The sequence below is a fragment of the Aureibaculum flavum genome, from assembly GCF_016406085.1.
Classification (GTDB): Bacteria; Bacteroidota; Bacteroidia; order Flavobacteriales; family Flavobacteriaceae; genus Aureibaculum; species Aureibaculum flavum.
In genome coordinates this window covers 1-115,343 of sequence record NZ_JAEHFJ010000004.1, presented here as the reverse complement: position 1 = coordinate 115,343, position 115,343 = coordinate 1, and the positions used below count along the sequence as shown (strand labels likewise).

Genomic DNA, 115,343 nt, shown 5'->3' with positions numbered 1-115,343 from the left:
ATTCTGGTGCAAAAACTTCCTCAATTCAAGCAAAGAAAATTAAATTATTTACAAAGAATAATGAAGATTGGGTACAGTTTGTTGTGTATCCCATACAGAAAAATAAAAGTATTAGTGTAACTTGTGTAGCGAAGTTTTATGACAAACGATTGATTAAGAATTCTTTTGGCACATCAGAAGAACGAATTATTATAAAAACTCCTATTACCATAGGTGAAGACACCTTTGACATTGAACTTTCATTAGCCAACCGCAGTGCTATGCAATTTGCAATGCTTCTTGGACGTAATGCTATTGCTCATCGTTATGTCATTCATTCCGGTGTTAAACAAGTGCAAAACAAAATTTTAAGAAAAGTGGCACTAGCAAAATATAAATCTTAATCGATTGATGAATTAAAATATATTAATATGACAATTTACATATCTCAACTATACTTAATGAACACCTTATCACAATGGTTAATTGCTCTTGCTTATATTGCTGGAGGTATCATTGTTGCTAAAGTAGCTTATTTCATCTTTAAACGTATTTCTAAAGGATTGGTAAGCCATTCAAAATCGATGTTAGATGATGTTTTGGTTGAAACCTTGGAAAAACCTGTTGTTCTAGCCATTACAATTCTTGGATTTTATATTGGTATGAAACATCTAAATATGACAGATGAAATCACCCTAATAATATCAAACACCGTTAAAGTACTCATTGTAATTTGTATTACTTGGTTTATAGTACGATTGGTCAATGCTATTGTACAAGAATACATGGAGCCAGCTATTGATAGCTCTAATAGTAAATCAAAGCGGCAGTTATTACCCATTATAACCAAAGTTATTACCATAACCATATGGATTTTAGGAGTTATCATAGCTTTTAATACTATTGGTTACAATTTAGCAGGGCTAATAGCAGGTTTAGGTATTGGAGGTCTTGCTTTTGCTTTAGCAGCGAAAGATTATCTTCAGAATATCTTTGGCGGTATTTCTGTATTTACCGACAAACCCTTTTCAATTGACGATCGTATAAAAATTGATGGCTTTGATGGTAAAGTAGAAGAAATAGGAATTCGTAGTTCTAGAATAAGAACTTTGTCTGGCTCTTTAGTAACCATCCCTAATTCAATGTTTATCAATAATAGTGTTGAAAATGTAGCATTAGAACCTACTCGAAAAATCATGCTACGATTAGGTTTGACCTATGATACCAATGCTGATAAAATGAAGGAATCAATGGATATTTTAAAAGCCATTGTTGCTGACAATCAAGATATTGTTACGGAAGAGCCTGTTGTGTTTTTTGAAAACTTTGCAGATTTTTCATTGGTGCTATTGTTCATTTACTACATCCGTAAAGAGGCTGACATTCCACAAGCTCAAAATAAGATCAATTTGGATATCTTAGATCGATTTGAAAAGGCAGGTTTAGAATTTGCTTTCCCAACACAAACCATATATAACATCAAACAATAAGCATTATTAACATTTAATTGACGGCTCTTAAAAAATTACAAAACAGTGTTTTAAGTTAAACCTTGTTATCTTAAAAAACTACTTTAACCCCTCTTTTCGTTTCATGCCAAATAAAATTCTTGGTATTTTAAATGGATAAATCAAGAATCTATATATTAGAAGTATTATCGGCAGAGAAGTCGCTATTAATAGTATAATTTTTACAAAAATTGAGGCATCTAATTGAATGATATAATATCCTACTACAATAATAATGGTTTGATGTAAGACATAAAAAGGATATATGGCTTCATTACATTTTTTAAGAAACACACTTTTCGTATTCAACCAAACTTGACCATACCCCAAGACTGTAATTACCACTGACCAACTTACCAACGCACAAACGGCATACCAAATGTTCCATCTCATATTTATAGTTAAATATGGAGAAACAATTTCGTTCGGTAAAAAATAATAGGTATAAAATAGAATTGTGCTGATTATAAAAGCAACAAAATTAAATTTTCGATACAATTTTAGATGATTCCAACTATTCTTTGACGTCGTAAAAATCATCCCAAACACAAAAAAGTAGCCATAAAAGAAAGTCGAGGAGAGATTTGTGATAGCCTTTGAATCGCTAGGGTAGATTTGTTTTAAGAAAATGGTTATTATAACTAAAGGGAACACTAATAATAACATTCCATATTTTTTAGTGGTAATTCGGTCTAATAGCCCTATAAACCCATCCAATTTTGATGATCTTAAAAGTAAAATCAAAGGAATAAGTAGTACTGACAAAACAAATAAGTTTTCGATAAACCACAAGTGATTGGTTTCAAAAGAACCATTTCTATACACATCAAAATAGGAAGTATAGGTTTCTATATGTTCATAATAGGTTTGTGGTGGCACAATAAACAGCACTCCAAAAACGAGCGGAATTAATAAACGTGTACTTCGTTCTTTCAAAAATTGAATCCAAGTTCTTTTTGAAAACGCGAATATTGTACCTGCACCAGAAACTAAAAACAATAAGGGCAATCTGAATTGCTCAAAAAACACCATTATGTCATCCAATATTTTACTAGTATCTGTATTCATAATATGAAATTTATCTCCATTAAAAGGCATTCCAATATGATGAAAATATACTGCGAGTATGGCAATTACACGTAACCAATCTAAATCGTAACGTCGTTTAATTTCTTTCAAAATCGTTGTTTTATGTTGCGATAACAAATCTAAAAACAAATTACAATGCTATTTTTATTTTGTGATAGCTGGCATGGAAAAGTGACGGAATACACGGTGTTTTTATTATTTTTTCGAATATGCAGCATTAAAATCATCGATAGTAGATCGAGATACAGGAACTTTAAAGGTACCTTTTTGTAATTTCAGATGATACCCTTGTGCATTACCTGAAATGGATGCAATTGCATTTAAATTTACCAAATAAGAACGATGTGTTTTGAAGACCCGTGCATAGGGTTTTAATTGTTCCTCAAGTTCTTTCAATGTAATTCGAATTAACACCTTATGAATACCATTTTCTGTCATAGTGTAGACCTCTGTATAATTACTTTCCACTTTTGCGTAGAGAAAATCTTGTATTTTGAGTTCAATGTTTTCAGTAGATCCAGCGTTTTTAATGGAAACAATTGTGTTATTAGTTTCTGATATTCTTTTGGGCGACAGCTTTTTTAAACTAGTTGTATGTTTCGTAATAAGACGCTCCAAATTTAGGGGCAACACTATAGCCAATAAAAGAAACCCGACTAAGAAGGTATTACGGATTTCTTCCCAAAAATACTGTAAAGACCAATTATCAGGATTGTTATAAATAAAATCACGAATTAAAAAATTTGCAATACCTATAATTAACAAGATAATTGATAGGTTTAAAATTTCCTTTCCAAAGGTCCAATTCATCTCGTTTTTAACCGTTTTATGAATCAAATAAAAGTATACATAAGCGATAGGAAAAGGCATAAAGGCATGAATAAACAAAATCCATAGTGTGCCAATTTTATGTTCTGCCACATTAACAATAAAAGGTTCAAAAAAATAAGAAAAGCAAAAGCTCAAACTTGATATCAGTAGCAATACCAAAATTAACCGATGCTGGTTATTGTAATAATACGGATAAGGCTCTTTTAAATAGTTTGCAATTTGCATCAATAATTTTTTATCTAAAGCTAAATTAGTTTTTTTTGATGACACTTTAAATTTCACAACCCATAGAAAATAACACAGAAGGTAAGTATCATGTTAGTGAAAAAGTAATCAAAACTCATAAGAAATCAATATTCATTACAAATATAGATTCAATCCATGCGAATATATATGTAACCGCCTAAGTCGCCTTAGATGTGCCTACATTTGTTTCATAATTAATACTAAGAATCTACAAATAAACAATAAATGAAAATCGTAATTGCCTTATTCGTATTAACTTTTACCATAAGCACACAAGCCCAAGACTACAGAAAAATAGTTCCTTTTAAATATCAAAACAAATGGGGAATTGTAGACTCATTAAACAATGAAATTGTAAAACCAATTTACAACAAGGTAAATGTTTTTGACGATTTTATGTACGCAGAATTCGATGGAAAAGACCTTTACAATTTAAAAACGGGTGAAAAACAAAAGGCTCCAGGTCACTATTTAAATACTATGAATATAATAGGTGAAAAGTATCATATATTCAACACTAAAAAAAATACAGTATTAGTGAATTTTGAAAAGAAAGATTCGGTTGTGCTTACTGAAAAATTCAATTATATTAGTTTAGTGCCATTATATGATCTAGATAATAAAAAGGTGAATGACTTAGTTGTTGGAAATTTGGATAACAACACGTATAAACTGCTGAATAATGATAAAAATCTAACACCAATTAATAATCGAAAATTTAAAAGCTCTGAGATTGAAACGATTGAAGCAGATAATAAAATTATAGGTTTTGCTTTTAAAGATAAAGAGCATTATGTGTTTTATAATAGTGCTTTAAAAATTATAAAATCAATTAAAGTTTTAACTAAGTCAACAAATTATTACGATTTATTACCCAGTGATATTGTTGAAAAACTCCCTATTATTTATAATGTTAAAAGTGCAGGACCTGCTTGTTTTAGTTGTGAAAGTACTTGGGATAACTCATGGGACTTAACCACTTTTTTAGGAGATACACCAGAAGAGTCCAATTATTATATTACGAAAGAAAAGAGATACTATTATTTAAAAAACAGTTCAGATTTAAATTGGAAAATAGAAATATATTCTGATCTTTTTAATTATGAAAAACCCTATGAAATGATAAAGATAATAAGTTCAGATTCTTCTTTTTTCTGTGATTCTAGATTTGTAAAAACCCCACATATTCTATTCCCTGAAAAGTATTTAAAAGAATTGAATTAATTATTCACATAAAAAATACTAATAACTGTATATGAGATTTTTAATTATTTTAATTATTCTATTTTCTATAAGCAGTTGCCAACAATCTGAACTTACTAAAACAGCAAATATGGCCTGTGAATGTATTGAAAAGTCAGTAAATAAAGACAGGCAAGAAATGAACGATTGCATCAATGAAAGCATTGGAAAAAATGGAGATGCATTAAAGGAGTATGTTAATGAAGATCAATTTGAGATCCTAGATACTAACGGAAATATTTCTAATTTTTATTATCAATTGGTTTTTATGACCATGTTATCTGATGAATGCTCTAATCTGGTTCAAGGAAAATAGAACCCTTTTAAATAATTGTTTCTTTTATAAGTTATAGAAAAGTATAATAATTGTAAATTTTAATATGAATTACTTGAAAATTGTAAGTGTCATTGTTGTTTTACTATTTTATTCATGTAAAACTGATCCAACAGGCACTAAAAAAGATGCTTCTCTAGAAAAGAAGGATACTGTAAAGGTTGATTACACTATAAAAAATAAAATAGAAACACCTAAAAAGGAAGTTATTAAGGAACCTGTTATAGGTTTTGGAAATATTTTCAGTACTAAAGTAACTACTGTACGAGCTAGTCCTACTGAAGAATCAGCGATTATTGGAAAAATAAGTACAAATGATACTTTACAAATTACGGAGTATACTAAAAAATTTGGTGCAATTTCTGAAAACAATGATAAGTATTATGGTCAATGGATAAAAATTAACTTCGAAGGAATTAATAGTAGTAGTGGTTATATATTAGATTATGATGTAAGTTATATTGTTGACAAAGTTAAAAGTTTAAAACAAAGAGATACCGTAATTGTAACAAATGAAATTAGTTTCTTAGAACAACTAAAATCAGATAGAGTTTTTCTTATTGAAACTGATACCTTAAACTTTGATAGATTTTCGAATACAGATTATTATCTAAAAAATATAATAGGCAAAGAAGATTATTACTATATAGAATTAGGTGAGTTAGTACTTCGCAATCTGAATAATGTTGAATTTAAAGGAGTAAAAAAGGTGTTTTTTACAACTAATAATTATAAATGTAATTTTTTAGAAATGAGAGGTTGTGAAAATTTCTTATTCAACAATTTTAATTTTTATTATCCTTCATCTCAATATGATTATGAAAACTATATTAATTCTGAAAATAGTAATGCAGTTACATTTGGGTCTGGCTATGGATATAAAGGAGTTACCCTTAGAAGTTCTAAAAACGGAAAGTTTTTAAACACAGATTTTAATGGAATAGGTATTATAGGTGTAGATATTTTTGATACTAATGATATTAATTTTTTTAATTGTTCTTTTTCTAATATTCATGAATATCCTATACAAATTTCTAGTTCTAAAGGAATTACATTAAAAAATATTGTAATTAACGATAATATTAGTCAAGCATTAATACAATTAAAAGAAAATAACCCTGAAAGCAACCATTTTACAAGTGATCAAGAAATAGTTACAATTGAAAATAGTTTTATTATCAATAATACAAGTGAGCTGTTAGGGTTTGGGATTAGTAAAAAGGAGGGAGCTTACAGTGAAGTGCTATTAAAAAGGTGTACTATTGAGAACAATACATTTCCTAATGCGTTTTTAGAAGCTAAAAATTATCAAGCACCAGTTAATGTAACTATTTCCGATTCAGACATTAGAATAAATCATGTGACCACTAATTTTGAAGAAATACAAGCGTATAAATTTGTAATTAATCCAAATGAAACAATTAATTTAAAGATAATTAATTCTAATTTTAATGAAAATGATTGGGCTATAAGTAATGAGGAAGTTGATCAGTATTTTTCAACTGTTGAATAGTTAATAGAGAAATAATAAACATATGAAATTTATCCTTTTAACATTATTAACTTTTACGTGTAATGTGATGTTTTCACAGAATACTGAATTGGAAGATCTTTGGAGCGGAAAATACAGGATGGAACCTTTAGGTAAACCTTTAAAAGAAAAAGATCCCAAACAATACTATACTATTAAAAAAATTAAAGATAAAAATGAAGATGATGTAGCGGGGCGTTATGAAGCTGATCTAGAACGATGGGCAATTACTCAAGATGTTGATATAAGTAAAGATGAAGAAGAGCTAAGACGCTTTCTATTTAATGAAGAGGATAATGAATATGAACAATTCAATTGGTCTGAATTACATAAAAAAGGAAAAATGAAGTGCATCGATGGTGGAAATCTTTTTATATGTAAAACCACACCAAAAACCACCGTTAGCATTGATGATGAAAGTTTTTATTCCAACTCAGGTATATTTGCGGTAGTGCTACATTATGGTGTTTTTGAATTTTATAAAGAATCAAACTAATAAACGAACTTCGTGCAACACTATTTTCAAGGGTAAACCTTAATCTTAGAAAACCTAAAAGAATCTACAACCATAAAAGAGAAAAAATAGTGGAAGAATAGTACTTTACAAATCAATACCTACATCCACAAAGTCTTTAATTTTAATAAAGGAGCTATTAGTATATTTGTAGTTATGACTAAAATTAAAGCAATATTAATAGATGATGAGCAAGGTGCAAGAAATGTATTAACGAATCTATTAGAAAAAAATGCTACTCATATTGATATTGTGGCAACTTGTAGCAACTTAGAGGACGGTGTAAATCAAATAAAAGCATTACAGCCCAATGTTATTTTTTTGGATGTTCAAATGCCTAACTACGCAGGCTATGAAATTGTAAACTTTTTTGACAAGATAGATTTTGAAATAATTTTTGTTACCGCATATGACCAGTATGCTATAAAAGCATTTGAATTGAATGCAATTGATTATTTAGTAAAACCAATTGATAGAAATAAATTAGTAGAAACGCTCAAGAAACTTGAGAATAAAATTAATGAACAAGTTGCATTAGTTGATTACCAAGAATTATTAAACACAATAAAAGATAAAGACTACAAAAAAATAGTAATTCCCGAATTAGGCAACAGAAGAATTGTTGATTTAGATAGTATTATTGCAATTGAAGCAAATGGTGCATATAGCAATATCTATTTAAAAGAAAATAAAACAATTACGGTTAGTAAAAATTTAAAATATTTTGAAGAAGTGTTACCTAAAGATTCTTCATTATTTCGTTCGCATAGGGCATGGATTATTAATTTAGAACATATTGAACTTATAAATAAAACGGAACGAAATATTATATTAGCAAATGGTACAATTAGAGCCAAAATTTCTAGAGCTCGTATAGAAGCTTTTGAGGAAGCCATTTTGTAATACGTCATAAAACACATTGATTAAAAATATATTTTTACTAGTTCTGGTTTTCGCTTCATTTCTAATGCAGGCTCAAGAACCAGTATCTGTACATTTATCAGAAAAAGATGGTTTACCTGATAAAGAATTCTATAGTATTCTCGAAGATAAAAATGGTTTTATTTGGCTAGGTGCTGATAAGGGGTTGTATAGATATGATGGTAAAACCTTTAAAAACTACAACAGTGAAAAACAACTCGGGTTATCTGTTTTTAATATTCAACAAGCCCCTTCTGGTCTTATTTGGTGTAATAATATCTCTGGACAATTTTTCTATGTTGAAAACAATAAATTAAACCTATTTATAGATTTAGGTAAACAGTTAAATGGTCAATTAGCAGATTTTATAATAAAAAACGAATATTTATATATACTTACGTTAAAGAAAATTTATAAAGTAAATTTAAATACCAAAAGTATCGTATACAACCAACCAGTAAAACAAAGATATGGATCAATATTTAAAATTGATGATCGTATTTATTATGAAAACTTAAATTCAATAGTACCGATAGTTACTGAGAAAAAAAATAAAGTAACAAATCTAATGTCTTCCCGTAAAGAATCTGATACTATAAACAATTATAACAAAAACACTAAAATTTTTAAAGTAAGTGCTAACCTTGTTTTTAGAAAAGATAATTTTAATTCAAATCGTTTTTATTCAATAAATAAATCTAAAAACACTTTAAATTTAATACATCAATTCCAAGTTTTATCTAAAGAAAGAATATATAATACTTTTGAAAACAATAAGGAGATTTGGTTTGCCACAAGCACTGGTGTCTGGGTTTTTGAATTAAAAAGAAATCATTTTTTTCTAATCAAACGATTTTTAAAAGATCGAAATGTTACTAATATTTTAAAAGATAAAGATGATAATTATTGGTTTACTACATTAAATAATGGAATTTATGTAATTCCAAATATTACTATAGAAACATGTATTATTACAGAACCAAATAAAAATATTAGCAGCTTAGATATTGTCAATGATAGTACGCTTGTATTTGGAAACACAAATGGGAATATAGGGTTTTATAATACAAATACGTATGTTGAAAAAATTATAAAGCTACCCTCAAAAGACAGAGTATCTATACTTAAATACCTCTCAAATAGTAACACTGTTTTTATCAGCAAAGATCTAAGTGCTTATTCTTTACATATTAATTCATTAAAATTATTTAAAATTGAAGGGGCCAGAACAGCAAAAAGTTTAACCTTATTGAACAATGATAATTTACTCTTCACGAGTTATAACTCAGCGATTGTACTTGAAAAAAGTAATTTTAAAAATGAGAAAAAATATATTTCTGGAGAAAAAAGAACCTATGCTTCAGTTTATAATAAAATAAATAACACCGCATATATCGCTTTTGTTGATAACCTAGTCTCTTATGACAGTAATTGGAATTCTAAAAAAATTCTTTTTAATGACCAGCCCATTTACGGTAAATCTATAACAGAAACAGCTAATGGCACATTATGGATAGCAACATTTAAAAATGGCGTATTAGGTATTAAAAACGATACAGTTATACAGCATTACACATCCAAAAACGGACTAACATCCAATAATGTTCTTATGCTTAAGGCAGACCAGAATAAATTATGGATTGCCTTGGGAAATAGTATTCAAGTATTGGATGTTGATTCAAAACAGTTAAAAACATTAACTAAAAGCGATGGTATTTTATCTTATGACGTTTCTGGTATTGAAATAGTACGTGAAAAAGTATATTTTTCATCATCACAAGGGTTATTTTCAATACACAAAGACCAATCATTTAAAACCCAAAATGCTGATGTATATTTTAATAAAGTAGAGATAAACGAAAAAGACACAATAATAACCTCAAAATACAGCCTTAAATATCATCAAAATGCTATAAATATTGGTTTTAATGTTAATGGTTTTTTATACAATCAAAAAAGAAAATATAAATACAGATTAAAAGGCTTTAATAATAATTGGCTAACCACAGATATTGGGGTGAATTCAGTCAAGTATAATAGTTTACCTGCTGGTAAATATACCTTCCAAGTACAACCCATTTTAGATAATGTAACAGCTGAAAACAAGATAAAATCTTTAATATTTACTATTAGTAAACCTTTTTGGAAAACATGGTGGTTTTTTGTTGGTTTATCTATACTGATTTTAGGTAGTACTATTTTGTATTATAAAAAGAAAATAAAACTCAAAGAACACGAACGGGTTACGCAATTAGAAAAAATATCTTTAGAAAAAGAATTGATCGCTTTGAATTTAACAGCACTACGCTCACAAATGAATCCACATTTTATATTTAATTCATTAAACTCGATACAAGATTTGGTATTAAAAGAAGATACTAATGCCTCTTATGATTACATCGTTTTATTTTCAAAATTAATACGCAATACACTAACCTATTCTAGTCAAGATTTTATTCCTTTAGACAAGGAATTAGATTTTTTAAATATCTATTTACAATTAGAAAAACTCCGGTTTGGAGAATCTTTTAGCTATAATATTATCTTTGATGGAAATGAAAATTTAGAAGTTCCTTCATTACTAATTCAGCCCTTTATCGAAAATGCATTGGTACATGGTTTGTTACATAAGAAAGGTGATAAGAAACTAAGTATAATTTTTAATTTTACAAATAGTGTTTTAGAATGTACAATTACCGATAACGGGATTGGCAGAAAAAAAGCAGAAGAAATAGCCAATCGTCAAGGGAATCTTCACGAATCATTTGCTTTACAAGCCATTGAAAAACGTTTAGAAATTTTCAAAAAACAATACCACCAAAATATTGGTTTTATTATTAATGATAATTATACGAATAAAACAATAAAAGGCACAACAGTTGTTTTAACAATGCCATTTAAAAAACAATTTTAAGTACTTTACAAGAATTTCATTAAACGCTCCAAGTTAACTTTTATATCTTTTGAGATGCTTACCCGATTTAAAGATAATCACCAATTTTAAAAATAGCATTGCTATACAATAATGTCTTGTACATTTTTTTTATTTCTACGACACTCATATAAAGTAAACCGTAAACGAATTTAAATCAAGGTATTAGCTTCCTTTTGTAATAAATTCTCCCATTAACAAACCCAAATTGCCATTCACAAATTGCTTAAAAGTATAAATATTAAATGGCTAATTAGGCCGTTAAACTAAAACGAAAAATAGAATAGTAATTAATAAATTAAAAAAGATGAAAAAATTAAAAGTAGGAGTATTATTAACCGTATTTAGTTTAACAATAATGAGTTGTAGTAGTGATGACCCAGATTCACTTACAACCGCTAATATTACAAAAAGTATTGATGAGAACGCCGCAGATGGTACTATTGTAGCTACAGTCTCTGGTACATCAAATGCTGGTGCGGTTTCCTTTAGTATTTTAAACCAAACACCAGCTGGAGCAATGACTATAAATGCAACTACAGGTGAGTTGACAGTTGCAGATGCAACTATTTTCGATTTTGAAACAAACCCGCAAATTACAGCGGAAGTACAAGTGGCCACTGAAAGTTTAATCGAAAATTCAAGTGTAATCATAAATTTAAACAACATCGATGATATTGAATTTTTATTATCAACATCTAAAACTAATTATAAAAATGGTTCAGATGGAAATTGGGTAGCGATAACAGCAGCTGAATACAATAATTTAGAGGATAAACTAAATGAGGTTAGTAGAGCAGGTGCTAGTGAGGCTGAATTTAACAGTAGCGTTACTTCTGAAGAAGGAGGATCTTCTTCTTTTACCGTTTCTAAAAATAATTCATCACAAATGATAACTAAATCCGTATCTCATTCAAAAACATCAGCAACAACCATACCTAATGCAGGATATTTGATAGCTTTTAAATATGAAGTAAATCCATATGGTGGGGCAATAACAGATGCTAAGGTAAAACAATCAAGCACTTCAAATTATAGTGGTTTTGCTGATTTAGGTGGTAGTTTACCATCACATACAAGTACTGCCGCAGAAACGTTCTATTTTGTTTTAAAAGGAAATACTACAGCTACAACTGCAGTAGGTCATATGGCATTTTATAAATCATCATCCAATACAACTATCTTTAAGCGAATTTCAGGGACTTCATATTATTATTCAAGCCATGATTCAAACACACTAGGTTCTAGTGCGTTTAACGGAAGTTCATCAGGTGTTGTTTGGTTACAACAAGGTTTGTGTACAACTCAAAAGCAATGGTAACTGTATTGTTCAATCAAATTGTTAAACTTTTTAGCTAATAAAAAGTCATTTTGTAATAAATAAAAAAAGTAGGTTCTATTGAACCTACTTTTTTATTGTTTAAGTTAAGTAAGAAAAAAAGCCAATAACTAATTACGGAATTTCTATTTCTAAGAGTATAAAATAAGAAAAATACCAATCAAAATACCGAATAAAGGAACTAACTTCTTTCGTTTATTTTGTTCTTTAAAAACAAGTCCACCTACAACAACGGCGATAATCAATTGACTCCGTTTTATAGCAGACAGCAACATAATTAAAGCATCAGGATCTTGCAAGGCTTTAAAATAAAAATAATCAGCTGCTTGTAACAAAACCCCAACGGCCACAATAGTCCAACGCCATTGAAACGCTTTACGTTTTTCTTTATAGGGAAACCAGGTTATCGACAGAATGATTAATAAAATTAAAATGGTGTACCAACAAAACCAAAATTGTAAAGTTTGTGGATTCAATGTTAAACTCTGAATTAAAAACTTGTCATACAAACCACTAGAAGCCCCTAAAAAAGTAGCGGCTACAATGGCATAAATCCATTTATTACGTTTAAAATGAATACCTTCCTTTTTTCCTATTTTGGAGTATAGCATTACGGAAAAAATAATAAGAAAAAAACCAACCCATTGCAAAAACTTAGGGGTCTCATTATAAATTAGAATTGCACCTATAAAAGTAAAAAAAGGTCCTGCCGAACGTATGGGTGTTACAATAGTTAATGGCAAATGTTTTAAGGCTTGATATGCCAAAATCCATGATACTGCCATTATCATCGATTTTATAAAAATAAAACCATGTGTTTCCCATGGAATACGTGTAATATAAAAACCCAATTCTTTAGTGTCTTCAGGAAAATAAACCGAACCGATAAAAAAGGGGAGAAGAAATAGAAAACCCGAAGTAATGGTCCCCAACAACACAGGAAAAACCTCGTTTCCTTGTACCGCATGTTTTTTGCATAAATTATGTAATCCTAAAAAAAGTGCGGCTAATAAGCCCAAATACATCCACATGCCGCGAATATAGTTTTTTAAGCCATTTTAGACTTGTAAAAGAAAGTGTTTTTTTCACCCTATTAAAGATCACAAAAAGTGTCCTGTTTTAAAGGGATAGATGTTAATTTACAACCCTAATTAGTTTTCAAAACTATAAATTATTCAAATTTATAAGGCTGTTCTGCAGTAACGGAGGCATTTAACAATTGATTAAAAGTTCTAATGGCATTAAAATCCTTGGTTATTGCTTCAGATACAGCAATTCCTGAAATTCCTGTAGCTAAAATATCTGTAACATCTGCTGTGGTAATTCCACCAACAGCAATAATTGGGGTTTTAGTTTCTAAAGCTTCCATAATTGCAGTAACCCCGTCCAATCCTAAAGTAGAAGGTAGATTTTCTTTAGTTGTGGTAAATCGAAAAGGACCTAAACTAATATAATCCACTTCTTTAGCCAGTAATGATTTACAATCTTGCAATGTATTTGCTGTACCACCAATAAGCTGCCAAGCATATAAGTGCTTTCTAGCTTCCGTAACACTGGCGTCTGTTTTTCCTAAATGTACACCATCAGCTTTTACCGCTTTTGCGATTTTATAATTATCATTAATAATTAACCGCGTTTGAAAATGAGCTGTAATTTCCCTAGCCTCTTCAGCAAATTTCAGGTACTTTTTTTCTGAAATATTCTTTAATCGTAATTGCACCAATTCAGAACCTGACGTACATGCTTTTTGGATATTTTCTAGATGCTCTTTTAGAGAGTTACCTTGAGATATATAATGAAGTTTAGGTATAATCATAGTTGTGTATTTTAGGAAAACAGAGCTATAAAAGAGTTGTTTTTTTAAATCTTAAATAGAAATTGTTTTTGAATGTTCCATAAAACTAGACTTAAAACGTTTTAAAACGGAATGTGTTTTTTCTGAATAAAATACATACTGACATTTAGTAATACTCTGAGTCACTGTTAAAAAGGCATCGTACGACGAACTTTTAGCTAAAAATTCAGCATTATCTAAGCTAAAGAGTTGTAATTGCGAAGTGTTTACGCCATTTAATAAAAACAACTTTTTTAATGTTCTTGGGGTAGAAATAAGAATATCTACACCTTCATAAATTTCTGACTTTTGCACATCAATATGAAGCTGATCATACCCCACATATACACGTAGTCCACTGTTTTTTGTGAATTTTAAAAAAGCATCATACATGGCTAAGGCTATTTCCTTATTCTCTACCAACACCATGGCTCTAGGTGAATCTCCTTTGGGTTCAAAATTCAACTTTTGTAAGGTGGTAAGAATCAGTGTAGTTGTTTTTCCACTATCTTTTGGAGCCAATCCATAAAGATTTGCACCACTTTTTATAACAGGAATACTCTTGCTTTGAAATGGGGTAGGAGTACTAATTTTTTGAATTTCTAACTTCTCTTGAATGTCGGAATGTAATTTTTTAAAAGGCATAGAAACTAATAAGATTACTTTTTAGTGTAAGTTCGAGTGCCATGCAATTTTGCTGGTATCGAGAACATAATTGAGGCAAATATACTACTAAATGCTCGTTTTTTTTTCTATTAAGCATTTATAGAGGGTAATTTTCTGGACAAATGACTCCGTGGATATTTAGCAAATAAAAAAAGTAACAACAAGTTCATAAAGTAATGCGTAACTTTAGTCACAGTTATTCTTATCAAATGAAATAGAATCATGACTTCATTCGTTTTATACAAGAGTAAAAGAACGTGAAGTGTTACGCCATATTATAAGAATAAATTCATCTAAAATCAGGAACTATGTTACAACATGTTTTATTAGAACGCGAAATATATGCATCAGAAGAACATAAAATGATGCAAGTAATGATTCAAGATTTCATCAAAAATGAAATTATTGATTACCTAGATGATTGGGAGAAAAAAGGAATGGTTCCAAGAGAACTTTGGGAACGAGCTGGTGCATTGGGTTTACTTTGTATGGATATGCCAGAAAACTATGGTGGAAGTGGATTGGACTTTAGCTTTAACGCCCTGTTTATAGAAGAAATGGCGAAAGAAGGCATCACGGGCCCCGGTTTTTCTATACATTCAGATATCGTAGCTCCCTATCTCTTAAACTATGGTACCGAAGCTCAAAAGCAAAAATACCTACCAATTATGGCTACTGGTAAACTCATTACTGCTATTGGGATGACGGAGCCAAACTGTGGTAGTGATCTTAAAGCCATCAAAACCACTGCGGTAAATAAAGGCGATCATTATGTGGTAAATGGACAAAAAACATTTATTACCAATGGTTTTATGTGCGATATGTCTATTGTCGCTGTAAAAACGAATTCGGGTACAGAAAAAGAAGGTGTATCGTTGTTAATTATGGAAAGTGCCTATGAAGGTTTTGAAAAAGGAATTCCTTTCAAGAAAATAGGAATGAAAGCACAAGATACTTGTGAATTATTTTTTGATAATGTAAAAGTTCCCAAAGAAAATTTATTAGGAGAAGAAGGATTGGGCTTTAAAATTATGATGACAGAATTGGCTAGAGAACGTTTAACCGTAGCACTTAATGCTATTGGTGGGACAGAAGGAGCTATAGAAAAAACAATAGCCTATACGTCTACAAGAACCGCTTTTAAACAACCCATAGCTGGATTTCAAAACACACAATTTAAACTTGCAGAATGTACTTCACAATTACAAGTACATCAAGCATTTTTAGATCGCTGTACACAATTATTAGCAAGCCATCAACTAACCTCTGAAAGTGCCTCCATAGCTAAGTATTCTGCAACAGAAATGCACGGTAAAATAGTAGATGAATGCCTACAATTATTTGGCGGTTATGGATATATATGGGATTACCCAATTGCTCGTATGTACGCCGATAATAGAGTGGCAAGAATATATGCAGGCACCAATGAGATTATGAAAATATTAATTGCTCGTGGCTTATTTAAAGAACTGTTTCAAGAGCTAAAAAATGCTAAGAAAAAACCTTTTTAGACATTAAATTAGTTATAACCTTAAAATTTTACGATTGCGAGAAAAGACTTATTTTTTCAAAACTTGTCCTTTTTCCGCTAAGGCATTTTTAAGCATTTCATAGTCCACATCTTGTACGGCTACATTGTTGTCAATAGCCAATACTGCTGCTACCGCTGAAGATTGACCTAAAATCATAAAAACAGGTTCCATTCGCATAGACCCAAAGGCAATATGACTTGACGATACACAAACTGGGACGAGTAAATTTGTACATTCCTCCTTTTTTGGTACTAAGGCACCGTATGAAATGGCATAAGGTCCTTTAGTGTTCACGCCAATATCACCTTCATTTTGAACAAAACCATCGGCTTTTATATACCGTTGCGTATTATGAGAATCCATAGTATAAGACCCCATTCCTACTGGATTTGGAGTCGGTCGTTTTTTTAACAATTCGTTTTCTGTCATTATAAATTGTCCTATCATTCTCCGTGCTTCTCTCACATATATTTGATGTGGCCAATTTCCATTATCTGTAAATTCATCTTTTGCTAAACCCCATTTTTGCATTTCCATTTGAATATCCTTAGGTATTCTTGGGTCATTGGCTACAAACCAATAAAAACCTTTTTGATAGTCTTCATGTTCCTTTATGATCTCTTTTCTTCGGTCATACGAGGCTTCTGGATAATCATAATTCATTCCAATATTGTCACTACTCAAAGGACCGTGGTTATTGGTATCTGTTTTGTAATTGGGAATGCCATCAAATTTTTCAAAAAAATCATCGCGTCCAGTTGCCAATGATCGTGCTAATAATTCATATTGTAGCGGGTCATAATTTTCAGGCTTCGGAAACGGTGTTCTGTTGGCTTCATGATTTGTCATGCATGTTCTGAAACAATAGGCCTGAATTTTATCATCACCATCGTGTTTATTTCCAGGAGATACTTTAGAAATTCTTGGCAATACACCACTTGTAACATCACCAGCAACTACATAAGGTGAAATATCAGATAAAAACCAATGTTTATGATGTAAAACACCTGTTTGAACACCATTCCATTCTTCATCATAAACACTCCCAGCTTCTCTACCTACATGATAACTTACACCGGCTGTTGCCATTAAATCACCCTCATATGTAGCGTCTAAAAATACCTTTCCAGAATATGTTTTACCGCTCAAGGTAGTTATTGATATAATTTTTCCATCTTCAACTTCAACACCATTTTCACGATTAAGCCATTCATCTCTATCCACTTGAATATCATATTCTTTAACAAAATCTTCAAAAATAAGTTCAGCCACATGTGGTTCAAATATCCACATGGTGCGACTTTGACCATCCATTGCTCTTGTACCTTGGCCTTTATTACCATACGCCTCTTTTGGTTGCCAATTCCATGCTTCTTTGGTATTGTAATGCATATAAACTCTATGATAAAAATCTCTTGACAACCCACCAATAACACTTTTATCGCCCGTATCTGTCCATCCTAGACCACCAGAAGTTAACCCACCTAAATGGATATCAGGCGAAACTACAATAACAGATTTTCCAGAAATTTTAGCTTCTACCGCAGCAATAATGGCTGCAGAAGTACCTCCATAAATAATGATATCTGCAGTTGAATGAGAATCTTTATTTTGGCTAATTATTGAATTTGGAAACGTTAGTAATAAGGTTAGGAATAAGACAGAAACGTGGGTTATTTTTTTCATAAACCAAAGATACTAAATACAAAGTACAAAGTAATCATTTAGCTTACACTGGACATAATTCACATCGTAAAAAGAAATTGTAATTAAATTTAAAAAACTATCAATTAAGACTTTATCTTTATTGACTTCAACTTAATTATACCTACAAAATTCAATAATTTTATAATCAAATAGGTTACATCTACCTCATACCATTTAACACCAAAATTGGCTCTACTCGCATATTTATGATGGTTATTATGGTAGCCTTCACCCATCATTAAAAAATCAAAACGAAAGAGATTCTTACTCGTATTTTTCATTTTAAAATTCACATAGCCATAAATATGACCAAACCAATTAATGATAACGCCATGAATAGGTGCCATTAAAAAGGCGACCGGTAATAATAACCACTGCCATAATGCCGTCGTAAAGAAAACGAAAAATAAGGTGTAAAGTACCAACCACAACACTCTGGAAAAGCGTGAGCTTGCAAAGTTATCAAACCCTTTCCATTGCGGAACGTTTTTGGTAAAACGCTCTTCGATAGGGATAAGTTCTTTATTAATATCTTGATAAATGGTTTTTGTTTTCCACATCATCGCAAATAAATTGGCATCATAAGACGGCGAGTGCGGATCCTTTTCAGTGTCTGTATACGCATGATGAATACGATGCATGATTCCATAACCATAAGCACTTAAATAACTAGAACCTTGAAAAATCCAAGTTAATATAAATGTTATACGTTCCATGGTTTTAGACATGGTAAAAACTTGATGAGCGGCATAGCGATGTAAAAAGAAAGACTGAAAAAACAGACTTCCATACCAGAGCACTAAAATGAAGATAATTATCGTCATAACTTTTTTTTCAAAGATAATTTGATAATCTCAGCTAAACAATGAACCCAAATCAATAAATCACATGTCATGAAAAGCTCAAAAAAGACAATAATTGATCTTACAAACGCTTTCTAATTCGACTCAAGGCCTGTGCTGTAACCCCAATATAAGAGCTGACATATTTTAAAGGCACTTCCTTTAAGAGTTCTGGACGATCCTTAAACAATTTCATATAACGTTCTTCTGCCGATAAATTCAATAAGTTCTGTTCGCGTTTAGATTTTATTAAAAAGAGACGTTCAGCCGTCAATCTGCCAATCAGATTTCCTATTTGTGTGGTTTTATAAACGTCTTGTAAATCGTTATAACTAATACTCACAAGTGTAGTTTCTGTAAGTGCCTGAAGTTCATAAGCCGAAGGTTTCTGAGTCAAAAATGAATCATAAGCACTTATAAACTGATTTTCAAAACTAAAGCCAAAAGTAATTTCTTTTTCTGGATTTTCTTTTGGAATATATAAGCGTACCACACCAGATTCAATGAAAGAGATATGATTTTCTATTTCATTGAGTTTTAAAAACACTGTTTTTTTTGGAATAACCCGCCGATGTAACTTAGACATAAAAAACTCCCAATCAAATTTAGAGAGGGTAGCAATTTGATCTAAGTGAGCTTTTATTTGTTCCAAAACTTTTAATGATAGTTATTTAGCTTACAAATATAAGTTTTCTCTGTAGTTATTTATCTTATTTTTTCAACTTACTATTCCGCCTTTTCCCAAGCTTCTTGTAAGTACACCAAGTCTTTTTTTATTCTTCTAAAAACCTCTTTTTGGGGCATCGTAATTTTATCAAGTCCTTGTTCTGCACCACCTAAATCATACTCAACATGTAATGAAACAGGCACATTGATTTCATATTTTTTAAGTAAAGAAAAGTAGCGTTTAAAATTAACCATACCTTCGCCTAGAGGCACATTTATGGGTTGCCATTTTCCTTCTACAACTCCCCACTTTACATCTTTAATTACAATAGAATTAATGAACGGTTTTATCCGACGCAATCCAAGCTCCCAACATTCACCTCCTTCAACAACAGCATGCCTAATATCGTATTGGCTTCCCATAAACTTACCATTAGTGGCTTCTAAAATAGGTAGGAGATCCCAAATAGGTGCACCTACATTCATTCCTGAATTATTTTGATAACCTCCAATAAGTCCTAATTTTTCATTGAGTATTTCCAATTCTTTAGCTTGTCGTCCATATAAGGCTTGACTTTCTTTGATAGAGATATCTTCTGGATACTTTAGCCAATTGGTTCGGTAATTTGTAAAACCTACGGTACTCGCCGTTTCCAACACTGTTTTTTGCATGGTGTTGTTCGCATCCCAAACATTAGTGGACATCAATTTAGGTTGTAGTCCGTGTTTTTTCATGGCCTCCACAGCTTTGGGTAAATCTTCTTTTACATTTTCTGGCAACACATGTCCTTTAGGGCGTACTGTTAAATCAACTCCATCAAATCCCATTTCTACAGCAGCGGCAGACATATCGTTATAATTTAGAAATTGTAAGTGTTTTGAAAACAAATGCACATTAAGTGGTGTTGCTATTGACAAATCTATTTTTTCTAATCCATTTTGAAACGACAATAATGGAATACTTGCTAGCCCCAGTACTGAAAGTTTGGCAAATTCCCTTCTAGAATAATTAGTTGAATCTGTACTCATTTTGTGGTGTAATTAGTTTGTGATTTTATATGGTATGAAGTTAAAAATTTTTGATGGGATTTTCAACTTTAACATTGATTTTGAGCAATTTATATAAATTCTAAATTAAAGACAGTTTAAAATAGGATGACTCGTAATCATACAAAGAATTAATGGGAGGGAAGGCTTCAATGACAAGAAACCTTGATAACCCATTGGAAGCATTAGAAATCCCTAACTATCTTGTTTTGTCTGCTTAAATAACTTTGCTTGTTCCAAAATTTGAATGGTTACTTCAGTTATATTATACAACAAGCTATATTCGATGCGAATTGCGGCTTCCTTTTTGGAGAGTAATTGCACACGAATTTCTTCCAAGCGAAGTTCAATTGTATTTATTTTGCTATTATCTTCAACAGTTAACCATTCAAAAGCTTCATCTAGGGCTTTTAAAATTGCCCCTTCAAACGTAGCTATGGGTAACGGTTGTTTATCTTGACTCCTATGGGCACCAAGTGCGGACAAGTACGAAAGTAACGCGTGATTTAAGTAGGTTAATCTAAATGCTGTCTTTTTTAGTTTTTGATGTTTCTGAGGATCTAATTGCATGTTTTGCCATGCCATAACCAGAGCATTATCAGCCCTATGTGCTTCTCTTCTTGCAATTCTATAGTTTAGATCGTCAGCAACTGGTTTTTTATATTCGTTTAAAATAGCTTTTAAATAGGCAGTGTTTTTAAGAATGGCTTCACTTAATAGTTTGGGTAATTTTTTGTATTGCCAATCAGGCCATAAAAAACGTACCACTAAAAATGAAATAAAAGCACCTATCAACGTGTCTATTAATCGAGGAGCCATCACGTCAACCCCTTTATTCGATATGATATTAAAGGCACACAACACAAAAATGGTAATAAAAATGATACTGATGGAATACTTTCGTTTCATCCAAAAGAAAAACAAATAGGCGGAACTCAGCATTAAAACAATTTGTCCTGAAAAAGAAAATAATTTTATGACCAATATGCCAATTATTACTCCTGCTAACGTCCCTAAAATTCGTTGGAAGAGTCGTTTTCTTGTCTCACTGTAACTGGGCTGTAGCACAAATAACACAGTCAACACAATCCATTCTCCTTTCTCAATATTAAAATACTTATAAATGGAATATCCTATTAAAAAAGAAAGACTTAACCTTAACGCATAGTGCATTTTAGGGTGATTTATATTAAGTTGTAGTTTAAATCTTTCATAATAAGAAAGTGTATTCTTTTCCAACTTAGGAAATAACAAGGTATCATAATTTTTATGAATATTTTTTAAAGTTTCATGAGACTGGGTCAAATTTCGAATCAATAACTTTAAAGGAAGGCTAATATTTTGCTCGTTATTTTTAAGTGAATTTTGAACAGCATTGATCAACCAATCTAAAGCGACTGGATGCACATAAGGCACACCTGTAAGTAAACTAGTTGCAAAACTTTGGGTAGCAATAGAGAGCTCATGTAATAATTGACGAATGCCACCAATTAAAACAGTATTTGAGGGGTTGGCACTCAATAGGTCATAACGTTCATGACTTGAGGCTGCTCGTTCATGCAAACTTTGCAACATCATAAAATAATACAAATAAGGCTGTAAAGGTTTCTGATCGGTAAGTGATTCTCCGTAACTATTTAATACCTCTTTACATCTATCTAACGCTTCAACGGTTTGCACATTTAAAAGTGCCAATTTTGCTCTAATTTCTTTTTCCGCAGCTTTATCACTTGGAAAAAGTTTTGATTTCTCATTTAAATACAAGGACAAAGCAGAAAAACCTCTGGCCAATTGTTCTTCTAATAAACTATAGGGCTTTAAACGAAGTAGCAGGTAAGAGAACATTCCATAAATAAAAGCTCCAGATGTTAGTAAAATAGGTTGTATGTACCAATTTGGACTAATTTGAGTCCCAATCATCGTATAAATTCCAATCAACAAAGCACCAAAAGTAACGCCTCTAAAACGCTCACTAACACCTCCAATTAAAATAAAAACAATGGTAGATAATGCGAGTCCCACACCCAATAGAATAGGATACGGTTGTAACAATTCTACTGAGAAACTTGAGATTGCAAAACTGACCACTTTTAGGGCCATTGACTTTAAGCGTCCTTTCGGATGATCATCCGTTTCAGAAAGAGCACCTGCAAGTGCTCCTAAACCTAAGGATACCGCATAAAAAGGCAAATTAAGACTCACCATTAAAATCACAAGAACTCCTATAACAAAAGTTCCTTTAACTGATGGTAATCGATTTGGATTGCTTAAAAAAGACGTTCTAAATGAAGTAAACCAAGATTGTTTTTTTAAATAAGAAGTAAGATCCTTCATTTTAAAATATATAGGCGTAAAAAATTCTAATGGACTGCAAAATTAAACAATAGAGCTTAATAACGAACAGTAATTGCTATTTTTCATTTCCTCAAAATAATGATGAAATAAATAGCAATAAAGGTTTTCTTTTGGCGAATAACCAGAGGCTTGAATTACCATACAGTAATTTAGAAATATTAAATAAAAGCTAGTAGGAGTGAAGTGCTTCGTTTGACCCAACCTCCAAAGAAAAAACCTGTCAAAAAAGATGTTTTAACAGGTTTTAAGTACTTCTTTAGCGTTGACTATTTCTAATACCATCCCAATACATACAGGCTTCGAGATTGAATAGCTTTTTTACTATTTAGCCAATTTATTAAAATGATAGGTTATTCCAAAATTAATACCGAAGGAAGAATACGGTACTTTTTCTGCTAGTTTCTTAGAGGTATCTGTATTCGTATTGGAAAGATTATCAACATATGTTGTTTCTCTGTTATATCCATCAGGTAAGTTGTCTAAAGAATATAAACCACTTACAGCTATGGTTCCATCTGCCAAAACAACATCTGTGTTAAATTCTTGAATTTCAGAATCTTTACGTTTTAAACTAATTCCGTAATATTCTGCTTCCGCAAAAACACTCAAATTATTAGTTAATTGATATTTATAACCTAGAGCACCCACAAAACCCAAAGGGAATTGCCCATGAAAATCTTCAACATAATTGGTCTGAGAATAAGATCCAAATGGCACCCCAAAAGCATTAGCTTGTTCTTCCGAAAAAACAGATTTATTAGACACCACAGCTTCTGTTTTTCCAGCTACTTTTATTAAAGCACCAAAACGACCGTAAATATTATTGGTAAATCGATACACTACAGAAGCAGAACCACCAAAAGCACGTGCTCTACCAACAGCCTCAACCTCGTTACTCGGTAGACTCACTTTAGATACGGTTTGATCAGTACCTTGCAAATATCCTAAACCTACATCAATACCAAATGATTTATTAAAGAAATAAGTTCCTCTGATTTGAAAATTTACACCTTCACCATAACTTCCATAAGAACTTTCCGATTCAGATACATTAATGGTTTCACCAAGCTTCATGGTTGCACTACCAGTAGCATAGCCAGAACTAACAGAAACCTGTAATTGAGCATAAGACATTGTACTTATTAAAAGGGCCATAAACACTATACTTATATGTTTCATGATTATTTAATTTATATGATTATTTCTTTTTAAATGATTGAAATGAGTGGCTTATTTACCACAAATTCAAAGAGACTACAAAGGTACTTTTTTTATGATTTTTAAAACAGATTTACGAGCTCTATTTTTCGTTGTTTTATGTTAAAAAAAACGTTAAAATTTAAAAGTAATTCCTAGATACCGTTTAATATACAGCATACTAATTCGTTATCGAAATCCTACTTTTCACATTGTTTTAAAATGAAGTTCAAAACACCTGATAAACCTGCATATTCCATAATTATTATCACCTATGATAATTAAAAAAAATAAAGTTAAAAATGCAATTTAAATTTTATACCTGAACATAACTTTCCAAAATAAATGCATAGGAGGGTAGGAGTTTTATTTCATTAGCTGTTATAATTACAACAAACCGTAAATTATTACTTTGTTTTATTAATTACTCTATAAACAAAGCATCAACATCATATAATCTCAAATAATATGAATACAAGAAATCTTAAAAAACTCGCTTTACTATTAGTTATCGTTCTTTTTAACTATGAATTTATCAATGCTCAATCATTTGATCCTATTGACAAAGCACCGCATGACATTTCTTATTTAAGAACCAATAGAGTAACCAAGCCTATCATAAAAGTGATTTATGGCCGACCCTCAAAAAATAAACAAGAAGTATTTGGCAATCAAGTGCCTTATAATAAAATTTGGAGAACAGGTGCCAATGAAGCTACTGAAGTTAAGTTTTATAAAGATGTAGTTTTCGGTGGTGTAAATGTACCTTCTGGAACGTATGTTATGTATACCATACCAGGTGAAGATGAATGGGAAGTAATTTTGAGTAGTGATTTAGATGTATTAGGTTCATTTCAATACAATCCTACCTTTGATGTTGCAAGAATTTCAGTGCCTGTAGCGAAAGCGGAAATGCTAGAATCATTTTCAATAGCATTTAAAACAAAGAAAGAAAACACACAAATGGTGTTGGGATGGGATACTACTAGAATAAAAATACCATTAACCATAAATAATGAGGAAGCATTAGCTCATTTATAGTAGCTAAACAATATTTAATAAATTAATACGAAGAAACCATCTCAAAAAAGAGATGGTTTTTTTGTGCTCAATAAGGAACGCATTTCTATACAAATAGCCCCGCTAAGATCATCGAAAATAAATGAAAGTGATTATCTTTGTATACGTCTAATGCGTAAGGTTACTCATTACAATACGACTACTTTCAGCCCACAACATTACAACGGGAAACACTTTAATTATGAAAACAAAAAACACCAAATACTCCATCTTAGACCTCGCCTTAGTTTCTGAAGGTCAAACGCTTACACAGACATTCAATAACAGCTTAAAATTGGCTCAACATGCTGAAATCGCTGGTTACACGCGTTATTGGTTAGCAGAACATCACAATGCATCAACTATTGGCAGTAGTGCTACCTCTATTTTAATTGGTTATGTTGCCCAAGGAACCCAAACACTTCGCATCGGTTCGGGTGGTATTATGTTACCCAACCACTCGCCTTTAATTATAGCCGAGCAATTTGGAACCTTAGCGTCTTTATATCCCAATCGAATTGATTTAGGTTTGGGTAGAGCTCCTGGGACTGACCGAGAAACCGCAGAAGCCATTCGAACAGATTTTATGCAAGCTGCACAATCTTTCCCCAATGAATTGGAAAAAATTCAGAGATATTTTTCAACTGCCAATGCCACTTCTAAAGTACGTGCCACCGTTGCGGAAGGTGTTGATGTGCCTATCTATATTTTAGGGTCTAGTACAGACAGTGCTCATTTGGCTGCAAAAAAAGGATTGTCTTATGCTTTTGCTAGTCATTTTGCGACTACACATTTAGACGCTGCTCTAAAAATTTACCGTAATGAGTTTCAGCCTTCAGAAGTCTTACAAAAACCATATGTTATGGCGGGTGTTAATATTATCGTTGCCGATACTGACGAAAAAGCCAAACGCTTATCAACCTCATTAATACGACTGATTGTAGGTATATTTACTGGTAATCGTGACTATGTTAAACCTCCATCAGCAATGACGGATGATTTAAAGGAAATAATGAAACATCCACAAGTGCATCAAATGTTAAAGTATTCTTTTATTGGGAGTAAAGCCACTGTTAAAGCTCAGGTTAAAGCGTTTATGGAGCAAACCGAAGCAGATGAACTTATAGCGGTTACTAATATTTATGATGCTCATGATAGAATTAAATCGTACGAATTATTTGCAGAAATTATGAAGGAGTTAAACTTATAAATAACAAGAATGAAGTTAACACCCCTAAAGATAATAGTCTACTTTGCGAATTTTTATTTCTATAAAACCATATCAAATATAGGTTAACAATAAGCGAATAAAAATGCGTTGTAGGTATACCTAAAGTATGCACGTATATTTGATTCTTAAATAACAGGTACCGGAATTTGAAATTTTAGTACAATAACAAAAAAACTCCATAAATGTATAAATTGATTATTCTTACTTTAGTTAATCTATGTTTTATTTCCAATAGTTATGCCCAAAAAAGCAAGAAGACCGTTATTAAAGATCCTGTATATGGAAAAATTAAAATCATAAAAATTTACAATTTAGACGGGTCTCTTTGGCGGGAAATGAAAACGTACAAACACAATAAAAGAGAATATCAAGAAGATAAAGTCTACTATTATGGTACCAAAATGATTCAATCTATAGATCATAGAATTGATGGTAAAAAAGAAGGTCTCCAATATTGGTATTATAAAAACGGTGCTGTTTTGTCTGAAATAAATTGTGTAAATGGACGATGGTTTGGTCCATTTAAAAGGTATCATAAAAATAAGCAATTACGTGAAAATGGATATTATAATGAGAATGCTAAATTAGAAAAAGAATATATCAGGTATAATGAAAATGGTAAATGGATTGAAAAACTGGAGTATATAAATGGTAAAATAAGTACTGGCATTACTAGAGATTTTAACATCAAGGGCGATTTAATTGAAAAATGCACCTATAGTGCAGCTTATAAAGATTGCGAAGAAAGAAGTTATGCCAATGATGATACGCATGATTATGGTGCATATGAATATAGAACGACTATCATTAACTATAGAACAAATAGATCAGGCTTAAGGAAATATCGAAAACATGGAGCTTTTAAAGATTTTTTTGATGATGGTACATTGAAAAAGGAAGGCACTTATATAGAAGGTGAAATTGGTGGTATATGGACAACCTATGATAAAAAAGGAAGAAAACTATATAAATGTGATTATAGTAATGATACACTTGTAACGTGCATCAATAAAAGATACATGGAAAAACTGACCTATGAATCTATTTCAATAAATGGTAGTTTAGAAGGGCCTTTTACTTCCTATTACGAAAATGGGAATGTAAAAGAAAAAGGCATCTATAAAAACAATGTGTATCATGGAATTATAAGCAATTATAATGAGGATGGAAAAATAGAAACGGAAGTTGAATATTCAGATGGAAAAATGCTTCTAGCCCACATTTTTTTTACGAATGGTCAACTCCACAGAAAAGTAAGTTTTAAAAATGAAATGCCCTATAACGTCCTTGAATGCTACAATAAAAAAGGAAAAAGAATAAATAGTGGTAGCTTAAAAAACGGATCTGGAACCCTAATTTTATATGATTTAAAAACAGGTGCATATAGGGAGACTACCAAATTGTAATTAATAATTTTTCAAATTAATAAAGCGGGTATTTTACAATTCGAAATAGGAGGTAGAGCGTTTATCTAATCGCTTTTATTTTTTGAATTGATACTGTAAATAGTGTTACCTAAAAAGCACAACCTGTTGGCAAAGGAGCTTCATTAGCCAAATTTTGCAAAAAATCCTCATCCAGTGTAATTGCTTTAAATCCCGCATCAACAGAGCCTGTAAATGCGAGTACTCCGTAACCGGAAGTATTCATATGAGCCCTGATAATTACATTTTGAGTACTGGTTATGTTTATGGTTCCTCCAGATCTCACAAAAGGCTGCTCATTTACATGACTATGGTCTAAAATTCTGCGGTATAAAAGCGTACCATCTTCTGCAATAACTTCCCACCAATCAGCATATTGGTTACAACCAGTATCCGGACTAGAAATACCCACACTAAAACTAAAAGCACTCTCGGTACCTGACGAAACCACACTAACAATAGCTGCCAATTCATCATTTTCGTTATTTATGGGTTCCTCTTTAGAAGTACAAGCACATAAAAAAATAGATATACTAAAGAAGATAGAAAGAATCATTTTCATGTTATTATTTTCTCTAAAGATAAACAAAACAGAAGTACTTAAAGAATTTGGAAATTTTATAACAAATAGTATTTGCGAGGTTGGGTATACGGCTTTTCTATATCTGGCGTAACTATAAAAATGATGCTTCTAATAAAGAAGACACACCATCAGCGGAAGAATAAATAAAGAAACCCTTTGCAGCTATTGAATAATCTGCAAAAATAGAGGGGTAAATAATAAATCTTATCTTTATTTTCTAAAACCAACATCTAACCAAACTAACAACAATGAAAAATTATTTAAAAATTCTAGTACTGGCAGTGCTTTTTAGCAACTGTAAAAACGACAAAGAATCAAATACAAATCGTGTTGAAGTAGATCAAACCACCATTGCTACACATATTGAACGCTTGGCATCAGATGACTTTTTAGGAAGAAAACCATTTACCGAAGGCGAAGTAAAAACCGTAAACTATTTAAAAGATGAATTTGAAAAATTAGGCCTTTTACCAGGAAACGGCGATAGCTATTTTCAAGAGGTTCCTATGGTAGAGATAATAGGTAAACCTACTGAAAGTATGATTTTTACGAATGGTAATGAAAGTTTTGATTTAACCTATTTAAAAGATTTTGTAGCCACTACCAATAAGACCATTCCCGAAGTGAGCCTTCAAAACTCAGAATTGGTATTTGCGGGATACGGCATTGTTGCTCCTGAATATGGTTGGAATGATTATGAAGGTATTGACTGGAAAGGAAAAACGGCTGTGGTGTTAATTAACGATCCGGGATTTAAATCAGGAGATTCCACCTTATTTAAAGGAAATACCATGACGTATTATGGTCGTTGGACGTATAAATATGAAGAAGCAGCACGACAAGGTGCCGCTGGCGTAATTATTATTCATGAAACGGAACCTGCTTCATATGGTTGGAACGTAATTGAGTCGAGTTGGAGTGGTGCCAAACTGGTCATAGAAAGTGATGCTCCACTGGTAGATGTTGAAACATGGATTAGTGGCGAAAGTGCTCAAAAAATGTTTGATATATCTACCATGAAAGGGCAAGATTATAAAACCATTGCACACAACAAAGGTTTTCATCCGATTCCACTAGACGTAAACGTTTCAGTGGGGATTCAGAATAGCATCAAAAAAGACGTTTCTAAAAATGTCCTTGCCATGATACCGGGTACAGATCAAAAAGATGAATTTATTATCTATTCTGGACATTGGGACCATCTAGGCATAGGCAAAGCGGTAGATGGAGACTCTATTTACAATGGAGCGGTAGATAATGCTTCAGGAACTGCAGGATTATTAGCCATTGCAGAAGCGTTTAAGAAAAGTGGACCCACAAAACGTTCTATGGTTTTTATTGCATTAACTGGAGAAGAACAAGGCTTATTGGGTTCTGCTTATTATTCCGCACACCCCATATTCGTTCCAGAAAAAACGGTAGCCAATATAAACATGGATGCAATTGCTAGTCTAGGAAAAATGAAAGATTTAACCATTACTGGATTTGGTCAGTCCGAAATGGATGAATACGCAAAAACAGCAGCCAAAGAACAAAACAGGTACATCATCCCAGATCCAACGCCAGAAATGGGCGGTTTCTTCAGATCAGACCATTTTAATTTTGCTAAAATCGGTATTCCTGCCTTGTATGCCGCCGGTACTTATGAAGGATTTAATCATAGCATTGCAGAAGTGAAAGCGTTCAATGATAATTATGGAAAATTTAAATACCATCAAGTATCAGATAATTACGATGCCAACACCTTTGAATTGAGTGGTATTCAATTGGACTTACAGCTATTTTATAACGTAGGCTTAAAATTAGGAAATGAGACTCATTTCCCAAAATGGTATGCTGGTAGTGAGTTTAAAGCGGCAAGAAAATAAAAAATAGTAAATTTGAATACAATCAACCTAACCCTTTCGTTATGAGAACCCTAAACCATCAACGCACCTATTCCTTATTTCTTGGCCTACTCATGTGTAGCCTCGTCAGTTTTGGTCAAACGCAAAAACCATTAACTTTAGACGACTATGCCCAATGGAATAAAATTACCAATACCGCTATATCACCCAATGGGAACTGGGTAACTTTTAGTTATGTACCCAATGAAGGTGATGCCACCTTACACATTAAAAAAACAGAAGGCGATACCTTGCGAACCGCTATTAATGGAAAAAATATTACGTTTGCTCCGAATAGTAAATGGGTAGCCTACTTAGTAGATCCTGCAAAAAAAGAAGCCGATAAGCTTAAAAAGGCTAAAAAGCCTGTGCTTAGCGACTTGCAAATCCTAAATCTAGAAAACAACGAAGTTTCTGAGGTAAAGAATGTAAAAGGATATCATTTTTCAAAAACATCTGAATTTATCGCAATTCAAAAAAATCCGATGGATAAAAAGGCAGATCATAAAGGAAGTGATGTGTTGCTAAAAGATTTAAACAAAGACATTACACTGAATATTGGAAATGTAGCCAGCTACGCCTTTAGCAAAGAAGGTACCCTCTTTTCTTATGTGGTTGATGCTAATGAAGATGATGGAAACGGACTCTTCCTTATCGACCTAAATACCTTACGTACCTATCCATTGCATACCGGTAAATTTACCTATGCTCAAATGACATGGAATAAAAAAGGAGACCGATTGGCAGCCCTATTTGGGACAAAAATAGACACGCTAGTAGAACGTGAAAACAAGCTGTTTTATACTTCTAAGTTATCCTCAGGAATAACCACTACTATTACCCCAAATATCTATTCCCCAGAAGGAGATTCAAATTTCCCTAAACAACTGACTATTAGCAACTATGGCAACCTTACTTGGAATGAAGCTGGAACACAAATTACATTCGGTGTAAAAGCCCAAAAAGACGTTATTAAGAAGGACGATTTATTGAAGGCAGATGTAGATGTTTGGCACTATAAAGATGAACGCATCCAATCTCGACAAGCGGTACAAGCCAAGCGAGATGAAAAGGCAACATATACTGCGGTACTAAATTTAGAAAACAAGAAATTTATACCCTTAGAAAATGAAGAAATGCCCAATGTAAATGTCAGTAAAAAATCAGATTGGGCAGTGGGTAGCGTCGATACCTTATACCGTAAAGATGTGAATATTGTCAGAGGCTACACCGATTTATACAGCATCAATACCAAAACAGGAGCTAAAAAGTTAATCGCCAAAAGGGTGTTGCGAAATATGGGAATGTCTCCCAATGGCGAATGGGCATTATTTTCTAAAGACGGTGCCGTAATGGGCTATCATTTTGCTAAAGGGACATTATCTAATTTAACGGAACGCACAGGAATCAATTTTGCTAATGAAGATTACGACATACCCGTTGAAAAACCTACCTATGGCATCGCAGGATGGTCAAAAAATGGAGAAACCTTACTCTTAAATCACAAGTTTGATATATGGAGCATCTCATTGAATTCAGAAGCTGCATCAAACCTAACACAAGGGTTAGGCACTGAAGGCAAAATCCGCTTTCGATTACTGCAATTAGACCCTGAAGAAGAAACCTTTGATCTTTCTAAACCCTTATTGCTCTATGCATTTGGCGACCGCACTAAAAAATCAGGGTATTATGAACTTACGGTAGGTAAAAAACCAAAAGTATTGCGTTATGAAGACAAAATGACGGGACGCATAATCAAGGCAAAAGATACAGACAACATCATCTTTACCCAGCAAACCTTTGTTGATTTTCCAGATTATTGGACATCAAACTTAGCCTTTAAAAGACCTAAAAAAATTACGAATGCCAATCCGCAACAAGCCGATTTTAAATGGAGCAAAAGAGTATTGGTTGACTATACGGACGAACGCGGAAATGAACTACAAGCTACGTTGGCGTTACCGGCGGACTATGATGCGTCTAAAAAATATCCTATGATTGTGTATTTCTACGAGAAAATGTCTAACCGACATCATCAATATTCAATGCCAACCTATGACGACAGACCACACATGTCTACCTATGCGAGCAATGGCTATTTGGTTTTAATGCCAGATATCGTTTTTGATGAAGGTTTACCAGGTTCATCAGCCTTAGATGATGTTACCAGTGCCGCAAAAGAAGTGATTAAATTGGGCTATGCAGATCCAGACCATATTGGCTTGCAAGGACACAGCTGGGGCGGTTATGAATCTTCCTTTATTGTTACGCAAACCGATATGTTTGCAACCGTAGTAACTGGTGCTCCGTTAACTAATTTGGTGAGCATGTACAATATCGCTTACAAGCGATCAGGAAGTTTAAATGGTCCCATTTTAGAATGGTCTCAGGGTAGGATGGGCGTAAGTCCTTATGAAAACTTAGAACTCTATCAAAGTCAATCGCCAGTACATCATGCAAAAAACATCAACACACCATTTTTAATCTTACATGGTACAAGTGATGGTGCGGTAGATTGGAACCAAGGTTTAGAGTTTTATTCCGCAGCAAGAAGATTGGGTAAAGAGGTGATATTATTGTCGTATCCAAATGAACCACATCATTTGGCTAAAGAGGAGAATCAAAAGGATTTTCAAATCCGGATGAAGCAGTATTTCGACTATTATTTAAAAGATAGCGAAGCACCACTATGGATAAAAGAAGGTATCAAACATGCCGATAAAAAAAGGGTAGGCCCAGAAGTATTGAAAAAAGGGGAGTAGTAGTAGTAGTAGTAGTAGTAGTAGTGGTACCATTTCCCCTTCAAATCGTATTGAAATTCTAGTTTTCTTTTGCCAACAAGGCTTCTGCATTGGCAATGCTACCTAGCATCATATCTTTCATGATATGTACCTTTTTTTCTTCTTCAATCAATAAAGCTTCTTTTTTAGAATTAAGTGCTTTACCTTCTAACACCTCTTCTGAATCAAATTTATCGCCAAATCCTTTCATCCAATCCATCATATAATCATACGCATTTACAAGGCTATCTTTGGCTAATTTGTATTTTTCTCCGGTTGCAGTAGTATCAATCTTTGCCTCTAAAGCAGTGGTCAGTTTTCCAATTTCTCCCATTCTGGGCATTAATTCATCATGTACCGCCATTACACGATCCATACGGGTTTCTTCTTTTTCTTTAGGTTCATTTTTACAGGATTGCATAAACATAAACAGTGCGAATACAAGTAAGATTTTAGTTTTCATAATTATTACATTTTAATTGCTAATAACAAAGTTAAGTTTAATTCTAAATTATAGATTATTTATCTTGTATTTTATTAAAATCTTAAATTCTAAGATTTTAATATTGATGCTACTTTATTTGAAGCAATAATTTAGGCATATGCGTTAACTATAGTTCATTTTAACGTCTAAGTTGTCTTTGAACAACAAATAAAAACAAAAACATGATAAAACCGAGAGATAAAGCACCCGAATTAACAATTAAATTAGTAAATGATACCACGTGGAAATTGAGTGAGCAATCACCTGAAAACTTTACTATGGTATTGTTTTATAGAGGTAAACATTGCCCTGTTTGCAAATCGCAGTTAGAAGAATTACAGAAAAAATTAGATAAGTTTACCCAACGTGGTGTCTCTGTGATAGCCATTAGTTCAGATACCGAAGACGTTGCCAAAGCCACCTATAAAGACTGGGATATTTCAGATATTCCGTTAGGTTATGGGTTGCCTATTGAAGAAGCTAGAGAATGGGGCTTATTTATATCAGAAGGTATCAAAGAAGAACCTAAACATTTTACCGAACCAGGGTTGTTCTTAATCACACCTGAACAAACCGTATATTGGGAATCTTTACAATCTATGCCATTTGGTAGACCTAGTTTTAACGATGTGCTAGGTGGTATCGACTATATCTTAAAAGCAGATTATCCCGCTAGAGGAGAAGCATAGTTTTCTTGACTTTAATAATTAACATGTACCCCAAATTATTGAGGTAATTAGTACCTTTGATATAGGTTTGATTCCTATGTTTTTTTTAAAAAGTGTATCAGGTCAAATTTAGGTAGCTTCAACCGTTAAATAAAGTAAAAAATTAACTATGAAATCAATAGTATCACTTGCAGTACTCATTTTCTTCCAATGTACCTACAGTCAGGTTGAAGAACCTTTAATTCCCTTCAAAAATAAGGGTTCTTGGGGTTTTTCAGATGTGAACAGAAAAATTATAATTGAAGCTCAGTACGATACCGTTCACTTTTTCGATAGAAACAACCTTTCCAAAGTGTTCAAAAACAAAGTATTCGGATTCATAAATAAAAATGGGAAAAATATAGTTCCCATAGCATTAAGTAATGCGATGCTCATTGCAGATTCCCTGTATATCGTAGAAAAGGATACCAAATACGGAATAATAGATAAGAATGGAAATAATCTACTCGATACAGATTTTCAGCAAATAGAATACATCAATACTGGTTTTTTTCTAGTTAAAAAAAAGGACCTCTATGGCGTATACAATGTGGCTAATTCGATACAAAATCCATTCCTTGAAATATCTTACGAAAAAATTGAATATCAAGATTATCAACGTCGTTTTATATGTCAAAAAAATAGTGATATTTATATCTATGACCGTAGCGGCGAACTTTTAGAAAAAAGAAAAATGGATGATGAAAATAACGAATTTGATATTGATTTTCCTTTTTCTGTGGCTAGAAAAAATGACTACCCCAAGTTCGAAACCATTCATAAAAAAAAATTAAAAGGGTTGATTATTACAGCGAAAAGAACGAGAGGATCGCGTTATGTAGGAATTGTTACCGATACTATTGAGGCAAAATACGACTCTATAAATCCTAAACAATGGGAGATAGATTGCTTTGTCGTTAAACGCAAAAATAAATGGGGTGCTATCAACCTAAAAGGCGAAACACTACTAGAAAATAAATATTCAGACATTGATGTAGCATCCATTTACTTACGAACGCTAAAGGTACAACCGTACCGACATTTGTATATCGTAAAAAAAGATAACAAGTGGGGATTAGTGATGAGTAAAAGTACTGGCAATTATGTAAAGTTGAAAAATAATGTAGTCATTCCTTTTGAATACGATGCCATATATAAAAATGCTGAGCAACCTTTTTATATAGTAAAGGCAAATAATAATTATGGTGTTTTCTTAAATAGCGGTTATCAAATTAAAAAAATCACAGAGACCAAATATTCTAAAATTGATCTTATTCAGGAAACTGTAGACCGTTTTAAACTGGTTAAGGTTGTCGATACTAATGGAGAAGTATTTTTTGTAGGTGAAAATGGTGCGGAATTCTTTCAAAATTAAATTCCATGTTACGTTAGATCTATTTTAAAAATTATTTTCTTTTGGTTTTATCTATTACAGTACTTTTAATACACGTTTTCGATGGTATTCTAAATTGATCTTAATTACAAACGCATTTCATATATTGTTTAACTTATATTACTATTTGTTAAACATTTTGTATATTTGTAGTTAAATGTATGATCATACACATTGAAATACAATGAAAAAAGATAAAAAACCCGATAACGTAGTTTTTAATACTGACACTCAAAAATATGATGCGTCCTTAAAACCCTATGCCACTAATGTGGGTGCACCCGTGATTACCACCACGGATACTGTTACTTGGAAAAACAGGAGCATTAACAAAATAAACCACAAAGTAGCTGCAAAATTTTTAGAGTTGAAAGCGGAATATGATAAAATGCTGGAAGAGTTTGAGTACAACAGGCTTATTTTTCAGGCAACATTCAATTTTGAGCCCATCAATGGTGAAATATACCATTTATACAAAAGAGAAAACGGAGAATCATTTCTCTCTATTATTGCTCCAACAGAATGTAACTTTGATTGGCAGGGTAGTTTTTATCTGAATGCAGACCAAATTTGGGAAAAACTAGAGTATTAATATGGTAGATATAACACAATTTACAGAACGGAAGCTAGACCGTATCATTGAAATGGCATGGGAAGATCGCACCCCTTTTGAAGCCATTTTGTTTCAATTTGGCTTACCAGAAAAAGAGGTTATCAAAGTAATGCGTAGCACACTTAAAGCCTCTAGTTTTAAACGCTGGCGTAAACGTGTAAATAGTGGTGTGAGCCAAAAACATTTAAAAAAACGGAGTTCAGAAATTACACGTTTTAAATGTACCCGCCAAAGAGCCATATCTGGCAACAAAATAAGTAAACGTTAAATGGAACCAGTAGCACATCAAGATATTGTATTCCCAACAACATATGCAGACATTTTGCAGCGTGTTCGTACTATCGATCCTGTTGCGTATGGTGCAACGCGTAACTATACCAATGGTTCGGTTAGCTATTTATCGCCTTATATTTCTAGAGGAATCATTTCTACAAAAAAGATACTTTCGGAAACCCTAAATCGTGGTTATGAACCGAATCAAATTGAAAAATTTATTCAAGAATTGGCGTGGCGAGAGTATTGGCAGCACGTTTGGATAGCCAAAAAAGAGGGAATCAATCAAGATTTAAAACACCAACAAAATCCCGTTGCGAATACGTCTATGGCTGCGGCCATTATAAATGCCCAAACAGGAATTGAAGCTGTTGACCAAGGTATTCGAAATTTTTATAAAACGGGGTATATCCACAACCATGTAAGAATGTATATTGCTGCTATAGCCTGTAATATCGGACAAAGTCATTGGAAAGAACCCGCCCAATGGATGTATTACCATTTATTAGATGCAGATTGGGCAAGCAATGCGTTAAGTTGGCAGTGGGTTGCAGGTGCCAATAGCAATAAAAAGTATTATGCCAATCAAGACAACATTAACAAATACTGTTTTACTGAACAAAAAGGTACTTTTTTAGATGTGCCCTATGAAGCGTTTGCCAGTATGCAAATTCCTGAAATTTTAGAAAATACGCCAACTTTAGAACTAAAAACACCATTACCAGAACCAAAAGCCATTACCATTAACGAAGCATTGCCAACGTGTATTTATAATTTTTACAATATCGATCCACTATGGAAAACCGAGCATTCCGTAAATAGAATTCTACTCTTAGAGCCCTCACATTTTAAGGACTATCCGGTAGCTCAAAAGACCATTGAATTTATCATTACTATCGCAAAAGAAAACATAACAAACATTCAAATCTATATAGGTGAGTTTAATGACCTCATAACAAATCATCCATCAGGAGAAATCTATTACAAAGAACATCCACTAAACGCACATTATAGCGGTATTGAAGAAGCTAGAGATTGGATGTTTGACGTACAAGGCTATTATCCGTCCTTCTTTGCCTTTTGGAAAAAATGTAAAAAACAGCTTCCTTTTGAAAATAAAAAATAAAAAATACGATGCGAGCCCATGAAGAAACAATACTTGCCTGAAAAAATATGTTTGGTATGTAAACGGCCATTTACATGGCGTAAAAAATGGGAAAAGAATTGGACAGAAGTTAAGTATTGTAGTAAACGTTGTAGATCAAATAAATGAAACAAATACATATAATATTTCCACATCAATTAGTTGAAAAGTCGCCACTGTTGGAGACCGATGCTCCTATATATTTAGTAGAAGAATACTTGTTCTTTAAGCAATATCCTTTCCATAAGCAGAAAATAGCCTTTCATAGAGCCTCAATGAAACGCTATGCCGATTTTCTTCAGAAAGACCACAACAGGGAAGTAATTTATATAGAAGCTACAGAAGCCATTTCAGATATTAGCGTGTTAATTCCCGAATTAAAACGGAAGGGTATAACCCATATCAACTATATAGACCCGACAGATAATTGGCTTCAAAAAAGATTAGATAAAGGCTTACGTGAAAGCGGCATCACCGCGACACAATATAAATCGCTTTTATTTTTAAATTCCAAAGAAGAACTAGCTGCTTTTTTTAAAAAGGGGAAGAAGAAATACCATCAAAGCACATTTTACACAGAACAACGTAAAAACAGAAAGATTTTGATAGATGCTGATGGGAGTCCCGTCGGTGGTAAATGGACCTTTGACAGTGAAAACAGAAAGAAATATCCCGCTAAAAAAACTCCTCCAGCTATTCAATTCCCTGATGTTGATGCCTATTACAAAGAAGCAACAACGTATGTTTCAACCCATTTTTCCAATCATTTAGGCAGTCTTACGGAGCATTCGCTCTATCCAACAAGCTTTGAAACGACAAAAGTGTGGCTGCATCAATTTTTTGAGCAGCGTTTTATGGAATTTGGAGCTTATGAAGATGCCATTGTTGCTGAAAATTCCATACTCAACCATAGCGTATTAACACCGATGCTAAATGTGGGATTAATAACCCCTCAAGAAATTATTGAGGCCTGTTTGGTTTATGCAGCAGAAAACGACATCCCCATTAATTCTACCGAAGGTTTTGTGCGTCAAATTATAGGATGGCGAGAATTTATAAGAGGGGTTTACGAAGCTAGAGGAAGTGAAGAACGCACCACTAATTTCTGGAAATTTAAAAAGAAAATTCCTGCTTCATTTTATAACGGAACTACGGGTATAGTGCCTATTGACCGTACTATCAAGAAAGTATTGAAAACAGGGTATTGCCATCATATAGAACGCTTAATGGTGTTGGGTAATTTTATGATGCTCTGCGAATTTGATCCTGATGAAGTGTACAAATGGTTTATGGAACTGTTTATTGATGCTTATGATTGGGTTATGGTTCCTAACATTTACGGAATGAGTCAATTTGCCGATGGCGGCTTAATGGCTACCAAACCGTATATAAGTGGCAGTAACTATATTATGAAAATGAGCAACTATAAAAAAGGGGAGTGGCAATCGACCTGGGACGGTCTTTTTTGGCGATTTATGCATACACATCGCGACTTCTTTTTATCAAACCCAAGATTAGGAATGTTGGTGCGTATGTTTGATAAAATGCCAGAGGAGAAACAACAACTGCATGTAGCGAATGGAGAAACCTATTTGCAAACGCTAAAACTATAATAGCTAACCATAGCGTAAAATAAAAAATGATACCATAAATGTTGCTTATAGCCATCATATTATCGAGTAGTGCTTTCTTTTTCTACGGCATTAATTGTTTATATTCTCCGAAAATAGCGGCTGAATTTATTCGATTTGGCATGAACAAGACCATAAGACTCCTCACAGGATACCTGCAATTAATTGGTGCTATTGGTTTGGTGGTGGGTTACTTCTGTTTGCCTGATTTGGTTTTTATTGCTTCCGCAGGATTGACACTTCTAATGCTTTTGGGGTTTGCTGTACGAATAAAAATAAAGGATAGTATTTTAGAATCGTCACCATCCTTAATATTTGCAGCACTTAACTTATACATCTGTGTAGCATATTACAGTAAACTTACTTTACTGTAACCATCAAACAAACGCAATAAACAAGCACATTACCAAAAATAATGCCGCCGGAAAAGATTTAAGCAAAGGGTCCTTTATTTTAATGTGCATAAGTATAGAACCAGATAGAAGAGCTGCCAAGCCTAACGCTGCGGGTTGCGTGAACATAGGATACCATATACCAGCGATTAGCAAAATGGCAAGGGTTACTTTTATAAAACCTATAGTATAACAAAGAGTAGCAGACAATCCATAGGCCTCAAATTCTTCTATAATGGTGGTAGCATTTCCACCACGCCATTTCGTTGGTTTCTTGGCTTGTAAAAGCCAAACGTTTAAAATACTGATCCCTACAATAACCTGAAATGCAATAATTAAATAATTCATATACTATATTTGAAGTGTTTGTTTAATAAAAACTTTGTATTAAAAAAATCATAAATAAAGTTTCTGTTACAAAAATACAAATTTTGTTTATTATATTTGTAAAAAAGTTAAACAAAATAAAACTAATGCTTATTAAAGTATTAAAATAAGAAACAAAAAGTATACAAATGTTATTTAACACAAGTCATAAAAACAAAGCCTACACCACAAAGAGCATAGAAGTTCTGGGCAACGCTTTTTCTCTATTGGAAAAGATAAAGCGAGGCGGCGTTGGTTCCAGCAGATTGATCATTAAAGAATTGAGCACAAAACTACAGCCCATAAATGCACAAACCATAGATGATAACTTTGCCAATATCGAATTAAGACCTAAAGGCATTATCATACATTTTACAAATCGGCTAGACCGCTATTCTTGGATTATTCCTTATTACCGTTTGGTGGTGTATCGCACAAAAACATTCACCATTCATGCCAATGGGCATTTTATAAAATTTAATAAAGACAAGAACTATCTGGCCAATAAAAAGTTTATCAATAAGATGATGGATTCAAAAATTGAATTTTTGGACTTGGACTATTATGATGGATAATATTAATTAGAAACAATTATGAAAAATATACTATTAATTACCTTATTTCTAACGACCATGCAAACAACAACCATTTTTGACTTTAGTAAAAAAAGCGACACCAGCAATTGGAAAATTGTAGATGATGTAGTGATGGGCGGTCGGTCCTCAGGATCATTTCAGGTAAATGAAGCAGGACATGGCGTTTTTAAAGGTCGTGTTTCCTTAGAAAATAATGGAGGATTTTCCTCTTTGCGGTATCAATTTGACAACATAAGTACAAAAACGCATTCCAAAATTATATTAAAAGTAAAAGGGGATGGAAAAACCTATCAATTCAGAGTAAAAAGTAAGGCTTCTGAATATTACTCGTATATCACAACGTTTACAACCACAACAGATTGGGAAACCATCGAAATCACTTTGTCGGAACTATATCCCGCATTTAGAGGTCGTAAGCTCCAAGCTTCAAATTATGATAAAGAAAGTATAGAAGAAATAGCCTTTTTAATTGGAAATAAAAAAGCAGAAGCATTTACACTAGAAATTGATTCCATTATTTTAAAGTAAAATATGTTCGTAAATTTGTAAACGATACCTAATAAAAAAAATGAAATTTGTTAGTAAAACAAGAATTACCACAACAAAACTTTGAGGATTCAGATCAATTTATTTTCTGTTTAGAAGGGGTTGCAGATATAGAAACCACCAAGGCTACCGAAGTGCTATTGCATCTAGAACAATTGGCATTGCAGCATGGCGTAAATAGTATTTATAAAACCTGTGATACTATTGAAGGTCTCGAAGAAAGTTTAAATGCCTTGGTATACGATGACCATAATTTCAAAAATTATGAAATTATTTACTTTGTGCTAAAAGGCGAAGAAAATAATATTTGTTTAAATGACTATTTCTATAGTTTACAAGAGATCGCAGAAATTTTTGAAGGAAAGTTAGCCGGTAAAATTTTACATTTTTCAAATGCAAAAGTGTTGGATTTAGACGATGAAGAGGCTCAATATTTCTTGGCGGTTACCGGAGCACGGGCAATTTCTGGTTATGGCGTTGACCTTAACACCATACCAAGTTTATTGTTAGACAAAGCCTTCTTTACTCTATTTAATGAAGAAGATGATATGTTTGAAGTGGTAGAAGAATTACATCAAAAGCATTATAATCTCTGTAAAATGCTCGATTTTAGATTGTATTATTAAGTGTAATTTTGGTTGTAAAAAGGACCTACCGTTTTTATCAACATTTTTTTCTCAAAAGTATCAATTACTAATATGCATATATGCTTTTCTGAACTTCAACTTATAATAGTATTGAAGCATTAAAAAGAAACTTCCTATAATTTTTATTAGTAAATTTGATTAAAATTCGTAAAAAATGAGTCCCTTTTATAAAAAAATTATTAATTTATTTATTATAGTTTGTTTTCCATTCTGTTTAAATGCCCAATCTGTATTGTATGTCTATGGAGATGTTTCAGCAGATGGAAAAATTCCTTCAGGAGAACAGGAACCTTTTCATCAAATGAGATTGAATGATACCGATATTCTAGGTATGAGTCAATTTTTAGAAGCATTAGAAGAAGTTAATTTAGATGTAAAGGAAATTTATGATCAGGAATTAATATTGAATTCAAAAACTTTAAAAACAGTTGATGTTTTAATTTTAGCCTCTAATCAACGTATATTTTCTAAAGAAGAAGCTAAGGCAGTAAGTGTATGGGTTAAGAAAGGTGGTGGTTTAGTTGCTTGGTCTGACAGCGGTTTTGGCGGAGAATATAAACTTGTTGGACTTGATAACCCAACTGGTAGAAATTCAGATAATAGTATAACCGAACAATTTGGTATGCATTTTTTAACGGATAATGGTGCAGGTAATTATTTGGTTCAGAATTATACTGAAGATCATTTTTTGAATAATTTCAATAAAAATGGAGGAATTCGTTTTAGAGGTGAAGGAGTTAGTTTTATTCGAATCTCTAAACCTGCTAAAATGTTAGCTAAAGCTCAGGATGGTGGTTTAGGAGGAAGACTTGAAGTAAATAAAGTTGATGGAGTGTTTAATGCTAAAACGGATGCTACGCTAGCAATTTAAAAAATAGGTAAGGGAAGAGTTATTGGTCTATTTGATCGTAATTTATTTTGGAATGCAGGTGCAGGAACTAGATTAAGTCATTCAGATAATAGAGAGTTTACACAAAGATTAATGTTGTTTGCTGCTGGAATTACAGATTCAAAACGTATTCCTGTTAAAACTTCAAAAAAACCAAAAGAAATAAATACGCCTCCAATTATAGAAATTTCTCAAAAATTATCTAAAGATGGAAAATCACTAAGTATAATAACTGTAATTACGGATAATGATTCTGATGGAATTGATGCTGAAATTAGCTGGAAGCAGGTACAAGGACATTCTGATGCCATTTTTGAAAATAATAATCCAAATACATTAACACCAACATTAGAATTACCTAAAAAAGGAATGTATCGTTTTGAAGCTTCTATTACAGATGGAGAATTTGATTTTAGACGTAGCATAGAAGTTATAAGAAAATAGATTTCATAAAAGTAAATCATCCTGTGGATGATTTTCTTTTTGAGACAGTTGATGCGGCTGGGAATGATAGGATCTAATGAAGTACTAATTATAATTCTAACTAGAGAACCGTAATTTGTTTTTGGTGAAAAATTTAACTGAAGTATAAAGTTCATTATTTTCCAACCGCATCAACTTTCTTGAATATTGCTTCAGCCACTGGCAAAACCAACAATGCCAACTATCCTATATTTCTTATATTTGTAGAAATGGCAACTATCTGCCAACGTTGCTAGCCATAAAAGAACGCTACTATGAAAAATTTAATAATTGGAATTGGAATTTTATTAGTTAGTTTTCCTTCATTGGGTCAGTCTAAAATAAATTTGAAATTAAAAAAGGAATTGGACAGTATTTTATTTGAAGACCAAAACTTAAGAACATTAATTTCATCTGAATTGTTGCAAACTAAATCTGATTCTCTTGCAACAGCCTTTAATATTGACAAGAAAAAATTGATTCCTTATATCATTAAACAAATTCCTATTTCTGATTCATTAAATTTAATTCGAATTGAACAAATTATAAAACAATTTGGTTATCCAGGTTTAACTATGGTGGGTCCAGAAACAAATGAAGCCGCATTTTATGTAATTCAGCATTCAACAAAAATTGATACCTATTTACCCTTAATAAAAAAGGCCGCCAATAAAAAAGAAATTGATTTTAAACTTTATGCCATGATGCTTGACCGTTCATTGGTTTACAAGCAAAAAGAACAGATTTACGGAACCCAAGGAAAAGGTTTTAACGTTTTCAATAAAACAACAGGAGAAAAGGAGTTTAAAAACATTATTTGGCCCATAAAAAACCTAAATAAAGTGAATCATTTGAGAAGAAAAGCCGGATTTACAAGTACTGTAGAGGAGAATGCAAAACGGCTTGGAATTGATTATTATCCGTACACCTTAGCAGACGTAAAAAAAATGCAACAAAGTGGTATGGATAAATAAAATCTGACTCAAATTGATGTCCTAGACCTTTAAATCTCAAGCACTCAGTAAGCTAGCTTACTGAGTGGTAAATAGCTATATATTTTCTTAAAAGTTTTCTTCTCAAAAGTTGATTTTAGAAAGGTAATGAAACCGAAGAATGAAGTTAGGCGAAAGCCAAACTCATTAAAGGTTCATGATTTCCTCTAAAAAACAATAAGAAAGTAATGAATAAACACTCTTTTTGCTAGCCTGTATCGAGAGAAGTCAAGATAATGATAGGAGTGGAGTGGAATGTGTGGAATGGAATATTTGTTAACTTAATGTTATTTCATTTTAGAATACTCAATTGGTTTTAGTTCATTGATTGCGTCGATTTTAAACTTATTAAATGTTTTTTCATTCATATTCGAATTATTTATACTCATTTGAATAAATGCTTTTTCTAAATTATCATTAAGAAAATATTTTTTGACGAATTGATTGTATTCATATATATATTCAGAATACATTTTGCTTGACTTTTCTAAAAATGCTTTTTTATATTTATTGGTGTTTTCGCCTCTAGATTCGTGTCCTGTTAATGGATCTAAAAGTTTAGACTTCCATACAATATTCCATGGAGCAGTAAACAAAAAAGGTTTTTTTGTTCTGCCAAAAATATGAGATACTTGATAATTATTTATTCTTTCTTTGTTTAAAGAATCTTTTTTAATTGTCTTTGAGTAATTCGTAATATTTTGTAATAAACGAGTAGGTTTATCGTTGTTACTTGCATCTTTTTTTATATTTTCATTATTTAATAAAATCTTATATAATTCTTGATACATTGCAGTACCATGTGCATCTCTACCGTATCCTCTTATATAAACATCCTCATTGTTTTCAATCGAATTAATTAATTCAATCCACTCATTTTTAACTTTTTTAGGATCAGGGTAAATTGTATCAATTTCAATACCAAATTCAATTATATCTGAAAAGTCAATTTTAAAATGTTCAAAAAATTTTTGATATGAATCTCTCATATAACATAACTTTATTAATTAAAATTTACTCTTATATTTTTGTACGAAATTAATAAGTTCTTTAGTTTATCATAAGCGATGACACAATCTTTTGTTAATCGATATATTTAAAACAAATAAGAACTGAATAAATTAGTATTTTATTAATATAAAAATTGTTGAAAAATACTTTATTTAATTATTTATATCACTCTATTTTTAGAATTAAAAATAATATTTTTATTTTCTTAAAATTAAAACTAAAAAATTGTTGATTTATGCATATTAGAACTAGTTTTAAAAAAATATTTGAAAATAATTCTTAAAAATAAAAAGAAATAATATGTTTTCTGAATTTTATATATTTAAGAATTAATTAAATTATTGTATTTTGTTATTTAAGTGTAAAATAAAATGGTAAATCAAATAAATAAGGGTACACCAATATCTGTACCATTAGAAAAATTGTTTTTAGATCCTAATAATTATAGATTCATTGATAATTCAAATTATGTAAGAATTAATAATGTAGAAATTCTTTCAGAAAGAATACAAAAGAGAACAAGAAATTTTATTCAAGGAAAAGGTATTGACGGAATTAGAGATTTAGTTAAAAGTTTTAAAAAAAATGGATACCTTCATGTTGATCAAGTTCAAGTTGAAAAAATTAATGATGAGTCCTATCGTGTTTTAGAAGGTAATAGGAGAATTGCAACTCTCAAATACTTAAAAGAGCAATATATCGATTCTCAAGATATTGGTAATTTAAAACAAGAATTATTTGATAACGTACCTGTTATTGTATATGATTCAGGTGATACTGTAAGTCACAGTATTATTATGGGTTTAAAACATATAAATGGCAATAAAAAATGGCCACCATTAAATCAGGCACAATTATTAAAGGATTTAAGAGAAAATGAAAATTTATCCGAAGATGATATTGTTGATTCTTTAGGAATTGGCAAATTAAAACTAAGAAAATCACTTAGAGCACTTAAATTAATAGATTTATATAAGAATAGTGATTACGGTGACCAATTTTCTACACCTATGTATGCTATTTTTGAAGAAACAGTAAATAAGCCAAATATTAGAGAATGGTTAGAATGGGATACAATAAATGATTCACCAATTTCAAATTATCGATTGGATCGATTCTTTACATGGATTTCTGCAGTTCAAGAGGATTATAATTATGATGACGATGATGATGACAATAGTAACGATTACGAAATAGTAGACCCTATTATTTCGAAAAGTTCGGAAATACGAGATTTAGCTGATTTTATTCAAGATGATAAAGCGGTTAAGGCAATGGAAGAATATCGGTCAGTATCCCAAGGACTTATTTTAAGTGATGTGGTTAGTAAAAATAAGTTGGATGGTTCAATAGATGTTATTGATCAACAACTCTCTATAACTTCTAGATTTATTCAATACTCGGAAGAAAGTCATGTTGAAAGCTTAACTGTAATAAAAGATAAAATAGATTCTATACTATTAAATAAAAAAGGAGCTTCTATTTCCATTAATTCTCCGTACGAACGACATAAATATTATTCGCATAGAAACAACCAGTATAGTTTGATAGAAATATTTAAATATAAAAAACTACAAAACATTAAACTAGAACATCTAAATAGAGTAAACATTTTTGCTGGAAAAAATAATTCTGGAAAATCATCTGTACTCGAAGCGATTTATTTGCTAACAAGACAAAATGATATTTATTCACTTCTAGATTTATATAAGAGAAGAGGTAAATTAAATTCGTTATCAGCAACTTGGTTTGAGAAACAATTAACTGAAGAAATCTCATTGTCTGGAATTTTTGAAAGTAATAATACTAGTGTTGAAATATTTACTGAAGACGAAGATGAAAATGATGAAATAGACAAATCTAATTATTTGAAAACATTACTCATAGAATCTAAATTTAATGATCAAGAATTAACAACAAAATATTTGCTACAAGATCAAGGGAAAAGCAAATCATTTTTTAAAAAAATACAGATTATATGTGATTCATATTTATCAAGTCCTTTTAGTCAACAAAACAAGGAAAACCTGTCATTATTATACTCTAAAAGTGTTGAAGATAAATCAATAAATAAAATTATAGATTTTATTAAGATTAATATTGATAATAATATTAATGATATTAATTATGTTGATGATTTGGACATTCCTCGATTTTTAGTTGATCATAAAAATTTCGAAGAATCTGTTGATTTAAGTACTTTTGGAGAAGGTGTACAAAGAATATTTTATATTGCACTTAATTTTGCTGCAGCTAAAAATGGTATACTTCTAATTGATGAGTTGGATAATGCTATTCATTATAGTTTATTAATTAAATTTACTGAATTCATTCAAAATCTTTCAGAAGAGTTTAATGTACAAGTATTCATTTCTTCTCATAGTGGTGAATGTATTAATGCATTTATTGAAAATGAATATAAGAACGAGTCATTATCATTTTATTCAATAAATACAGAAGATGTTATGAATCAAAAAATTAATTATTTCCCAGGTAAAGATTATGAAAAATTTCATTCTGTTTTAGGTGCTGATTTAAGAAATATATAGAGAAATGAATGGTATTTTAATTATTTGTGAAGGAAAACATGATATGGCGTATTTATCGCTCTTATTAGAATTATTAAACTTTTCAGAGTATAAAAAAAATATTAGTGATTTTGATCAACCTTTAAAGGATTTATTTATCAATCAAATAGGGAAATTTGATTATGACAATAACAGACTTAGAAAAGGTCCAAATTTACCAGTAATTTTCAAACAACCAAATAAACATCATCAATTCGCAATATTGTATGCAATTGATGGAATAAGGAATATAGAAAAAGCAAAAGAAGTTATCTTTAATTATCGAACAGCAATAGAATTTGGAGAGATTGATGAAAAGAAGAAAATTGATTTATCTTTATGTATGATATTTGATGCAGATGATGTGGGTATCGAAAAAAGAATTGAACAAATGATTGAACAATATAAAGATAAGATTGAAAACATTGAGAATGCAAAGCATAATATCATTATAGATGAAAACAAATTTAAATGCTTTGGAAGTTATATTATTGCAAATAATGAAGGGAAAGGTAATCTAGAAGATATTTTGATTGCTAATTTGAATAGAAATAGTAATCAAAAAGAAAAAATAGAAAATGCTAGTAAATATTTAAAAGGATTTACCTTTGAACGAACAAATGGAAAACCACCTATTATAGATGGAAGAAAAACTAATTCAGATTTTAATAAATCGTTAATAGCATTAACTGGACAATTTGAATTTTCTGGTTTAGATAATGGTGAATTAATTAGAAAACACAGTAGTTTGAAGGGGCTTTTGAGTGGTGATGCAAAGAGTAAGGAAATAATTTCATTACTAAAAGGTCTATTAAAAAAAGCTAGAGATTGATTTTATTATAAGAACAAGTAAAGGAATTTTACATGAACTGTATTTACAATCAATTGATTTAGAAAAGAAAAGAGAAATAAATATTTTCAAAATAATATTATATTTTAGAAGTTTCACTTAAAAATAAAATAATTTATGCCAATTACAGTAGTTGAACTTTTTGCAGGTGTTGGAGGATTTAGAATAGGACTTGAGGGGTACCCAAGAAAAGTAGATGCTAATTATAATGTATTATGGAGTAACCAATGGGAGCCGAGTACTAAAAGGCAACACGCAAATGAAGTTTATAAAAATCGTTGGCCTAATTCTAATCATAGTGATAAAAATATTGAAGAGGTAATTGAGGGTAATTTCGATGATATACCAGATCATGATTTATTAGTTGGTGGTTTTCCGTGTCAAGATTACTCTGTGGCAACTACATTAAAAAATTCTAAAGGTCTAATTGGTAAAAAAGGAGTTTTATGGTGGAGTATTGAAGCAATATTACGTAAAAAAGCAGAAAACAGACCACAATATCTTATGCTTGAGAATGTTGACCGATTATTAAAGTCACCATCAAAACAAAGAGGTAGAGATTTTGCACTTATGCTAACTTCATTAAACAATTTAGGTTATGCTGTAGAATGGAGAGTTATAAATGCTGCTGAATACGGAATGCCACAAAGAAGAAGAAGAGTTTTCTTTTTAGCTTATCGCAATGATACTGAAATATACAATAGAATTTTAGAAACTGAGAATAAAGAGGATTGGTTAGATTCAGACGGAATAATTGCGGGTGCTTTTCCTGTTAAAGAAATTGATAATAATATACGAATACAAAATATTGAAGCTGATTTAATTAGAGTTTCAAAAGAATTCAATTTAAACGGAAAGTTAAGCCCTTTTGAAAATTGTGGAGTGATGATAAATGGTGAATTTACAACTGCAAAAGTAAAACCAGATTATAATGGTGTTTATAGACATCTTGGAGATAAGGATATTTTAATCAATTTGAGTGAAGTACCTGAAGAGTATTTTGTAAGTAATGAAGATATTAACAAAGTAAGAGGCTGGAAATATCTTAAGGGTTCAAAAAGTGAAATAAGACAAACTAAAGAAGGATTTAAATATAATTATAGCGAAGGCAGTATGATTTTTCCTGACGCCCTAGATAATGCTTCTAGAACAATAATAACTGGAGAAGGAGGGAAGTCTCCATCAAGGTTTAAGCACGTAGTAGAACAAAATGGAAGATTAAGAAGACTCACTCCAATTGAGCTTGAACGATTAAATATGTTTCCAGATAATCACACTAAATTAGATGGAATTACTGATACCAAAAGAGCTTTCTTTATGGGAAATGCTTTGGTTGTCGGAATCGTTGAAAAATTGGGTGTAGAATTAAGCGAACGGATTAATGCAAATATAAACCAGGAACAATTTGCATAAAGATTTACCATACGATAAAACTGATCCGATTTCAATTGAATATTACGCCAAAGGGATATTAAATAAATCATTAAGAAATCTATACGGAAATAGTTTAAAAAATTTATATTCAGGTAAGGGAAAACTAGGTCAACTGGTTGAATCCTTATATTTTGGATATCAACCAAACTCAAATCCTGAACCTGATTTTCCCGAAGCTAGGGTAGAATTAAAAACAACTCCAATAAAAAAAAACTCAAAAGGTCTTGTTTCTAAAGAACGCTTAGTTTTCAATATAATAGACTTTGAAGAGGAGTATAAATATACTTTTAAAGAAAGTAGTTTTTGGAAAAAAAATAGTCTTTTACTTTTACTTTTTTACTTATATGAAAATGATAAAATAGATATTGACTACATATTTAAAATTGCTAGACTTTGGCGTTTCCCTTTGACAGACTTAAAAATTATTAAAGACGATTGGCATACAATTGTCGCTAAAATAAAAGCAGGAAAAGCTCATGAAATTTCTGAAGGCGACACATTATATCTAGGTGCTTGTACTAAAGGGTCTACTGCATTAAAATCTAAAAGAACTCAACCGTTTTCAAATAAAAAGGCACAACAAAGAGCTTTTTCTTTAAAATCCAAATATCTAAATTTTATTATTTCCAAAAGTTTAAAAGGAGATTACAGTTTAACGGAATTTGATGATGAATATCTACAGTTTTTAGAAGATGATAGTGATGTTATAAATGAACCAATATCTTCTTATGGCGGTCTATTTGATGACCATGAAGCGATAATTAAGAATATTTCAGACTACAAAAAAGGGCAAACTTTTGAAGATCTCATTATTGAAAAATTCTCAAAATATTATGGTTATTCAGAGCAAGAATTAATAGATGAATTCAAACTAAAAATTAATTTAAGAGCTAAGAATAAAAATTATGTTTTTGCAAAGTCCATTTTAGGTATTAATAAAGGTAAAATTGAAGAATTCGAAAAGGCAGAAATTGAATTAAAGACAATTAAACTTCAATCATCAGGAACTTTAAAAGAAAGTATGTCTTTTGCTCAGATAAAGTTTAAAGAAATAATTAATGAAGAGTGGGCTGAATCTTATTGGTATTCTATACTTACAAAACGTTTTTTCTTTGTTATTTTTCAAAAAGATAAAAATAATATTGCAAGACTCAAAAAAGTAATGTTTTGGACTATGCCTTCTAAAGATTTAGAAATTGCAGAGAAATTTTGGAATCATACTAAATCTTCCATTCAAAATGATGACTATGAAAATTTTTGGAAATTAAAAGATCATAAAATTTGTCACGTTAGACCAAAAGGAGCTAATTCTAAAGATTTAATGGAAACTCCGTTAGGAAAGTTTAAAAAAAAGAAGTGTTATTGGCTTAATAGTAGATATATTTTAAAACAAATAAGTAAATGATAAATACTGTAAATAAATCAATTTCGGGTTGGGAAATTAGAATACTAGATAATGGAACTACAGGAAGAAATAAGCCTAATCCAAATAAATTAAATTTTTTGTCAAATGATAAAACTTGTAAAGTAAATGGTTGTGAAAATCAAATTAACATAAGAAGAACTTCTGGCTTATGTGATGATCATATTGAACATGAACATGATTTACTTTTAGAATTAAGAAATCATGGAAATTTAATTGGTGTTCCTTCACATCAAGATATAATTGACGCACTAATGGATTGGTCATCATCTCGAAATTTTGGGTTGTTACCTTTCTTTTCAAGTTTATCATTTAATACTTTAGGTAATGTTCCTGATGTTTCTTCTCTAGCTGGTAAAACTACTCACAAAGGAATAACACCAATTACAATTGATTTTATTTTTGATGAGCTAATCAAAGTAGTAAATAATTTTTTTCCTATAAATAATAATTCATCATATCAACCTTTGAATACATCAAGAGGAGAAATACCTGCTATAGTTTTAGCATTTACTTTTGCTGGTTTATTAATTTGTGAAGAATCAAATAGAGGAGATAGGTGGTTTTCTAGAGTAATTAGAAAAGATGAATCAAGGACAACTCAATTGGGAGCAGCCATGCCTATCGCATATTTTGCAACTAGAATTTTTCCTTGGGGTGTTGAAATGAAGAATTCAGCTAGAAATCTTACTAGGTAGAAAGTGACTTTGGTTGATTATCTGTAATATTTTGTTAAATAAAAGCCAATCCTTTTTTTGACGGCCTCAGATAATTATGGTAAAATAGGACAGAAAGCGATAAGAAGACAGATTGAAAAAGCTAATGATTTAGGTTTCTACCAAAGGCTTGGCTTTCGCTTCAGTTAATTGTGCCGAGCTTATTTGAGCTTTTGCACTGCTTATAGCGGCTCTTGAATTTTAGAGCTACCATTAATCCTATGGATAAGGTAAATGTGTATAATGATTTAATTTTCATTTGTATAATGTTATTTTTTCTTTATTGTTATTAATTAGATTTTGTGTAAAAATTCATTCAGCAACAAATTGGGTAGTATTAGATTGCCGTCTTCTATTTTCTTTTAAGGCGTATTTTTTAACGAGTAATAAGGATATAATAGCTGCTAAACTATCGCTCAGCACAAAGGCAACCCATATACCAACCAAACCATAGCTACTATTTAATACATATGAGATCGGAATAAATAATAATACAGGACGAAGTATTGCTAAAAAAGTTGCGACTGTATTCTTTTGAATGGCTTGAAAGTAACGTGTTACCACCACTTGTATCATAAAAAAAGGGATAGAAATCACAAATATTTCTAAAGCAGATTTAGTAAGCGTTACAATTTCTGCATTATCATTAATAAACATACCTATAATAGATTCTGGGAAAAATGCTATAACTGTAATCCCTAAAAAGGCTGCAAAAAGCACAAAAACCAATACATATTTTAATGTTGTTAAAGCACGACCATACTGTTTTGCACCATGATTATAACTGATAATTGGTTGCATACCATCTCCTGTTCCCAGAGCGGTCATCATAAAAAACACATTAATTCCAAAAATAATTCCCATAACAGCAACAGCATCTGATCCTCCAGATTCTAATAACAAATGATTGGCAAATGCATTTTGAAAGCTCACTGAAATGTCCATAACAAATGGTGCTAAACCTACAGCAAGAATTGGTAGTATAATTTCTTTTTTAAGTTTAATCTGTTTCCAAACTAGTTTTACCAGACTTTTTCCGTTGAAGTAATAATAAAGCAAAAGCACTGCATTAGTTCCTTGGGCTATTACCGTAGCTAACGCCGCTCCTTGTACTCCCAAACCAAATATTTTCATAAAAACATAATCTAAACTAACATTGATTAGGGAAGAAATTAAAACAAGTTTTGCTGGTAAATGTGGATTTCCTTCTGCACGACAGGTAAATTCCAAAGCAATGAAAAAACTAAGTGGAAAACCTAAAATGATAACAAATAAATATTCTTTAGATAATTGCAAAAGCAGGTCTTCTGCACCAAATAAAATTAATATATCTTCATAAAAAAATAGACCTGCAGTTGTAAAAAGAACCATTACAATTAATAATCCTGCCAACATGGTACCAAATACTTCTTCGGCTTTATCTAAGCGATTTTCTCCTAAATATTTGGCGATTAAAATCCCCGCTCCACTACCAAATAGTAAAACAAATCCGAACTGAAAAAAGTTGATTGGAAATACTAAGGTTACTGCAGATATACCTTCTGCACCAACAAATTGACCAACAAATATGCGATCTACTACATTATAAAGTATATTAACGAGCATCCCTAAAACAGCAGGACCAACAAAAACGATCAATAGTTTTAAAATAGAATCCTCTTTAAGAGAATACGCTTTATTATTTTTACGAAAGAGACTCACAAACACCTGTTTCTTGTCTTTAAAGAAAAGAAATAGATTATGAAATATAGTCTTCAGATTACTCATTATGTTTTCGTGGTTATATAGGGACAAAGGTATATTGATAAAAGACTGTATTATACATTGTAATTTATGTATAATAGATTACTATTTAGGTTTTGCGTATCTTTAACATTTTAAACTGAATAACTACTGCAATGGAAGTCTTTAATGATATAAACAACTACTTTGTAAACGGTTTAGACCCTGCCAATGATTACTCCAATAGTTTTTACATTAGAAGAATGGCTAAGCCTGAAAAACTTGTAGAACCAGATAAAAAATTCTCTGGTCCACATAAACGAGATTTTTTTGAAATTGCTGTTTTAGAACGCAGTACAAAAAATATTCAAATAGGAAATCAAACCCTTCAGGATATGACCAATAGTTTAGCGATTGTTTCTCCATTTCAAATCATTAATTATAGTGAGATTCCTCCTAATGATGATAAAGGCTATATTCTTTATTTTAATGCATCCATTTTCACGAATCTAAATCAGTCTTATGGATTACAAAATGAATTTCCTTTTTTCAAAATGCATACCATGCCAATTTATCAACTATCAGATCTTGACTTTAAAAATGTTTTAAATCTAGCAGAAGAACTACATACTGAATCTAGAAGTTCTAAAATACATAATCGAGAAATAGTACGGTCTTTGCTTTTGGTCTTACTATACAAGATAGATAGAGCCACGCAACATAATAATGGTATTGTAACGATGAATCGATTTGATGCGATAATGTCTCAGTTTGAACAAGTGATACTGAATAGTAATAATCAATTTTTATCCGTTCAAGAATATGCTTCACAAATGAACATAAGTCCCATATACTTAACAGAATGTGTTAAAAAAGCAACGGGTAAAAGTGCTCAGAAAATTATTATTGATTATAAAATGTTATATGCGAAAACATTACTACACCAAATGAATAAATCTGTGGCAGAAGTTGCTTATGCCTTAAATTTCAATGAAGTCGCTAATTTCAATCAATTTTTTAAGCGAAATATGGGTATTACGGCTACACAATTTCGTAATAGAACGAATTAAGAACATTTTAAAAAATGCTCCTTGCAAAGCTACGGATGGGCTAGGAGTAGGGAAGAGGTAGGTTTTATTATTACAACGAGTTAAGGAAGTATATTAAATGAAAACCATTTAATTTATATGTTTAGCAAATAAAGACCGTTCAAAAACGACTGAAGATTACTTTAGTGAGCAATATTTTAAATATAGTCCAAAGAATTAATTGAGATTTTAATAGATAAGGTTACTTTATAGCTTTATATTGTTTTAAATAGAGTTTCAACCGCTTGAGATTGATTAACACATTATAATTAATTCTAAAAAAAATATTTTTTTTAACTCGTAAAAAATACAGATGTGGTAAGCAATGAAGAAGAACACAAACCTGAAGAATGGATCGTTAACGAAATTAAAGGCTTTGGATTCTCTAATTTACTAACTTCATTAAAATCAATGATTGCTATAGCAACGCTGAGTCTTATAGTTACTCAGGCTGAGGGGCAAACAAGTCTGGATATTGATTCACCATTAGAGGAGTCTGTGAATTTCGAGACTGCATATAGTAGCGAAAATCAGGTTGAAAGTATTGAGGCTACTAAAGTTTTCAATGCAAGCAATCTTGAGAATTTCTTACAAGAATTATTTAAAATTCCGAGAAAAGAAGATCTCAAAATGAAATATAGTGTTGATCCACTTACTATTAGTATGGCTGCAAAAGCTGGAAAATTTCCACTTTTCCCGCAAGAAGATGGTTCACTTGGCATCCCTGTGGTACCACTTTCTGATATGAGTGATAATACACCGAAAGAGTTTTTTCAGTATATGAAGTACTTCTTCAATAGTGGTATTGTTAAAGGCGGTAATGGTGAGCGGTCTTATGAAGGTTATGCACATACGCACATCGCGATAGCGGTTGATCCTGATAATCCCACATCTGTTGCGAAAATTAAGAAATTGAATGTAGTTCTGACTGCTAAAATTAAGGGTGATCCTGCAAATGGTATCTCGGGTTGGGCTGAAAAATATGGCCAACGTATTGATGCAATTGTTCCGATATATATTGATAATAAAAAAAGCGTAGCACACACAGATCCATTTTATGGGTATGATGATATTACTTTAAAAGATGGTGATATAATCGGGATTATAGGTGATCATGTTGCGTTATTAGATGATAACAATCAAGGTCTCCAAAAAATAGAAAATCTAATTCTCTTGATGGAAGCGGTTATTAAGGAAGAAATATACTTTTTGACGAGAGAAGATTATAGGAAAAAATATGTAGACAATAAAGACTAAAATTAAAGTAATAGTTTTTTTTTACAGTTTTTCCAACCGCATCAACTTTCTTGAATATTACTTCAGCCACAGGCTAAAGCAACAATGTAAAATATGTCAAATAGCTACGCTATTCGCAAATATAAAAGTTCTGTTTTTAACGAGCCGTAATTTAGTTCACGCTATTCTTATTTTTTTTATGGAGTTCATGAATACTTCGTATTTGCTTTAACATATTTCATAAAATGGAATCATCCAGTGGATGATTGTATTTTTGAGACAGTTGATGCGGCTGGAATAGGATTTAATATAGAACCAATTGTAATTCTGTTTAGAGAACCGTAATTTATTCACGTTATTCATATTGTTTTTTAAAGGAGTTCATGAATACTTCGTATTTGCTTTAACATAATATCTGTCGATATAAAACACTGGCGTGTTATTATATCTGATATTATGTCAATCAGCAAGCTGACCGCAAATTAATTTTGTTTTGTTTTAAACGAGCCGTAATTTGCTTTAACATAATTATTGACGATATGAGCCTAAAGGCATCATATCTATAATTATGTAAAATAGCCGCAAAAGCGTCTATCCGCAAATTACTTTATTTGTCCTATAATTTATATTATGTTAAATAGAATATTTCAAAACCTCCTCCGCTATTATTTACTATCTTTAACCATATTCCATAACCTAAATCCTTCCTATTCCTATGAAAAAGTATGTGACAGCAATGACATCTAAGAAATTTATGCTTTGCATACTTTTATTTAGCTTCATTTTTTCAGCTACATCCCAAAGACGACGAGGTATTATTTTTAATAAGAAAAAGAAGAAAAAACCATTGACTGAGCAGGTTGCAGTTTACACAGGTAAAATATGGGAACATCCAACGCGTTCTGGGTCAATTTCTTACGAAGTAAACGGAATTCAAGCCCTGTTCCAAAAAATGAACAACTATAATAAAAAAGACAAAACGATATTCCGTGCGATAGTTAACAATATTGATCCGAAAACGGGTACTAAACGAAATCTAAATAATGATATCTATATTGAGTTTTACGGTCCATGTGCACAGCAAATTAATTTAATTGGTGGTTTAAACTTTGATCGAAGTACAATAATTGATGACTTTAAACAAAGTAAAAACGTGGAAGACCTCCCTATTCACGATTTATTAGCAGCAATTACCAAAGGATTTAAAGCCCAATGTGAATCGTTAGAAGCAATTATTATTAAATTTAATGTTTACTCAAACGGAGAAACAATTGAATATGCCGGTACATTAGATAATTCGAACAATTGGAAATTGAAAAATGGTGTTGATACTACTAATGATTATTATACCATCAACATTGATGCAAAAGAACCGAAATCTGATTCAGAAAAGTACTTCTACCCTGACACAAAGTTATTAACTGTAAAATATAGTGGACCTTGCGAAATTAATCCAACATTAGCTATTATACCCACTTTTATAGACTACAAGCAAAATCAGAATTATCAACGATCTGAAAATCTATTGAATTTTAAAGCTGCCGCTAATGATGCAATTAAACAGTATCGTAAACAATGCCCAGACGTAGAGGAAATTAAATTTACCTTAGCCTATATGCCTGCCGACTATACATGTAAGGAAGGAACCGACTGTATGATAAAGGCGTCAAAAGCTACCAATTGGAAAATTGATAACTCAGATTTTAGCTATGCATTATATGATGGCCCAATCCTCGATTCTTATACCGAAGTAATGGATCATTTAGAACGGAAAGATTTTGAACCCTTAGAACATTATTCGCCGTTATTTAAAACCTTTTACATCGATTATTTAGTCGCCTATGGCGATAATTGTAAAAGTTTTTTGAAGGAACCGTGGAAAATAACGACAGTCACATATCGGCAACATTATGATAGTAATGGTTTTAAATCTCATATAGATGATGTTGGTCCGCCAGTAGATGTCTTTATAGAGAAAAAATACTTATCTACATATAAAGCCTTTGAAAAAGATTATGCCTTAAATATGTTATCCAAAATATTTACTGGTAATGTAAGAAATACAGTGAATCAGATGAAAAATTCGGCAATGTATAGATATAAAGCAATTCAATTTTTAGAAGGTCAGATTTCAGGAAAATGTAATTCTCCTAAAATTCAAGGCCTGTACAAAACCATGCAAGAACTCGCGGAAACAATGAAATAACTGTGCATATAATACAATTTAAATAATGAAGGAGAATTGTAGTTCTGCCCTACTCTTAGAAATCAAATGCCACATTCAATTATTAAAAAATCCCATACATGAACACATATACAGGATTTATTAATGTGTGATAGAAATAACTAATGTAAATGGCGATTTTATAATTCAAGGTCTTGATGCTGGCGAATATAAAATCAGTATTGAACACTATGGTTTTGACCCTTATGATTCCACCGATGCGTTACTAGTAAAAGTGGGGACTGCTTTAGATCTTGGAACCATAGAATTGTTGGAAACGACATCATAAGCATAAGCACATTTACTTTATAAATAGAAAAAATCCCTCTTTGTTAACATTGAGGGATTTTTAATTCCTAAGATTGTATCGAGAACTGTTTAAATAATTGCTTCTCGATACATTTATAGTAAAGTTATCACTTTACTATAACCACTCGAAGTGACGTCCCTTTCATAATTACATCTATAGAAACAAGTCCTTCCCGTCCGTTCGAGTGATCTTGAGGGACGAATCCCGACGCTTTGGGAGTATCGAGAACTGTCCAATTCGAGTTAAGATATACCAAGCCACTTACTTCTCGATACTCCCGACACTTCGGGGTTTACTTTGCTATCGCAAATTAAAAACACTCGAAGAGACGTTCACTAAAAAGTTAAATATTAACGTCCGTTCGAGTGATCTTGAGGGACGAATCCCGACGCTTCGGGAGTATCGAGAACTATTCAATTCGAGTTAAGATATACAAATCACTTGCTTCTCGATACATTTATAGTAAAGTTATCACTTTACTATAACCACTCGAAGTGACGTTCACTAAAAAGTTAAATGATATCGTCCGTTCGAGTGATCTTGAGGGACGAATCCCGACGCTTCGGGAGTATCGAGAACTATCCATTTCGAGTTAAGATATACAAACCACTTGCTTCTCGATACATTTATAGTAAAGTTATCACTTTACTATAACCACTCGAAGTGACGATAAATTAATGATTCTAACTAAAACTTATCCGTCCGTTCGAGTGATCTTGAGGAACGAAAGATATTATCGAGAACTGTCTAATAGGAGTTAAGATATAAACCACTTGCTTCTCGATACATTTATAGTAAAGTTATCACTTTACTATAACCACTCGAAGTGACGTTAAATTAATGATTCTAACTAAAACTTATCCGTCCGTTCGAGTGATCTTGAGGAACGAAAGATATTATCGAGAACTGTCCAATTCGAGTTAAGATATACAAACCACTTGCTTCTCGATACATTTATAGTAAAGTTATCACTTTACTTTAACCACTCGAAGTGACGTTCACTAAAAAGTTAAATGATATCGTCCGTTCGAGTGATCTTGAGGACCGAAAGATATTATCGAGAACTCTTACTTAAATTTCTTCTTAGCCAGATTAGGAAGCAAATCATATTCATCATTTATCAACGCTTCTTTTTTCGCTCTTGACCATTTTTTAATTTGCTTTTCAGTAACTATAGCTAAGTTAATATCGGTAAATTCTGCATAAAACACTAAAACTACTGGACGTCTTTGGTAAGTATAACTGCCTTTAAAAATACCATTTTCATGTTGAAATATTCTTTTGGTCAAATCCGAAGTTACTCCAGTATAGTAAGAATCATCATTACATTTTAATATGTAAACAAAAGAAAGTTGCATTTAGTAAAACTAGGTATAATTATTTAAAAATAAAACCTTTCCGTCCCTAACCGTTTGGTCTATTGATATTGAAATTACTTCTCGATACATTTTTACTTTACTGTCGCAAATTAAAAACACTCGAAGTGACGTACAATATATGTTTGTTACTTAAAAGTTAAACCTATCCGTCCGTTCGAGTGATCTTGAAGAATGAAAGATAGTATCGAGAACTTTTAAGTAACGTGATAAACGCTTCTCGATACATTTTTCAATATGCTACCGCATTATTAAAAACACTCGAAGAGACGTATAATTTATAATTGTAACTAGAATTCAAACTTCAACGTCCATTCGAGTGATCTTGAGGAACGAAAGATAGTATCGAGAACTGTCTAATTCGAGTTAAGATTTACAAACCAATTGCTTCTCGATACATTTATAGTAAAGTTATCACTTTACTATAACCACTCGAAGTGACGTTCAATAAAAAGTTAAATGATACCGTCCGTTCGAGTGATCTTGAAGAATGAATCCCGACGCTTCAGGAGTATCGAGAACTGCTTAATGAAAATCACAACAAATAAATTTCCAATCTCTACGTTAATAAAAGAGATAATGATCACTATTATTTTAACTAACCAATGATTTCAAGAAAAAACATCATTTTTCTTATAATTAGTTCATGTACTATACTTTCAAGTTTTGGTCAACATTCTGTAGCTAGAGATTGGAATGAGCAATTACTAGATGCCATCCGTAATGACGTGGCTAGACCAACATCACATGCCCGTAACCTTTTTCATAGTTCCGTGGTTATGTATGATGCTTGGGCTATTTTTAATGATGAAGCAGAAACGGTATTACTAGGAAAAAAATTAGGCAACTACACCTCTATTTTTAACGGCATTCAACAAGCTGACAATACGGAAACTGCCGTTCACGAAGTGATGAGTTACGCCTTATTTAGGCTATTAAACCATAGATTTCAAAATTCACCTTTGGTCAGCACCACTAAAAAATCCTTTTTAGACCTTTTCATTTCTTATGGCTATGACGCTAATTTTACAGCAACTGATTATAGTACCGGTTCTTATGCCGCTTTAGGTAATTATTTAGGAGCAGAAATGATTGCTTTTGGTTTGCAAGACGGGTCTAATGAAGCCAATAATTTTGACAATCAGTTTTATCAACCTGTAAATACACCCATACAACTAAACACCTATACCGAAAACATTGATATCGATCCCAACCGTTGGCAACCCCTCGCCTTTGATGTATTTATAGATCAAAGTGGGAATGTTTCCAATTCTAAAACACCTGATTTTCTAGGTCCTGAATGGGGTCAAGTAACGCCATTTTCATTACAACAAAAGGATCTTAAGGTGTTAAACCATAACTTTAATAGTTATGTATATAATAACCCGGGGCCACCACCTTACATTAAAAATTCAAATGAAGACGGAATTGATGATGCCTATAAATGGAACTTTTTATTGGTTGCTGCTTGGTCTGCACATTTAGACCCGACTGACAACACATTAATTGACATTTCACCTGCTGCCATAGGCAATGCAGATATTGAAAATTTTGAAGATACCTTTGTTGCCTATAAATCCTTTTACGATTTTACGGATGGTGGAGATTCAGGTACCGGTCATGCATTAAACCCTGTTACTAACCTACCGTACGCTCCACAATTGGTAAAAAGATCTGATTACGCACGTGTGTTGGCTGAGTTTTGGGCAGATGGTCCTGATTCAGAGACACCTCCGGGACATTGGTTTACCATCTTAAATTATGTAAACGACCATCCATCACTTGAAAAAAGATTAGGTGGCGAAGGTGCTCTAATGAGCGATTTAGAATGGGATGTGAAATCGTATGTAATGCTAGGCGGTGCCATGCATGATTGTGCGGTGAACACGTGGGGAATAAAAGGATATTACGATTATGTACGCCCTATTTCTGCCATTCGATATATGGCCAGTAAAGGACAAAGTACCGATAAAGAATTACCGAGTTACAATGCCCATGGTATTCCTTTGGTAGACGGATTAACCGCTGTTATTGAAGTTGGTGATGCCTTGGCAGGAACCAACAATGAAAATGTAGGTAAAATAAAAATATATGCTTGGAAAGGTCCCGACTTTATTGACAATCCTGAAACTGATGTTGCTGGTGTCGATTGGATTCTAGGAACGCATTGGTGGCCATATCAACGTGGTACCTTTGTGACGCCACCTTTTGCAGGCTATGTTTCTGGACATTCTACCTTTTCTAGAGCGGCTGCTGAAGTAATGACTCTACTTACCGGAAATGAATATTTTCCTGGAGGAATGGGAATTTTTGATATCAAGCAAAATGACTTTCTCGTTTTTGAACAAGGTCCCACGCAGGACTTAACCTTACAATGGGCAACCTATAGAGATGCCTCAGATCAAACAAGTTTATCACGAATCTGGGGAGGAATTCATCCACCAATTGACGATATAAGAGGGCGGAAAATAGGAGAGAAAATTGGCATTGAAACTTTTAATTTAGCAGTCAAGTATTTTAACGGAGAGGACATTAACAGTGGTGACAGCAACAATGAATGGAGCCTCTTCCCTATTCCATTTGACAATGAAATTACACTACAACAAGAAAACGCTGATACTTTTCAAATTGACATATTCACTTCTACAGGTAAACTGATATATAACAAGAACATAGAACAACAAACCAATACTATTACATTAAGCTTAATGAACCTAAATAAAGGTGTATATTTCACTAAAATTACAAGTAATTCTGACCATTCAGTTCATTACGAAAAGATAATCAAACAGTAAGTAATTCTTATATTATAAAGTATTAAGATCGTGTAACCTGAATACCTGTACGCGATAAATCGATATCTACAAAACGAGCTAAACTATTGGGTGGGTTGCTAATTAATGTTTGCCTTATTTTACCGGCAGCCTCTTGGTCTTTGGCAATGATAAAAATATAACCACCACCACCAGCACCGGGTAATTTAAAAGCAGAAGTATAGTCTTTAATTAAAGTCAGTATTTGTTGCACTTCTGGTGGATTAGTACCCGCATCCAATTGCTGATTCTGCACCCAAGTTTGAGCAACACAATTACTGAAATTGGTAAAATTACCACGCTGTAATGCATCAAAAGTGTCAAAAGCATGCTGTTTTATCTCTCCTAAAAGGGTGTTATTTTTGTTTTCATTGAGAAACATACTTCTTACAATTTCAGACAAAATGTTTTTTGCAACCCGTGTTATTCCTGTATAGTACAGCAACATCCGTGCTTTGTGCTCAGGCTCAGAAAAGATAAACTCTGGTGCCCATTTAATTTCAGGAAGTTGACTACTCCCCTTTTGCGTATGTATTAATTTTATACCTGGTAAAACCCCACCATATTGATCTTGCCAACCCCCACCAGTGGTTAATAACTGCTCTAACACCAAGGTTCTATGACTAATTTCATTGGGATTCCATCCAAAACCACAAAAGTCAGATAAAGCACCTAAAACGGTAGCTGCTAATATAGAACTTGTACCCAAACCTGAACCCTTAGGAATAGCTGCCAAGGTAGATATTTCAATACCACAACCAAATTCTTTCAATTGATCAGAAAGACTGTTATAGCTCTTTTCTGAATAATTAGGATGAAAACCCGCAAGACTTAAGGCTACTTTGGGAATTGAAAATGCAGAACCTATTTCATTAAATTGAGATAACTCTTCATAGGTGCTAATATCTTCTCTAGTGCCAATGTCAATAGATCGCAAAATAATTTTATACTCTTTTGAAGGCTTTATATACACCTGTAATGGTGGTTGACCATTCAATTCTATTGCCATATTCACCACAGCTCCACCATGTATTAAACTGTACGGAGGCGTGTCTGACCAACCGCCAGCAAGGTCTATTCGTATGGGACTCCTACCCCAAACAATCTGATCTTGATACACATTTAATTTAGGGTGTAAATTATTAAAAGACAACGTATTAATAATGTTTTCTTGAAGTACTTTAAAGGCTTTGTGCTCTTCTGTACTAAAGTCTTTATTTTGATATTGTTTTACTTTTGCTTGAAACATAAACTCATGCATTTGTAAAAACGGATCAGCAGGATCATGATCAAGAGACAGTACCAAATTGTCCTTAGCAACTCGCTTTGCAACATCATCTAAATCGATCTGGTAAAAAATACTTTTCTTATAGTTTTTATGAAGCAAACTATAATTATCTTTTCGAAAAGCTTCGCGTCCTATATACAACCTGTTTAAATTGGCTCTATTACTTATCTGTGAAGCAGAAATACGCTCCACATTCATATATTCCATGGTAATACTAGGGTCATTACCGGAAATCATAAACGAAATAAGCTCCTCGGTTAAATCCACTTTACGTACTACCGGAAAAATAGCGGCATCTTGAATGTCTGTTTGTTTGTCAATAGACAACTCATCTAGTGATAGATTTCTATCTGACAACCATGTCTGGAAGCTTTGTTCTAACCAAAAGGTTTGCTCATCACCAACCGCTCCTCTAAATTTATCATTAAACCCGTACGGTCGTATGCAATATAAATCATCATCAACAGGTACAATGTCTAAACAAATGCCTTTCTGTAAATTGAGGTTCCAATCATTAAAGGGAACTCCAGTAATAATATGATCAGAGGTCAATTGCCAATTAGCTCCAATAAATGAATTTTCTAACCATAAATTACGCTGATCAGCATGTAAACTAACTTTTACATCTGCATTTTGAATAAACATAGAAGGATGTGGCTTTGCATCCTTATGCAAAATAGAACGTTGATCTAACACTCTGTTTTGGATAGCTAAGGTTGATGAAATCAACTCTTTACTGGTCCCAAAATGATAAAACTCTCCGTTGGGTAAAGGCAATATAGCAACGGTAAGCTCATTCACTTCTGGAGCATCACCACCTTCTTTTATCCCCATTTTTAATCCGAAATCACCATATAAATCATAGAAGTTCAATGGCTTTTCAGTTATTAAATTTCCTTGATCATCTTTACTGTATCCAGACTGTTTTACCAACACCTCAATAGCTCTATCACTCAACACCCAAATACCAACATCCATTAAATACAATTTATCTTGCGATAATTCTTGTAACTCATGTGTGGGAGGCTTTTGAAGCATATAAAGCAACTCTTCCGGATTGCTTTTATTACATATAAAAACCCCGTGATTACACGCTAATTCCGCATTTACCCATAAACCATAACAGGCAACATCAACATCTGGCAATTCATTAATCTGCCCTTCTGACCGGATATACACATCACCGCTAGCCACAAGTGTATTTAGGTTTTTAGGTGTCTTTTTTAAGATTTTCTCATATAATGGAACCTGTAAGTCCAATAAATTCTGATCAATTTGCTGACCTCTTTCCCATCGAAAAACGGGTATAGGTGTCAATATTTTTCCCGAAGGAGCATATCCGGGCAAGCGTCTACTTTGTCCACCAGCATGAATTAAAATTCTCTTTTCTTTACCTAGCCATTGGCTAAAACTTTCCGATTTATCATCTACCCAACATTCTTTCAACAACCAAGCTGTACCACCTCCAGAACCTAAAGGTGTATTTTCAGGGTCTGCTGCACAAAACCATTCATCGTTATTTTTATCTTCAATTTCATGAAAATAGCTGATCAGATTAGTAGGCAAAGAGAGTAATTTTTTCATGAGATAAATATACTTTATTAAGTATTTACAATTATTGGATTATCATATTTTATTTGAGCTACTATTTCTAACGAACACTAAGGTTATTTATTTGTTAAAAATTAAGCATTTAATTAAATCACCTTATATAATTACTCTAATTTTGCCCGATGCAAATAAAAAAATCGAGTCAGATTGAATTTATCGCCTTAATGGCGTCATTAATGTCTGCTGTAGCACTAGCTATAGACGCATTATTACCTGCATTATCGTATATAGGCATCACTATTGGCACTTTACAAGAAACAGACAATCAATTGATCATTATCATGATCTTCTTAGGTTTAGGGATAGGCCCTTTATTGTTCGGTCCTATTTCTGATAGCTTAGGCAGAAAACCTGTGGTTTATATGGGATTTGGTTTATTTATAATTGCCAGTTTTGTTTGTATTTATGCGACCAGCTTAAACATGATGATTGCCGGGCGAATTTTACAAGGAATTGGACTTTCAGCTCCTAGAACCATTGCTATTGCTATGGTTAGAGATAAATATAGTGGAGATTATATGGCGAGAATTATGTCGTTTATTACCGTTGTGTTTTTACTAGTGCCTACGGTGGCACCTGCAACTGGAAAGTTTATTCTTGACCATTACAATTGGCAAGCTATTTTCTATAGTCAATTGATATTTAGCGTATTAATATCCATTTGGTTTTGGAAACGACAAGATGAAACCTTAGCCGTTGAAAATCGATTACCATTTTCTTCGCATATCTTTATGAATGGCTTAAGAGAAATAGTAAAACATAAAACAACCATTGGGTATACCGTAATTTCGGGATTTATAACAGGGGCTTTTATTGTGTATTTAAGTGGAAGTCAACAAATATTTGAAAAACAATATTTAATGGTCGATCAATTCCCATTTATTTTTGCAGGATTAGCTATTGCAGTAGGTACAGCCACTTTTTTAAACGGCACCTTGGTATTGCGTTTCGGCATGGAAAAACTGGTTACTTTTGCGTTGCTAGGCTTTTTGACGTCGTCCTTTCTGTATTGTATATTCTTTTACAATACAGGCAATCCGCCTGTAGCCATTTTAATTGGATTTTTTGCTTTACAATTCCTATCTATAGGATTCCTTTTTGGAAACTTAAGAGCGTTAGCAATGCAACCCGTAGGCCATATAGCTGGGATAGGAGCTGCAATTACTGGTTTTATCTCCACGTTAATGGCAGTATCCATTAGCACCTATATTGGTAGGTTCATAAACGACACTGCCCTTCCCCTATTTGTTGGATTCTTTATCTGTGGTATGCTTGCTTTTATAGTATTATTACTTTTAAAAAGAGGAAAACTCAGGCTTTTTGCACCACATATTAAAGAGGTATGACAATAAGGTATAACGTATACTGTTTTAGTTACCCAAAAACGATAACTGTTTTTACAACCATTCCAAAAAATAATCCATCATTTCTTCTTTAAGTTGACGATGCAATTTCGTATAGGTACGCATATCATTACGCAAATTATGTTGGTCATTTTGCAGTCTACCATCCACTTCTTCGTTTAAATCAGCAGCTTTAATACTCTTAATTTTTGCCTTACACCGATGTTGTAATTTAGAAATGACGTCTTGCTCTATCATTATCTTATTTTGAAAACTTTCCAAAGGAACTAAAGCCTTCTTACTGAACTCTCTACTAGCTATCTCTTCAAGTTTTTTTTCAAACAAATCCATTTCCTTGGCATGAAACTTCAATTCTCGTCTCCAAATCTCTAAATTAAATTTTAAATCGCTTAAATACAACACTTTGGTCTCCATATTACTATTGTTTTAAATTACACATTAATGATTTACTAATTGTTGTTGCACATTACTTGGCACAGGCTGATAAGCCGAAAATTTAGAGCTAAAAGAAGCTCTCCCTTGTGTTAAAGAGCGTAAACTAGTGGAATAGCCAAAAAGCTCCGCAGCTGGTGCTATACATTTTAAAATTTGATAATGTCCGTTACTTTCAACACTTTGAATAATGGAGCGTCTCGATTGTAAATCGGTCATCACATTCCCAACCATCTCTTCAGGTACTTTTACGGTTAATTCTTGTGCGGGTTCTAATAATTTTGGGTTCGCATTTAAAAAAGCTTCTTTAAACGCATGTGCTCCCGCAATTTTAAATGAAATATCGTTAGAATCTACAGAGTGCATTTTTCCGTCATAAACCATTACACGCACATCTCTGATATACGAATCCGTTAGTGGACCCGATTCCATCACCTCTAAAACCCCCTTCATTACAGATGGTAGGTATCGCAAATCAATAACCCCTCCTACAATACAATTATAAAAAACAAGCTTTCCACCCCAAGGTAAATCTACTTCTTCCTTACCTCTAATATTAAATCCTTCAGGATCTGGCATCCCCTCTTCCCAAGGTTCAATTTTCATATGTACTTGAGCAAACTGTCCTGCACCACCAGATTGTTTTTTATGTTTATAACTAGATGTTGATGATCGTTTTATTGTTTCTCTATAGGTGATTTTCGGTTTTTCAAAGCGTACTTTTATGCCATATTCATTCTCTAACTGCCAGTTTACAATGGCCAGATGTAATTCCCCTTGACATCCTAAAATTAACTGTTTCGATTCTTTCGCATAATGAATAGTTACAGTCGGGTCTTGATTGTGAATTTTCTTTAAAGCCTCATTTAATTTTTCTTCATCCTTTTTATTCTCCGCCACAATAGACCTGCGGATTCTAGGCTCTGGGTATTTTATAGGTTTGATAGTTATGGATTTACCAACCTCGTGAAGCGTGTCATTAGTTTCCGTATATTTTAATTTCAGGGTAGCTCCAATATCTCCAGCAGTTAATTTTGAAACAGGTTCACGCTTTTTACCATCCATAATAAACAATTGATTGATCGCTTCCGTTTCTCCATTTCTAGAATTTACCATTTTATCATTTACGTTAATCTCTCCTGATACCACCTTGAAATACGTGATTTGACCTAAATTAGGCTCGTTAAGCGTTTTAAATACAAATAAACTTGTTGGTGCTTCTTTCTTACCGATAATATCTTTGCCTTCTAGAGTTTGCTCAATATTTAAATCCGCTGCCGCCGGAGCTACATTATCTATAAAGCCCATTAAACGGCCCGTACCCATATCATTTAAAGCAGAAACACAAAATACAGGAAACAACTCTTGTTTCAACATCCCGGCTTTAATCCCTTTTCGCATCTCATCTTCATTCAAAGTCCCTTTTTCAAAGAATAACTCCAACAATTCATCGTCATTTTCCGCTGCTTTCTCAATCAATTCATTATGCAGTTTATTAGCCAATTCGATCTGATCATCTGGGATTGGTAATTTCTCTGGCTTACCACCGGTAGGTTTAAATTTATAAACTTTCATTTTTAGAACATCAACAATACACTGTGCCCCATCTATTTTTATAGGGTATTGAATTTTCATCGCATTTTTCCCAACCAACGAGGTTATGCTCTTAAAACTCTCATCAAAATTAGCATTGATATGATCTATTTGATTGATAACAAAAAGTGTGGGTTTACTATATCTATCTACATAATTCCATATGATTTCTGTACCTATTTCTACTCCATATTGTGCATTTAACACGGTAACAATAGTATCAGCCACCCTAATTGAAGAAATAATTTCACCAATAAAATCATCTAAACCAGGAGTGTCTATAATATTTATTTTGTAGTTTCTCCATTCCGTATGTAAAGGCGTGGCAAACACAGAATTACCCCGTTCTTGTTCAACCTCATGAAAATCTGATATCGTGTTTTTCGTTTCTACCGCTCCTCTTCTATTGATTAGTCCCGCTTCGAAAAGCATAGTTTCTGAAAGTGTTGTTTTACCACTGTTGTGAGCCCCTACAAAGACTACATTTTTGATATGTTTGTCGTCATATATTTTCATAGTTATAGATTTAGGAATTAATTAGAAGCCTAAAGCTAAGAAGAGAAAGTCGTAAAAAACATGATATTTATTAGTTTTCACTAAAAAAGAAGAAATACACAAAAAGCAATTAAAATATTGATTATCAAGTGTTAATATAAAATACACTTATTGAAAATTCCAATATGAATACATATACCAAAAGAAACCGCTATAAATTATTGGAAAATAGACATCGAATTTTAATGTAAAATATTCACAGAATCATAAACAACTACTTTCTTCCAACGTGGTGAAGACTCTTCAATAAATTGTTTATGATTCGGCTCTATTTGATAGGAATCATGGTCCTTTTTAGTTTCAAAAGTGAGAAGTAAACTATAGGTATAGGTACTATCAATAACTTCTCTATCCGTTTGAGCAGGAGTTCCAACATGTTTGGTTTTAATAAAAACGGACTGATTTATAAAGTTAGTTAACGATTTTTCAAAAGCCGCTCGATCGACTGCATTATCTGGATTCTTTAACCAAAAAAATACGTTATGAGCAAAATTACCTTGAGTCATTTTTAAAATTTTTAACGTTCATTTAAAATCAAATATAGAGAATCATTTTACTATATTTGTTGATAATCGAATATTTATGAATATGAAAAGTAAATCAATCAGTCTTTCTGTCTTTTGCGTTTTAATGCTAATGACCCCGTGTTTACAAGCACAATCAGAAAATTTATTGATTTTCTCTAAAACGGAAGGCTATCGTCATAAATCGATTGATGCAGGAATTGTAGCGATACAAAAATTAGCGAAAGAAAATGATTTTAATGTAACTGCCACTGAAGATGCTACCTATTTTAATACTGATACCTTAAAAAACTATACGGCTGTTTTATTTTTAAGCACTACTGGTGATATTTTTAATGAAGAACAACAAAATAGCTTTAAAAAGTTTATACAATCTGGTGGTGGATTTGTAGGAATTCACGCTGCGACAGATACAGAGTTTGATTGGCCATGGTATGGTAAATTAATTGGTGCCTATTTTATTTCACATCCTAAGCAACAACAAGCCACTTTAGATATTGTTGACCACAAACATATGGCAACCAAAATGCTACCAAAAAAATGGTCCCTTTTTGACGAATGGTACAATTTTAAAGATATTAGTAAAGATTTATATGTACTTGCAAATTTAGATGAATCGAGTTATTCGGGTGGTGAAAATGGTAGTCACCACCCTATTTCTTGGGTTCAGGAATATGACGGAGGTAAAATGTTCTATACAGGCATGGGCCACACTAACGAAGCTTATGCAGATACTAACTTCTTAGCTCATGTTTTAGGTGGTATACAATATGTATTTGGCAGATCTGAAGAAGAATAACTTTTTAATAGTTTAGAAGCTCATTTATTGCCGCTCCCAGTTTGTCTTTGCCTAAATATTGAGCTTCTAATTGAGGCTCAAAAGGAATAGGCGTATCAATACTAGCCACACGTTTCACCGCCGCATCTAAATATTCAAAACAATTTTCGTGAATTAACGCTGAAATATCGCTTGCGATACCACCAAATAAAGAATCTTCTTGAACAACAAGAGCCTTACCCGTCTTTTTAACAGAAGCATATATCGTCTCTGTATCCAATGGCTTTAAAGTTCGTAAATCAATGACATCTGCAGCAATAGAAGTTTCTTTGAGATAATCTAAAACCCAATGTAAGGCATATCCAAAAGAGATAATAGTGATAGCACTTCCCTCCTTTAGTAATGCCGCTTTCCCTAAAGGTAATGTAAAGTAATCTTCAGGCACTTCTTGGCGGATGCTTCGGTACAAGGCTTTATGTTCAAAAAACAATACAGGATTTGGATCTTCAATTGCAGTGGCCAATAAACCTTTTGCATCATAAGGAAATGCAGGATAAACCACTTTTAAACCTGGCGTTTTCGTAAACCAAGCCTCATTCGTTTGACTGTGAAAAGGACCAGCTCCTACACCCGCTCCGCAAGGCATGCGTATAACAACATCTGCATGTTGCCCCCATCTGTAATTTGATTTTGCTAGTAAATTTACTATTGGGTTAAAGCCCGAACTTACAAAATCTGCAAATTGCATCTCAACGACCGACTTAATACCACTAATCGACAATCCATAAGCAGCGGAAACAATAGCCGATTCACATATCGGAGTATTTCGCACTCTTTCCTTACCAAAAGCCTCCACAAAACCTTCTGTGATTTTAAAAACACCACCATATTCAGCAATATCTTGCCCCATAATCACCAAGTCATCATGACGCTCCATGCACTGTTTTAAACCTTGAGAAATAGCATCTACAAAACGAATATTCTCATAATTACCTTTAGACTTAACCTCCTGATATTTAAATGATTTAAAAACATCACCTAATTCTTTTTCTAAATCAGGAACCAATCGCTCTTCGTTAAATGCAAGCTCTAAATTATCATTAATTTGATGAGCCATTTCAATCTTAATTTCAACCTCCATTTCTTCAGTCAAAATGTCTTTATTTTTAAGGAACTCTTGATAATTTTCTAACGGATCTTTAGCACCCCATGTATCTAATAATTCTTGTGGCACATATTTCGTCCCACTAGCCTCTTCATGACCACGCATTCTAAAAGTCATAAATTCTATAAAAACTGGTCGTGGATTTTTACGCACACTTTTAGCAATGTCAGCCACTTTTTGATACACATCGAGTACATTATTCCCGTCAACAACATGACTTTCCATACCGTATCCTTTTGCTCGATCAGCCAATTGCTCACAATTAAATTGTTCTTTTGAAGGTGTCGATAATCCATACCCATTATTTTCAACACAAAAAAGTACGGGTAAACTCCATACAGAAGCCACATTTAACGCTTCATGAATATCCCCTTCACTAGTTCCGCCTTCACCAGTAAACACTGCACAAACTTGATTGTTTTTTTTAAGTAAATTCCCCAAGGCAATACCATCAGCAACCCCAAATTGTGGACCTAAATGAGATATCATTCCAACAATATGAAACTCTTGTGTACCGAAATGAAAACTTCGATCTCGCCCATTGGTAAATCCATTAAGTTTACCTTGCCATTGTGAAAATAACCGATGCAACGGAACACCTCTTGAAGTAAAAACACCTAAATTTCTATGCATTGGCAAAATATACTCATCACTTTCTAGTGCAGATGCTACACCTACAGAAATAGCTTCTTGACCAATACCACTAAACCATTTAGAAATTTTACCTTGACGTAATAAAATCAACATCTTTTCTTCAATTAATCGCGGCAAAAGCAATCCTTTATATAATTCTAACAGCTTTTTATTGGAAAGATTTTTCTTAAAATACATAGATTGAGTTGATGTGTGAATTATATAAACAAAAAAAAACGCTCTCAAATGTATTGAAAGCGTTTAATAAATTAAAATTTATAATTAATTATATTTTATACGCATCAAAAATAGCATGCATCAACCTCTTTTTATCATTGATAACCTCCTCTAGAGAAATTGACGTTTCTGTTCTTAAAACACCTTTGATTTCGTCAATTCTAAAAATAACATCCTTAGCATGTTTCGTATCAATTGCTCTTATCTTACAAAAAACAGCGAATTTACCCGTTGTTAAGTGTGCAACTGTTACCTCCGGTATTTTAAGCAACTCATCAACAACCTGTTGAGTGAAAGATGAATTTTCAATAAATACACCTATATAAGCTATAAAGGAATAATTCATTTTATCATAGTCAACCGTTAAAGTTGAACCTTTTATTACACCTTCCTCTTCCATCTTTTTTACGCGAACATGAATCGTTCCTGCAGAAACTAGCAATTTTTTTGCAATATCTGTAAATGGGGTTCTAGCATTTTCGATAAGAACATCAATTATCTGATGATCTATTTCGTCTAGTTTGAATTTTGACATATTATGTTATTTTCATTAAAAATACTAAATTCTTACTTTTTCCCTTAAAAAACTAATAAAATGTGATTTAATTGTCAAAAAGTTTACTAAGTGATAATTTGGTTTCGAATTTTTCACCATTTTTATTGATTATAGTATTGGCATTATACTCTGATAAATTACCAATTATCTCAATAGTGGGTCTGAAAATCACTTTTTTATCTTCAAGTGTTTCTTTAAATAAAACACCTACATCTACCAACCTATTTTCTTCTACCAACTCAATGTTTTTGTAAATAATATCTAAAAATGACTTTTCATTATTCGGAATTTCAAAATAAGCTTCATAATTTGAATTATCTTTCTCTGACGCTATAAAGGAAATTCCAGCTACTAAGCTTATAAAATTAAATCGCCTAACCTCTTCCCTATTATAATCATCTTGATAATGCCCCGCCTCTATTAATATGGTATAGTATCCTGCTTTCTGAAAATTATCACCTGTAGCAGTAGGGTAAAACTCATCTGTATACCTGCCAATTTGCCCAGGAATTACCTGTGCTAACGAACTAAACATCGCATTAATAACTGACATTGTTATTTTTCTACCTTCAGTTACCTCACGCGATTCTTCTTCTGACGGTGCTAAAAAAGAAATGGTTGCCGGATAGTCTCCTACATTAAATATAGTACGCTGATCATGTAGATTAAAACAATATTTAGGATTAACATCTTTTAAAACAGCTTGTAATATTTTACTTTCAGGTGCTTTTACCGCAACGGCATCACGGTTTAAATCAATATTTTGAGCATTTACTCGCGTATATACAGCAGCACCATCTGGATTCAACATTGGTACAAACACCAAAGTACACGCTTTCAAAATCTCATTTACCATTAAATGAGTATCATCATCTAACCATTTTAACAAATCAAATAAGGCTTTTGTACCTGTACTTTCATTACCATGCATTTGTGACCAGAGCAATATTTTTATCTTACCACTACCAATGGTAATTTTATGAATTGGTATTCCTTTATAAGAATGTCCAATAATTTCTTTAGAAAATTTCTGTGATAAATTCTTCAATATAGGTTCAATATCAGCATAGGTAAGATACCTTCCAAATAGATTATTTTCTTTATGGTTTTTACTCCAAGAAACTAATGTGTTTAAATCTGTTATATTCATTTTACAAATGTAAATAAAGTAATGTTTACAATTGTAAAATATATTATCGATCTTCTCCTCCCTAATTCTCATCAGATAATTACAATTGTAAATAAATAATAAACACAACAGATAAAATACTATAAATCAATAATTAAAACAACTTTAAATGAAGTTTTAATTCAATAATATAATTAATATTTTAATTATTTAACGTGTAATCAAAATCTATTTATTTACATTTGTAACTTAATATAATAATGTGATTAACAACATAGACTTTTCGAAACGACTAAATATGGTGATGGAATATTACCAACTCTCTGCTACTGTTTTTGCCGAGAGAATTGGGGTGCAACGCTCTAGTATTTCACATTTATTATCAGGTAGAAACAAACCCAGTTTAGATTTTGTTTTGAAGGTTTTGGAGCACTTTAAAGAAGTTGAATTGTATTGGTTGTTAAAAGGCAAGGGAACATTCCCATCTAAAAAAGAGGCGTCCTCCTCCACCACTATTTCCAATAACGATGCCCCCATTATTAAATTAAAGGAAAAGAGCCTTCAAAATAATATTGACCGAATTATCATTTTTTACAAAGACGGAACATTTGAAAATTATACTGAAAAAAGCAACTAATTGCAATTGCGTAATTTCAATTTCACTTTTAAATATCAAAAAATGCAACGCATAAAAAAAGCCTCACATTTTTTAATGTGAGGCTTTTTTAACGGGCTACAATCTGTTAAATAAGAATTTACTTAATAGCTGCAATCCCCTTTTTAACAATTGCGATTAGCTCCTCTTTATTAGAAGAATTTAACTGCTCTTTACCAACCTGTACTTGTTGTAACATTTGTTTTATAATAGCATCTGCACCATATTTTTTAAATTGTTCTGCTTTTGACACAAAATCATCAACCATAATTTGCGTAGCTTTTACATTGTCACTCGTAGCAATCCATTGAAATGCTTGACCATACAACGCTTGTACTTTAGGATCTGAATTAAAAAACAATCCTGCAATAATTTTATCAGCAATAAATGGCATTTCTTGAGTTAAGCGTTCACTTACATAAACTTCTAACAAACCATCTACCATCCCTTTTTTATCTATGGGATTGGTTATACTAATCGCCTTGTCAATAGCTGTTCTTTTATCTATTTTATAAAGTGCAGCAATGGCATTTGATTTCACGGAGTATGATTTACTTTCCATTGCATCTTTAAAAATACTAGCATATTTAGTATCGCTTAAACCACCAAGGACATTAATAGCTTTTGATCTTACTAATGTTTTATCATCAGAAGTTGCTAATTTCTCAACCATCTTTAAAACACCTTTATCTTTACTAACATCTATTTTGTCTAGAGCTAAAATTCTCAAACCGTAATAGTTGTCATTTAAGGCTTTTGTCAATGTTTTATAGGATTCTTTATTATCTTGATCTGCCGCTAATATCTCAATAGCTTTTCTTCTATCTAAATAATTAGCACTTTTCATATTGTATTGATAAATATAATTTTCAATAGATTTTTCATCTTTTATTTGAGCCAATAAAATTTTATCAGCATCAACATTTATCAATTGTGGTTTTGTCTTATATTTAAAAGTAAATTTCTCTTCCTTATTTTTTATAGTGACATTATAACGCTCTACTTCATCATTCTCATAAACATCAATAGCTAAAGGAAAATCAAAAAGTTTATCAGTAGTTTGTTTTATCAATACCGTTACTGAATTACCTTCATCATTATAAATATAACTCACATCTAATTTAGGATGTCCAGAATTGAAATACCATTGGTTAAAAAACGGATTCAAATCTTTTCCACTTACTTCTTCCAACGCTAAACGCAATTGATGAGCTTCACCCGTTTTATATTTATTCGTTGTTAAATACTCTTTTAACCCTGCAAAGAAAGCTCTATCACCTAAGTAATTCCTTAACATATGTAAAATACCGCCACCTTTATTATAAGATACTGCATCAAACATATCTTCTCTACTACTATAATGAAAACGAACTAAATTTTTAGATTCATTACCGCCCATATAATATCCTTGTAAATCATCGTAACGATGAGCATCTGCATAATCTTTTCCGTATTTATGCTCTTGCCATAAGTACTCACTATAATTAGCAAATGATTCGTTTACTGATAAATTACTCCAACTCTCTGCAGTAACTAAATCACCAAACCAATGGTGAAATAACTCATGGGCAATTGTATTTTCCCACGTATTCTCATCGATAAGTTGACCCGTCGTTTGATTTGCATTTTCAGCATGAATTACTGCTGTTGTATTTTCCATAGCTCCACTTACATAATCTCTACAAACGATTTGAGCATATTTTTGCCAAGGATATTTTACACCCGTCAATTCAGAAAAGAAAGTAATCATTTCTGGAGTGTTTCCAAAAATCTCTTTTGCATAAGGCTCATATTCCTTTTCTACATAATAATCTACAGCTATATCATTCCAAGTATCTTTAACAATACTAAATTCACCTACACCCATAAAAAATAAATAAGGTGCATGCTTTTTATCAAAATTCCAATAATCAGTTCTCGTTCCGTCACCATTCTCAGTTTGACTCTCTAACAATCCGTTAGACAGTGTAACATATTTATTAGGCACAGTCATATAGATTTCTTCTGAAGTCTTTTGATTAGGACTATCAATGGTAGGAAACCAACAACTGCTCGATTCAGTTTCTCCTTGCGTCCATATCTGAGTTGGCTTGTCAGGATCAGTTTCTAAAGGGTCAATAAAATACAAACCTTTAGCACTTGTAATAGCTGCACTTCCTTCTTGCGTTACTTCTTCTGGTCTTGCAGTATAAGCTATATGTAAAGTGTATTCTTCATCTTTTACATAGATGTTTTCTAACTTTATAATCAACTTACTTCCATCATAGTCATATTTTAAAGACTTACCATCTCTAGAGACTTTATGAATCAACATGCCCTTCGCATCTAAAGTTACGCTTTGAACAGGATAAAAATGAGGTTTTAGCGTAATCCACGCTTCACCTGCCATTTGACTTTTAGCAAAATCAAATGAAACTTTTAACTTAGTATGCACTAAATCATTAATCTTCTCTCTTTCAGCTTGGTATACTTGTTTTACCGAGGTAGAATCTGCCTCTTGAGCAAAAGAGAAATTAAAAATTGCAACTGCAATTAGAAAACTTAGAATTATTTTTTTCATTGTTTATAGTATATTTAGGCCACAAAGATAATCTTTTATAGAAATTATTCAATCGTTTTTTTAGGCGACAAGGCGAATTCACTTACGGTTTGGAAATAAACCACAACAATAACGACTTGGTTTTTGATGATTTATTGAAAGTGATAGATGTCTTTTTACAAAAGAAAATTAAAACATAAAAAAAACCTGAACGCAATGTGTGTTCAGGTTTATACTTTTTTTTAACAACAAGCAGAACACTTGCTATTATTTATCCTAATTAGAATTATTTCATATTCTTTGCTAAATCTTTTAAGCCTTTAAAACCATCTCCATCAATATCTCCTATTTCATTCATCATTTTAAGAATTTTACCAGGTTCCATTTTATCGCCCAACACTCTGACTAAAGCAAAACCTTGAGATTTATCATTTCCATAAACAACCAATTCATCGATAGAATTATCTTCTTCACTTCCTTCATATTTAACAACAACATCTCTACCCTTATCCTTAAAACGGATCAGTTCAACATATTTTTTATCTTTAATAATGGCTTTTACTTTTGCTTTTTCTAAAGCATACTGAGCCTCATTTGCTTCGTTTTTCACAAAGGCAAGCACATTTAATTTTTTTATAGATGCTAAGGTACTCTGTGCTTCTGCCGATGCATCATCTTTTAAACTCACCAAACTTGCGGGTAAATCTAAAGATCTAAAGTTATCATCGTCTTGATTATCAATATAATACTTTTGTAAAGATGGACTACTTCCACAAGAAGCAAATAATAGCATTACAATTGAAATAGATAGTATTTTAGTTATAGTTTTCATCGGAATATATGTTTTGAGATTATCAAATTACTTTTAAAAAGGAATGCCCTATTACCATGACTTTACAGCGTCTTAGTTCTTCTTTTTTACATCTTTTAAATGCTCACCTCCTTGAATATTCATTTGCTCAGTTAGCTTAGAAATTTTATTCAAATCAATATCACCTGTTATAGAAACAATTACAGCTTTTGCATCACGATCTGCACCGCCAATATCCGTACTAATACCATCTATAAACATAAAAAGTTCTTTTACATGATCTGCATCTTTACCTTCTCTAATATAAATTTTAACATTACCTTCTTTGTCCTTAACACTCATTAGCTCAGATAACTTAGAAGACTTTAAGTAACTAGCTACTTTAGCTTTCATTTCTGCGGCAATAGAAACATTTTCAGTAGCCAACACTCTTAAACTATTAAGACCACTTACAAGGCTAATATACTCTTTTGCATCATCTGTTTCTCCAGCTACTTTACCCATTAGCTCAAACATTTTTTTATTTACCGTGACTACAGATACATCATCCATATCAGCAAAATTATCAAATGTTGATTGTGCAAAAGTTGCTAAAGGTGCTATTACTAAGGCTAATGCAATTATTAAATTTTTAGTTTTATTCATTATATTTCTATTATTTGTTTTGAGATCGTTATTTTTCGTTGAAAACTTCATTTCTTTAGTATTATATAGTGTGTTCATCATTTCTATTTTTTAATTGTTTTTAAATACTTTATTCTGTGTTTTTTGAAACTCTTGTAATCCAGCAATAGCAACACTTTCTCCTTTATTTAGATTTTGAGAAATCAATTGGAATGCTTTCTGAGTTTCTTGATAAGCTAGTTTGGCATCTTTACGCTCTTGATCTGAAATACTATCAGAGGTATTAACCGTATAAATACTAACTAATAAGATTGCTGCAGCGGCTACTGAAGCCCATTTCCAATACGACTTTTTAGTTTTTAAAGGAATGGTCTTCGTAAAACGTTCTGCTTTACTCTCATTAAAATAACCGAACATTGCTTTATATTCTAGTAAATGTGCCGGTGTATTATCTTGTTGAAAATAAGTTGCCAATACCTGTTCTTCTTGCAAAGAAGTTTCAGCATTTTCATATTTTTCAATTAGTTGTTCTATGTTAGCTAATTCCATAGTTATGTTGTTTTATCAATTGTTGTCTTATTGTTTTTCTTGCTCTCGACAATGCTACACGCACCGCTGTTGGCTGTAAGTCAAGAATCTTGCCAATTTCTTCAAATTCAAAATTCTCAACATCTCTTAATTGTATTATTAATTTCTGTTTTTCTGGTAAATTTTCAATCAACTCATGTACTTTACTTACACTATCTTTTACCTCAATATCTCTTTCTAATGAGATATTATTATCCTTATAATTACTATGTACTAATTTTAAATTATTGGAACGTTTAGCTTTTAGCTGATCTAAACAATAATTTTTTGTCATGGTCATTGCGAAAGCCTCCACACTGCTATAATTTTTCAGCTTACTTTTATTCTTCCATAATTTTAAGAATAACTCTTGGGTTGCATCCTCTGCCTCATCAATAGAGACCAACAACCTTTTAGCTAATCTAAAAACTTTGTCTTTTAACGGTAAAACTGTATTTAAAAATTCAGTTTGTTGCATTTTGGTTTGGTTTGGCACTAATATCACAAATTAACACGAATTTATTTATTCCATCGTCTCATCTCTATTTTAAAGACGATTAAGTGCTTATTTTGTTACTAATGTTTTTTTTGGTTTGATTATTGCGTGACTTAAATTCAATGATTAGAAATTGTTTTAATCTTAACTCTAATGTTTCAAATCTGTTGTCTATAATTTAAGACGAACCAGTTGTATTTTTGTTACAAACCTGTTAGCATTTGTAATAAATTTCCTTATTTTGCGACAAACTTTAAAAAAAACATATGAAGAAATTGGTATTAACCACCGTTACTCTCCTTACCTTATTATTTATCAATTGCGATAAAAACAAAGATGAACCTCAAGAACCAACCGTTGAGTTGAATAGTGAAATTAACGATTTTGTTTGGAAAGGATTGAATACTCATTATTATTGGCAAAGCGATGTAGCAAATTTAGATGACACAAAAAATGATGTATTAAGTGACTACAATACTTATTTAAATAGTTATAATGACCCTGAAGAATTATTTGAATCCTTATTATACCAAAAAGGTACTTCTGACAGGTTTTCGTGGTTTATTGACGATTACAGAGCTTCAGATGCTTCAAGTAGAGGCATTAATGATGCATTCGGATTTGAATTTTCATTAGCTAGATTAAATAGTGATGGTGATGAAGTTATAGGTTACATAACCTACATTGTTCCTAATACTCCGGCATCTGAAGCGGGATTAAAAAGGGGTGATGTTTTTAACATTTTTAATGGTGTTTCATTAAATCTGGATAATTATTCAGTAGTAAATAAATACTACAGCGATAATAGTATCTCTATGAAGTTTGCTACTTTAGAATTTAACAATTCGGAGGCGTCTGTTATTTCAAATGGCAAGGAAGCTAATTTAACATTACGAGAAGTAGTAGAAAACCCTGTTCATTATTCTAGTACTTTAGATATTGACGGAAAAAAAGTGGGTTATTTAGTTTATAATGGCTTCAAATATACCTTCCATGCTGAAATGAATGCTGTTTTTGGTGATTTTAAATCTCAAAATATTCAAGAATTGGTTTTAGACTTAAGATATAATGGAGGTGGTTCCGTATTAACATGTGCCTATTTATCGAGTATGATATATGGAAACGCATCAGAGAATGAAGTTTTTGCTAAATTAATCAATAACTCTAAAAATAGTGATGATGACTCCTATTATCCTTTTTTTGATAAAGGATATATTTATGACATAGATGGTGATAATACTGGAGATTTCACTTTAAATAGGTTAACCAACTTGAATAAACTATATGTCATAGTCTCTGATGACACCGCTTCGGCAAGTGAAATGGTAATCAATGGCTTAAGAGCCTATATGGGAGATGCTAATGTTATTTTAATTGGAACAACAACTTATGGTAAAAATGTAGGTTCTTTTACTCTTTATGATTCTCCTGATTTTAGTTCTACAAATATTAATACAAATCATACCAATGCTATGCAACCCATCACTTTTAAAATATTTAATAAATTAGATCAAAGTGATTATACCGCTGGGTTCAATCCAGATATAGAGCAAGTTGAATACATTTCTGATATGAAACCATTTGGAGATTTAAACGAGCCATTATTAAAAATTGCCTTAGATAATATTAGAGGTACAGTAAGTAAAGGTCAAACAATAAAAGGCCCTGAATTAAAAAATGAAAAAGTATTTAATTCTGCTGATAAAAGACAATTCTCTAAGGAAATGTATATCATCCCTCAAGAATTAAATTAATATATTATATTAAGAAAAAGCTCATTTTACAAATTGTAAAATGAGCTTTTTAAGTTTTAGACTATGCGAATAGATAAATATTTATGGACAACCCGGTATTACAAAACCCGAAGTAAAGCTACAGATGCTTGTAAAAAAGGGCATATAAAAATAAACGCATCTAACTGTAAACCTTCAAAAGAGGTTTATATAGGTGAAAAAATTGTAGTCCGCAAAAATCAGATTAATTATGAATTAGAGGTGTTAGACTTACCTCCTAACCGCGTTGGTGCCAAACTTGTAGATCTTTATCGTAAAGACACCACACCGAAAGAAGCCTTTGAAAATTCAGAAGTCTTAAAGTACTCTAAAGATTATTACAGAAAAAAAGGAACTGGTAGACCTACTAAAAAAGACAGAAGAGATATTGACGATTACACAGAAGAAGAATAATTAAAAATGTTTTATTCTAAATTTCTGACATAAATTAATGATAGACAAAGCATTGAATTGTTTTAAAAAGAGAAATACTGCGTTTTCTCTTTTTTTTTATAATTTCTCTCGTTATTTTTGGTTTTAAATTATCAAATTTTATTACATTTGCACTCGCATTAAAAAATTAATGCTGTTCATTAAAATTTTGGAGAGGTGCCGGAGTGGTCGATCGGGGCTCCCTGCTAAGGAGTTGTACTCGTAAGGGTACCGGGGGTTCGAATCCCTTCCTCTCCGCAATCAATTAAAGCTGCGAGTAAAATTTTAGCAGAACAAAGTTGTCAAGCTTGCTTGTAAAACTTTGAGAGGATAAAATTTGCAGTATGTGGTAAAAGGGAACAACATTGTTAATCCCATCCATAACCAACAAAGCATCAATTGATGTTTGAAATATTGTTTTACAGTGATAACTGTTTTTTTCGGGGTGTAGCGTAGCCCGGTTATCGCGCCGCGTTTGGGACGCGGAGGTCGCAGGTTCGAATCCTGCCACCCCGACCATTAAAAGCCTAAAGAATCTTTGATTCTTTAGGCTTTTTTTATTTGTTTACATTGCCAACGAAGTTGAGCATAAGTAAACAAATAAAAAAAGACGCAAAAATGGCATCGCCATTTTAGGCTTTTAATGAGCAACAACCCCATCACAGGATCACGACGAGGAACGAGGCGTAATCCTGTTTATTCTCACTTTCTAAAATTTATAATCTCTTTATATGAAACCCCATCACAGGATCATGACGAGGAACGAGGAGTAATCCTGTTTATTCTCACTATCTAAAATTTAATAACTTTCTTTATAAAAACACTCCATAAGGATCACGACGAGGAACGAGGCGTAATCCTGTTTATTAACTAAATTTTACTATATAAAATTAATCAACGATCACGACGAGGAACGAGGAGTAATCCTGATTATTCTCACTATCTAAAATTTATAATCTCTTTATATGAAACCCCATCACAGGATCACGACGAGGAACGAGGAGTAATCCTGCCATACTCTCTCTATCTAAAATTTAATAACTTTCTTTATAAAAACACTCCATAACGATCACGACGAGGAACGAGGAGTAATCCTGTTTATTTATTAACTGAATTTTACTATATAAAATTAATCAACGATCACGACGAGGAACGAGGAGTAATCCTGTTTATTCTCAATATCTAAAATTTTATATCTTTCTATATAACAACACTCCATAATGATAACGACGAGGAACGAGGCGTAATCCTATTTATTAACTGAATTTTACTATATAAAATTAATCAACGATCACATCAAGGAACGAGGAGTAATCCTGTTTATTTCCATTATCTAAAGTTTTATTTTTTTTTATTTAAATAAAACACTCCATAAGAATCACCAAGAGAAACGAGGCGTAATCCTGTGAATTCTCACAATCTAAAATTTAATATCTTTCTTTATAAAAATTTACGACGAGGAACGAGGCGTAATCCTCGTAATAAGTATAACGGTTTTAAGATTGCAATGACGGTTCAATACTTTTCCCTTGCCATTGGTCTTTTTCAACTAATTTTTTATCAATTTTCGCAACAATTTCAAAATTCTTCAAATTCCATTTTGGTGCAATTAATAAATGACTTGGCGATTCGCTAATAAACCGTTCTATAATAATATCTGGTCTTAACAAGGCCACAAAATCAGTTATAAAATCTACATAATCTTCAACCGTAAATAAACGAAACTGTTCTGGATTGTCCTTAAACTGTTTTGCCATCATGGTATGTTTTACTATTTGTAATTGATGCAATTTCAAGCTATTTATAGGCAGTTTGGACAATTGTTTGGCGTGGTTTAAAATATCAGCTTTACTTTCTCCAGGTAAGCCTATAATCATATGAGCACCTAAATGCAAGCCCCTGTTTTTAGCGAGTTCATAGGCTTCAACCGTTTCTTTATACGTGTGGCAACGATTTACATCTTTAAGGGTTCTTTCTAAGGTACTTTCCACTCCAAACTCTAAAGAAATGTAGTTGTCCTTTGCTAAATCCGATAAAAAATCAATTAAATCGACATTGATACAATCTGGTCGTGTCCCAATAACCAAGCCTATTACTTTTGGATGATTGATGGCCTCGTAATACAATTGCTTCACCAAATTAATGTCTGCGTAAGTATTGGTATACGCTTGAAAATAGGCTAAATATTGCTGTGTTTTATATTTTTTGGAAAAGAATGCAATGCCTTCTTCTAACTGTTGGGTAATGCTCTTGTTAGGTTTACAATAATAAGGATTAAAGGTACTATTATTACAATAGGTGCAACCTCCTACTCCTTTAGTACCATCTCTGTTTGGACATGTAAAACCTGTATCTAACGAAATTTTTTGAACACGCTCAGAAAATGTCCGTTTGATATAGGACGAGTAATCGTTGTAGCGTTTGTTGTTGTTGAATTGCATTTGGTCTGTAAAATTAAAGCTTTATTACTACTTAAACATCAATTGATATTCTTCTTTTCAATACAATCAACATTGCGAGAATACGCGAGTAGTATTCTATAAGTACCTATATTAAAAATCTTACCACTAAAAGGATAGCGACGTAGAAATGCAAAAAATCTGTTATTTTTACCTTTTACATTTATAATGTATTTTTGATAAATAAGAATTCTTAGAACCAATACACTATGATTTTTAAATTATAAAGACATGACTAATCGCAGAATTCCATTATCATTATCTTATTCATTATAAAAATAAATATCACTTTCACCTTTAATATTTTCATATGAATTACCTTAATAAGAATAATAATCTTTCTAATAAACGTGTTTTAGGGATTATAGGAATGGGACCACGAGGATTATATGCACTAGAAAATCTAATCATTGGTTTAAGTGAAAAGAATTCTTTAAAGAATATACATCTACTACTCTTTGAAGAAACTGAATATTTTGGTAATGGAGCTATTTATAGATTGAATCAAGTAGAAACAAATTGGATTAATATTTCAGAACGCATATTAATCTTAGAAAGTAGACCAAAGATAATTTTGGATACAATTACAATTCCTAAGTTCCCTTCATATCATGAATGGATAAGCAAAGAATTTTCTCTACTCAGTAATAAAGAACCTGACAATTATCCTCCTAGAGCCAAGGTTGGAGCCTATTTACACCAACGATTCGAAACTTTTATCAAACCTTTGTTAGCAATAGAAATGGTCACTTTATTTAAAGAAAAAGTTCAGGTTGTAGACCTTTTAGAAAATAATAAATTAAAAGTGGAGACCAATTTAAATACTTATGATTACTTAGATGAAATTCTACTTACAATTGGACATCAACCTACAGCATTATCAAAACAACTCATAGCATGGGAAAAATACGCTCAGGAAAATGAAAACGTAACACTTTTGAAGGCACCTTATCCCATTCAAAACATATTGAATTGTTCAGATTTAGACACAAAAAACGCCATTGGTGTACGCGGATTTGGTTTAGCGATGATTGATGTAGTACGAGGTATAGCCAGCGAATATGGTAATTTTACCATAATAGATGAACAAACCCAGGCATGTGAATACACTACGACGTTTGACATAAAAAATTGGTTTATACCTTTTTCTCTTGACGGCCTCCCTCCTGCTCCAAAACCCTTAAATGCAGAAATTGATGAATTATTTAAACCTTCGCTAAAACATATTTCTAATTTTGAAGATGAAATCGGGAACCCATCTCTTCAAAGAAGTGCAACTAATTCTGATTTTTAAATCGATGCCATATCAAACATTGCCGCAGAGATTTATTTAAATTTACCAACCTCAAATTCACAACAGCGTTTAGACCCAATAGAAATAACAAGATTGGTAAAGAACTGGTTGAATTATGATTCTTTTGAACATGCTATCATTACCTCTAAGAAATTATCCACAACTCAACTAATGGAAAATTATGTGGGTATGGCAGTGGGAAACTACACCATTAGTTTAGACTTCTGCATTGGTCAAGTTTGGAGACATTGCCAACCTTCAATTTACAAACAACTCTCCTATAATGAATGTAATAATGAAGTCTTCGCAGAAATAATAAACTTAGATGAAAGAATGAAAAGATATGCATATGGTCCACCTGTGGAGAGTATTCAACAACTATTAGCTTTGGTTTCTGCCGGTGTGATGACTTTTGATTTTATTAATGACCCAGAAATTAAACCTACTAGTGAGGGATGGAATTTCACTTCGGATGGTAAGCATAAAATGGTTCATTTCATGATTGATTCTGTATTGGATTCCCCTAAAATAAAATCTGTAAATTCGTCCATTGTCAAACTGCTCCTTTTAAATGATTTAATAAAACCCGTTCATGATGATTTAGGTATTTTAACGGATAAAAATGGATACATAATCCCAAATGATCATAAAAAATTCGTTCCTATCGCATTACTAGGAAGACTTGCAAAAGGTACCATCATTGGTGTTGATGCAATTCTCGAATGTTTCGGTGAAAGACCTAAATCATGGTCTAAAGAAGCCGTAAAAAGACATATGAACTGGATTGAAAATAACCACAATTAACTGTTGTAATCTTTTTTATTTCTAAACCTTTATAATCATTGATGTAAATCCATTTCTTCATTTGAGTTAATACTTTCCTTTTTATAGTTAATCGTCCATTTGTATACGCCTTATTTTAGTCTTCTAATTGAAAAATAAAAAGGTATGAAAACATTAAACGATTTATTCAATCATCAAATAAAGGATTTATACAGTGCTGAAACACAATTACTTTCTGCACTTCCCAAAATGGCAAAAAATGCTAACAATAAAAAACTAATCAAAGCATTTGAAAATCATTTAAAAGAAACGAAAGAGCAAAAGAGTAAACTTGAAACCATTTGTAGGGAATTAAATATTTCTCCATCCGGTGCTAAATGTCATGCAATGAAAGGTTTAATAAAAGAGGCCAAAATCTTTATGAATGCAGTAGAAGATAATGAAGTAATGGATGCCGGATTGATAGCTGAAGCACAACGCATTGAGCATTATGAAATTTCGGGTTATGGAACTGCTGTTAGATATGCTAAGGAATTAGGTTTAAGACAAGTTGCTGAAAATTTACAGGAAATTCTTAATGAAGAATATAATGCTGATCATACCTTAAATGAAATTGCGGAAAACAGGGTCAATAGAAAAGCCTTGGAGCAAATAAAGTAAAAAAATTTGTATAATCGTAAATTATTCAAACTATCCATCTATAAATAAAAAAAATGGCCATTTTAGGAAATATAATTAAAGGAGTAATTGAAATAACGGACAAATTAGCTTCAGATAATAACCCAGTCATTGCTCAAAAAAGGGTCTTAAAAGAACTCTTAGAAAAAGCAAAGAATACAGAATTTGGTACCCATTATCATTTCAATACTATTTTAAAATCAGAAAATGTAGCAACTACTTTTTCCAACAAAATTCCATTTTTTGATTATAACAAAATGAATTCGGAATGGTGGACAAAATTGCATGACGGATTAGAGAATATAACTTGGCCAGGTTCACCTGATTATTTTGCACTAAGTTCTGGAACCACGGGTAAAACTAGCAAAAGAATTCCTGTTACCAACGATATGCTAGACGCCATAAAACAGGCTGGTATCAATCAAGTATTGGAGTTGTCTAATTTTGATTTACCACCTGATTTTTTCGAAAAGGAAATTATGATGTTAGGAAGTTCTACAGAATTAAAAGAGCAGAATGATCATTTAGAAGGTGAAATTAGTGGTATTAGTGCAAGTAACATTCCTTTTTGGTTTAGACCTTATTATAAACCGGGGAAAGAAATTGCACAAATTTATGACTGGGACACCCGAGTACAAAAAATTGCTAAAAATGCTAAAAATTGGGATATCGGAGCGTTAAGTGGTATTCCTTCATGGATGGAACTGATGTTGCAAGAAGTTATCAATTATCATGATGTGGATAATATTCATGAAATTTGGCCTAACTTACAAGTATATACTTCTGGTGGTGTTGCTTTTGATTCTTATGAAAAAAGTTTTAATGCCTTATTAGGAAAGCCCATAACCATAATTGATACCTATTTAGCTTCTGAGGGATTTATTGCTTTTCAAGCACGTCCTGAAACTTCGGCAATGCAATTAATAACTGATAACGGTATCTACTATGAGTTTGTCCCCTTTAAACCAGAGTACATAAAGGAAGACGGTTCTTTAGCACCCAACGCGGAAGTTAAAACCTTAGCGGAAGTTGAATTAGGTCAAGATTACGTTTTAGTAATTAGTACAGTTTCTGGAGCATGGCGTTATCTAATTGGCGATACAATTGAATTTACAGATATTAAACGAGCTGAAATCAAAATTACAGGTAGAACCAAATTTTTTCTAAATGTGGTTGGTTCGCAATTATCAGTAAATAAAATGAATGATGCCGTAAAAGAACTTGAAAATCACTTTAATATAAAGATTACAGAATATACCATTTCAGCTAAACGAATTAATGGCGATTATTATCACAGCTGGTACCTAGGTACTGAAAATACAGAAATAGATGCAAAAAAAATTGCAGAAACATTAGACAACGCCTTAAAAAAAGCAAATAAAAATTATAAAGTTGCTAGGTCAAAAGCATTGAAAGGTGTGCATGTTAAGCTTATAAAACCTTTCGTTTTTCATGATTGGAATGATTATAATAAGAAGAAAGGTGGTCAAGTTAAAATGGAGCGGGTCATGGGGGAAGAAAAATTTGAAAAATGGGAAAAATTTTTAAACGAATAAGATAGTGCAAGTTGAAATAGTATTGACTTATTTTAGCTGAACGATTATTCATTTCTTAAATCTAACTGAAGGTCTACTTTTTTTCTTCAACCAATTCCATTATTTCTTCTGGTGAGAGATAGTATTTAATAATCCTTTCTTTATATTTCTTTGCTATGGACGCATTATTGAGAATAAAGTCTTTAGTGGCTAAAATATATGTTGCCATTCCATGTGAAACTGCAAAAGTGTCTGCTGTTCTTTCCGCTTTCTGAATTGATTTAGAAGAAATTAAATAGTTTATTCCAAATAAAATTAAACTTAGTTTACTTCGCTCTTCATAATCCATAATATGTCCTAATTCATGACCAATCCATCCAATAAAAACTTCCGAGGGAATGTCTAACGTATTAAACTCTTTTCCTTCAATTTTAAACGTACTACTTATTAAAATAACATAAGATCTATTTTTTCTAGATTTCCATAGGAAGTCCCAAATTGGTTGGGCCTGCATAGTTGACTTTTTTATGTTTTTTTTAATCTTAAATGTTATGGAAGTATTCACTAATTCAGGATAATAGGATAATGCTTTTACAACATTTCCTTTTATACACTTGGGTATTGATTTATTCATTTTTTACACTTTAAACAACAATATAATGATTAGAATTTCCTTAAAAAACTTATAAACATATCGAGTTAATCATTTTAGCAAAAGAGTTAAAAAAAATTTAGATCTCACTTTTTTAAGCATAATTTATTATAAAACAACTGTTTCTTAATTTTAAGAAATTATTCTTCAGATAAATAAAACATACCATATGAGCATACAAATATCTATAGCCATAACTATTTTTTTCTATATATTTACAACCTTAAGAATCCCCTTAATTTAGAAAGAATAATTCTATAAGTTTTAATATTATTTTTCAATTTAAGAATAAAAGGGTTTTATAATAAAGCAAATAAATCCTTTCAATGTTTCAACTAACATATGTCTCTAAATCAAAATCTGCAATGAATTTTACAGATTTAAACAACATTCTTGAGCGTGCAAAATCCAAGAATTCTACACTCGATATCACAGGTTGTCTGGTTTATCATAACAGTAGATTTGTTCAAATTCTTGAAGGAGAAGAAAGTGAAGTGCTGCAATTATATGAAAAAATTAAAGCCGATGAAAGACATCAGGATGTGACCTTGTTATGGGAAAATAATGCAAAGCGGTATTTCGGAGAATGGAATATGGCTTTCCACAATCCAAACAATGATGATGTTAAACAATTTGTCGAAAATTTAATTTTATTTTCTGATTTTGCAGAAAAATCTTCTAGTGCTCTTTTAAGCTTTTGGGCAACCGTTAGACGCGTTCTAGGTGACGGCAAATTAACAAATATTGAAAGTATTTAAAGGGGTAACTCTTTTTTACCATTCTTTATTTTTAACACAAAGCGAATTCGTGTTTTCAATACTTAACATAAAACTTATGATTCAGTTGATTATGCCATTAACTTTGTAGAAGGATTTTCAATAATAACTTTAATTTTTCAATAGTAAACTCTTATTTTTACAATAAAGAAACACAACTTTATATAAATAACTTATTTAATGAATTGGGACAGAATAAATGAGAAATTATCAATTTTAGCAGATGCTGCCAAGTATGATGTATCCTGTTCTTCCAGTGGGAGTAAACGAACAAATAAAGGTAAGAATTTAGGTGATTCTTCTGGCGTAGGGATATGCCATAGCTATACTGAAGATGGTCGTTGTGTTTCACTCCTAAAAATATTATTAACGAACTATTGTATTTACGATTGTTTATATTGTGTTTCCAGAAAAAGTAACGACATTAAACGAGCTGCTTTTAAAGTAGAAGAAGTGGTTGATTTAACGTTAAACTTTTATAGAAGGAATTATATAGAAGGACTCTTTTTAAGCTCAGGAATTTTTAAAAATCCTGATTATACTATGGAAAGATTAGTCCTCGTTGCTAAAAAATTGCGATTAGATTATAAATTTAATGGCTACATTCATTTAAAGACAATACCAGGAGCAAGTGACGAATTAATGTATGAAGCTGGATTGTATGCAGATCGTCTTAGTGTGAATATTGAACTTCCAACTAAATCAGGATTAAAATTGCTAGCTCCAGATAAAGACCATAAAACAATGCTAGCTCCTATGAATACCATCCAGCAAGGTATTCAAATATATAAAGAAGAGAAGAAGTTAATTAAATCATCTCCAAAATTCACACCTGCTGGCCAATCTAGTCAAATGATTATAGGAGCCACTAACGAAAGTGATCTTGACATTGTGAAAACATCAACGTTTCTCTATAAAAAATACAACCTTAAAAGAGTTTATTATTCTGGTTATGTACCCGTGCTTTCAGACAACAAACTACCCACTCTAGGAACACCAGTACCTATGGTGAGAGAAAATAGGCTCTATCAGACAGATTGGTTATTTCGATTTTATAAATTTAAACCGCAAGAAATAGTAAACGAATTTTATCCGAATTTAGATTTAGAAATTGATCCTAAATTATCTTGGGCTTTAAGAAATATGGATTATTTTCCAGTGGATATTAACACCGCAGATTATCATATGATACTTAGAATTCCAGGAGTAGGTGTTAGATCTGCACAAAAAATTATTGCTGCTCGAAAACATGCTTATTTAAGTTATGAGCAGCTAAAAAAGATAGGTATCGCTCTAAATAGAGCAAAATATTTTATCATCTGTAAAAACTACTATTTTACTAAAGACTTTGACCATAACCGTTTAAAAAGTGAAATTTTACACTTCAGCACTAGTAAATATAAAAAGAACTTTTCAAATCAACTTTCTCTTTTTTGATGACCTACCTTATTTATGATACTACAATTGAAGGTTTTTTAACTGCCGTTTTTGAAGTTTACGAGCTCAAATTAGACAAAGTGGCAATTAGAAAAAACAATTTAGAAATGCCACAGTTATTTGCAGAAATTATAGAAGTTAGGACAAATTTTGATAAGGCTAAAAGGGTTTCAGAAAAACTCACATCTATTTTAAATAAAAACGGATTTCAGTCTCTCCTAAAAACATTATTAAGTGAACTGGAATCTATAGAAGATGATATTTTAAAAGTTATTCGTTATGCTTTAGAGTGTAAAAAAAACATCTTAAGTGATTTTGGTCACCCTGCAGTATTAGAAATTAAGCAAGTTTTAAAAAAAATTAATAGAGAGCGTCATAGAATGAATGCATTTGTTCGGTTTAAGTTGGCCAATGATGGAACTTACTATGCCTTCATCGAACCCGATTTTGATGTCTTACCATTAATTAGTAACCATTTTAAATCGAGATATGCAGATCAAAATTGGTTGATATATGATTTAAAAAGAAATAGAGGAATTTATTATAATCAAGAAAAGGTTGAATTTGTAATTTTAGAAGTTAATGCGAAAGAACAAAATCAAAAGCTCACTATTAATCTAGACCCTTCAGAAATTGAATTTCAAAAACTGTGGAAATCATATTTTAAAAGCACCAATATTTCTTCAAGAAAAAACATGAAATTGCACCTTCAACATGTACCCAAAAGATATTGGAAATACCTTATTGAGAAAAGTTAATTTCAAATTCTATTGAACCATTGTATTCAACTTTTTTTAAAGTCAATATTAAATTTTATTGGACTAATGTTCAGCTAAGTCTATCCTTATCTTTGGGATAAGAATAAAATATTAATCTCGCCTGTAACTAATACAGGCCTAAAAAAATAAAAATATGAACACAGATCAATTAAAAGGCAAGTGGAATCAGGCCAAAGGAAAATTAAAACAAAAACATGGTGATTTAACGGATAATGACCTAACCTATGCGGAAGGGAAATTTGACGAAATGCTAGGTAAAATCCAAGAAAAAACTGGAAAAACTAAAGAGCAATTAAAAGAAGAAATTGATAACTTTTAAATGATTTAAAATTTAAAACACATAAAAAAAACCTCCAATTTTAAAAAAATTGGAGGTTTTAATGTATCTAAATATCACTTATTCTTTTATGAAATCTCTATTTAATTTTACGAGAATTCACAAATCAATCTTATTCTATTATCAATTATTTTTAAAGCGTAAATTCTCTTCAAATTTATACCAGAATCATTGCGTAAATTTCAATATTTATTTCCAATCTCTTTCCATCATTCTTGGTAATCTTTTCGTTGTATTGCTTCTTTTTTGTCATAATTTATAAAGTCCGATTTTCTTTAATTTAATTACTACTCTAAAACAGTTCCAAGCGTAGTAAAACAGTATTGTTATCCAATCAAATAATAACTCCAAAAATTAGAAAAGAACAAAAGTAGCTTAGATATTGTTTTTTTACTGCGTTAAATTAAAAAAGGGCTGTCAAAATTGACAACCCATAAAAAAGGAAATATTATATCTAAATTTAATTTTATTATATCTGCTCTTCTCTAGGAATAGTTGCTTCCTGTGAAGCCTTTGCCAAATCCTTGTCCATTTCATATAAATTAGCATTATCTTTAGTTTCTTTAGAAGCTAACGTATATTTATCTATGAGTTCATTGATTAATGTTTCTTCTTCAATTTGTTCTTTAACAAACCATTGACCAAAATTAAATGTTGCCCAATCCTTTTCTTCATGTGCTAAATTTACAATCTTGTCAATTTCGTTAGAATTGTCAATTTCATGTTTTAGAATTTTTTGTAAACAATCACCAATATCTTTTGGACTTTTCGGGGCAGCTTTAATTGAATCAACATTTATACTACCGCCTCTATCTAAAATATACTTTACAAATTTAAACATATGTTCACGTTCCTCTTGCATGTGCTTATATAAAAACTGAGAAACACCTACAAAACTGTTTTCTTCTGCCCAGCATCCATATGAAAGATACACTTGAGCCTGATAAGCTTCTCGCGTCATTTGTTCATTCAACATTTTTTCCATTTTACTTGAAATTCTTTTGTTTTCCATTTTCTTCTATTCTTTACGGTTATACACACAAAAATAAGATCTGTTTATACTAAGGATTGCCATAAAAAAAACAATGTTTAACGCTATTGATTGTGAATGCTATTTGTGGTACTATAAAATTCTAAAGCATCAATGGTTACTTCCGTTTGAGCTATAAATAAAGTCGTATTTATCATAAACTAATAAGATAAATACGACTTTATTGTTTTTTTTAATTAATCAAGAGGTCGTCTTCCTGAAATAAGGTTATATAATACAACCACAACGGCTATAACAATTAGAATGTGTAATAGATTACTGGTAGCAATACCTGGCACAATGCCTAGCATACCCAACAGCCAAATAACAATACAAATAACGGCTACAAGCCATAATAAACTTCTCATAATAGTAGGTTTTAAGTTAATAGTTTGATTTTTGAAACAAAAAACCAATCCAATTTTGAATCGGTTTTTCGTTTGAATTAGAGTGATGAATATATTAAGCTGTTACAGCTATCGAATTTTGATTTTCTTTATAAAATTTAGGACTACAGTTATATTTTTGTTTAAAAATTTTAGAGAAATAACTTCTACTTGTGAATCCTATACTATAAACAACCTGAGAAATATTTAAATCTGTTGTTCTGATTAGTTTTTCTGATTTTTTTATTCTTTCATGAATTATAAAATCTCTTACTGTTCTATTATGCAAAAGTTTAAAACCTTCTTGTAATTTACTATTTGAAAGTCCTGATTTTCTACTTAACATTTTAAGAGTATAATCGTTTTCTGGATAGTTACTCACAAACTCAGAAATTTCTTTAATGGTATCCATTTCACTTATCGTTAACGTTCCTGTTTGATTTTCGGCATTAACCATGTCATCCTCACGTTGTTGAATTTCCATTGCTAACACCATATGAACTATACTTTCAATCATCAATCGTCTAACTATTCCCGTATATCTTATCGTATTTAATTCCTTTATTTTCTCTCCAATTTTTAAATTGCATGCACCTATATATATTGAACTATGAATGGTATTGTCTTCAAAAAAGGTATTTCTCAATTTTTTATTCAAATTAAAGCCCTCTTTATTTTCAGATTTTGTAGTATTTACAACTATTAAAGAAATTTTAGTACGTTGATCTTTTGAAAAGGTCAAATTATTTTCCTCTGCCCTTTTACAGGTTAATATACCGGTTTGATATTTTTTCAATATATTTTGCTTACCGTTTTCTCCAAAACTATGCCCTAAACTACCTGCTGCACAATAGGCGAAATAAATTGGTAAATTTTTTGTGGCACTAATATTTAAAACTACATCATCATGTAAATCAACATCAAACTCAATATAAGACATTCCATTTTTTAATGAAATCCCTCTGATGTCTCCAGAACCAAACTGACCATTCAAATCCAATTTAAACTCTGCAGCAGAAACATTAAGATTACCACCAAAATTGGTTTGCAAGTCATTAAAAATTTCTTCTATCTTTTGTGTTTTTATATATGTAGTTTTCATCTTGTTTAATTTTAGTTTAATTGTTAATTATTTTTCTTTCGTAAGCTTTATGATCATCGCAACAACAGCACCGAGTAAAAAAATATGAATTATTAAGCCCAGACCATAAGCAAAAAAGCCAATTGCCCATACAATTAAAAAGATAATTGCCAATCCATATAATAATTTAGACATACTATAGTGTGTTATTGATTCTATTATTATTTATTAATAATTTTAAAAGTACTCTCTGACACTCCCAATACCGAACCGAATTTCACGTTCTGCTCTAAAGTATTTTTTAGGTTTTTTGAAAAGACTTTTCCTACTCGAGAAAATTGTTTTAGCTTAGAATTCTTATTTTTCATTTGATAGTTTTTTTGCGATTTATACACCTCTTTCACTTTACATTACAAAGGTCACTCATACACTACCCTTCCACGTTACATAGTTTTAGGATTTCGTTATATAATTATTCGTTTTTGCTTGAAAATGGTGTGAAAAGAGCCTGTTTTGAGTAAAAAATAGAAGAAATTGAAGTTTTTTATACTTAAATTTATTTTTTAATCGATTGATAATTATTGATATTTTGCTTTAATTGATAGCAGAAAAAATTGATGAAATAGAAAGTAAATTCATATGATTAAGATACCGCTTCCTTTAAAAATTGTTGGTAAACAAAAGAATAGGTATGACTAATGTTAATATAAATACGCATCAAATTTTGAAAAGTATTTATCTATTAAATCTAAAGAGGCAAATAAATATAAAAGGTAGTACCTTTTCCAAGTTCACTTGTAGCATGGATAAACCCGTGATGATTATCTACAATTTTTTTACAAATTGCCAATCCAACACCAGTCCCTGAGTATTCATTTTTCTGATGTAGACGCTCAAAAATTTCGAAGATTTTTTCTGCATTCTCCTGATCGAAACCAATACCATTATCACTTATTATAATTTTATGGTAATTTTTTGCAGGCTTTTTATAAGGTAATGGAATTTGATCTTTATGAACTGTTGTAACATCAATTAATATTTTAGCCTTTTCAGTTTTACTTCTATATTTAATTGCATTGGAAAGTAGGTTGTTAAACAATTGCTCCATCTGAAATGGGATACCATTAATAATAGGTAAATTCTTTTTTACTATTGAAATATTAGACTCTTTAATTCTTTCCGAAAGATTATCCTCTACTTTTTCTAATTTTTTATTTAAATCAATTTCTTGAAAATCCTCATGACTATCATCAATTCTAGAATAGGTCAATAAATTTTTAATAAGCAGTTGCATTCTACCCGCCGAATCGTCAATCTTATCAAAAAAAGTAACACCTTTATCCGATAAATTAGTACGTTCCGTTTCCGATAATAATGAAATAAACATTTGTATTTTCCGCAATGGTTCCTGTAAGTCGTGACTAACCACACGATTAAAAGAAGCTAGCTCATCGTTGGTTCGGATTAAGGCTTTATTTTTACGTTCTAATTTTTTATCTTTCTTAACGCTTTGAGTTATATCTTGAACTACCCCTACCATTTTCTTATTACCATTTTCAACAATCATTAAGGTTGCTGATTTAAAATGCCTTAGCTTTCCATTCTTTGTAAACACTCTGTAACTAGTCTCAAAAATTTCTTTTGATTCTAAATTTTTAACTAGTGACTTTTCTATTTCTTGCACGTCTTCAGGATGCACAAATGTCATATAATTTTCAAAGTCAGGCTTAAATTCACCAGGTTCACATCCAATCAATCTATATAGATTATCTGACATATCTGTAGTACCCATTTCTGAATACCTAGTAAAACTTCCAATTTTCGCTATTACTTCGGCATTATTTAAAACCGTATTTTTTAAGAATAAAGTATCGTTAAGTTTTTTCAAGTCATCCGTTTTGCCCTTTTCTTGAGTAACATCGGAAGTGGTAACGTTAACACCTTCTTCCAATTTCGAAACTAAGCTTTTTAACCAGACTTCTGTATCATTAAATATATAACGACGCGTCAAATCATTTGACTCTCCTGTTTCTATACACTTCACGTACATATCAAAGAGGCCATTTGTTATAGTCTCAGGAAAACTAGCTGTCAATCTGGTTCCTAATATATTTTCTACAGGCACACCTGTAATGTCTTCTATTTTACTGTTAGAATATTTAAATATAAAATCAATAACTTTTCCTTTATCATCTCTAACCGGTTCAAAATAATTAATAAGGTTATTACTATTGGTAATAATATTTTCAACAAACGACTGAGTACCAGCCAATTCTTTTCTCGAATTATTAATCTTTCTAAAAGCAAGCCAAAACACCAATATTGAAAACAGCATCAATAATAAGGATATAAATGGTGTAAAAAAGGTCTCCGTTTTATAGTCGACCATTCGTTGTTTAAATAACGCCTCTTTTCTTTTAGACATTCCTGTCCTTAGCGTATTTAATTTTAAAAAAATGGAAGCCATCTTACTAACTTCTACCATTACTTTTGCTTCTATATCATCCTCTAATAGTCCACGATATTTATTAAGTTTATTGATAGAAAGGTCCAAACTATCTCTCCATTGACCTATTGTATCTAAATATTGAACTTGCTCTGGTAAATCTTTAGTAAGCTCTAATAGATTTAAAAACGAAATCTCCGTTTCACGTTTATGTTTTTTATAAACTTCACTAAATGTAGAATCGTTTACGAGCAATGATCTATACTCGGCAGCTTCAATTAAACTAAATTTTGAAAATAGGTTATTGACTTCTCTATCAACCATCAACGATGCCGAAACCAAGTCAGAAGACTTTCTCATATTATTGATTTGTCGATAAGAAATACTCGACAATAATAATAGTAATGCTACAGCCACAACTAAGGCTATTTTATATGATTTCGTCGAAGACAATATTTCTCTAAAATCCATGTTTTCTATATTCTAAATAAAAAATTTTCCTTATTTAAATTTGATGTTTGGTACTGCCAATTAAGTTGCAACACCTTTTCAATAACCTTTTTAAGTGCCGAAAACTTGTTTGGTTTATTTATATAAATATTAGCTCCATTTACAAACGTATTTTCAATATCTTTTTCAGACGATGACGTTGAGTAAATAGCAACGGGAATACTTTTTAAATTATCATGCTGTTTCATTTCTTTTAAACATTCCATACCATTTTTAATGGGCATGTTTAAATCTAAAAAAACGATATGTGGCTGAATGGAGTCAGGTTTCTTTAAAAAATCCATCAGTTCCTTTCCATTTTTAAACATGGATAGTTCCGTCTTAATTTTTATGTTCTCCAAAGCTTGTTCAAAAAGCCATCTGTCATCTTCGTCATCTTCTGCAAGAAAAACAATTAAGTTTTTAATAGTCATTTTTATACTGTTTTAGATTTAACTGCTTTTCGTTTTTCAATAATTTTATAAAATACTGTTGGTGTTAACCCTGTTATTTTTTTAAACTGACCTGATAAATGTGCAACACTACTATAATTTAGCCGATAAGCAATTTCTGTCAATGTTAAATCTGTTGTGGCAATTAACTCTTTTACATAATCTACTTTTTGAAGAATTACAAAATTTTCAATTGAAGTATAGGTAGCTTCTGAAAATAGATTTGACAAATAAGCATATGAATAATCTAATTTATCTGATAGATAAGATGATATTTTATACAAATTAGCTTCATCATCTTTTAGCATTTCTTGAATAGCGTCTTTTATTCGTTGTATAAGTTCCGTTTTTTGATTGTCTATTACTTCAACTCCGTATTTTTTCAAAGATGTTGCTAAAACTGATTGTTGTTGCTCTGTTAATTGTTTATTAAATAAAATTTCTCTGGTACCATTAATAAAATATTCTACATTCAATTTACTTAACTGTTCTTCAAGAATAGCATTACACGCCACGTCAAAATCGAATGTTACATAAATTTTCATAAATACATTTTTGTTCGTCAAAAATTCTAATTTAAAATTAACTAATTGCACTTGCAACGAATATACTATAATTGACTAATTAAGTATATATCAAATATAATTATTTTAAATTGTAATAAACACTGCTCAAATAAACTTGATTAATCAAGTTAACTTAATTTTTACAAAATAAATGGTCAATACTATTGTTTTATCACTATTTTCAACATAAAGAGGCATTGAAAATACACATTATTTAATAAAAAAAACGAGTATTCAATTTGAAATACTCGTTTAATCGATTTCGGTAATTTACTATTGTAAATTTTGTCTTTAAGCTCTCTAATTTATGGTGTCTAAGGCTTCTTCAACATTTTCTTTAACGTCTTTAGCAGCATCCTCAATTTCTTCACCACCTTCTTCTAATCCATCACCAATTTCATCAATAGCTTCTTCAACCTTTTCCTCTGGTGTCTTTTTCTTCTCTTTACAACTTGTCAATGACGCAAATGACATTGATGTTACAAAAAGTATAAGCATTACATATATTACTCGTTTCATAATTAATAGTTTTTAGTGTTTTTAAATTGTTTTTTGTGTTTAAACTTTTTTTCTACCTGTTAATAGCGAGAAAATAAAAAGTATTAAAAAAATAAAAAATAAGACTTTTGCAATTCCGGCAGCTCCAGCGGCTATTCCACCGAAACCAAGAATTCCAGCTATTAAGGCTAAGATTATAAATGTGATTGTCCAACGTAACATAATTTTTCTGTTTTAAGCTTGTCTGACTGACAAGGATGATTAATAAATAATAATTGAGCTATGGTATTTCTCAATCTTCTTATACAAAAGTCCTTAAAAATTCATAATCAAATTGACGCTAACGCAATAAACATTAACGCATTACCTATTTTATGCTCGATCTGTAGAAGATGGTAAACAAGAATTGTCTACATCCTTATCAATTTTAACATTAGATAATTTTGTTTTACAATTCTCAGGCTATCTAAGAAATATAGTCAACAATACTTATGAGATAAAAGAACCCTGCCCAGTCTAAGACCGAACAGGGTGATAACATATTTTGTTGTTATACAATAGGTTTTATAGCTTACGCTAAGTCTTCCAAATTTTTAACAGTATTCAAATCGTTTTTTATTTGACTTACTTGATTTGTAAGCAATTTTGCCGTACTTGTAGGTAAGTTTATTTCATTCAGAACATCTTGATAGTCGTCAATAGCAGCCTTTTCACCTGTAATGGCCGCTTCTAACATAGATTCGTCACTATCCGCAGAAAAAAAAGATTTTACATCCATCCACGTACGATGTATTGAGCCAGCCGCACTCCCTCCTTTTTCAACTTCTTGTCCAAAGTTTTTAATTTCAGATTTTATAGCATGTCCAAATTGATTTCGCTCTTTTGATTTTCTTTCAAAATAACCTTTCAATCCTTGATTTTTAGCATTTTCTGCGGCTTTATGATACCCTTTTTCAGCATCATAACTTTTTTCTAGTAAAGTATTTAATTTTTCACCTAATTTTTCAGTGTATGTCGTACTCATCGTTATTGTTTTTAAATTAATAGCTTATTCTTTTTGATGCTAAGCTACTCAGCATCATTACTGATGTAAAATTAAAAAGATTCAAGTTTGCAGTTTAACGCTATCCATATAAATTTTAATCGTATCGATAAAAACGAATGAAATCCTAAAATTGGGGGTTAAAATTTGCTATTAATTGAAGAATTACTGATTCTGATTTGGTAAAGTATGTTGATTGTTTGGTAGCAAAATTAACATCTTGAAAATACTGATTTAATGAATCTTTCTCGTACAAAGAAACTAACATAGGATGTACATAATATTTTCTACAAACATTTCTTGTATTCCCCAATCCTTTGGCAGCAGCATCAAAACCTAACAATGTATTTTTATGTCTTTCTTTTTTTGTTTCGGGTTCTTTCAATTCCATTAATTTTTCAAAAAACAATACAGAAGCAGCCCAAGTTCTAAAATCCTTTGCAGAAAAAAACGCTCCACAAATGGCATGCAAGTATTCATTAATCATGCTACTGTCAATAGATTGTTTATCACCATCGTCATCATAATACTTAAACAATTCCCAACCGGGTATTTCCTCACAGCGACTAACCAATCGGATTAATTGTTTATTGCGAATAGTAATGGAATGTTCCTTACCTTTTTTACCAATAAATTCAAATTTTAACTTGCTTTTATTGACTTCAACATGCCTTTTCCTTAAAGTTGACAAACCATAAGTTTGATTGCGTTTAGCATATTGTTCATTTCCAATTCTAATATGAGTTTCTTCCATAAGACGAATAACCAAAGCTATAACCTTAGTTTTCGGCCATCCCTTTTGATCTAAATCGGCATCTACTTGCTGTCTAATACTAGGAAGTTGTTTTCCAAACGCCGTCATTTTATAAAACTTTGTCTGATTTCTAATTTTTGTCCATTTAGGATGGTAACGATATTGTTTTCTACGTTTAGCATCACGACCCATCGCTTGTAAATGCCCCTCTTTTAAATCTGTAATTTTAACATCATCCCACATTGGAGGAATAACTAAACTCTTTATTCTTTTTAACTCATTTTTATCTTTTAAACGTATTCCATTAAAGGAATAGGTAAAGCCTCTACCCCATTTTTTCCTCAGAATAGGAAAGTCCTTATCCTTAACATAAACAAGATTATATTGATTAATGATTTTTTCCGGAGTTTTTAACAATTGTATTAGCTTTCCTTTTGATACCGCCATTGAATTTACTTTATTAAATCAGTAGGTAAACTTAGGTTTGCATTACTAATTGGTTTACCCTCAATGCAAAAAAAATTAATGCAAATACTATTTATGATAAAATAGCATCCTATTCATTTTAAAGTAACTAAAACAAGAGTCCAAGCTATAGTTTTAGATGAAATCTCATGTCAGTTGAAGTACTATTTTTAGCATAGAATAGATTTTTTAAAGCATTTTATTTAATTTAGACCTCAAGGTACTTTGATGGAATAAAACCTATCAAAAAAAGTATATTTGAATGAATTAACAATAAAATTATTTTATAATGTTTAATTACATTTCACAATTAATAGGCGATCCTGATCCTGTAATTATTATTCCTTTTGGTGGATTTGCAAATGATAATAAAATATATGCCCAAGCTAGAGTCCTAGAAGATGAAGGTATCGCCACAACGATTGATAATTCTTTTTCAAAAAATATAGTTCGGTCTTTTAAGCGTTTTGAAACGGATGAAAAGGCCAACGTTTCTGTAAAAGTTACTTGGCAAAATAAAGAGATCGTATTGGTTTCTGATCGTGAGGGTTATGTCTATCTAAATACCAATCATGGTCTTGATCTAAAACATAAAAAAACAATATGGATTCCGATAACTTATGCTCTAAAAGAAGATAGTAAAACCCTATTTACAATTACTGACTCTATAATGAAACCTGCTTCCAATGCTGAATTTGGAGTTATTAGTGATGTTGATGAAACCATTTTAGATACAGGGCTTTACTCCTTTTTAAAATGGAAAGTAATTATAAATACTATTGTTAAATCGAGTGATCAACGTTTGCCTATTGAAGGGTCTCAGAAATTATGTGCCCAACTTTATGGGGGAAGCACGGGGTATAATGAGAACCCATTTTTTTATCTTTCCAATAGTCCATGGAATTTATATGATTATCTGCAGGCATTTTTAGAAAAAAATAATTTCCCAAAAGGCACCTTATTATTACGAGATATTGGTTTAGAAAATAAAAGAAAAAAATCTTTTTTAGAGGGAAATAAATTTTTAAAAATTAAGCATATACTTGAAACTTATCCATCAATGCCTTTTATCCTTATGGGTGATGCTCACGATTTAGATTCTGAAATTTATTTAGAAATAGCAAAGCAATTTCCCAATAGAATTCATTGTATTTATATTAGAAGTATTACAAACACGAAAAAGTTAAAAAAAGTGGTTCAATTGATAAAGGATATTACTCATGTCGAAATACTACTGGCAGAAAATACCGCACAAATTATTAAACATGCTAAATCTAAAGGGTATATCGTTTCTTAACTACTCTGTTCATGTCTATTCAAATAAATAGTACCATAAATTATTACAAAATTGGAAAAAAAATGACAATGATCTAATTTATACGGGTTGTATCCGCTTTAATAATTTTTAAACTTTTTGAATTTTTATGTAAGTAAGCACTCACTATTTTAGAAGTGAAAAAGTTATTGTTGTAGTGCTTTACATAGTCTTTAAATCCCTCAAAATGCTCTATGACATTCTCATTATCTATAAAACCAAATCCTTTGTATTCGCCATTTTCAATTAGTATAACACACGTTTCGGAAGAAGTTCTACCTTTTTCTACAATTGCATAAGATTTTTGTTCGTTTTGTACTTTATATAAAGCTTGTTTAACACGTTCGTTATATGAATCAACATCCTCTTGCTGGGAACAAATGCCTAAACAATTTTTAATTTTAGAATGTGAACAAGATCCATTGGTTACTTGCAACGAACAATACTTTGGACATAAATTAAACTTTTCACATAACTTGGTTAGGGTTTCTGTGGCTATGGAAGTACTAAACAAGGTTTCAACTGAAGTGTTACTGACCTTTCCTTTATGCAATGCCAATTGCAATACTCCCAATTGATTTTCATAAGAGATAATTTGATAAACACTAGTTGGCTTTTTCTGTGTCTGATTGAATTTAGGAGTGTATTGGCTAATATAATCAGCCTCCAAAAGTAATGCACTTAGCTCATTTCCAGTTTTCTCAAAATCTAATGCATGCGTTTCATTGCAGATATTTATTATTTTTTGCGATTTAGAATAAAAGTGAGCTAATACCTTTTTTTTAATATTCTTATCCTTACCAACATAAATAATCTTTCCACCCAGATCTTTAAAAATATAAACACCCGGTGTACTGGGTAGCTTTTCAAAATCTTTAATAGGTAAATTTGCAGGTAATGCAGTCTGCACTGACGACTTACCGAGATGTTTATTTAAAACTTCATACTCTGATTTGCTGTCTAGTTTTAATAAATTTAAAAAAAGAATCGTTGTGGCTCTTGTGTCTGCCTCTGCCCTATGAGCACCATTTAATTCTATTCCAACCGATCTACACAATTTCGATAAACTATATGATGGTAAACCTGGTATTAGTTTACGAGATAATCTTACTGTGCATAGTTTTTCCTTCAAAAATTTTTCTCCAACAATTTCGAACTCCTTTTTTAAAAACCCGAAATCAAAATTCACATTATGAGCTACAAATATAGAATCTCTCATTTTCATTTCTATAATTTCAGCAATTTCATGAAATTTTGGAGCATCATAAACCATCTCATCGCTTATTCCTGTTAATGCTGTAATATACGTTGGAATAGGTGTCTCAGGATTTATAAGGGATTGATAAACGTCGACAATCTCCATATTTATTACGGTAATAATACATATTTCCGTCATTCTACCCACACGAACACCACCTGTAGTCTCTACATCAACTATTGAAAATTTTGATTCCTTGAAATTCATCTTACAAAGGTAACACGAAAAAGTATTTTTCCATACTTTAATTTATTACGGCAATTTAATAACTATTTGCGTTAATGAGCTCATTTTATATTTACTAAAATTGTATTCATAAAAACAAACAACAATGCAAATAATTTTTGAATACCATGATGTAAACTCCAGTACGAACTTAGAAAGCTTTGTCACTGAGAAATTAAACAACTTAGAAGAAAAATATGATTTTGTTATCAGAGCCGATGTATTCTTCAAAAAGGAAAATACAAGTTCAGATGAAACAGGATTTATATGTAACATCAGATTAAGTCTTCCAGGACCAAGGCTATTTGCTGAAGCCACTCATGATAATTTTCAATCGTCAATCGCTGAATCTATCAATGATTTACAAAGACAGTTGAGAAAACGCAAAGAGAAAATGATTAATTACTAACTAAAAAACTGACCAATGACCGCTGACATTTCAAAAAAACTTTTTAATCTGAGTATAGATTCCTTTACTATTATCTTCTTAACAGCGTTAGGCACATTTGTAGCCTTAATGATTTACACTAGAATTTTTGGTAAAAGAAGTTTTTCGAAAATGTCAAGTTTTGACTTTTCCATGACGGTGGCTATCGGTTCAATTATAGCCACTACTGTAGTTTCCTCGTCAGTTACAATGGTGCAGGGATTTGTGGGTTTAGGTGCCATTTATTTAATTCAATTGACGGCTGCATTTGCAAGAAGATATCATTGGTTTAAAGCATTAGTAGACAATAAGCCACTACTATTAATGGATGGAGAGCATATACTTTATGATAATTTGCTAAAAGCTAGAGTAACCAAAGGTGACTTAGTTAGTAAATTGAGAGAAGCAAATATCTTGAAAAAATCTCAAGTAAGAGCTGTGGTCTTTGAAGCCACAGGAGACATCAGTGTGATACATACTGATGACATAAATTTAGAGGTTGAAGATTGGATTCTTGAAGGAGTAAAAAAATAATTATTAATTTTAAAAATACACAATTATGAAAGTAAAACCATATTTAGCCTTTTCAGGCGATTGTCAAGAAGCAATAAATTTTTATGCTGAATGTTTTGATGCAGATGTAACAAATAGAATCACTTACGAAGATGCTAAAAAAGACATACCAGGATCGTATCGAAAAAAATTGCAACACGCAGAAGTAAAAGGAAAAGGAGTTCATATTTTAGCCTATGATGCTGCACCAGACACGCCTCTAAACGGTGGTAATAAAATCCATATGAGCATAGATTTAAATGATGCTGATAAGGCAAAAGACATATTTAAAAAATTATCTAAAGGCGGACAGATTAATAACCCTTTTAATGAAGAAAGCTGGGGTGCATTATATGGCAGGTGTACAGATAAATTTGGAATCCATTGGATGGTCAATTGTGATTTGTAAGAACGCTATAGTCAAACTTTATTAGCTAAGTGGTAATTCCAACATTTTGGTTTTACCACTTTAATTATTAAATTGATTAAAATTAACACTATGTAGATGTTCAAAACTATTTTAAAATTCTTCAAAAAAAAATACCAGGATGTAATACATAGTATTGCATTTTTCCCTGTACTTCTAAGTATTGCGTTTTTACTTCTAGCTATTGGTGCTTTACAAATTGAAAATTTAGAAATAATAAATTCGGTAAAGAAAAAAATTCCATATCTTTTTATTGAAGATTTTGAAACAGCCCGATCTATACTATCAACTATCATAGGTGGAATTTTATCTTTAACTGTATTTAGTTTTTCTATGGTTATGGTAGTTCTAAATCAGGCTTCATCTAATTTCTCGCCTCGATTATTACCCAGTCTTATCTCAAATAAAAAGCATCAAATCATTTTAGGATTTTACATTGGGACTTTACTTTACTGTATTATTATTTTAACAACGTTAGGTGCCTATGGCAACGATTCAAATTCAGTCGGTCTTTCTACAATGATAGCGGCTTTATCAAGTTTAGCTTGTATAGCACTTTTTGTATATTTTATAAATAGTATTTCCGGAGCCATTCAAATTCATAATATCATTGACAGAATTTTTGACACCAGTAGTAACTATCTTCAAAACAGACTGGAGAAACAAAAAGAAAATAAAATTGTAATAAATTCCATAAATACGGAAAATTGGAATACTGTATCCATTGATAAGACGGGATATTACAGAGATTTTGATATCTCTTTGATGAAAGATTCTATAAAAAACAAAGAGAATCATATTGAAATAATACCTTACATTAATGAACATATTTGGAAAGGGATGCCTGTATTAAAAAGTAAAGAGCCTGTTTCAGAAGAAGAAATGGAAAATCTACTTTTTTGTTTTAATATTTCTACAGATAGACACGAAGGCGATAGAGGTATTACCGGTATGATAAAATTGATGGAAATTACTGTAAAAGCAATGTCGCCTGGCATTAATGACCCAGGAACCGCTATTGACGCTATTAATAAAATTGGGTCATTATTGTGTGAGTTCTTAAAATACCCTGACATGGTTTCAACACCAATGACAAATAGTAAATTAATAATTACTGAAAACAATATTTGTGCAAAAGAATTAATGCGAATCTTAGTTCAGCCTATTCGTTTGTATTCAAAAAAAGATAATTCCGTAATTTATGTTCTTATTAAATCTTTACAGTATATTTCAATGAACCCAAACATTTCAAAAGAAAACAGATTAGTTGTCAAAAGGGAATTGGAAGCGTTAAAAAATGATATCGATAAAAATATTAATAATAAATTTGATAAAGAAAATTTAATGGTATTATTAGAAACCAACGTTTTTGATACCGTACTTTAATTAAAATAATCAGACCAACCGATGTAAGTATCAATAGCCTACAAGGTTGCATAAAATATATACAAATGAAAAAAATAAAAACACGAAACCCATATAACGGAGAGTTAATTGCTGAACATGAACAACATTCCAAAAAAGAAATAAGTCAAATACTTAAAAAGGCTCAAGATACTTTTGAAGAATGGAGAAAAGAAGACATTTCTGAAAGGGTTGCGTTACTTAATAATTTAGGTGATTTATTAATTCGGAAAAAAGCGGAATTGGCTCAATTAATTACGAAAGAAATGGGTAAACCCATCAAGCAAAGTGTAGCTGAAATAGAAAAGTGTCGTACAGTTTGCGAGTTTTATGCTATAAATGCAGATGATTTCTTATCAGATGAACTTATTGAAACCGAAGCTCAAGAAAGCTTTATTAGTTACGATCCTTTAGGATGTATTTTAGCCATTATGCCTTGGAATTTTCCATTTTGGCAAGTCTTTCGTTTCGCGGCCCCAACATTAACTGCTGGTAATACAGCTATTTTAAAACATGCTTCCAATACCACAGGATGTGCTTTAGCTATTCAAGATTTATTTATAGAGGCAGGTTATCCTGAAGGTTGTTTCCAAACTGTTCTAACAGATCATAATGGCATTGAAAAAATTATAGAAAATGATATTGTTAAAGCCGTGACCTTAACGGGAAGTGAAAAAGCAGGAAGAAAAATAGCTTCAATTGCAGGTCAAAATTTAAAGAAAACAGTATTAGAATTAGGAGGAAATAATGCGTGTATTATTTGGGAAGATGCTGATTTGGACAAATATATTAGTACGATAGTCAATTCCCGAATGTTAAATGCGGGGCAAAGCTGTATAGCCGCTAAAAGGTTTATTGTAGTGGAAGCTATTTACGAAGAATTTTTACAGCAATTTACCAAAAAAGTAACCACTTTAAAAACTGGTAATCCGATGGATAGTGATACAGATATTGCAACCATGGCAAGACCTGATTTAGCAAAAATAGTTCAAGAGCAGGTTAACGAATCACTAATAAAAGGTGCAAAAATCCACACTGGAAACTCGTGTAATAAGACTACATACGAACCAACTATTATCACAAATGTTAAACCGGGAATGCCTTTATTTGATGAAGAAGTTTTTGGTCCCGTTGCTGCAATAATTAAAGTAAAAGACAGAGAAGCATCAATAGAAATAGCCACAAAAACAAAATTTGGTTTAGGAACCATGCTTTTTACGGAAGACATTGATGCCGCTAGAATGCAAATAGAAAATATTTATGATGGCTCCTTCTTTGTCAATGAAATGACCAAATCAGATGCTAGACTTCCTTTTGGCGGTACCAAAATATCGGGTTATGGAAGAGAACTTTCAAAAGAAGGTATGTTAGCATTTGTAAATGAAAAGACCATTTATATTAGATAGTTATTCTTTATCCAAATATTTCGCCAAATCAGAAGGCGATTTTATTTGCATAAAATTGTTACCATGGATAACGATAGGATAATTAATAATTATTGGGTGCGTTTCGATCAATTTTAACCAATCGTGTTCGTTTAAGTTCATCGCTTTATTACCGTAATTTTTTACAAAATCTGGATGATTCACATTTACTAATTCAGAAATAGACATTTTCAAATGATCTGCTATTTCTAACCACTGAGTTCCTGTTACTTTCGTAGTGGAAATATCAATAGTTAGCACTTTTTTTTCAGAAGCCTCTACAAACGGTAATATTTGCCTACCAATTGAGGTTTCTGAATTGTAATACAATTTTATTTGTCGGTTATCTTTTGATATCATACCCATATTTCTTTTGATTTTTTATGATTTTTCAGTTTTCTTATCGCTATATTCTTTTTTATAAATTTTTATCATTACCAAAAACAAACTTAACAATAGCGGACCGAAGATTAACCCTATAAATCCGAATAGTGGAACTCCTATTATTACTCCTATTAAAGTTATTAAAGGGTGTACATTGTCTATTTTTTTTAATACAAAAAGTCGAATCAAATTATCTGTAGAACCTACTATTACTATACCGTATAACAGTATACCCCAAGCTTGAAAAGCATTACCGTTAGCATAGGTTAAAATAAAGGCGGGTACAATACCTAACAACCCACCTACAAAAGGAATCATGGAACCAACGGTAACCATAACAAACCAAAATATAGGATTTTCAATTCCAAAAATAAAAAAACCTATAAGTGCCACAATCCCTTGTGAAATAGCCACCAAAGGAATTCCCAATGCATTTGACCTTACCATTTTACTAACATCCTCACCAATAATTTTCAAATTATCTTTATCTAAAGGAATATATTCAAATAAACTTTCTTTTAATTTTCTTCGGTTGGTTAACATATAATACAGCAAAAAATACATTATAAAAACAGCAAGTATTACTTCAAAAGTACTACCCGCTAAACTTTGCAATTTGCTTGATACCACTGAAGAAACTTCTGAAGTATCTATTTTAGAACTTAAATCAATTCCTACATAATTTTGAATATTTTCTAGTTCAATTTTTAAAGCATTTAGTACCCTCTCCGAGTTAGAAGCCGCGTCACTAATTTTATTGCCCAACATAAATACAATTCCTGCAACAGGCAACATTATTCCAATAAATGATAATGATAATAAAACAATAGCTGCCAACGGTGAGTTCCATCCTTTATTCACCAATCTTTTCATGGGCTTACGTAATAAAACGTATATGGTTATGGCACCCAAAACACCTGATAAGTAAGGTAACATCTCAAAGAAAATAAGAATTCCTATAAAAAGTAATACAAGTAATAAAAACAATTGATTTATTATTTTGGGACTGATATATTTCACTGTTGTTAATTTTAAAGATTTGTAACTATTTCTTCGTCGTTTTAAATTGCTCATCAATCATAATTGATCTCTTGCTAATTACTAAATTGATAAGTGGTAATCGTACTAATTCGAAAACCTTGAATTTGTAATGCTTTAATATTGTAAAATTAAGATTTGCCACATTTAGGTTTTAATCTTTTCAATTAATATGTTAACCGTAATGCTAAAAAAGTGAAGAAATAACTACCTGAGTGATCGTTAGGATACGAACAAATAGGTTATTTTTTAATTTTGGATGAATGTTTAGTTGGTTTAATTCCAAAACCATATTTTTCTGAATATACCCATGTAAATTCAGCCCCAAAGAATAAAATTAAGCAAGAATAGGATACCCAAAGTAAGATTAAAACAATGGTCCCTGCCGTGCCATACGTCGAATCAAAATCTGCACGCCCAAAATAGAGTCCTAATAAAAACTTTCCTAATACAAACAATACAGCGGTAATTATAGCTCCAACCCATACTGATTTCCATCTTATTTTTGCATTTGGTAAATATTTAAACATCAAAGCAAATAATAGTGTAACAATACCTAGAGATAACAAAATATCTAAACCGTAAGCTATATATACGATAAAATCGGGAAAAGTTTGATTTAAGAAATTAGTGAGTGCAGAAAGACCTGCTGTGATAATAAAACTAATTAATAATAAAAATCCGATCACTAAGATAAAAGTAAAACTTCTGGCTCTATTAAGAAGCATTCTCCAAAACTTCTGTTGCGGAGCTGAATCAATTTTCCAAATTTGATTCAAAGAAATTTGAAGATGATAAAACACACCTGAAGCTCCAAAGAGTAAGGTACCAATACCAATAATAGTTGAAATCAAATTCTTCTCACTGTCTTGGGTTTCAGTAATCATGGTTTCAACAGCATTAGCCACATCTCTCCCTAATGCTCTTGAAATTTCAGAAGTTAATTCGCCTTGTACAATTTCAGGTCCCCAAATAGCACCGATCACATTTACGATGATTACCAATAACCCTGGCATAGATAAAATGGCATAATAAGCAACAACAGCACTTAATCTGAATGGGTTTTCAGCATCCCAGGCTTTATACGTTTTAATCAATAAAGAGGGTAAATCAGTTATTTTGAATTTTGATGATGGTGTCGTGTTTTCCAATTATTTATAGTTTTAAAAAAGTAATGGAAAATTAACTTTTTTAAAATATTTCAATAACGCAATCGATTAATTATTTAACGCAAAAGTTATTTGTATCCATAAAATCTAATACCAACTCTATTTTTAAAATAAAATCCACTACCCTATTTTACATTGAAAATTTCAATACAATTTCATGAGATGTGCCACCGTATTTCTGTATTGGTGTTGTTGCATATTCAAAAGCGTATCCAATTTTCAATTTATCCCCAAAAACGTTGGAGGTTATAAAGCCTGTAAAACTTTCATCTATCCTATAATTTACACCAAATTCCATTCGCTCTCTAAACTCAAATGCTGTTGTTACATCTACTGAGATTGGACTACCTGTAACCATTTTCATCATTACAGAAGGTGTAAATACCCATTCTCTATTTCTAAAAAAATAATCGTAGCCACCTCCGAGAAAAACGTGTATTTTATCTGAAGTAGCAGCAAAAGAAACTTTTTCATCTTCTAAGCGTCTATTTTTTAAAAAAGCAGGTGTTGATAGGGTGATGTGGTAATTTTCTCCTTTAACATAAAACCCAACTCCAACATTTGGATTAAAAGTATTTACATTTTCAGACAATAACGGATCATCGTCAATTTCAAGCTTTTCTGCATCTACATTTAAAAACGTCCCTCCAACTTTTAGGCCTGCATATAAATTCGTCGTCTTTGAAAGTGGAATTCGATAAGAGAAATCAGCATAGAGATGAGTTTCAGATTGCACATATACTTTATCGACAATGGCATTAAAGCCAATACCCAGTCCCCTTCCTAAATACGAATTTGCATTTAAACTCAACGTTTCCGGAGATCCTTCAATTCCCGTCCATTGGCTGCGGGCACCCAAAGTAGCTTCAAATGTTTTATTGGAACCGGCATAAGCAGGATTAATTGCATTCATATTGTATTTATATAGACTAAAATGAAAGTCTTGTTGTGCAATTCCTTTAGTTGTGAGCAAACTAAATCCTATTACGAATAGTATATATTTAATATTTTTCATGTGGTTTTTTTATTATTTTTTAATGGTCATCCCGTCCCGTCCCAACGTTTCGAGATTGGGACTGTTCGCTATAAATCATTCTGTTGAGTGATTTAGTTTTTAGCATCCCTGTTTAATGGCTTGTTTTTTAGTAATTAATATAAATCCAACCTTGAATAGGCTCATTTTTAGAATCATTAAACTTTAAAATATATAAGTATGATCCGATTGCTAATTTTTTATTTCCTGAGAATTTTGAGACACCTCCCCAGTTGTTTTTATAATTCTTAACATGATAAACTTTTGCTCCCCACCTATTATAAATAAGTATTTCTGAATTGGGATAATGTTCTATATTCTCGATTACCCAAGTATCATTTATATTATCTTCATTTGGAGAAAAAGCTTTAGGAATTTTAACAGGCATACCTAATACGTTGACCGTTCTGGTAACCTCAACAGCTACATTTCCACTAGCATCGGTAGCGTTGTAATAAATGGTATAACTTCCTACAGCATCTATAAACTCCGATGCATCAATCACAACCGTTGTTCCATCATCGGTTGTTGCACCTAATTCGGTATATCCATCACCAAGATTTATGGTTTGTGGATTGTCTCCAAGTAAAGTGATTATTGGAGCAATTACATCTATGTCTACCACATTTACAGTTCTAGTCACTTCTGTAGCTACGTTTCCACTAGCGTCTGTGGCATTATAATAAATGGTATACGTTCCTACTGCATCTATAAACTCCGATGCATCAATTACAACTGTAGAACCATCATCAGTTGTTGCTCCTAGTTCTGTGTAACCATCACCAAGATTTATGGTTTGTGGATTGTCTCCAAGTAAAGTGATTATTGGAGCAATTACATCAGTAGCTACCACATTTACAGTTCTAGTCACTTCTGTAGCTACGTTTCCACTAGCATCGGTAGCGTTATAATAAATAGTATAACTTCCTACTGCATCCACAAACTCCGAAGCATCAATCACAACAGTTGTTCCATCATCGGTTGTTGCACCGAGTTCGGTATATCCATCGCCAAAATTTATGATTTGTGGATTGTCTCCAAGTAAAGTAATTACAGGAGCAATTACATCTGTGTCTACCACATTTACGGTTCTGGTAACCTCAACAGCTATATTTCCACTAGCATCTGTAGCGTTGTAATAAATAGTATAACTTCCTACAGCATCAACAAAAGCAGTTGCATCTATATCGACCGTTGTTCCATCATCGGTTGTTGCTCCTAGTTCTGTATATCCATCACCTAGATTTATGATTTGTGGATTGTCTCCAAGTAAGGTGATTACTGGAGCGATTACATCTGTATCTACCACATTTACCGTTCTGGTAACCTCAACAGCTATATTTCCGCTAGCATCTGTGGCATTATAATAAATCGTGTAACTTCCAACAGCATCAACAAACTCTGAAGCATCAATTACTACTGCTGACCCATCATCAGTTGTTGCTCCTAGTTCTGTATATCCATCGCCAAGATTTATGATTTGTGGATTGTCTCCAATTAAGGTGATTATTGGAGCAATTACATCTGTAGCTACCACATTTACGATTCTGGTAACTTTTAACGCTATGTTTCCATTAGCATCTGTTGAATTGTAAAATATTGGATAACTACCTACCGCATCAACAAAGTCAGAAGCATCGATCGCAATTGGTGAACCATCATCGGTTGTTGCTCCTAGTTCAGTGTAACCATCGCCAAGTTGGATGGTTTGTGGATTATCTCCAATTAAAGTAATTATTGGAGCAATTAGATCTGTGTCTACTACATTTACGATTCTGGTAACTTTTAACGCTATGTTTCCATTAGC

Annotated in this window: 106 protein-coding genes and 2 tRNA genes (1 of these 108 running past the window's edge); 60 read left to right on the top strand and 48 right to left on the bottom strand. The window is 31.7% G+C overall.

Annotated elements, in window-relative coordinates; genetic code table 11:
• Together JBL43_RS09315 and JBL43_RS09310 are read left to right on the top strand one after the other, a co-directional pair.
• Nucleotides 1-383 carry the 3' portion of an ATP-dependent zinc protease family protein gene (locus JBL43_RS09315; RefSeq protein WP_198841184.1) on the top strand. 88 nt of this gene lie to the left of the window's left edge, so the window shows 383 of its 471 coding nt (coding positions 89-471); its start codon lies off the left edge, out of view; it ends in the stop codon at nt 381-383.
• A 27-nt stretch (nt 384-410) separates the two neighbouring features.
• The gene (locus tag JBL43_RS09310) at nt 411-1,469 is read left to right on the top strand and encodes a mechanosensitive ion channel family protein (RefSeq protein WP_198841183.1); all 1,059 of its coding nucleotides are present in this window, start codon (nt 411-413) and stop codon (nt 1,467-1,469) included.
• Between the two features lie 78 nt (nt 1,470-1,547).
• On the opposite strand, the gene JBL43_RS09305 is transcribed toward JBL43_RS09310, so the two are convergent.
• Both JBL43_RS09305 and JBL43_RS09300 read right to left on the bottom strand, forming a co-directional pair.
• Nucleotides 1,548-2,666: an acyltransferase family protein gene (locus JBL43_RS09305; RefSeq protein WP_198841182.1), complete on the bottom strand. Its 1,119-nt coding sequence runs from the start codon at nt 2,664-2,666 to the stop codon at nt 1,548-1,550.
• Nucleotides 2,667-2,771: 105 nt separating this feature from the next.
• A complete protein-coding gene (locus tag JBL43_RS09300) occupies nt 2,772-3,677 on the bottom strand; it encodes a LytR/AlgR family response regulator transcription factor (RefSeq protein ID WP_198841181.1) in 906 nt (301 codons plus the stop codon).
• Nucleotides 3,678-3,878: 201 nt separating this feature from the next.
• On the opposite strand from JBL43_RS09300, the gene JBL43_RS09295 reads away from it, so the two are divergent.
• The 7 genes from JBL43_RS09295 (at nt 3,879) to JBL43_RS09265 (ending at nt 12,448) form a co-directional block, all read left to right on the top strand.
• Complete coding sequence (locus JBL43_RS09295; protein ID WP_198841180.1) at nt 3,879-4,877, top strand: hypothetical protein; 999 nt, start codon at nt 3,879-3,881, stop codon at nt 4,875-4,877.
• Nucleotides 4,878-4,908: 31 nt separating this feature from the next.
• The gene (locus tag JBL43_RS09290) at nt 4,909-5,211 is read left to right on the top strand and encodes a hypothetical protein (RefSeq protein ID WP_198841179.1); all 303 of its coding nucleotides are present in this window, start codon (nt 4,909-4,911) and stop codon (nt 5,209-5,211) included.
• A gap of 64 nt (nt 5,212-5,275) precedes the next feature.
• Complete coding sequence (locus JBL43_RS09285; RefSeq protein WP_198841178.1) at nt 5,276-6,742, top strand: right-handed parallel beta-helix repeat-containing protein; 1,467 nt, start codon at nt 5,276-5,278, stop codon at nt 6,740-6,742.
• Between the two features lie 22 nt (nt 6,743-6,764).
• Entirely contained in the window at nt 6,765-7,256 is a 492-nt protein-coding gene (locus JBL43_RS09280; RefSeq protein WP_198841177.1) for a phosphate ABC transporter permease, read from the top strand.
• Nucleotides 7,257-7,430: 174 nt separating this feature from the next.
• Nucleotides 7,431-8,177 (top strand): LytR/AlgR family response regulator transcription factor, encoded by a 747-nt coding sequence (locus JBL43_RS09275; protein ID WP_198841176.1) that lies wholly within the window; start codon nt 7,431-7,433, stop codon nt 8,175-8,177.
• Between the two features lie 16 nt (nt 8,178-8,193).
• Nucleotides 8,194-11,109, top strand: a complete 2,916-nt coding sequence (locus JBL43_RS09270) for a sensor histidine kinase (protein ID WP_198841175.1) — start codon at nt 8,194-8,196, stop codon at nt 11,107-11,109.
• Between the two features lie 325 nt (nt 11,110-11,434).
• A complete protein-coding gene (locus tag JBL43_RS09265; RefSeq protein ID WP_198841174.1) occupies nt 11,435-12,448 on the top strand; it encodes a cadherin repeat domain-containing protein in 1,014 nt (337 codons plus the stop codon).
• Nucleotides 12,449-12,597: 149 nt separating this feature from the next.
• Here JBL43_RS09265 and JBL43_RS09260 read toward each other — a convergent pair whose 3' ends face one another.
• The 3 genes from JBL43_RS09260 to JBL43_RS09250 all read right to left on the bottom strand — a co-directional run bounded on the left by JBL43_RS09260 (nt 12,598) and on the right by JBL43_RS09250 (nt 14,945).
• Nucleotides 12,598-13,497, bottom strand: coding sequence for an EamA family transporter (locus JBL43_RS09260; protein ID WP_198841173.1), 900 nt, complete (start codon nt 13,495-13,497; stop codon nt 12,598-12,600).
• A 140-nt stretch (nt 13,498-13,637) separates the two neighbouring features.
• The gene (gene thiE, locus JBL43_RS09255; protein WP_198841172.1) at nt 13,638-14,282 is read right to left on the bottom strand and encodes a thiamine phosphate synthase; all 645 of its coding nucleotides are present in this window, start codon (nt 14,280-14,282) and stop codon (nt 13,638-13,640) included.
• Between the two features lie 51 nt (nt 14,283-14,333).
• Entirely contained in the window at nt 14,334-14,945 is a 612-nt protein-coding gene (locus JBL43_RS09250) for a DEAD/DEAH box helicase (RefSeq protein ID WP_198841171.1), read from the bottom strand.
• 329 nt (nt 14,946-15,274) lie between these two features.
• Between JBL43_RS09250 and JBL43_RS09245 the strand changes: the two genes are divergently transcribed.
• A complete protein-coding gene (locus JBL43_RS09245; RefSeq protein WP_198841170.1) occupies nt 15,275-16,477 on the top strand; it encodes an acyl-CoA dehydrogenase family protein in 1,203 nt (400 codons plus the stop codon).
• Nucleotides 16,478-16,525: 48 nt separating this feature from the next.
• Here the strand turns inward: JBL43_RS09245 and JBL43_RS09240 are convergent, their stop codons facing one another.
• From JBL43_RS09240 to JBL43_RS09215, 6 genes are all read right to left on the bottom strand, one after another.
• Entirely contained in the window at nt 16,526-18,184 is a 1,659-nt protein-coding gene (locus JBL43_RS09240) for an FAD-dependent oxidoreductase (RefSeq protein WP_198841169.1), read from the bottom strand.
• A 104-nt stretch (nt 18,185-18,288) separates the two neighbouring features.
• On the bottom strand, nt 18,289-19,029 hold the full coding sequence (locus JBL43_RS09235) for an acyl-CoA desaturase (protein ID WP_198841168.1): 741 nt from the start codon (nt 19,027-19,029) through the stop codon (nt 18,289-18,291).
• Nucleotides 19,030-19,129: 100 nt separating this feature from the next.
• Entirely contained in the window at nt 19,130-19,699 is a 570-nt protein-coding gene (locus tag JBL43_RS09230) for a Crp/Fnr family transcriptional regulator (RefSeq protein WP_138949847.1), read from the bottom strand.
• Nucleotides 19,700-19,773: 74 nt separating this feature from the next.
• Nucleotides 19,774-20,742 carry a sugar phosphate isomerase/epimerase family protein gene (locus JBL43_RS09225; RefSeq protein WP_198841167.1) on the bottom strand — a complete coding sequence of 323 codons (969 nt, stop codon included), beginning with the start codon at nt 20,740-20,742 and terminating at the stop codon, nt 19,774-19,776.
• A 213-nt stretch (nt 20,743-20,955) separates the two neighbouring features.
• The gene (gene yccS, locus JBL43_RS09220; protein WP_198841166.1) at nt 20,956-23,094 is read right to left on the bottom strand and encodes a YccS family putative transporter; all 2,139 of its coding nucleotides are present in this window, start codon (nt 23,092-23,094) and stop codon (nt 20,956-20,958) included.
• 342 nt (nt 23,095-23,436) lie between these two features.
• Nucleotides 23,437-24,294: an outer membrane beta-barrel protein gene (locus tag JBL43_RS09215; RefSeq protein WP_198841165.1), complete on the bottom strand. Its 858-nt coding sequence runs from the start codon at nt 24,292-24,294 to the stop codon at nt 23,437-23,439.
• Nucleotides 24,295-24,780: 486 nt separating this feature from the next.
• Here JBL43_RS09215 and JBL43_RS09210 point away from each other — a divergent pair, with 486 nt between their 5' ends.
• The 3 genes from JBL43_RS09210 (at nt 24,781) to JBL43_RS09200 (ending at nt 28,008) form a co-directional block, all read left to right on the top strand.
• Nucleotides 24,781-25,353 (top strand): DUF2911 domain-containing protein, encoded by a 573-nt coding sequence (locus JBL43_RS09210; protein ID WP_198841164.1) that lies wholly within the window; start codon nt 24,781-24,783, stop codon nt 25,351-25,353.
• 220 nt (nt 25,354-25,573) lie between these two features.
• Entirely contained in the window at nt 25,574-26,581 is a 1,008-nt protein-coding gene (locus tag JBL43_RS09205) for an LLM class flavin-dependent oxidoreductase (RefSeq protein ID WP_198841163.1), read from the top strand.
• A 203-nt stretch (nt 26,582-26,784) separates the two neighbouring features.
• Nucleotides 26,785-28,008: a toxin-antitoxin system YwqK family antitoxin gene (locus JBL43_RS09200; protein ID WP_198841162.1), complete on the top strand. Its 1,224-nt coding sequence runs from the start codon at nt 26,785-26,787 to the stop codon at nt 28,006-28,008.
• Between the two features lie 109 nt (nt 28,009-28,117).
• Here the strand turns inward: JBL43_RS09200 and JBL43_RS09195 are convergent, their stop codons facing one another.
• Nucleotides 28,118-28,588 (bottom strand): hypothetical protein, encoded by a 471-nt coding sequence (locus JBL43_RS09195; RefSeq protein WP_198841161.1) that lies wholly within the window; start codon nt 28,586-28,588, stop codon nt 28,118-28,120.
• Nucleotides 28,589-28,857: 269 nt separating this feature from the next.
• On the opposite strand from JBL43_RS09195, the gene JBL43_RS09190 reads away from it, so the two are divergent.
• Nucleotides 28,858-30,477, top strand: coding sequence for a M28 family metallopeptidase (locus tag JBL43_RS09190; RefSeq protein WP_198841160.1), 1,620 nt, complete (start codon nt 28,858-28,860; stop codon nt 30,475-30,477).
• 41 nt (nt 30,478-30,518) lie between these two features.
• Nucleotides 30,519-33,257, top strand: coding sequence for a S9 family peptidase (locus JBL43_RS09185; protein ID WP_198841159.1), 2,739 nt, complete (start codon nt 30,519-30,521; stop codon nt 33,255-33,257).
• 58 nt (nt 33,258-33,315) lie between these two features.
• Here JBL43_RS09185 and JBL43_RS09180 read toward each other — a convergent pair whose 3' ends face one another.
• Entirely contained in the window at nt 33,316-33,738 is a 423-nt protein-coding gene (locus JBL43_RS09180) for a hypothetical protein (RefSeq protein WP_117881067.1), read from the bottom strand.
• 203 nt (nt 33,739-33,941) lie between these two features.
• Between JBL43_RS09180 and JBL43_RS09175 the strand changes: the two genes are divergently transcribed.
• The 8 genes from JBL43_RS09175 to JBL43_RS09140 all read left to right on the top strand — a co-directional run bounded on the left by JBL43_RS09175 (nt 33,942) and on the right by JBL43_RS09140 (nt 39,894).
• Nucleotides 33,942-34,448 (top strand): peroxiredoxin-like family protein, encoded by a 507-nt coding sequence (locus tag JBL43_RS09175; RefSeq protein ID WP_198841158.1) that lies wholly within the window; start codon nt 33,942-33,944, stop codon nt 34,446-34,448.
• A 148-nt stretch (nt 34,449-34,596) separates the two neighbouring features.
• Nucleotides 34,597-35,841, top strand: coding sequence for a WG repeat-containing protein (locus JBL43_RS09170; RefSeq protein ID WP_198841157.1), 1,245 nt, complete (start codon nt 34,597-34,599; stop codon nt 35,839-35,841).
• A 202-nt stretch (nt 35,842-36,043) separates the two neighbouring features.
• A complete protein-coding gene (locus tag JBL43_RS09165; RefSeq protein ID WP_198841156.1) occupies nt 36,044-36,451 on the top strand; it encodes a DUF2452 domain-containing protein in 408 nt (135 codons plus the stop codon).
• Nucleotide 36,452: 1 nt separating this feature from the next.
• Nucleotides 36,453-36,740 (top strand): TIGR03643 family protein, encoded by a 288-nt coding sequence (locus JBL43_RS09160; protein ID WP_198841155.1) that lies wholly within the window; start codon nt 36,453-36,455, stop codon nt 36,738-36,740.
• The gene (locus JBL43_RS09155; protein WP_198841154.1) at nt 36,741-37,871 is read left to right on the top strand and encodes an FAD-binding domain-containing protein; all 1,131 of its coding nucleotides are present in this window, start codon (nt 36,741-36,743) and stop codon (nt 37,869-37,871) included.
• Between the two features lie 18 nt (nt 37,872-37,889).
• A complete protein-coding gene (locus tag JBL43_RS09150; protein ID WP_198841153.1) occupies nt 37,890-38,018 on the top strand; it encodes a DUF2256 domain-containing protein in 129 nt (42 codons plus the stop codon).
• Nucleotides 38,015-39,502, top strand: coding sequence for a cryptochrome/photolyase family protein (locus tag JBL43_RS09145; protein ID WP_198841152.1), 1,488 nt, complete (start codon nt 38,015-38,017; stop codon nt 39,500-39,502). Before JBL43_RS09150 ends, JBL43_RS09145 begins: the two co-directional genes overlap by 4 nt.
• 38 nt (nt 39,503-39,540) lie before the next feature.
• The gene (locus JBL43_RS09140) at nt 39,541-39,894 is read left to right on the top strand and encodes a DoxX family protein (protein WP_198841151.1); all 354 of its coding nucleotides are present in this window, start codon (nt 39,541-39,543) and stop codon (nt 39,892-39,894) included.
• 3 nt (nt 39,895-39,897) lie between these two features.
• On the opposite strand, the gene JBL43_RS09135 is transcribed toward JBL43_RS09140, so the two are convergent.
• A complete protein-coding gene (locus tag JBL43_RS09135) occupies nt 39,898-40,260 on the bottom strand; it encodes a DoxX family protein (RefSeq protein WP_198841150.1) in 363 nt (120 codons plus the stop codon).
• Nucleotides 40,261-40,427: 167 nt separating this feature from the next.
• Between JBL43_RS09135 and JBL43_RS09130 the strand changes: the two genes are divergently transcribed.
• The 6 genes from JBL43_RS09130 to JBL43_RS09105 all read left to right on the top strand — a co-directional run bounded on the left by JBL43_RS09130 (nt 40,428) and on the right by JBL43_RS09105 (nt 44,392).
• Nucleotides 40,428-40,853: a hypothetical protein gene (locus JBL43_RS09130; protein WP_198841149.1), complete on the top strand. Its 426-nt coding sequence runs from the start codon at nt 40,428-40,430 to the stop codon at nt 40,851-40,853.
• Between the two features lie 18 nt (nt 40,854-40,871).
• On the top strand, nt 40,872-41,402 hold the full coding sequence (locus tag JBL43_RS09125) for a CIA30 family protein (RefSeq protein ID WP_233098743.1): 531 nt from the start codon (nt 40,872-40,874) through the stop codon (nt 41,400-41,402).
• A gap of 47 nt (nt 41,403-41,449) precedes the next feature.
• Nucleotides 41,450-42,046: a DUF6642 family protein gene (locus JBL43_RS09120; RefSeq protein ID WP_198841148.1), complete on the top strand. Its 597-nt coding sequence runs from the start codon at nt 41,450-41,452 to the stop codon at nt 42,044-42,046.
• Between the two features lie 175 nt (nt 42,047-42,221).
• A complete protein-coding gene (locus JBL43_RS09115) occupies nt 42,222-42,938 on the top strand; it encodes a hypothetical protein (RefSeq protein WP_198841147.1) in 717 nt (238 codons plus the stop codon).
• Between the two features lie 111 nt (nt 42,939-43,049).
• Nucleotides 43,050-43,400, top strand: a complete 351-nt coding sequence (locus JBL43_RS09110) for a hypothetical protein (RefSeq protein WP_198841146.1) — start codon at nt 43,050-43,052, stop codon at nt 43,398-43,400.
• A 293-nt stretch (nt 43,401-43,693) separates the two neighbouring features.
• Nucleotides 43,694-44,392 carry a DUF6624 domain-containing protein gene (locus JBL43_RS09105; protein ID WP_198841145.1) on the top strand — a complete coding sequence of 233 codons (699 nt, stop codon included), beginning with the start codon at nt 43,694-43,696 and terminating at the stop codon, nt 44,390-44,392.
• A 305-nt stretch (nt 44,393-44,697) separates the two neighbouring features.
• Here JBL43_RS09105 and JBL43_RS09100 read toward each other — a convergent pair whose 3' ends face one another.
• Nucleotides 44,698-45,399 carry a PM1201 family protein gene (locus JBL43_RS09100; RefSeq protein ID WP_198841144.1) on the bottom strand — a complete coding sequence of 234 codons (702 nt, stop codon included), beginning with the start codon at nt 45,397-45,399 and terminating at the stop codon, nt 44,698-44,700.
• Nucleotides 45,400-45,792: 393 nt separating this feature from the next.
• Here JBL43_RS09100 and JBL43_RS09095 point away from each other — a divergent pair, with 393 nt between their 5' ends.
• From JBL43_RS09095 to JBL43_RS09075, 5 genes are all read left to right on the top strand, one after another.
• A complete protein-coding gene (locus JBL43_RS09095; protein ID WP_198841143.1) occupies nt 45,793-47,970 on the top strand; it encodes an AAA family ATPase in 2,178 nt (725 codons plus the stop codon).
• Nucleotides 47,971-47,974: 4 nt separating this feature from the next.
• Nucleotides 47,975-48,820: a DUF3226 domain-containing protein gene (locus JBL43_RS09090; RefSeq protein ID WP_198841142.1), complete on the top strand. Its 846-nt coding sequence runs from the start codon at nt 47,975-47,977 to the stop codon at nt 48,818-48,820.
• A gap of 135 nt (nt 48,821-48,955) precedes the next feature.
• The gene (gene dcm / locus JBL43_RS09085; protein WP_198841141.1) at nt 48,956-50,251 is read left to right on the top strand and encodes a DNA (cytosine-5-)-methyltransferase; all 1,296 of its coding nucleotides are present in this window, start codon (nt 48,956-48,958) and stop codon (nt 50,249-50,251) included.
• Nucleotides 50,244-51,677, top strand: coding sequence for a MutH/Sau3AI family endonuclease (locus tag JBL43_RS09080; protein WP_198841140.1), 1,434 nt, complete (start codon nt 50,244-50,246; stop codon nt 51,675-51,677). Before dcm ends, JBL43_RS09080 begins: the two co-directional genes overlap by 8 nt.
• Nucleotides 51,674-52,393 carry a hypothetical protein gene (locus JBL43_RS09075; protein WP_198841139.1) on the top strand — a complete coding sequence of 240 codons (720 nt, stop codon included), beginning with the start codon at nt 51,674-51,676 and terminating at the stop codon, nt 52,391-52,393. The genes JBL43_RS09080 and JBL43_RS09075 overlap by 4 nt, the downstream gene beginning before the upstream one ends.
• A 330-nt stretch (nt 52,394-52,723) precedes the next feature.
• On the opposite strand, the gene JBL43_RS09070 is transcribed toward JBL43_RS09075, so the two are convergent.
• The gene (locus tag JBL43_RS09070; RefSeq protein ID WP_198841138.1) at nt 52,724-54,178 is read right to left on the bottom strand and encodes an MATE family efflux transporter; all 1,455 of its coding nucleotides are present in this window, start codon (nt 54,176-54,178) and stop codon (nt 52,724-52,726) included.
• A 131-nt stretch (nt 54,179-54,309) separates the two neighbouring features.
• Between JBL43_RS09070 and JBL43_RS09065 the strand changes: the two genes are divergently transcribed.
• From JBL43_RS09065 to JBL43_RS09050, 4 genes are all read left to right on the top strand, one after another.
• Nucleotides 54,310-55,203 (top strand): AraC family transcriptional regulator, encoded by an 894-nt coding sequence (locus tag JBL43_RS09065; RefSeq protein WP_198841137.1) that lies wholly within the window; start codon nt 54,310-54,312, stop codon nt 55,201-55,203.
• Between the two features lie 516 nt (nt 55,204-55,719).
• Nucleotides 55,720-56,478 carry a hypothetical protein gene (locus JBL43_RS09060; protein ID WP_198841136.1) on the top strand — a complete coding sequence of 253 codons (759 nt, stop codon included), beginning with the start codon at nt 55,720-55,722 and terminating at the stop codon, nt 56,476-56,478.
• 694 nt (nt 56,479-57,172) lie between these two features.
• Nucleotides 57,173-58,663, top strand: a complete 1,491-nt coding sequence (locus JBL43_RS09055; RefSeq protein ID WP_198841135.1) for a hypothetical protein — start codon at nt 57,173-57,175, stop codon at nt 58,661-58,663.
• Between the two features lie 127 nt (nt 58,664-58,790).
• Nucleotides 58,791-58,970 (top strand): carboxypeptidase-like regulatory domain-containing protein, encoded by a 180-nt coding sequence (locus JBL43_RS09050; RefSeq protein ID WP_198841134.1) that lies wholly within the window; start codon nt 58,791-58,793, stop codon nt 58,968-58,970.
• A gap of 1,088 nt (nt 58,971-60,058) precedes the next feature.
• Here the strand turns inward: JBL43_RS09050 and JBL43_RS09045 are convergent.
• Nucleotides 60,059-60,349 carry a GIY-YIG nuclease family protein gene (locus JBL43_RS09045; protein ID WP_198841133.1) on the bottom strand — a complete coding sequence of 97 codons (291 nt, stop codon included), beginning with the start codon at nt 60,347-60,349 and terminating at the stop codon, nt 60,059-60,061.
• A 623-nt stretch (nt 60,350-60,972) separates the two neighbouring features.
• On the opposite strand from JBL43_RS09045, the gene JBL43_RS09040 reads away from it, so the two are divergent.
• Complete coding sequence (locus JBL43_RS09040) at nt 60,973-63,162, top strand: T9SS type A sorting domain-containing protein (RefSeq protein ID WP_198841132.1); 2,190 nt, start codon at nt 60,973-60,975, stop codon at nt 63,160-63,162.
• A gap of 22 nt (nt 63,163-63,184) precedes the next feature.
• Here the strand turns inward: JBL43_RS09040 and JBL43_RS09035 are convergent, their stop codons facing one another.
• Entirely contained in the window at nt 63,185-66,070 is a 2,886-nt protein-coding gene (locus JBL43_RS09035; protein ID WP_317193448.1) for a bifunctional fucokinase/fucose-1-phosphate guanylyltransferase, read from the bottom strand.
• A 131-nt stretch (nt 66,071-66,201) separates the two neighbouring features.
• Here JBL43_RS09035 and JBL43_RS09030 point away from each other — a divergent pair, with 131 nt between their 5' ends.
• Complete coding sequence (locus JBL43_RS09030; protein WP_198841130.1) at nt 66,202-67,425, top strand: multidrug effflux MFS transporter; 1,224 nt, start codon at nt 66,202-66,204, stop codon at nt 67,423-67,425.
• A gap of 51 nt (nt 67,426-67,476) precedes the next feature.
• Here the strand turns inward: JBL43_RS09030 and JBL43_RS09025 are convergent, their stop codons facing one another.
• The 3 genes from JBL43_RS09025 to JBL43_RS09015 all read right to left on the bottom strand — a co-directional run bounded on the left by JBL43_RS09025 (nt 67,477) and on the right by JBL43_RS09015 (nt 70,529).
• Nucleotides 67,477-67,857, bottom strand: a complete 381-nt coding sequence (locus JBL43_RS09025; RefSeq protein WP_138949893.1) for a hypothetical protein — start codon at nt 67,855-67,857, stop codon at nt 67,477-67,479.
• A gap of 24 nt (nt 67,858-67,881) precedes the next feature.
• On the bottom strand, nt 67,882-69,984 hold the full coding sequence (locus JBL43_RS09020) for an elongation factor G (protein WP_198841129.1): 2,103 nt from the start codon (nt 69,982-69,984) through the stop codon (nt 67,882-67,884).
• Nucleotides 69,985-70,205: 221 nt separating this feature from the next.
• The gene (locus tag JBL43_RS09015) at nt 70,206-70,529 is read right to left on the bottom strand and encodes a Dabb family protein (protein ID WP_198841128.1); all 324 of its coding nucleotides are present in this window, start codon (nt 70,527-70,529) and stop codon (nt 70,206-70,208) included.
• 130 nt (nt 70,530-70,659) lie between these two features.
• Between JBL43_RS09015 and JBL43_RS09010 the strand changes: the two genes are divergently transcribed.
• Entirely contained in the window at nt 70,660-71,346 is a 687-nt protein-coding gene (locus tag JBL43_RS09010) for a ThuA domain-containing protein (RefSeq protein WP_233098742.1), read from the top strand.
• 4 nt (nt 71,347-71,350) lie between these two features.
• On the opposite strand, the gene JBL43_RS09005 is transcribed toward JBL43_RS09010, so the two are convergent.
• The 3 genes from JBL43_RS09005 to JBL43_RS08995 all read right to left on the bottom strand — a co-directional run bounded on the left by JBL43_RS09005 (nt 71,351) and on the right by JBL43_RS08995 (nt 75,066).
• Nucleotides 71,351-73,321 carry an alpha-ketoacid dehydrogenase subunit alpha/beta gene (locus JBL43_RS09005; RefSeq protein ID WP_198841126.1) on the bottom strand — a complete coding sequence of 657 codons (1,971 nt, stop codon included), beginning with the start codon at nt 73,319-73,321 and terminating at the stop codon, nt 71,351-71,353.
• An 88-nt stretch (nt 73,322-73,409) separates the two neighbouring features.
• Entirely contained in the window at nt 73,410-73,895 is a 486-nt protein-coding gene (locus JBL43_RS09000) for an Lrp/AsnC family transcriptional regulator (RefSeq protein WP_198841125.1), read from the bottom strand.
• Between the two features lie 67 nt (nt 73,896-73,962).
• Nucleotides 73,963-75,066: a M14 family zinc carboxypeptidase gene (locus JBL43_RS08995; protein WP_198841124.1), complete on the bottom strand. Its 1,104-nt coding sequence runs from the start codon at nt 75,064-75,066 to the stop codon at nt 73,963-73,965.
• Nucleotides 75,067-75,307: 241 nt separating this feature from the next.
• On the opposite strand from JBL43_RS08995, the gene JBL43_RS08990 reads away from it, so the two are divergent.
• Complete coding sequence (locus tag JBL43_RS08990) at nt 75,308-75,682, top strand: helix-turn-helix domain-containing protein (protein WP_198841123.1); 375 nt, start codon at nt 75,308-75,310, stop codon at nt 75,680-75,682.
• Nucleotides 75,683-75,800: 118 nt separating this feature from the next.
• On the opposite strand, the gene JBL43_RS08985 is transcribed toward JBL43_RS08990, so the two are convergent.
• The 5 genes from JBL43_RS08985 to JBL43_RS08965 all read right to left on the bottom strand — a co-directional run bounded on the left by JBL43_RS08985 (nt 75,801) and on the right by JBL43_RS08965 (nt 80,719).
• A complete protein-coding gene (locus tag JBL43_RS08985) occupies nt 75,801-78,260 on the bottom strand; it encodes a M1 family aminopeptidase (RefSeq protein ID WP_198841122.1) in 2,460 nt (819 codons plus the stop codon).
• A gap of 265 nt (nt 78,261-78,525) precedes the next feature.
• A complete protein-coding gene (locus tag JBL43_RS08980) occupies nt 78,526-79,071 on the bottom strand; it encodes a GFO_1091 family lipoprotein (RefSeq protein WP_198841121.1) in 546 nt (181 codons plus the stop codon).
• A 72-nt stretch (nt 79,072-79,143) separates the two neighbouring features.
• Nucleotides 79,144-79,776, bottom strand: coding sequence for a GFO_1090 family protein (locus JBL43_RS08975; RefSeq protein ID WP_233098741.1), 633 nt, complete (start codon nt 79,774-79,776; stop codon nt 79,144-79,146).
• A 9-nt stretch (nt 79,777-79,785) separates the two neighbouring features.
• On the bottom strand, nt 79,786-80,223 hold the full coding sequence (locus JBL43_RS08970; protein ID WP_198841120.1) for a PG0215 family putative anti-sigma factor: 438 nt from the start codon (nt 80,221-80,223) through the stop codon (nt 79,786-79,788).
• On the bottom strand, nt 80,210-80,719 hold the full coding sequence (locus tag JBL43_RS08965) for a GFO_1088 family ECF-type sigma factor (protein WP_138949902.1): 510 nt from the start codon (nt 80,717-80,719) through the stop codon (nt 80,210-80,212). Before JBL43_RS08965 ends, JBL43_RS08970 begins: the two co-directional genes overlap by 14 nt.
• A 284-nt stretch (nt 80,720-81,003) precedes the next feature.
• Between JBL43_RS08965 and JBL43_RS08960 the strand changes: the two genes are divergently transcribed.
• From JBL43_RS08960 to JBL43_RS08945, 4 genes are all read left to right on the top strand, one after another.
• A complete protein-coding gene (locus tag JBL43_RS08960; RefSeq protein ID WP_198841119.1) occupies nt 81,004-82,491 on the top strand; it encodes a GFO_1087 family putative carboxy terminal peptidase in 1,488 nt (495 codons plus the stop codon).
• Nucleotides 82,492-82,554: 63 nt separating this feature from the next.
• On the top strand, nt 82,555-82,923 hold the full coding sequence (locus tag JBL43_RS08955) for an RNA-binding S4 domain-containing protein (protein WP_198841118.1): 369 nt from the start codon (nt 82,555-82,557) through the stop codon (nt 82,921-82,923).
• A 189-nt stretch (nt 82,924-83,112) separates the two neighbouring features.
• A tRNA-Ser gene (locus JBL43_RS08950) sits at nt 83,113-83,199 on the top strand.
• A gap of 183 nt (nt 83,200-83,382) precedes the next feature.
• Nucleotides 83,383-83,460: transfer RNA gene (locus tag JBL43_RS08945), tRNA-Pro, on the top strand.
• A 977-nt stretch (nt 83,461-84,437) separates the two neighbouring features.
• Here JBL43_RS08945 and mnmL read toward each other — a convergent pair.
• Nucleotides 84,438-85,382: a tRNA modification radical SAM protein MnmL/YtqA gene (mnmL, locus tag JBL43_RS08940; RefSeq protein ID WP_198841117.1), complete on the bottom strand. Its 945-nt coding sequence runs from the start codon at nt 85,380-85,382 to the stop codon at nt 84,438-84,440.
• Nucleotides 85,383-85,710: 328 nt separating this feature from the next.
• On the opposite strand from mnmL, the gene JBL43_RS20245 reads away from it, so the two are divergent.
• The 4 genes from JBL43_RS20245 (at nt 85,711) to JBL43_RS08925 (ending at nt 89,711) form a co-directional block, all read left to right on the top strand.
• The gene (locus JBL43_RS20245) at nt 85,711-86,694 is read left to right on the top strand and encodes an FAD/NAD(P)-binding protein (protein WP_233098740.1); all 984 of its coding nucleotides are present in this window, start codon (nt 85,711-85,713) and stop codon (nt 86,692-86,694) included.
• 171 nt (nt 86,695-86,865) lie between these two features.
• Nucleotides 86,866-87,498 carry an FAD/NAD(P)-binding protein gene (locus JBL43_RS20240; RefSeq protein ID WP_233098739.1) on the top strand — a complete coding sequence of 211 codons (633 nt, stop codon included), beginning with the start codon at nt 86,866-86,868 and terminating at the stop codon, nt 87,496-87,498.
• A gap of 144 nt (nt 87,499-87,642) precedes the next feature.
• On the top strand, nt 87,643-88,137 hold the full coding sequence (locus JBL43_RS08930; RefSeq protein ID WP_198841116.1) for a YciE/YciF ferroxidase family protein: 495 nt from the start codon (nt 87,643-87,645) through the stop codon (nt 88,135-88,137).
• Nucleotides 88,138-88,190: 53 nt separating this feature from the next.
• Nucleotides 88,191-89,711 carry a GH3 family acyl-acid amido synthetase gene (locus tag JBL43_RS08925; RefSeq protein ID WP_198841115.1) on the top strand — a complete coding sequence of 507 codons (1,521 nt, stop codon included), beginning with the start codon at nt 88,191-88,193 and terminating at the stop codon, nt 89,709-89,711.
• A 73-nt stretch (nt 89,712-89,784) separates the two neighbouring features.
• Here the strand turns inward: JBL43_RS08925 and JBL43_RS08920 are convergent, their stop codons facing one another.
• Nucleotides 89,785-90,324 (bottom strand): hypothetical protein, encoded by a 540-nt coding sequence (locus tag JBL43_RS08920; RefSeq protein WP_198841114.1) that lies wholly within the window; start codon nt 90,322-90,324, stop codon nt 89,785-89,787.
• 344 nt (nt 90,325-90,668) lie between these two features.
• Between JBL43_RS08920 and JBL43_RS08915 the strand changes: the two genes are divergently transcribed.
• From JBL43_RS08915 to JBL43_RS08900, 4 genes are all read left to right on the top strand, one after another.
• Complete coding sequence (locus JBL43_RS08915; RefSeq protein ID WP_198841113.1) at nt 90,669-91,100, top strand: BLUF domain-containing protein; 432 nt, start codon at nt 90,669-90,671, stop codon at nt 91,098-91,100.
• Between the two features lie 198 nt (nt 91,101-91,298).
• On the top strand, nt 91,299-92,555 hold the full coding sequence (locus JBL43_RS08910) for a putative DNA modification/repair radical SAM protein (protein ID WP_198841112.1): 1,257 nt from the start codon (nt 91,299-91,301) through the stop codon (nt 92,553-92,555).
• The gene (locus JBL43_RS08905; RefSeq protein WP_198841111.1) at nt 92,555-93,313 is read left to right on the top strand and encodes a TIGR03915 family putative DNA repair protein; all 759 of its coding nucleotides are present in this window, start codon (nt 92,555-92,557) and stop codon (nt 93,311-93,313) included. The genes JBL43_RS08910 and JBL43_RS08905 overlap by 1 nt, the downstream gene beginning before the upstream one ends.
• A gap of 154 nt (nt 93,314-93,467) precedes the next feature.
• On the top strand, nt 93,468-93,653 hold the full coding sequence (locus JBL43_RS08900; RefSeq protein ID WP_198841110.1) for a CsbD family protein: 186 nt from the start codon (nt 93,468-93,470) through the stop codon (nt 93,651-93,653).
• Nucleotides 93,654-94,140: 487 nt separating this feature from the next.
• On the opposite strand, the gene JBL43_RS08895 is transcribed toward JBL43_RS08900, so the two are convergent.
• The 11 genes from JBL43_RS08895 to JBL43_RS08845 all read right to left on the bottom strand — a co-directional run bounded on the left by JBL43_RS08895 (nt 94,141) and on the right by JBL43_RS08845 (nt 102,862).
• A complete protein-coding gene (locus JBL43_RS08895) occupies nt 94,141-94,683 on the bottom strand; it encodes a ferritin (protein ID WP_198841109.1) in 543 nt (180 codons plus the stop codon).
• Nucleotides 94,684-94,898: 215 nt separating this feature from the next.
• The gene (locus JBL43_RS08890; protein WP_198841108.1) at nt 94,899-95,069 is read right to left on the bottom strand and encodes a lmo0937 family membrane protein; all 171 of its coding nucleotides are present in this window, start codon (nt 95,067-95,069) and stop codon (nt 94,899-94,901) included.
• Nucleotides 95,070-95,163: 94 nt separating this feature from the next.
• On the bottom strand, nt 95,164-96,189 hold the full coding sequence (locus JBL43_RS08885; protein ID WP_198841107.1) for a helix-turn-helix domain-containing protein: 1,026 nt from the start codon (nt 96,187-96,189) through the stop codon (nt 95,164-95,166).
• A 27-nt stretch (nt 96,190-96,216) separates the two neighbouring features.
• Nucleotides 96,217-96,363 (bottom strand): lmo0937 family membrane protein, encoded by a 147-nt coding sequence (locus tag JBL43_RS08880; protein WP_198841106.1) that lies wholly within the window; start codon nt 96,361-96,363, stop codon nt 96,217-96,219.
• 553 nt (nt 96,364-96,916) lie between these two features.
• A complete protein-coding gene (locus tag JBL43_RS08875) occupies nt 96,917-99,085 on the bottom strand; it encodes a sensor histidine kinase (RefSeq protein ID WP_198841105.1) in 2,169 nt (722 codons plus the stop codon).
• A gap of 5 nt (nt 99,086-99,090) precedes the next feature.
• Nucleotides 99,091-99,537, bottom strand: coding sequence for a response regulator (locus JBL43_RS08870; RefSeq protein WP_198841104.1), 447 nt, complete (start codon nt 99,535-99,537; stop codon nt 99,091-99,093).
• 2 nt (nt 99,538-99,539) lie between these two features.
• Complete coding sequence (locus JBL43_RS08865) at nt 99,540-100,100, bottom strand: helix-turn-helix domain-containing protein (protein ID WP_198841103.1); 561 nt, start codon at nt 100,098-100,100, stop codon at nt 99,540-99,542.
• Between the two features lie 321 nt (nt 100,101-100,421).
• The gene (locus tag JBL43_RS08860; protein ID WP_198841102.1) at nt 100,422-100,640 is read right to left on the bottom strand and encodes a hypothetical protein; all 219 of its coding nucleotides are present in this window, start codon (nt 100,638-100,640) and stop codon (nt 100,422-100,424) included.
• A gap of 39 nt (nt 100,641-100,679) precedes the next feature.
• Nucleotides 100,680-100,841 (bottom strand): DUF1328 family protein, encoded by a 162-nt coding sequence (locus JBL43_RS08855; RefSeq protein ID WP_198841101.1) that lies wholly within the window; start codon nt 100,839-100,841, stop codon nt 100,680-100,682.
• Nucleotides 100,842-101,190: 349 nt separating this feature from the next.
• A complete protein-coding gene (locus JBL43_RS08850; RefSeq protein WP_198841100.1) occupies nt 101,191-101,643 on the bottom strand; it encodes a ferritin-like domain-containing protein in 453 nt (150 codons plus the stop codon).
• Between the two features lie 145 nt (nt 101,644-101,788).
• Entirely contained in the window at nt 101,789-102,862 is a 1,074-nt protein-coding gene (locus JBL43_RS08845; RefSeq protein ID WP_198841099.1) for a DNA topoisomerase IB, read from the bottom strand.
• Nucleotides 102,863-103,169: 307 nt separating this feature from the next.
• On the opposite strand from JBL43_RS08845, the gene JBL43_RS08840 reads away from it, so the two are divergent.
• On the top strand, nt 103,170-104,177 hold the full coding sequence (locus JBL43_RS08840) for an App1 family protein phosphatidate phosphatase (protein WP_198841098.1): 1,008 nt from the start codon (nt 103,170-103,172) through the stop codon (nt 104,175-104,177).
• Nucleotides 104,178-104,250: 73 nt separating this feature from the next.
• Here the strand turns inward: JBL43_RS08840 and JBL43_RS08835 are convergent, their stop codons facing one another.
• Nucleotides 104,251-105,660 carry an exonuclease domain-containing protein gene (locus JBL43_RS08835; RefSeq protein WP_198841097.1) on the bottom strand — a complete coding sequence of 470 codons (1,410 nt, stop codon included), beginning with the start codon at nt 105,658-105,660 and terminating at the stop codon, nt 104,251-104,253.
• Between the two features lie 124 nt (nt 105,661-105,784).
• On the opposite strand from JBL43_RS08835, the gene hpf reads away from it, so the two are divergent.
• The 5 genes from hpf to JBL43_RS08810 all read left to right on the top strand — a co-directional run bounded on the left by hpf (nt 105,785) and on the right by JBL43_RS08810 (nt 109,894).
• Nucleotides 105,785-106,087, top strand: coding sequence for a ribosome hibernation-promoting factor, HPF/YfiA family (gene hpf / locus JBL43_RS08830; protein WP_198841096.1), 303 nt, complete (start codon nt 105,785-105,787; stop codon nt 106,085-106,087).
• A 15-nt stretch (nt 106,088-106,102) separates the two neighbouring features.
• Complete coding sequence (locus tag JBL43_RS08825; protein WP_198841095.1) at nt 106,103-106,639, top strand: DUF421 domain-containing protein; 537 nt, start codon at nt 106,103-106,105, stop codon at nt 106,637-106,639.
• A 25-nt stretch (nt 106,640-106,664) separates the two neighbouring features.
• Entirely contained in the window at nt 106,665-107,066 is a 402-nt protein-coding gene (locus JBL43_RS08820) for a VOC family protein (RefSeq protein WP_198841094.1), read from the top strand.
• Nucleotides 107,067-107,162: 96 nt separating this feature from the next.
• Nucleotides 107,163-108,470 (top strand): DUF2254 domain-containing protein, encoded by a 1,308-nt coding sequence (locus tag JBL43_RS08815; RefSeq protein ID WP_198841093.1) that lies wholly within the window; start codon nt 107,163-107,165, stop codon nt 108,468-108,470.
• 65 nt (nt 108,471-108,535) lie between these two features.
• The gene (locus JBL43_RS08810; protein ID WP_198841092.1) at nt 108,536-109,894 is read left to right on the top strand and encodes an NAD-dependent succinate-semialdehyde dehydrogenase; all 1,359 of its coding nucleotides are present in this window, start codon (nt 108,536-108,538) and stop codon (nt 109,892-109,894) included.
• Here JBL43_RS08810 and JBL43_RS08805 read toward each other — a convergent pair whose 3' ends face one another.
• The 5 genes from JBL43_RS08805 to JBL43_RS08785 all read right to left on the bottom strand — a co-directional run.
• Nucleotides 109,895-110,272 carry an arsenate reductase family protein gene (locus JBL43_RS08805; protein WP_233098738.1) on the bottom strand — a complete coding sequence of 126 codons (378 nt, stop codon included), beginning with the start codon at nt 110,270-110,272 and terminating at the stop codon, nt 109,895-109,897. It abuts the gene before it with no gap.
• A 21-nt stretch (nt 110,273-110,293) separates the two neighbouring features.
• Nucleotides 110,294-111,370, bottom strand: a complete 1,077-nt coding sequence (locus JBL43_RS08800; RefSeq protein ID WP_233098737.1) for an AI-2E family transporter — start codon at nt 111,368-111,370, stop codon at nt 110,294-110,296.
• Nucleotides 111,371-111,576: 206 nt separating this feature from the next.
• Entirely contained in the window at nt 111,577-112,485 is a 909-nt protein-coding gene (locus JBL43_RS08795) for a YihY/virulence factor BrkB family protein (protein WP_198841090.1), read from the bottom strand.
• Between the two features lie 148 nt (nt 112,486-112,633).
• Nucleotides 112,634-113,518, bottom strand: coding sequence for a PorP/SprF family type IX secretion system membrane protein (locus JBL43_RS08790; RefSeq protein ID WP_198841089.1), 885 nt, complete (start codon nt 113,516-113,518; stop codon nt 112,634-112,636).
• 127 nt (nt 113,519-113,645) lie between these two features.
• On the bottom strand, nt 113,646-115,343 hold a 1,698-nt coding region (locus tag JBL43_RS08785; protein ID WP_198841088.1), incomplete at its 5' end, for an immunoglobulin-like domain-containing protein.

Excerpts from the sequence above, each read along its gene's own strand:
- JBL43_RS09310 (WP_198841183.1), top strand. The coding sequence starts at position 411 with ATGACAATTTACATATCTCAACTATACTTAATGAACACCTTATCACAA.
- JBL43_RS09295 (WP_198841180.1), top strand. The coding sequence starts at position 3,879 with ATGAAAATCGTAATTGCCTTATTCGTATTAACTTTTACCATAAGCACA.
- JBL43_RS09290 (WP_198841179.1), top strand. The coding sequence starts at position 4,909 with ATGAGATTTTTAATTATTTTAATTATTCTATTTTCTATAAGCAGTTGC.
- JBL43_RS09285 (WP_198841178.1), top strand. The coding sequence starts at position 5,276 with ATGAATTACTTGAAAATTGTAAGTGTCATTGTTGTTTTACTATTTTAT.
- JBL43_RS09280 (WP_198841177.1), top strand. The coding sequence starts at position 6,765 with ATGAAATTTATCCTTTTAACATTATTAACTTTTACGTGTAATGTGATG.
- JBL43_RS09275 (WP_198841176.1), top strand. The coding sequence starts at position 7,431 with ATGACTAAAATTAAAGCAATATTAATAGATGATGAGCAAGGTGCAAGA.
- JBL43_RS09265 (WP_198841174.1), top strand. The coding sequence starts at position 11,435 with ATGAAAAAATTAAAAGTAGGAGTATTATTAACCGTATTTAGTTTAACA.
- JBL43_RS09260 (WP_198841173.1), bottom strand. The coding sequence starts at position 13,497 with ATGTGGATGTATTTGGGCTTATTAGCCGCACTTTTTTTAGGATTACAT.
- thiE (WP_198841172.1), bottom strand. The coding sequence starts at position 14,282 with ATGATTATACCTAAACTTCATTATATATCTCAAGGTAACTCTCTAAAA.
- JBL43_RS09250 (WP_198841171.1), bottom strand. The coding sequence starts at position 14,945 with ATGCCTTTTAAAAAATTACATTCCGACATTCAAGAGAAGTTAGAAATT.
- JBL43_RS09245 (WP_198841170.1), top strand. The coding sequence starts at position 15,275 with ATGTTACAACATGTTTTATTAGAACGCGAAATATATGCATCAGAAGAA.
- JBL43_RS09240 (WP_198841169.1), bottom strand. The coding sequence starts at position 18,184 with ATGAAAAAAATAACCCACGTTTCTGTCTTATTCCTAACCTTATTACTA.
- JBL43_RS09235 (WP_198841168.1), bottom strand. The coding sequence starts at position 19,029 with ATGACGATAATTATCTTCATTTTAGTGCTCTGGTATGGAAGTCTGTTT.
- JBL43_RS09225 (WP_198841167.1), bottom strand. The coding sequence starts at position 20,742 with ATGAGTACAGATTCAACTAATTATTCTAGAAGGGAATTTGCCAAACTT.
- yccS (WP_198841166.1), bottom strand. The coding sequence starts at position 23,094 with ATGAAGGATCTTACTTCTTATTTAAAAAAACAATCTTGGTTTACTTCA.
- JBL43_RS09215 (WP_198841165.1), bottom strand. The coding sequence starts at position 24,294 with ATGAAACATATAAGTATAGTGTTTATGGCCCTTTTAATAAGTACAATG.
- JBL43_RS09210 (WP_198841164.1), top strand. The coding sequence starts at position 24,781 with ATGAATACAAGAAATCTTAAAAAACTCGCTTTACTATTAGTTATCGTT.
- JBL43_RS09205 (WP_198841163.1), top strand. The coding sequence starts at position 25,574 with ATGAAAACAAAAAACACCAAATACTCCATCTTAGACCTCGCCTTAGTT.
- JBL43_RS09200 (WP_198841162.1), top strand. The coding sequence starts at position 26,785 with ATGTATAAATTGATTATTCTTACTTTAGTTAATCTATGTTTTATTTCC.
- JBL43_RS09195 (WP_198841161.1), bottom strand. The coding sequence starts at position 28,588 with ATGAAAATGATTCTTTCTATCTTCTTTAGTATATCTATTTTTTTATGT.
- JBL43_RS09190 (WP_198841160.1), top strand. The coding sequence starts at position 28,858 with ATGAAAAATTATTTAAAAATTCTAGTACTGGCAGTGCTTTTTAGCAAC.
- JBL43_RS09185 (WP_198841159.1), top strand. The coding sequence starts at position 30,519 with ATGAGAACCCTAAACCATCAACGCACCTATTCCTTATTTCTTGGCCTA.
- JBL43_RS09180 (WP_117881067.1), bottom strand. The coding sequence starts at position 33,738 with ATGAAAACTAAAATCTTACTTGTATTCGCACTGTTTATGTTTATGCAA.
- JBL43_RS09175 (WP_198841158.1), top strand. The coding sequence starts at position 33,942 with ATGATAAAACCGAGAGATAAAGCACCCGAATTAACAATTAAATTAGTA.
- JBL43_RS09170 (WP_198841157.1), top strand. The coding sequence starts at position 34,597 with ATGAAATCAATAGTATCACTTGCAGTACTCATTTTCTTCCAATGTACC.
- JBL43_RS09165 (WP_198841156.1), top strand. The coding sequence starts at position 36,044 with ATGAAAAAAGATAAAAAACCCGATAACGTAGTTTTTAATACTGACACT.
- JBL43_RS09160 (WP_198841155.1), top strand. The coding sequence starts at position 36,453 with ATGGTAGATATAACACAATTTACAGAACGGAAGCTAGACCGTATCATT.
- JBL43_RS09155 (WP_198841154.1), top strand. The coding sequence starts at position 36,741 with ATGGAACCAGTAGCACATCAAGATATTGTATTCCCAACAACATATGCA.
- JBL43_RS09150 (WP_198841153.1), top strand. The coding sequence starts at position 37,890 with ATGAAGAAACAATACTTGCCTGAAAAAATATGTTTGGTATGTAAACGG.
- JBL43_RS09145 (WP_198841152.1), top strand. The coding sequence starts at position 38,015 with ATGAAACAAATACATATAATATTTCCACATCAATTAGTTGAAAAGTCG.
- JBL43_RS09140 (WP_198841151.1), top strand. The coding sequence starts at position 39,541 with ATGTTGCTTATAGCCATCATATTATCGAGTAGTGCTTTCTTTTTCTAC.
- JBL43_RS09135 (WP_198841150.1), bottom strand. The coding sequence starts at position 40,260 with ATGAATTATTTAATTATTGCATTTCAGGTTATTGTAGGGATCAGTATT.
- JBL43_RS09130 (WP_198841149.1), top strand. The coding sequence starts at position 40,428 with ATGTTATTTAACACAAGTCATAAAAACAAAGCCTACACCACAAAGAGC.
- JBL43_RS09125 (WP_233098743.1), top strand. The coding sequence starts at position 40,872 with ATGAAAAATATACTATTAATTACCTTATTTCTAACGACCATGCAAACA.
- JBL43_RS09115 (WP_198841147.1), top strand. The coding sequence starts at position 42,222 with ATGAGTCCCTTTTATAAAAAAATTATTAATTTATTTATTATAGTTTGT.
- JBL43_RS09110 (WP_198841146.1), top strand. The coding sequence starts at position 43,050 with ATGTTGTTTGCTGCTGGAATTACAGATTCAAAACGTATTCCTGTTAAA.
- JBL43_RS09105 (WP_198841145.1), top strand. The coding sequence starts at position 43,694 with ATGAAAAATTTAATAATTGGAATTGGAATTTTATTAGTTAGTTTTCCT.
- JBL43_RS09100 (WP_198841144.1), bottom strand. The coding sequence starts at position 45,399 with ATGAGAGATTCATATCAAAAATTTTTTGAACATTTTAAAATTGACTTT.
- JBL43_RS09095 (WP_198841143.1), top strand. The coding sequence starts at position 45,793 with ATGGTAAATCAAATAAATAAGGGTACACCAATATCTGTACCATTAGAA.
- JBL43_RS09090 (WP_198841142.1), top strand. The coding sequence starts at position 47,975 with ATGAATGGTATTTTAATTATTTGTGAAGGAAAACATGATATGGCGTAT.
- dcm (WP_198841141.1), top strand. The coding sequence starts at position 48,956 with ATGCCAATTACAGTAGTTGAACTTTTTGCAGGTGTTGGAGGATTTAGA.
- JBL43_RS09075 (WP_198841139.1), top strand. The coding sequence starts at position 51,674 with ATGATAAATACTGTAAATAAATCAATTTCGGGTTGGGAAATTAGAATA.
- JBL43_RS09070 (WP_198841138.1), bottom strand. The coding sequence starts at position 54,178 with ATGAGTAATCTGAAGACTATATTTCATAATCTATTTCTTTTCTTTAAA.
- JBL43_RS09065 (WP_198841137.1), top strand. The coding sequence starts at position 54,310 with ATGGAAGTCTTTAATGATATAAACAACTACTTTGTAAACGGTTTAGAC.
- JBL43_RS09055 (WP_198841135.1), top strand. The coding sequence starts at position 57,173 with ATGAAAAAGTATGTGACAGCAATGACATCTAAGAAATTTATGCTTTGC.
- JBL43_RS09045 (WP_198841133.1), bottom strand. The coding sequence starts at position 60,349 with ATGCAACTTTCTTTTGTTTACATATTAAAATGTAATGATGATTCTTAC.
- JBL43_RS09040 (WP_198841132.1), top strand. The coding sequence starts at position 60,973 with ATGATTTCAAGAAAAAACATCATTTTTCTTATAATTAGTTCATGTACT.
- JBL43_RS09030 (WP_198841130.1), top strand. The coding sequence starts at position 66,202 with ATGCAAATAAAAAAATCGAGTCAGATTGAATTTATCGCCTTAATGGCG.
- JBL43_RS09025 (WP_138949893.1), bottom strand. The coding sequence starts at position 67,857 with ATGGAGACCAAAGTGTTGTATTTAAGCGATTTAAAATTTAATTTAGAG.
- JBL43_RS09020 (WP_198841129.1), bottom strand. The coding sequence starts at position 69,984 with ATGAAAATATATGACGACAAACATATCAAAAATGTAGTCTTTGTAGGG.
- JBL43_RS09015 (WP_198841128.1), bottom strand. The coding sequence starts at position 70,529 with ATGACTCAAGGTAATTTTGCTCATAACGTATTTTTTTGGTTAAAGAAT.
- JBL43_RS09010 (WP_233098742.1), top strand. The coding sequence starts at position 70,660 with ATGACCCCGTGTTTACAAGCACAATCAGAAAATTTATTGATTTTCTCT.
- JBL43_RS09005 (WP_198841126.1), bottom strand. The coding sequence starts at position 73,321 with ATGTATTTTAAGAAAAATCTTTCCAATAAAAAGCTGTTAGAATTATAT.
- JBL43_RS09000 (WP_198841125.1), bottom strand. The coding sequence starts at position 73,895 with ATGTCAAAATTCAAACTAGACGAAATAGATCATCAGATAATTGATGTT.
- JBL43_RS08995 (WP_198841124.1), bottom strand. The coding sequence starts at position 75,066 with ATGAATATAACAGATTTAAACACATTAGTTTCTTGGAGTAAAAACCAT.
- JBL43_RS08985 (WP_198841122.1), bottom strand. The coding sequence starts at position 78,260 with ATGAAAAAAATAATTCTAAGTTTTCTAATTGCAGTTGCAATTTTTAAT.
- JBL43_RS08980 (WP_198841121.1), bottom strand. The coding sequence starts at position 79,071 with ATGAAAACTATAACTAAAATACTATCTATTTCAATTGTAATGCTATTA.
- JBL43_RS08975 (WP_233098741.1), bottom strand. The coding sequence starts at position 79,776 with ATGATGAACACACTATATAATACTAAAGAAATGAAGTTTTCAACGAAA.
- JBL43_RS08970 (WP_198841120.1), bottom strand. The coding sequence starts at position 80,223 with ATGGAATTAGCTAACATAGAACAACTAATTGAAAAATATGAAAATGCT.
- JBL43_RS08965 (WP_138949902.1), bottom strand. The coding sequence starts at position 80,719 with ATGCAACAAACTGAATTTTTAAATACAGTTTTACCGTTAAAAGACAAA.
- JBL43_RS08960 (WP_198841119.1), top strand. The coding sequence starts at position 81,004 with ATGAAGAAATTGGTATTAACCACCGTTACTCTCCTTACCTTATTATTT.
- JBL43_RS08955 (WP_198841118.1), top strand. The coding sequence starts at position 82,555 with ATGCGAATAGATAAATATTTATGGACAACCCGGTATTACAAAACCCGA.
- mnmL (WP_198841117.1), bottom strand. The coding sequence starts at position 85,382 with ATGCAATTCAACAACAACAAACGCTACAACGATTACTCGTCCTATATC.
- JBL43_RS20245 (WP_233098740.1), top strand. The coding sequence starts at position 85,711 with ATGAATTACCTTAATAAGAATAATAATCTTTCTAATAAACGTGTTTTA.
- JBL43_RS20240 (WP_233098739.1), top strand. The coding sequence starts at position 86,866 with ATGGAAAATTATGTGGGTATGGCAGTGGGAAACTACACCATTAGTTTA.
- JBL43_RS08930 (WP_198841116.1), top strand. The coding sequence starts at position 87,643 with ATGAAAACATTAAACGATTTATTCAATCATCAAATAAAGGATTTATAC.
- JBL43_RS08925 (WP_198841115.1), top strand. The coding sequence starts at position 88,191 with ATGGCCATTTTAGGAAATATAATTAAAGGAGTAATTGAAATAACGGAC.
- JBL43_RS08920 (WP_198841114.1), bottom strand. The coding sequence starts at position 90,324 with ATGAATAAATCAATACCCAAGTGTATAAAAGGAAATGTTGTAAAAGCA.
- JBL43_RS08915 (WP_198841113.1), top strand. The coding sequence starts at position 90,669 with ATGTTTCAACTAACATATGTCTCTAAATCAAAATCTGCAATGAATTTT.
- JBL43_RS08910 (WP_198841112.1), top strand. The coding sequence starts at position 91,299 with ATGAATTGGGACAGAATAAATGAGAAATTATCAATTTTAGCAGATGCT.
- JBL43_RS08905 (WP_198841111.1), top strand. The coding sequence starts at position 92,555 with ATGACCTACCTTATTTATGATACTACAATTGAAGGTTTTTTAACTGCC.
- JBL43_RS08900 (WP_198841110.1), top strand. The coding sequence starts at position 93,468 with ATGAACACAGATCAATTAAAAGGCAAGTGGAATCAGGCCAAAGGAAAA.
- JBL43_RS08895 (WP_198841109.1), bottom strand. The coding sequence starts at position 94,683 with ATGGAAAACAAAAGAATTTCAAGTAAAATGGAAAAAATGTTGAATGAA.
- JBL43_RS08890 (WP_198841108.1), bottom strand. The coding sequence starts at position 95,069 with ATGAGAAGTTTATTATGGCTTGTAGCCGTTATTTGTATTGTTATTTGG.
- JBL43_RS08885 (WP_198841107.1), bottom strand. The coding sequence starts at position 96,189 with ATGAAAACTACATATATAAAAACACAAAAGATAGAAGAAATTTTTAAT.
- JBL43_RS08880 (WP_198841106.1), bottom strand. The coding sequence starts at position 96,363 with ATGTCTAAATTATTATATGGATTGGCAATTATCTTTTTAATTGTATGG.
- JBL43_RS08875 (WP_198841105.1), bottom strand. The coding sequence starts at position 99,085 with ATGGATTTTAGAGAAATATTGTCTTCGACGAAATCATATAAAATAGCC.
- JBL43_RS08870 (WP_198841104.1), bottom strand. The coding sequence starts at position 99,537 with ATGACTATTAAAAACTTAATTGTTTTTCTTGCAGAAGATGACGAAGAT.
- JBL43_RS08865 (WP_198841103.1), bottom strand. The coding sequence starts at position 100,100 with ATGAAAATTTATGTAACATTCGATTTTGACGTGGCGTGTAATGCTATT.
- JBL43_RS08860 (WP_198841102.1), bottom strand. The coding sequence starts at position 100,640 with ATGAAACGAGTAATATATGTAATGCTTATACTTTTTGTAACATCAATG.
- JBL43_RS08855 (WP_198841101.1), bottom strand. The coding sequence starts at position 100,841 with ATGTTACGTTGGACAATCACATTTATAATCTTAGCCTTAATAGCTGGA.
- JBL43_RS08850 (WP_198841100.1), bottom strand. The coding sequence starts at position 101,643 with ATGAGTACGACATACACTGAAAAATTAGGTGAAAAATTAAATACTTTA.
- JBL43_RS08845 (WP_198841099.1), bottom strand. The coding sequence starts at position 102,862 with ATGGCGGTATCAAAAGGAAAGCTAATACAATTGTTAAAAACTCCGGAA.
- JBL43_RS08840 (WP_198841098.1), top strand. The coding sequence starts at position 103,170 with ATGTTTAATTACATTTCACAATTAATAGGCGATCCTGATCCTGTAATT.
- JBL43_RS08835 (WP_198841097.1), bottom strand. The coding sequence starts at position 105,660 with ATGAATTTCAAGGAATCAAAATTTTCAATAGTTGATGTAGAGACTACA.
- hpf (WP_198841096.1), top strand. The coding sequence starts at position 105,785 with ATGCAAATAATTTTTGAATACCATGATGTAAACTCCAGTACGAACTTA.
- JBL43_RS08825 (WP_198841095.1), top strand. The coding sequence starts at position 106,103 with ATGACCGCTGACATTTCAAAAAAACTTTTTAATCTGAGTATAGATTCC.
- JBL43_RS08820 (WP_198841094.1), top strand. The coding sequence starts at position 106,665 with ATGAAAGTAAAACCATATTTAGCCTTTTCAGGCGATTGTCAAGAAGCA.
- JBL43_RS08815 (WP_198841093.1), top strand. The coding sequence starts at position 107,163 with ATGTTCAAAACTATTTTAAAATTCTTCAAAAAAAAATACCAGGATGTA.
- JBL43_RS08810 (WP_198841092.1), top strand. The coding sequence starts at position 108,536 with ATGAAAAAAATAAAAACACGAAACCCATATAACGGAGAGTTAATTGCT.
- JBL43_RS08805 (WP_233098738.1), bottom strand. The coding sequence starts at position 110,272 with ATGATATCAAAAGATAACCGACAAATAAAATTGTATTACAATTCAGAA.
- JBL43_RS08800 (WP_233098737.1), bottom strand. The coding sequence starts at position 111,370 with ATGAGCAATTTAAAACGACGAAGAAATAGTTACAAATCTTTAAAATTA.
- JBL43_RS08790 (WP_198841089.1), bottom strand. The coding sequence starts at position 113,518 with ATGAAAAATATTAAATATATACTATTCGTAATAGGATTTAGTTTGCTC.